This is a genomic window from Flavobacterium aquicola (assembly GCF_003385115.1).
Lineage (GTDB): Bacteria > Bacteroidota > Bacteroidia > Flavobacteriales > Flavobacteriaceae > Flavobacterium > Flavobacterium aquicola.
In genome coordinates, this window is sequence record NZ_QUNI01000007.1 from 115344 (window position 1) to 230686 (window position 115343).

The following is a 115343-nucleotide window of genomic DNA, read 5'->3' on the forward strand; positions in this document are numbered from 1 at the left end:
CTGCATTAGTAAGGCGTAAACGGCTTCGGTGGTAGATTTTGTAGTAGGCCAGTTTTTGGTTTGTTTGTTTTTTAACAACCATACTTTCATCGCATCAACTGATTTGGTGTCGTTATCCACTTCGGCGAAAGCCTCAATCAGCAAAGCCTGCGTTTCAATTGGCGCCTGATACCAATACCAGCCTGACTTGTTGGCAATCCAATACATTCCCCAATCTTCGTTGTTGGAAGCGGTTTCTTTAAGGCTTTCGATGATTTTCTTGGCAGTTTCTTTTTCTTCAAAACGATTTAATACCAAAGCAGTCATCCCTTTTTCATACAAAGAATAATTTAGCCAATCTTTTTTGGCAGTTTCTAAATATAGTTTTGTTGCTTTTTTCAAAGTATCGTTTAATGGATAATCCTTTAAATAAAAACTGCGGGTGTATAAATAATGTAAGTCAGAGTATGGATTTAGCCAAATTAATTTGTCTGTTTTCTTTAGATTTTTGGTTCTAGTTTTATGATACTCCAAAAATTTGCTGTCAATAAACGGAATTCCTTTTTCTGAAATTTCATCTATTTTTTCAATGGTTTCATCATTCGAATTTAATTTTGAAAGATGACCTAACCCAGCCAAAATATGTCGGGTGATGTATTCGCTTTCGTCATTTCCGTCAAACCACGCAAAACCTCCTGACGGTTTTTGCTTTTGTTTTAATTTGTCAAAAGCGGCCTGCTGTGAAGTTTTCATTTTTTCTAAATCAAAAAGCAGAGCCAGATTTTTCTTTTTCTCATCTTCATTTTGGGCATCGTTCAGCCAAGGGGTTTCGGCAAGCATCAACGATTTTAATTCTTCGTTTTCTTCCAGCTTGGAATTTAGTTTTCCGTTTTTTCTCCAGATTTCAAAAAGGCTGGAGATTTTTGGATTGCTGGAAATAATCTCCGAAGCCAAGGCATTAGCATAAAAGCGGGCAAAAGTCTGTTCGGCGCATTCGTGTTCGTATTCCATCAGATAAGGCAGTGACTGAATCGCAAGCCAAGTTGGATTAGAAGTGTATTCCAGTGTAAATTGATGGTTCCGTAAAGTGGTCGAATTGTTGTTTTTGAGATTCTCAAAAGTGTATTCTTTCTTGGAATTTTCGCGAACCCAAATCGGAATACTTTCGGTAACCAGCATATTATTAGTTAGAACAGGTAAAATATTTTCTTCCCCGTCCGAGAAATTGCCGGCTTTTGCTAGAACTTTATATTGAACACCCTGAAGGCCTTCGGGAATATATATTTTCCAGCTAACTCTCGTATTACCGAATGCAGGAATCGTGAAGTTTTTTACGGTATTTGTGTTGTTCATTTTAGCATCGACAGTCTGCATTGTTGTGGCGTCAAAAAGCTGCAGGACAGCAATTCCAGTTTTGGCTTCATTAGTAACGTTTGCGACTTTTGCGGTGATTACAATACTGTCTTTTTCTCTAAAGAACCTTGGGAAGTTTGGTGTCACCATTAAATCTTTTTGGGTGATTACCGTTTTCTCTAAATAGCCAGCGACAGCTTCTTTGTTATGCGCCATTAATCGAAGTTTCCAGGCTGTTAATGCTTCTGGTGAAGTAAAATTAAAACTCACTTTTCCTTTTGCATCCGTTTTTAGATTAGGGAAAAAGAAAGCGGTTTCAGATAAGTTTTTCCTTGCTTTTACTTGAGTTAGAGCTTCCAGTGCTTTTTTGGTAGTGATGATGATTACGCCATTCGCAGCTTTGCTTCCGTATAATGCTGTGGCTTTGGCGTCTTTTAAAACATCTATAGAAAGAATATCCGATGGTTTCAGATTTTTAAATACCTCTTCTGAAGCAATTTCTCCATCAATAATATACAAAGGTACTGCTCCATTTACAGAGGTGTTACCTCTAATTCTAACTGCACTTACGGCTGACAATGTGTCTTTTTTCTTTGTGCCATAACCAACTACAACAACTTCATTTAATCCAGCAACTTCTGCTTTTGCTAATGCAGGTTTTACAAATTTAACTTGGTCAACTTTAGGAGCAGGAGCATTAGCTGCTTCTTCAACTGTTAGTGCTGCATCTGGATCCCCTTTTATTGTTTCATAACCAACTTTTTTGTCTTTAATATCATCGAAAGACATTACAAATCCATAATTTGAGTTATTAATATCAAAGCCAAACCATTTCAATTTAGTTTCTTCATTTTGAAATTCTAATGGTTTTGATTCCAGATTTAAATTTTGTACATAAATTTCAGTTTTATCAAATCCTAAAGCAGATCTAAAGTTTATGTTGTTATTATTGTAGTCATAAAAATCTAATGCACCCCAAGCCATTTTGCTAAACTGATCTAAAGAGCTGTCATACATTGATGCCAAAATTTCAGCTTCGGATTTAGTATTGGAAGCACTCAATTTAAATGACCAATTTTCATTGCTTCCCGGCTGGATTTTGCTTCTGAAACTTTCTACCGAAAAATCCATTTTGGGTTCATCAAATTTTAAAAACACTTCTAATTGATCATAGAAAGTCTGATTTTCAAAAACACTTTCGAAACCAATCCGCAATGATTTTTCGAATTCTTTTTGAAGCGGAATCGTGATTGTAGTCTGGTGATTTTCTAAGACAATATTTTTTTCAAAAAATGTACTGTTTTTATAATTGGCAGTGGTGTGAATATTATGCAAAGTATCCAATATTGATCGAAGCTGAACTGTCACAAAGCCATCTTTCTTTGGGTCTTTATTGATCTGCTCTACAGTGAATAATTTATTTGGACTGAATTTATTTTTACTTTGTATGATCGAAAAATTAGAAACTGTTTCAATAGGATTTTCATAACTGTCTTTTGCTGAAAATACTACTTTATAATTTCCAGATTGATAATTTGTGATGAAATCGAGTGCGAGATTTTTGTCTTTTCCTGTATCTATTTTTTTAGAAAAAACCAGCGTTTCTGCAGGCTTCTCAGCACTTCCTGAATCGTTAATTTCGTACGGAAATAATTTTTCAAAATCGGCGTTCGAAATGGTGTTGATTTCAGGATACAGAAAAATTCTGGATTTGAATTTTTTTGGCACTGGACTTATAAAATATACCTTGATTTCTCCTTTTACAGCTTTAAATTCTCCATTGAGATTCGTGCTGTTAAGTATAACTTCATTCTTGTTTTTAGTTTCGATTATATTTGGTAGTGAAGCCGTTAATACCAGATCATGATAACCTACTTTAATGGTTGTTACAGCAGTATGTGTTTCTCCATTTATGTCGGTAACGCTTGCGTTTATTCGGTAATTAAAAACAGGAAGCAGTTCTTTGCTTGCATTTTTTGACGGTTTTGCAACAAAATCAATTGCAAATTTCCCGGAAGCATCCGTTTTGGTTTCACTGCTCACTAAAATTTCTTCGGGTTCGTTGCTGTAATAACTTCTGAAAGAATTTGTAAAACGGGTTATCGTGTATGTTACTTTTGCATCCGAAATACTGCTTCCCGAAAATGCTTTGGCAGTTCCTTTTACGGTAACGGATTGATTTACCTGAAAGCTTTCTTTTTTAGGTTCGAAAATTACTTCAAACTTTGGGCGTTTGTATTCTTCTACTCTGAAATAAATTGATGAGTTTTCAAAATCCACGTCTTCCCAAAAGGGATGTTCGTCTTTTATTTTATCATAAGAGGCATCTTTTTCGATATCACTAGGTTCTTCTGCTTCAATCCTAAAATCTCCTGTTAAACCATTTTTTGGCAGAACAAATTCACCCGAAAAAGAGCCAAATTCATTTGTTGTAACCTCAAACTCTTTAAAATTGGTGTAATTAGGGTCCTCAATGATTATTTTGAATGAAGTATTTGCGACAATACTGGATTTGTTTTTCTTTTTTTGAATGGCAATTCCTTTGTAATAAACAGTCTGTCCCGGACGATAAATGGCGCGGTCCAAGTAAAATTCTACTTTTCCTCTGAAGCTTTCGTCTTCGTCATTTTCTGAATAATCGGAAGCATAGGCGAGATAATTTTTGGCAATCAAAATGGTGTCATTCGCTGTTGTCAGCAGAATTGGATACGGATTGTAGTTACTGTTTTTGTTTTCTTTTGGTTTATAGTTTGCTAAGCCATCTTCATTGGTTTTTATGTCAAAATAACTTGATTTTAAAGAAACATTCTCCATCGGTTTCCCTGTTTTTCTGTCGAGAACAGTGTAACATTCGTTGCCATTTTTTGAATTTGCTAAAACCGAAATGTTTGATACGGTAATGGTTTCGTAACCAAAACCCTTTTTGTCTTTAGAGTCGGATTCGCTCTCAAAATAAACGAGATAACTGCCGGTTTCCAGCTGAGGTAAAAGAACTTCGGTGGTGTATTCAAAATAATCTTTTTTATCAATAAGCTGATAATTTTTAGTGACTGTCGGTTTTTTAGTAGTTACAATCTTCGCAGCCAAACTGTCTTTTTTATTTGGTGTGTTATAGAATTCTGCAATTTTGCTGTAGTCTATTTTAAAAAAGGAAATTGTTAAGTTGCTGGAGTTTTTATATCGAATAAAAGCTCTGCTATTTTCATTACTATAGATATATTTTTGAAGTTCAGCCTGTATGTTTTTTGAAAGCAGTTCTTCTTTCTTTTGAACCGCCATTTTGTAGGCGTTCGAATTATTGTTGCTCTTCAAAACGTTTTCTAATTCAGAAACTGCCTTGGTGTTGTAATCAGGATGCGATCCTTTGGAAGCTAATCTGGAGTAAATATTCGCTTTTTCCAATTGAATTTTCTGAAGTTCAATTGCTTCTTTTGTCTCTTTTTCAAGGGTAATTAAAGCGTTCAATAAGTCTTCATCTGATTTTATAAGGTATTGAGAGCAAAATAATATGCGTTCCAATTTGTTTTCAATAGAAGGAGCGTCATTTTCGAGCTTTTGAAACAATGAAAGCACTTTTTTAAGATTTTCATCTTTGATAAAATCGAGGTTTAGTTTTGTAAAGGAATCGGTATTGCCTAAAAGAATGTTTTTATGAGCTTCATATTCTTTGGATTCAAACTGCCATTCATTAATTTTTGATTTGTAAAAAGAAATATTTTCTTTTAGTAAATAATCAAATAAATTTTCTTTTTTGAATTTTTCTAAGGTGAAAAAATCAAAAATAGGTTCGTAATTGCTAAGGGGAGTAGCTTTTAAAACAGCTTCGTTGTCGAGTGTTTTTTCAAATAATTTGGCAATGTCATTTTCAGTGATAACGTTTTTTGCTTCAGTCGTATCAGTAACCGCTTCAGTATCATCAGCTTCAGCAGAGGCTGTGTCAACAACCACAGCATAGGTTTCATAATCGTTATTAGAATCGTTCATACATTTGGCATAAATCAGATTCAAAATTGCTTTTGACGGTATTGAAACCTGATTAATCTGCGTTTTCAAATCGGTTAAAATTAGTTTTTTTGCATTTTCGTCCAGCACTTGTCTGTACTTGGATTTAAAGAAAAAACATTTGATGATTTGTACCTCTTCTTTTTTGGCGAAAGCCTTTTTGTGAATTTTATCTACGATTTTATTAGCCGTTTTTACTTTGCCAAGATTTTCGTTTTCGATTACCTTATTCCAGTTTTTTTCATAATTTTGAGCATAGAAAGAGGTGGAAATTAAAAAGAAGATAAATACTATATTTTTCATAAGTTAGCTTTTATATACTAAGAGGGATATTATTTAAAAATGGTTGGGAGACAAATAAATTATTGTGTCCAAATTACTAAATTTCACTTAAACATTGCTGAAATTTCTCATGTTTTCTTATTTTTGATTATGAAAAAAATACTAATTCTCCTTTTGTTATTTCCTATACTAATTTTGGCGCAGACTAATTTTGTGAAAGGCGAAAAATTATTCAAAGAGGAGAAGTTTGATGAAGCACAGCCTCTTTTGGAAGATTATTTAAAAAGCAATCCATATCATCTTAGGACTTTAGAATATTTAGGGGATATTGCTGGACATAATAAGGTATGGGATAAATCTATTTATTATTATAAAAAGCTGAAAACGCTAAAACCTGCCGAAGCAAATTATTTTTATAAATATGGAGGGGTTTTAGGAATGAAATCTTTGGAAGTTAGTAAAATCAAAGCTTTGGGAATGATCGGAGAAGTGAGGTCATCCTTTGAAAAAGCCATCGAGTTAAATCCTAAACACATAGAAGCCAGGTGGGCACTCATTGAATTGAATCTGCAATTGCCGGGAATAGTTGGCGGAAGTGAATCCAAAGCTATTAAATACTCAAGTGAATTAAGGGAGTTGTCTCCTGTGGACGGTTATTTATCCCGAGGTCATATTGAAGAATATTTTAAAAGATACAGTGAGGCCGAACTTCAGTATAAAAGAGCTGTTTTAATAGGAGGTTCGAAGATTTGTTATCAGACATTGGCAGATTTTTATAAAAATAAAATGAAACAGCCCGATAAAGCCAATAAAGTTTGGGAAGAATATAAAAATAAAAATAGTAAGGTAATCAAGTAATTGATTTAGAATAAAAGCAATAAAGACATTAGATGAAAACACATTTCATTGCCATAGGCGGAAGCGCAATGCACAACTTAGCATTGGCATTACACAACAAAGGATATCAGGTTACAGGAAGTGACGATGCGATTTTTGAACCTTCTAAATCAAGATTAGAAAAAAAAGGTATTCTACCAGAAGAGCTGGGCTGGTTTCCAGAAAAAATCACCTCAGATATTGAAGCAATTATTCTTGGAATGCACGCCAAAGCTGATAATCCAGAACTTTTAAAAGCGCAGGAATTAGGTCTTAAAATTTATTCGTATCCAGAGTTTTTATACGAGCAGTCCAAAAATAAAACCCGCGTTGTTATTGGCGGTTCCCATGGGAAAACAACTATAACTTCGATGATTTTGCATGTTATGCATTATCAAAATATTGAAGTAGATTACATGGTTGGAGCTCAATTGGAAGGTTTTGATACGATGGTTCATCTTACTGAGGAGAATGATTTTATGGTTCTTGAAGGTGATGAATATTTGTCTTCACCAATTGATAGAAGACCAAAATTTCATTTGTATCAGCCAAATATTGCCTTGATATCTGGAATTGCTTGGGATCATATCAATGTGTTTCCAACGTATGATTTTTATGTAGAACAGTTTGAAATTTTTATCGATAAAATCACAAACGGCGGAATATTGGTTTACAATGAAAATGATTCCGAAGTAAAACGTGTTGCTGAAGCTGCCACAAATCCAATTCGAAAATTGGCTTATCATACTCCAAAATACGAAGTAAAAGATGGAGTTACACTTTTGGAAACTCCAGAAGGACCAATGCCTATTGAAGTATTTGGTGCTCATAATTTAAATAATTTGGCTGGAGCCAAATGGATCTGCCAGAATATGGGGGTCGATGAAGCTGATTTCTATGAAGCCATTGCAAGTTTCAAAGGCGCTTCAAAACGTTTGGAAAAAATTGCCGAAGGAAAAGGAAAAGTTGCTTACAAAGATTTTGCACATTCGCCAAGTAAAGTTGCTGCAACTACCAAAGCAGTCAAAGAACAATATCCAAACCGTACCGTTGTGGCTTGTTTGGAACTACATACTTACAGCAGTCTGAACGCTGAGTTCCTGAAAGAATATGAAGGAGCGTTAGAATATGCTGATGTTGCAGTCGTTTTTTATTCTCCAGATGCTGTAAAAATCAAACAGCTGGAGGAAGTGACTTATGAGCAGATTGCAAAAGCTTTCAATAGAGAAGACTTAATTATTTACACTAATCCAACCGCTTTCAAAGAATATTTATTTAACCTAAATCTTGAAAATTCAGCTTTATTATTGATGAGTTCTGGTAATTACGGAGGTTTGAATTTTGATGAGGTAAAAGAATTAATTAGATAATTTGCCAATCACATAATTAGAAAATGTGCCAATTGCAATGCAGTTGGCATTTTTTTTGAATTATATCATTGACACATTTTCTAATTCTCTAATTTAAAGTTTTCTTTCATATTTATAATGCCCCACAATCTCATAACTAAATAAGCAATCCTCAAGATCTTGGCCTCCGCCAATATTGTGTACAATAAGATTTCGCTTTCCATCATGTGATTTTTTATTTGTGATGATGCCAATATGAGGCAATTTTCCATTAATCATCCAAGTTACTATTTCTCCGGTTTTGTAATCATCTGCATTTTCTGAGACAGGTAATTTTATCCCTTTTCTTTCGAAAAAAACTTCCAAGTTTGGGACTCTTCGATGATCAATATTGGTATCGGTTTTTGTCATTCCCCATTTTTTTAAATTTGGATATTCCGAGAAATTGGCTTTCATGTCTTCGTGGACCTCTTTTTGTAAATCAATTCCAAGTTTTCGATAAGCCCGAATAACTACATCTGTGCAGACACCTTTATTTTTTGGAATATCTCCGTTTGGATATTTTATCGAAAAATAAGATGAATCATAATCTATTGTGGGATCTATTATTGAGATTGCTGCTCTGGATAATTTATCTTCAAAACTTGTGGTGACAGTTTCTGTATTGATTGCCTGAATTTTATTTTTTTCCTTCTGGCTACAGCCAAAAAGTGATATTGCGATTAAAAATACAGTTATTGATTTCATTTTTTTGTTTAAAATTAAACATATTTACAATAGTATTTAAATTTAATTTGATTGAATTTTCTTCTTTTATATGTAGATTAGCTGAATAAGATATTTTTATATGGATGCAAAGATTAATGTAATAAAAACAACAAGTAAAAACCCTGATTTTGTGTCGCTGATACAAACTTTTGATGTTTATTTATGGGATCGTTACCCTGAGCTCAAAAAGGATTATTGGGGCAATAATGTGATTGAGTTTAATACCAATGTTTTTATTGTTTATTTAGATGAAAAAGCGGTTGCTTGCGGCTGTTTTAAAAAATATGATAAAGAGTCAGTAGAATTAAAACGGATGTTCGTTTTACCCGAGGCTAGGGGATTGGGTTTGGCTCAATTGGTAATTAAAGAGTTGGAGGCTGAAGCGAAGAATCAAGGTTTCAAAATTTTGATTTTAGAAACATTATACAAACAAAATGAGGCTATTAATTTCTATCAAAAAACAGGATTTCACATAATAGCCAATTATGAACCTTATGTTGGTTTGGCAAATAGTGTTTGTATGAGTAAATCAATTATTTAAATTATATGCCAATGGAACAAAACAGCCTACCGATCACGCATTGGGCGGAAGATGATAAGCCTCGTGAAAAATTAATGCTCAAGGGCAAAAGTGTTTTAAGCGATGCCGAATTGATTGCGATACTTATTGGTTCCGGAAATCGTAATGAATCGGCGGTGGATTTAAGCAAAAGAATTTTAGCTAGTGTCGATCATAATTTGAATGCTTTAGGAAAGTTGTCTATTGGTCAATTAATGAATTTTAAAGGAATCGGTGAAGCCAAAGCGATTTCGATAATTTCAGCTATGGAATTAGGGAGAAGAAGGAAAAGTGAAGATGTAATTGAGTTGTCCAAAGTAACTTCAAGTAAAGCTGTTTTTGAAATAATGCATCCAATAATTGGAGAGTTGTCTCATGAGGAATTTTGGGTTTTGTTTTTGAATAATTCGAATAAAATTCTCTTTAAAACACAATTAAGCAAAGGAGGAATGACCGGAACAATGGTCGATGTACGTATTGTTTTTAAAATAGCTTTTGAGCAAAATGCAACTGCAATTATATTAACACACAATCATCCTTCTGGAAAATTACAAGCCAGTGATGCTGATATTCAAATTACAAAGAAGATTAAAACTGCAGGACAGCAATTAGATATTCCTGTTTTAGACCATATAATTATTACTGAAAATGGCTATTATAGTTTTGCTGACGAAGGAATATTTTAAAAAAGTTGTCCGTTTTAGACATTTGTCTTATATTTACAGTCAAATGTCTTTTTATGGAAGCGATAAAATTTAAATCGGGAGAAGCTATTGATAAAGCCGTAAGAGTTTTGGTTAATAGAGTAGAGCAGGAGCGAGGGTACAAACTGCTGAATAAGAATATTACTTATGATGAGTTTCTAAAAAACAGAATGCTGATTATACACGCTATTCGCGAAGGGATTTCATATGATTTTTTTAATTTGATAAAAGAAATTACTCCTTTTAATGAGGAAGACTGGGCTTCTTTTTTAGGAATTTCCACTAAGTCTCTTCAAAGAAATAAGATCAAGGAAGATTTTATTTTTAAACCCTTGCAATCCGAAAAAATATTGGAATTGGCCGAGGTAACATCTTTAGGGAATACCGTTTTTGATACCGAAGCGCAATTTTATTTATGGTTAAACACACCTTCATTTGCACTTGGAAATTTACAGCCAATAGAATTGCTCAAAGATTCCTATGGAAAAGAAATGGTGATCAATGAATTGAATAAAATTGATCAAGGTATTTTTGTGTAATGGAAGTTTTTCGATTGGCACGAAAAAAATATCCCATTGAATTATCGGGAAAAGGAGCTTCCATTTCGGGAGCACGGTGGAATTCAAAAGGGACAGAAATCATTTATTGTGCCCAAAGCAGGGCTTTGGCAATGGCCGAAGTTTTAGTACATCTTTCATTGGCAACTTTGCCTAGCGATTTTATGATGTTAACTATTGAAATCCCAGATGATATTTTTATTGAAATTCTAGATCTTAACAAAGTTAATATAGATTGGAATGTTTTTCCTTGTACCTTTGAAACACCTCTCTTGGGAGATGATTTTATAAAACGAAATGAAGCTTGTGTCTTAAAGGTTCCTTCGGCGGTAGTAAAAGGAGATTTTAATTTTTTGATAAATCCGTATCATATTGATTTTCATAAAATAAGAATTACGGAACAAGTAGATTTTCCTTTTGATAAACGAATTTTTAAATAACTAATACATTTATGTTGTCTTCTAAAATAACTGATGTTTTCTTTGACTTAGATCATACACTTTGGGATTTTGACGTGAATTCGGAACTGGCTTTTGATGCTATTTTCAAGAAAGATCATCCCACAATTGAAATAGCTGATTTTATAGAAAAATATATTCCTATCAATCAGGCCTGCTGGAAATTATACCAATACGATAAAATTACACATGGCGAGCTAAGATATAATCGCCTCAAGCACACTTTTGATGCTTTGGAATATTTTGTTTCGGATGCCCAAATAGAGAGTATCGCTCACGATTATATTGAGTTATTGCCTCAAAATAATTGTTTATTCGACGGTACAATAGAAGTGTTGGAATATCTAGGGAAAAAGTATAAATTGCATATTATTACCAATGGCTTTGCCGAGGTACAATACAAAAAGATAAACAACTCTAATATTGCAGGTTTTTTCAAAACGATAACCAATTCGGAGATGGCTGGTGTTAAGAAACCAAACCCTGTTATTTTTGAATACGCTTTGGATTTGGCGAAAGCCAAAAAAGAAAATAGCATAATGATTGGTGATTGTCTCGAAGCCGATGTGCAGGGTGCTTTAAACGCAGGATTAGACGCTATTTTTTTTAATGACAAGAATATTAAAACAGAACAAAATATTAAACAAGTAACTCATTTATTAGAACTAAAAAAATATTTATAAATAATGAAATCAAAATTTATATACTTATTATTGCTTGTTTCAAGCATTGGATTTGCTCAATCAGTCAATGATTATAAAGCGGTTATTATTCCTTTACGATATGATTTTCTTAAATTTGATAACCAGTACCGTCTTGCTACTTTAACTAAGGTTAATTTAAAAAAGGCAGGTTTTGAAGCTTATTATGCTAATGAAGCTTTCCCTAACGGATATAACGAAAGATGTAATTTACTAAATGTTGATGTATTAAAAGATAGTGGTTTTTTAACCACAAAACTTTTTGTTATTTTTAAAGACTGTAATGGTAAAGAAATTTTTAAATCAGAAGTAGGAAAAAGTAAAGAGAAAGATTACGAAGTTGCTTATACTGAAGCACTAAACAGAGCCTTCGAATCGGTTTATGCATTGGGTTATAAATATGATGGAACACCAGCTATAAATAATGTAAATACGGGAGCTGTTACTCCGCAGGGAAGTGTTGCTGCAGTGACGGCAGTTGCTGCAACTGCAGCTGTAGCGGTAAATGTGCCAAGTAATAATACGGAGCCCGACGGATCGGTTTTGTTTGCTCAACCAATCAAGAACGGATATCAATTAATAGACAGCACGCCAAAAGTGGTTATGAAAATATATAAAACCACAAATCCTTCCGTTTATTTAGCAACCAAAGGTGATCTTCAAGGATCTCTTTCTCTAAAAGATAATCAATGGTACTTTGAGTATTATGAAAAAGATACTTTAATGTCTGAGAAAATTGCAGTGAAGTTTTAAGACCGCAAAACGTTAGAATAATAAGTAAATTATTTTATACAATGAAAAAGCCTGCGGTTTTCGCAGGCTTTTTCATTGTATTAATATCCGTATTTATCTTTCCACCTGTTTTTAAGAAATTCACGTGTAGTATTTTCTCTTGAATTTAAACCAGGAATATAAATAGGAGTATTGCTTAATGCCTCGGGTAAAAATTCCTGCTCAGCAAAATTGTTTGCATAATCGTGCGAATATTTATAATCCTCGCCATATCCCAATTCTTTCATTAATTTGGTTGGAGCATTGCGCAAATGAATCGGTACTGGTAAATCCCCAGTCTGTTTTACCAATTGCTGTGCTGTTCCAATAGCTAAATAAGAAGCATTACTTTTTGGAGAAGTAGCGAGATAAATAGCGCACTGACTCAAAATAATTCTGCTTTCTGGGTATCCAATTGTTGAAACCGCCTGAAAAGCATTATTTGCCATTATAAAAGCAGTTGGATTGGCATTGCCAATATCTTCGCTGGACAAAATCAGCATTCTTCGGGCAATAAATTTCACATCTTCGCCGCCTTCAATCATTCTGGCCAGCCAATAAACAGCCCCATTGGGATCACTGCCTCTTATTGATTTTATAAATGCCGAAACTATGTCATAATGCTGTTCTCCGGTTTTGTCATACAAAACCGTATTTTGCTGCACTAATTCAAAAACTCGGTTATTCGTGATTACAATTTCATCTTCAGCGGAAGCGTTTATGACCAGTTCAAAAATATTTAATAGTTTGCGTCCGTCGCCACCGGAAAGACGCAGTAGCGCTTCTGTTTCAGCTAATTCTATTTTTTTAGAAGTCAAAAAACTATCTTTTTCCATTGCTCTATGCAGTAAACGTTCCAAATCTACTTTTGTAAATGCATTCAAGATATAAACTTGACAACGAGACAATAAAGCGGGAATAACTTCAAAACTTGGATTTTCAGTTGTGGCACCTATAAGTGTAATCCACCCTTTTTCAACCGCAGCCAGTAAGGAATCTTGTTGTGATTTGCTAAAACGATGAATCTCGTCAATAAATAAAATAGGATTTTTGGCGGTAAATAATCCGCCGCTTTGTTTTGCTTTTTCAATTACATCCCGAATATCCTTAACCCCCGAATTAATTGCGCTTAATATATAAAATGGACGATTAGACTCTTGAGCAATAATTTGTGCCAAAGTCGTTTTACCGGTTCCGGGTGGTCCCCAAAAAATTAACGAAGGAATGATTCCCTTTGCTATTTGTTGCGTCAATGAGCCATTCGGCCCCACTAAATGGGACTGACTGATGTAGTCTTCGAGTTTTTGTGGGCGTATACGTTCTGCTAGTGGTGCTTCCATTCGGTAAAATTAAGCATTTTTTATTTTTTATGAATGTGTTTTTAAGGAGCTATTACTTCGTCAGTTCGCTTCGCTCGTGTCCTGCTGCCTACTATATCTTTTGTACCGAATCCCGGAACAAAAGTATGTCGTTTCCATCAGGGCTAGGATATTTGTTTTTGTAATAAAATATGGCTTTATATGACAAAATAGCATTAAATTACTTTTGGACACATTTTTGATTTGTATTTAAAAGTAATTTTTGACAATAAAAATGCAGTTTTAGAAATGGAGGAAAATAATTTTAAATTCACGACTTCTGTGGTAGGAGTACCACTTTTTTTTGTGTTATTCCTGTGGTTTGTCTATTGGCTTGAGATTCGTTTTGGATTTGATTTTGAAGATAACGGTATTTTGCCGAGAACTGTTTCAGGATTGCAAGGTGTTATTTTTAGTCCTTTCATCCATTCCAATATTGAGCACCTCTATAATAATTCTATTCCATTATTGGTGCTTTTAGCAGCTTTGTTCTTTTTTTATAGTAAAGAGGCTTGGCGGATTGTAATATTTGGGATTTTGCTATCGGGCAGTATAACATGGCTTATAGGCAGGGAGAATTATCATATTGGTGCAAGTGGTTTAATCTATGTATTGGTTTCTTTTATTTTTTTCAAAGGAATCCAAACGCAGTATTATCGTTTGGTGGCTTTGTCTCTTACTGTGGTAGTGCTCTATGGCGGAATGGTTTGGTATGTTTTTCCAAAAATTGATGACACTATTTCTTGGGAAGGCCATCTGTCGGGTTTAATTTCAGGGTTAATACTTACTTTTTTCTTTAAAAAACTAGAGTTTAAAAAAGTAATAAAATACGATTGGGAGCACCCTGATTACAATCCTGCCGAAGATAAATTTATGCAGCGTTTTGATGAAAATGGAAATTTTGTCAATCTGCCCAAACCAGTAATTGACGAAGAAGTTTCAGTGGAAATCAATCCTTTTTTTCTTTCAGACTTAAATGTAGTATATGATTTTATCGAAAACAAAAAAGTGGTTATAAACGAAAAAAATGAATCAAAACCAGAGTCTTGATTCATTTTTTATTTTATTTTTTGAAATCTAAAAATAGTTAATCTAAATTCAAAAATCTGAAATCTTTCTAACCTCTCTGTCTTACCGCTTCGTATAAAAAAGCACCACAAGCTACAGAAACATTTAAAGAGCCGATCGATCCAAACATAGGCAGTTTTGCTTTTTCATCTATAATTTTAAGTACTGATGGATTTACTCCTCTATCCTCAGATCCCATAATAATAGCTACAGGTTCGTTTAGTGAGATATCATAAATATTTTGATCTGTTTTTTCGGTAGCTGCAACAGTTTTGATACCGCTGGCCTGCAAAAGAAAAATTGCGTCTTTAATGTGTTCAACTTTACAAATAGGAATATTAAATACAGCACCAGCAGATGTTTTAACCGTATCCCCATTTACAGGAGCGGAACCAGCTTTTTGAACAATTATACCATTAACACCTGTACATTCTGCTGTTCTAATTATGGCACCAAAATTACGCGCATCAGATATCTGATCTAAAATTAAAAACAAAGGTTTTTTGCCGTTTTCAATAACCGTTTCTATAAGGGTTTCCAAATCAAAAAACGAAATAGGGGAAATGCTTGCTACAGCTCCTTGATGATTATTTGGAGTCAATCGGTTTAGTTTTTCAACAGGAACATACGAAAAATTAATATTCCCGCGTTTCATCACCTTCATTAAGTCTTTCATTAGTTCGCCACTCGCTTCCTTCTGAATATATACTTTATCGACTGTTGCGCCCGCTTGAATAGCTTCAATTATTGCTCTAATTCCAAAAATTTGATGTTCTTTTTCCATGTGCGCGAAGGTAAGAAAAAGGTTTGTAAAAAAAAAACCACTCCTATTATGGAGTGGTTCATTTAATAGTGACAAATTAAATACTAGTATTCATCTTCTAAAAATCCAGTTCTTTTGTGACCTGAAAAAATAATAATATGTCCAGGGTCGTAACTAAATTCACCTTTAAAATAGATACTATCGGTAACATTCCCAGTTTTTGAATGTGCTGCATTTTTTAAGATTTTGCCTTCTGTAATAGTGAATGTTGATCCGGGATCAATCAAGTTTTCTTCATTCGTAGCGTCAAATGTAAGATTTGTAGTGTTTACTATAAGTTTTCCTTTTAACCAATAGCCTTTTTTATTATCATTAATGTACATCGTGTTGTTTCCATCATTTGTATCATAAGTAATATGATGAGCATGTTGTGCGATAACACCTGAAGCATCGCTTATGTCAATATACCATTCTCCATTCATTTTGACAGAAGGTGTATTAGCAGTTTCATAATCCTCGTAACCATTATTTTCACAAGAGTATAAAATGGTTATCATAAAAATACCTGAAAGTATTTTGCTGATATTGTTTTTTAATATATTCATCTTTGTCGAATTAAAGTTGTTCTTGTTTTAAAGTAGAAACGAAGTCATATGGTGTTGTTCCATTAGTTGCGGGTGCTTCCCAATGACATTTAAGAGTAATTGTTTTTGTAGCTGGATCAACTTCTAACCCAGTTATGTTTGAAACCCCTCCAAAGTATTCGTTGGTTAATGGGTTTCCAGGAAAAGTGAAAGTATTGGAAGGAATATTACCTGCTATTGTTCCTCCTTGAGTTGCGCTAGTTGGCCCAATAGAACGGCCTAGGTCATACCATCCTCCAAAAGCATCGGATACTCCAAATGTTCCGTCTGTGTTTTTCCAGATATATACATATTTCATGTCAACTGAACTTCCTTGTGCTGGATTTAGTAATGCATTGTTTCGTTTTGTCGTAGAAAGGTAAACACCTTCAATACTCGTGACTAGATCTCCAGTTTTGTATACAATAACAGTTCTGGTAATTGTATTTGAAAAACCATCTTTGTTTGTAGCTTTATAGGTCTGGGTATACTTATCTGCTTTATTGAGGTCTAATGTAGTTGCTTTTCTATAAATTCCAACAGCAGTTGAGGTGTACTTTATTGGTGCGCCATTTTCTGTCGCAATAATACCAGGGTCGGTATATGGTCCTCCTAGAGGAACAAATACTGTAGCGTTTCCATTTAGAGTCATAATTGGATAGTTGGTAATCGTCGATTCTATCTCTGGCTCAAGGCTGCAAGAAAACAATGTTAAAAAAAACATTGTAATTCCTGCTATTTTAAGTTTTTTTAAATTTTTCATATACTTTGAGTATTAGATTAGTTTTTTTGATCCCACCATACTTTTTGTATGATTGAATTTCTTTGGGCAATGTTAGGGTTTCTGTCTACTTCATTTTGAGCATAAAATAAAATACTTGGAACGGTGTTTCCTGTTAATATTGAAGTACGTGAAGATATTCTGTTTCCTTTCGAATAGTCTTCTGTTCCGAATGTTACTACCTCTGGGAATTTTGTTCTTGTACTTTCTATATACGCTTCTATATTGTTAACATTTGCTAAAGCTGCCCATTTTTGTACAATTACTTGTCGAACGGCTTGTTCTGTTGGTAAGCCTGTAACAAATTCATAAGCTCCTCCTGTAGCTGTTAAAGCAGTTGCTTCAGCTATTGGTAGACCGTAAGTTTTGAATGAATTCTCAACACCTAAATCATATTTTGCTTTAGCTCCCGATTGACCAGAATATCTAATTAATGCTTCAGCTTGTAAAAAGTTGCTTTCTGAAACAGTCATTAAATAAACTGGAGTGGTTTGTTTTACGTTTGGTCTTGCATAATTCACGGCAGTATTTGTGAAGTTCTCGCCATCTCCTTGATTTAATGCAGGGTAAGTTGAAGTAGCTGTAGGTCTATAAACTGCCACTTTTCTGGGGTCATTATTTAGCACATAAAACTGCATTAAAGTGTTGCTTGCAATGTGGTTAATATCTCCTAATCCATCACCAGAAGAAAGGTTAACTTCATAAAAAGGATTACGTCGAGAAGTTTGCTCAATAAATTTGGCAAAGGCGGCGTCAGTTGTTATAAAATTATTTTGTGCTAAAAGTGTTTTTACTGCAGCAGGATTAGCTTGCGGAGTATAAGACATACGCATATAAATTTTTAATTTAAGCGTATTTGCAAATTTAATCCAATCTGCCATAACTCCTCCATAAATAACATCTTGATTACCAAATCCTGAAGCTACTGGATTCGCATTGTATGCGTTTACAGCTGCGTCAATTTGTCTAATTAAATCAGCGTATATTTCATTGCCTGGAGTAACTTTTGGTTTTACATTTGCCACTCCTTCAAGCGCTTCAGTGTAAGGAACATCGCCAAAAACGTCTACTAATACTTGAAATGTATATACTTGTAACAATTTAGCAATAAGTACTTTTCCTGTATTTCCTTGTTTTTCTGATTCGGTTATTACAAATTTTAAATCGTTTAAACCTCCAGAATATAGTTCGTTCCAAGTTCTATCTCCAAAAGAAGTTGGAAGATTGTATTGATCTATAATATCATATTGTCCTGCACTAGGAGCTTGTGTGTAATATTGCGCATAGAACCCTCCTAGGTTTGCAAGCTCTCCACCAGTTATGGCAATTATTGAGGCTTCAGCTGAGGCTAGTGCTAAATCTGGCGTTATGGCTGTAGGAGTATTAGGATCGGTATTGATGTTTAATTCGTTTTCGCAAGAGGTTACTGTTCCCAGCGAAAAGAGTAGTATTAATATTTTATGTATATTTTTCATAATGTTTCTTTATTAAAAGTTTGCTTTTAGACTAAAACCAATACTTCTTGTTGATGGATTAGCACTAAACTCACCAAATTGACCTTCTAGATCGGTTCCAAACGTTGATGTTTCTGGGTCAATATACTGATTGCTGCTTGGTGTCCATAAGAATAAATTTCTTCCAACTACAGAAAAAGAAAGTGTGTTTATCGGAGTAGATTTTAAAAAAGTTTTAGGGAATTGGTAACTAATAATAATTTCTCTCAGTTTTACAAATGATTTGTCTATTACAGTCTCTCTATTATTAGCAACTGCACTATAATAATCATCTTGATGTTCCATATCTATTGGAGTCGTGTTGGGTTTATAGGTAACTGTTCCATCAGCAGCGGTTGTTTTAGTTACAGAACCTGGAACAATCCACGGTTGTCTATCATTGATGGTTGTTGTTATAGAATTTCCTGTAAAACGTGTAATATCTGCTGTTCTAGAATACATTAATCCACCTTGGCGAATGTCAAATGAGAAGTCTAAAGTTATGTTTTTATAACTAAGAGTGTTTCCAATACCCATCGTGTAGTCATATTGAGTATCTCCATATATTTGTTTTATTGGTGAAGCTACTGGTATTCCGTTAACGTCAACTACAATATTTCCGTCAGGGTCAGTTTCTGGAACACTGCCTTCAATCAACGCAAGAGGTGAACCTTCTTTTGCAATTAATGCTGTTGTAGATAATCCTCCTAAATTAAGTCTTCCCGTACCAGTTTCTAATTTTTCTAACATAGAATTATTTCTTGCAAAGTTTACAGTTGTTGACCATCCAAAACCATTGTTTTTAGGCTTTAAGAAGTTAAGTGTTACTAATGCTTCAATTCCTTCATTAGATATTGTTCCGACATTAGCCGTTTGTGTAGTATATCCTGTTGATGCAGCAAGATCTACAGGTACAATTTGATGAACGATTTTTGATTTATAGTAAGAGAAGTCTAAGTTTATAAAATTTTTGAAAAGTGAAGCTTCTATACCAAATTCATATTCTTTTCTTCGTTCAGGTTGTAAATCTGGATTTGCTGCTCTATTACCAACTTCATACCCGTTTACTCCGCTGAAAGGGTAAGTTAAGTTTCCAAAACCAAGTCCTACTGTTCCTTTTGTGTACACAGATCCAACTTGATATGGATTAGTATCAACCCCTGTTTCTCCATAGTTAGCTCTTAATTTTCCAAAATTTACGATGTCTTTAATTTCAGGAAAAGTATCAGTAAATACCCAGCTCGCATTAATACCTCCGTACAGCACTGATCGATTTGCTTCTGGTAATGTAGAATACCAGTCATTTCTTAAAGTTCCTGTTAAATACAATTGTTTTTTAAATGACAGGGTACTGGTGTTGTATATTCCATAAAGCTTTCTTTTTGATATACTAGAAGTGGCAATAGCACTTTCTGTGGAGTTATCAAAAGAATGAAAACCAGCAATATCTTGGCTTTTTACACTTCCAGAAATAGTGCTAAAATCTCTCTGATTTACATTGAAACCAAATGAAGATTCTAATTCTAAATCAGAACTAAGTTCAAGGTTTAAATTATACAAAAATTCATGGTTAACTTGTTTGTTTAGAGATTTGGATTCAAAATAACTACCAGGCTGCTCTGTTGAAGATCCATCATTCGGACTTCCAGGCAGAGCATCAACTCTTTCCTGCCATACAGCTAGGCTTTCGGAAGATTGATCTATACCAAATCTGTATATTACATTTGACCATGAGTTTAATTCGTAATTAAGATCTATTGAGCCGTAAATTCTATCTTTAGTGAACTTTGATCCGTTTTCATTTAATGTGAAATAAGGATTTGTAACACCGTAAGGAGTATAATAATTTGAAACAGTATTAAAAGGGTCGTTTTTGTAGTCTTTAAATTCTGTAATTGAAATATCAGTTGGGATTTGCATCAAGTTATTCATAACTGTCAATCCTTGACCGGTTGCTACGCCACTTCCACTAGTGCTTACATAATTTAAATTTCCGCCTATTGTAAGTTTTTTTACTTTTGTACTTGCTGATAAACCTAATGTATTTCTATTGAATGCATCAGCCTCAGTTGGCATAATTCCATCTTGACTTGAGTTAGAGTAGGATAATCTAACTGTAGAATCTCCAGTACCACCAGAAATGGATAAGGAATTTAAATAGCTTGTTCCCGTATCAAAAAAATGCTCCAATTGGTCTTCTTGAAAAGAGAATGGTTTTATTTTTTGTGCATTATCAACAACATTTCCCCATGGTTTTATTGCTCCGTCAAACTTAGGTCCCCATGATCCATTTTCGCCTAGAAAATGCTGAGCATTCCAGCCTTGTCCAAATTGATCTTGATATTTTGGTGTTCTTAGGATTTCTGTGAAATTAGTTGCATTAGAATAGCTAATTTCCATTTTTCCAGATTTTCCTTTTTTTGTTGTAATAAGGATAACACCACTTGCAGCTCTAGATCCGTATAAGGCTGTTGCAGCTGCTCCTTTAAGAAGTGACATTGTTTCGATATCTTCTGGATTTATGTCTCCAGATCCACGACCAAAATCATAACCTCCGCTTAAGTCATCAGAGTAGCTTGATCCATTATTTATTGGAATCCCATCAACAACATAAAGAGGCTGATTGTTTCCTGTCAAACTGCTAAAACCTCTGATGATTACTCCTGATGAAGCTCCTGGATCTGAGGATGCACTAGAAATTGTTACGCCAGCGACTTTTCCTTTTAGTGCATCAGCAATATTAGATTGTGAAGATTTGTTTAGTTCTTCTGATCCAACAGTCGTAGCTGAGTAGCCTAGCGATTTTTTTTCTCTCTTAATACCTAGTGCGGTGGTAACAACGACGCTTTCTAGTTGTGTAGCATCATTGGTTAACTTAACGTTTAACGTTGTAGAACTTGCAGATTTCTCTGTAGATTTCATCCCAATGTAACTAAATATCAATACATCACTTGGGGCTGCTTTGATAGAATACTTTCCATCGAAATCTGATTGAGTTCCATTTTTTGTTCCTTTTATTAACACACTAACACCCGGTAAAGGCATGCCTGCGTTATCAGAAACAATTCCTGAAACAGATCTTTCTTGCGCAAATGTTAGTTGCGCCACTAGTACCACAAGGAGTACTAGGAATCCATTGAACTTTAGTTTCATTTTTAAAAATTTTGAATTAGTTGCGTAAAATTCATAATAATTTGTTAATTATCCTAATATCTGAAACCCTTTTTTTGAGCAAGGCTTAAATTTAACATTATAACTTATTATTATGTTTGTGTTATAAAATTATATTTTTATTCTTTTTATTCGTGATTTTTGTAGGAAATAATCCTTACTGTTATGGAATTATAATTTCAGTTTTAGTTCTTTATTATCTGCTTATAAGGGTTTCTATTGTTTTGAAATACTGTTTTTTATGTATTATTATTTGATTTATTTTACTAAGAAAAAACTTTCAGATGTTTTATTATTTTAAATCGAATTTGTTTGAGGTTATTTTGTGGACTTGCTCTTTTTATATAAATACGTAATTTATATTTTTAATTAATTGCGTATAATTGTTTTTGTTAATTTTTTATCAATTCAATATTTTAAGATTGTTGCGATTTTTTAATCCTTAATTTAGTTATAAGTTTATAATGAATGTGATATTTATATTGCTAGTAACTCCTTTATGGCATAATATTTCAGAGATTTGTTTTGTTGTATGTAATTTCGTCTAAAATAAAACGCATAAAAAAACCATCAGCTAGGCTGATGGTTTTAATTGAAATTATATCTCGATGTTAATTAGTCAACATCCCAAAATAATTTAGTTTTTAATTTGTCTCCTCCAATTGAAGTTGAAGCAGCTTGATAATTAGTTGCATTTAAAGTTTGTTCTCTAATAGGGTATGCCATTCTTGATGGAATTTGACCTTCGGCAGCTTGATCTGCAGAAGCCGGTGGAAGAAGTACAGGGAAGTTTAATCTTCTTGTCGATGTCCATCCTTCAAAACCTCTATTAAATTTTGCATACCAAGATTGTTCACCAATTTTTTGTTGCCAAGTAGTTCCTGGAGCAGTTGCATAAGCAACAGATGGTTGATTTAAGTATGCAGTAGCTTCTGCAGTTGGAACTCCCCAATCATCCATTGATGCTTGTATTGCAGTAGTGTAATGAGATTCAATAGTTCCTCCAACTGCCACCCCTCTTGCAACAGCTTCAGCTAATAAAAATTCTACTTCAGAATAATCTAATAAGGTGCCCTTGAAAGTTGCAGACTTAATTAATGCACTTGGATGTGTAAATCTAGATTGGCTATTTTTTACTCCAACAACTCCACCTTTATATCCAGTCACAGTGTATAAGTCTCCATTTGCATCAACAGCTCTATAGGTAGGTTTAAAATAGAAAGCTTTGCGAGGATCGTTTAAGGTTACTAAAGCGTCAACAAAAGGTTTAGCTGCAACGAAATCGTTTCTTCCTGAAAAAACTAAATCTACATAGATAGGATTAGTATTTGGTAAGTTGTCCATATAGCTTAATTTTGCATTATCGTCATTTGAAGTAAAGCCTCCTGCAGCTCCTGTTTGGATTGCTGCATCTGCAATCGCAGATTCTAATCCTGAAGCTTTAAGATTTATACCCAATTTTAATTTGATGCTATTTGCAAATTTTACCCAAGCAGTTAAATCATCTCCGTAAATTACATCTGCTGTATCAAATGCTGTTGCATCTGTGTCGATTGTTGCTATGTCCTTATTCAAACGAACAATAAGATCTTTGTAAATATCTACCGCTTTGTCATATTTTGGCAAGTAGTCTTTAGAGCCTTGTAAAGCTTCAGAGTAAGGGATATCACCAAAAGTATCCACCAATATTTGGTACGTATAAACGGTCAAGATATCAATTAAAATTAATTGATTTTTCTTTGTTACTGTTTTTGTTTCAAATTCTGGATCAGTGGCTAAAATTTCAGTATTTTCTAACTTAGTTTTAGCACTGCTTAGATCAGCTAACGGTCCTGCGTACAATTGGTTCCAATGATTATCTGAGATTTTTCTTGCTGTCCAGTTGTAATTCGATTCATCCAAATAAGTGGTTTCTGTCCATTGTTGGTTAACCAGTCTGAAAATATTTTTATTAACGTTTGAGTTTACCATTTGTTCAGTCAATGTTTTTTCAGCACTTGTAAATAATGAAGATGCTGGAACCTGTGATGGGTTTTTATCATCAACATTTAAGTCTGTAAGAGCATTATCATCACAGGAAACAGTGAGGATAAGAAGTCCTAAGGCATATATTATTTTTTTCATTTCTTTTTGTATTAAAATTTAAATGTTAAGTTAAACCCAATATCTCTAGTTGTAGGAAGTGATCCTACTGAATATCCTCTTGAGCTATTTCCTGATGATAATCCACTTTCAGGATCTGCATAAGGTAGGTTTTTACTAATTATCCATAGATTTGAACCTAACAAACTTAATGAAGCACTATTTACAAATGTTCCTTCGAAGAAGTTTTTAGGAAAGTTGTAAGTAATAGAAACTTCTCTTAATTTTACGTAAGAAGCATCATATACAAATGCTTTGTTTGGCTCTACTAAATAACCGTAGTTATTATTAGGACTGAAACCACCGGCGTTTTTAACTGCAACTGTATTTGGAGTTCCGTCAGGAGCTACGCCAGCATGTACAACACCATTTTCTCTGATATTGTCTACAGCGGTTTCTTTGTATAATCCTGTTGCAAGACCATAATACATGTCTAAAGAGAAAATGTCTCCGCCTTGTTGAGTGTCAATTAAGAAGCCTAAAGAAACATTTTTATAAGTAAATTTATTTCTAACACCACCCATCCAATCTGGAGTGACGTTACCAATATTGTTTGTCGCTGAGGTAGTAATTAAGTAACTACCAGTAGTTTGATCGATAGTTTTTTGACCATTAGTATATACGTAGTCAGTTCCTTTTAGAGTACCGTATGCTTCACCAGGTGTGGCATTTACAGTAACACCACCTTGGAAAGATCCTAATTGTAAGTTGTCTACACCAGCTGGTAACGCAACAACTTTACTCTCATTATTAGACCAGTTTACGGTAATATCCCAGCTAAAGTCTTTAGTTCTAATCGGTGTAGCTGTTAATTGTAACTCTAAACCTGTGTTTTCGATATCTCCACCATTTACATAAGCATTTGTAAAAGTAGATGCAGATGAAACTGCAGCAGCAACAATTTGGTCTACAGAGTTTGTTTTGTAGTATGTTGCATCAAAACCTAAGCGTCTGTCAAAGAAGCTAGTTTCTAAACCAACTTCAAATGATTTTGTTCTCTCTGGTTTAAGATTTGGGTTGTTATTGATACTACGGAATGGATTTGCTAATGCGTTTGTGTAAACAGGCTGGTTTTGGAAGTTTGGATTCCTGGAATATGTGTTTACTAAGCTCAATGCAGGAGCATCGTTACCTACTTCAGCATAATTTACTCTTAATTTTCCTAAGTTTAACCAGTCAGCTTTAAGTACATTTGAAAATACAAATGAACCAGAAACTGCAGGATATACATATGAATTATTTCCGGCAGGTAAGGTTGAAGAAACATCTCTTCTAATAGATGCGTCAACAAAATAAGTATCTAAGTATCCAACTGATCCTTGAGCGTAAATACCATCAACACCTGCCGCAATTTTTTGCTCTTTTGGGAAAGGTAATTCATAACGAGAATTAGATAATGCGTAAATCCCAGGAGTTACTAAACCTCCAATTGTTGAAGAAAGTACATTGTCTTTGTTAGTTCTTCTGATATTAGCACCTAATACTCCATTTAAGCTTATGTCTTCTCCTAATTTCTTATTGAAGTTTAACATTAAATCATAATTAACTTCTTGGTAACTTATAGCAAATCTTTGATATCCTGATGCTTCGTCTACAGGTGAAAGACCAAATCCAGCAGCAATAGATCCTACAGCTCTTCTTTCTTCCTGCAGTTCGTTATAGGTATCTAAAGATACTCTACCAACAGCACTCATCCAATCAGTAATTTTGTAGTCAAGAGATGCGTAGCTGAACAAACGTGTTCTTTCATCTGAAGAATAATTTTGATATCGTGTAAAGTATGGATTGTCCCAGTAAGCTGGTACTAATCCTTCTGGAGATGTTGGATCAGCCCAGTTCCATGTTATATTTTGGCCTCCAGAAGCTTTGTAAACTTGTTCTAAAGATTTGATGTCAGTGTTGGTTTGCCACCACTGTCTAAAAGCTCCCATGATGTTATCATTATATCCTGTAGAGTTTCTACCTACAGTGTTTTGCAATGTTACTGCTGCATATGCATTGGCAGTTAATTTATCTGTAATTTTTTGGCTAAATCTAGCGCTTAATTGATTTTTTTTCAATTCACTATTTGGTAAAATACCTGTTTGATTTGTGTTTACATATGACATAGATAAACTAGATCTATCAGTAGATTTCTCAAGAGAAAGACTGTTAGTATAGGTTTTAGCGTCATTGAAAAATGTTATTGGGCCATTTTTTGCTGCTGTCCATGGAGTAGCTTTGCCAAAGTTTGGGGAATATGGGGTAAAAGCATCCCATTGGTATACAGGTTGACCATTGAAAGGGTCACCATATGAAGCATCATTTGATGTGTCAACTGTGTCTGGTGTTCCAGTTCCTAAGAATGAAGTCCCTAGTCCGTAACCAGATCCATATTTGTTTTGATACTCTGGAAAAGTTGATTTATCAACGGTACCAATAGATGCATTACTAGAGAAAGTGAAACCAACTTTGTTATCTTTAGTTGGCTTTCCTTTTTTTGTAGTAACCATTACTACACCATTACTGGCTCTTGATCCGTAAAGCGCTGTTGCGGCAGCTCCTTTAAGAACGTTGATGCTTTCAATGTCTTCTTGATTAATGTCGGAAATAGTGTTTCCATAGTCATAACCACCTCCGCCAGTTAGCTGGGCTGACGCATTTGAATTTGAATTATCAACAGGTACTCCATCAATTACCCAAAGAGCTTGATTATTTCCTGTTAAAGATTTGTTGCCTCTAATAACAACGTTTGTGGAGCCACCAAAGTTTGTATTTCTTGATACTTCAAGACCTGCTACTTTACCTGAAAGAAGGTTTGCAACATTAGGAGTTGCAGTACCACCATTTAAGTCTTTTCCTTGAACTTGTTGTGAGGAGTATCCAAGAGATTTTTTTTCTCTTTTAATTCCCATAGCAGTAACAACTACGCTTTCTAATTGTGTAGCGTCGCTGGCTAATTTTACGTTTAGTGTTGTTGAGCTTGCAGATTTTTCTGAAGTCTTCATTCCAACATAGCTAAATACCAATACGTCGTTTGGTTGTGCTTTGATAGAGTATTTTCCATCAAAATCAGATTGGGTTCCATTTTGGGTGCCTTTTATTAATACACTTACACCGGGTAGAGGTATACCTGCATTGTCGGAAACAATCCCTGAAACAGATCTTTCTTGCGCAAAATTAATTTGCGTTACTAGTACTACTAAGAGTACTAAGAGTCCATTGAACTTTAGTTTCATTTTTAAATATTTTGAATTAGTAGCGCAAAAATCATAATAATTTGTTAACTATCCTATAATATAGATGCTTTTTATGTATGCATATATAATTTATTTTTTTAACTTATTTTTGTAATTATGTTATAGTTGTATTGTTTTTTTGTGTATATAAGTATTATTTTTAACATTATTTTTGCGAAATGTTTGTTTATTTACTAATTTACTTAATGTTAAAATTATATTTTTATAACATATTAGCATTAAAATGTTATAAAAAACACTACGTGTTAAAATCTGATAGTGTAATTTATAATGACAATGGTATTTGAGAACTTAATTTCTTCATTTTTAGACTTTCCGTTTGTTATGGCAAATTTCAATAGACCATTAGAGGTTCTTGCTCCTAATCCGAGTCCGATACCTAGAATTTTTTCTTTTTTTTCGTTTATTGATAAAATTGTCGGATCCTCGTAATAGCAGTAGTCAAGGATGGAATTGAAGTATAAATTAGATGAAATTAAATATCTATATTCTGTCATTAATGCAATCATCAGATTTCCTTGTAGGCTGTTTTCGGAAAAACCTCTTATCGAGTTCATTCCTCCAAAACGATGGAGTTCATTTGTGATATAATTTTCACTTTTTAGGAAATAATTTTGATTTTTTACATTTATAATATTTTTCTCATTAATATAAAAATCATTCATTATGTTAAAATTTGCAAAATTTTGTTTTTGAGGTGAGCCTTCAGATATGGTTCTTTTTCCGTTTCCAATTGTTAAGTTGATTGAGGATTTTGTTGGAAACAATTTGTTTTTTGAATTGTTTTTTTTCAATTCTGCAGAGGCGGTATAGAAAGTGTTTTTGTAATCGGATAAATTCTCGCTGTTCAGGTTTTGAATGTCACTTGACTCTGTAGATTCAAATCCAAGATATATGCGTTTGTTGTAATTTAGAAAATAGCCTAATTGCAGGGCGGTCTTTGTGTTTTGAAAAATACTGTCTTGTTTGAAAATATTTATTTGTGCTTTTATAGCTATTGGGCTGTTGAATATATAAGGTATATTTAAATTAGCATTAAAAAGTCTTTGATTATTGCCGTCGTTCTTCCAGTATATAGATAATTCTTCTCCGTTTCTAAGTGCATTTACAAGAGTCAGGTCTAGATATCCATTAAACTGAATTTTTTTGTTTTCAGTATTGTTGAATCCCAGATAGCCATCAAAATTATTTGCTTTTCTTTTTTCTAAATATATAAATACTTTGGTGGTGTCTTGTGTGAATAGTATTTCTGGAAATTTAATTTGATTTATAAATCCGAATTCTTCAAAGTCATGATTTATTTGTTTTACGGTTTCTTGATTGAAAATTGAGTTTTTGTATTTCTTTTCGATTTGTTTTTGGGCTCCTTTTGGGAAAAGTTTTTTTTGTTGCTCATTGGAGTATTTTATTTCTATAGCATTTAAATTTCTTTTTTTGTCTGTCGAGATTGATAAGTCGGCATATAGATCTTGATTTTTCTGCTTGATATTGGTGAGTTTTACTTTTGCGAATGCATAGCCATTTTTTTCTAAATTTTGCAGAGTGTGTTTTAAAAATGGTTCTGTTTGAGAATATGGCAATATTATTGAATCTTGATTTTGTTCAAAAAAATTGGTTAATAATAAATTGTTTTTTATACCTATATATATATGTATACTTTTTATTCTTTTTCCAAGTGAAATTTTGGCGCTGAAACTGCTGTCGTTTTCTTTCTTTTTTTCTAATATCTGGTTGTTGATATAGCCGTTTTCTTTTAGTTTTTGGCTAATGTTATTTATCTCTTCAATGATTAGTTTTGCGCTTTGGTGCTTTTGGATGTAACCAATGGAGTCAATTATTTTGGTTTCTGATGTCGTTTTACCAATTATATGTAGTTGAAAATTTTGGGCTGAAGAACTCAATCCGAAAATTAAAAATAAGAAATAGAATATTGAAGATTTCAAATGAGTTTAAATTTTAATAAAAGTAATGCAAATATCTAATGTTTGCTATAAAATTTGCAGGATAAATAATGGTAACGAAATAGCATTGGTTCTATTGTTCTGTTTCGATTGAGGTTGTAATAATAAGCTATTCTGTATCTTATTAATAAACAAATGTTTACTTCTGTTGAAAATTAATGTGTTATGGTTTGTTTAGTGAAAAATATTTTATACATTTGCAACCCCGTAAAAAGCGGGAATTTTATAAACAAGTAATTTTTAGTATTTAATTATGCCAACTATTCAACAATTAGTAAGAACAGGAAGAACTCAGATCACTAAGAAGAGTAAATCGGTTGCTTTAGATTCTTGTCCACAACGTCGTGGTGTATGTACGCGTGTTTACACAACTACTCCAAAAAAACCAAACTCTGCAATGCGTAAAGTAGCGCGTGTACGTTTGACTAATGGAAATGAGGTGAATGCTTACATCCCAGGTGAAGGACATAATCTACAAGAGCACTCGATAGTATTAGTGCGAGGCGGAAGAGTAAAAGATTTACCAGGAGTTAGGTATCACATTGTTCGTGGTGCGCTTGATACATCAGGTGTAGCAGGAAGAACGCAGCGTCGTTCAAAATATGGTGCAAAACGTCCAAAAGAAGCTAAAAAGTAAATCAACTCACGTAAAGATGCGATTTATCGCAACTGCGTAAAAAAACAAAAGACATGAGAAAAAGAGCGGCAAAGAAAAGACCACTTTTACCGGATCCAAGGTTTAATGACCAATTGGTAACGCGTTTTGTGAACAACTTAATGTGGGATGGTAAGAAATCAACAGCTTTCAAAGTTTTTTATGATGCAATTGATATCATTGAAACTAAAAAGCAAAATGACGAAAAAACTTCATTAGAAATCTGGAAAGATGCTTTAACAAACGTTATGCCTCACGTAGAAGTACGTAGCCGTAGAGTTGGTGGAGCTACATTCCAAATTCCAATGCAAATTAGACCAGACAGAAAAATTTCTATGGCTATGAAATGGTTGATTCTTTATTCAAGAAGAAGAAACGAAAAATCTATGGCTCAGAGATTGGCTTCAGAATGTTTAGCTGCTGCTAAAGAAGAAGGAGCTGCTGTTAAGAAAAGAATGGATACTCACAAAATGGCAGAAGCTAACAAAGCTTTCTCTCACTTTAGATTTTAATTCTTAAGAAATGGCTAGAGATCTTAAATATACAAGAAACATAGGAATTGCTGCTCACATTGATGCTGGTAAAACAACAACAACTGAGCGTATTTTATTCTATACTGGAAAATCACACAAAATTGGTGAAGTACACGATGGTGCTGCAACAATGGACTGGATGGCACAAGAGCAAGAAAGAGGTATTACTATTACTTCTGCAGCTACAACTTGTGAATGGAATTTTCCAACTGAACAAGGTAAAACTTTACCTGAAACTTTACCATATCACTTTAATATTATTGATACCCCAGGACACGTTGACTTTACAGTTGAAGTAAACCGTTCTTTGCGTGTACTTGATGGTTTGGTTTTCTTATTTAGTGCGGTTGATGGTGTTGAGCCTCAATCTGAAACTAACTGGAGATTAGCAGATCAATATCGTGTGCCACGTATGGGATTCGTTAATAAAATGGACCGTCAAGGGTCAAACTTCTTAGGGGTTTGTCAGCAGGTTAGAGATATGTTGAAATCAAATGCTGTTGCGATCACTTTGCCAATTGGTGAAGAGAATGATTTCAAAGGTGTTGTGGATTTAGTAAAAAATCAAGCTATTGTTTGGCATGATGCTACTCAAGGAGCTACTTTTGACATCATCGATATCCCTGCGGATATGGTTGCTGAAGTAAAAGAATACAGAGATATCCTTATCGAAGCGGTTGCTGATTATGATGAGAACCTGCTTGATAAATACATGGAGGATCCGGATTCTATTACTGAAGAAGAAATCAATAAAGCTTTAAGAGCTGCGACTATTGATATGGCTATCATTCCTATGATTGCTGGTTCTTCTTTCAAAAACAAAGGAGTTCAATTCATGTTAGATGCAGTATGTAAATACTTGCCATCTCCAATGGATAAAGAAGGTATTGCTGGTATTCACCCAGATGATGCTGAATTATTAGAAGAAGATCAAACTCAAATTTTACGTAAACCAGATGTAAAAGAGCCTTTCGCTGCTTTGGCATTTAAGATTGCTACTGACCCATTCGTAGGTCGTTTGGCTTTCTTCCGTGCTTATTCAGGAAGACTTGATGCTGGTTCTTATGTGTTGAATACTCGTTCTGGTAACAAAGAAAGAATTTCTCGTATCTACCAAATGCACGCTAACAAACAAAATCCAATCGAATATATTGAGGCTGGAGATATTGGAGCTGCTGTTGGATTTAAAGATATCAAAACTGGAGATACATTGTGTGATGAAAAACACCCAATCATTCTTGAGTCAATGAAATTCCCTGCACCGGTAATTGGTATTGCTATTGAGCCTAAAACTAAAGCTGACGTTGATAAAATGGGTATGGCTTTGGCTAAATTAGCTGAAGAAGATCCGACATTTACGGTTAGAACTGACGAAGCTTCAGGACAGACTATTATCTCAGGTATGGGTGAGCTTCACTTAGATATCTTGGTTGATAGAATGAAACGTGAATTCAAAGTTGAAGTAAACCAAGGTGAGCCTCAAGTTGAGTACAAAGAAGCTTTTACAAAATCTGCTCAACACAGAGAAACTTACAAAAAACAATCTGGAGGTCGTGGTAAATTCGGTGATATCGTATTTGTACTTGAGCCTGCTGATGAAGTAGATGGTAAAGTTCCTGTAGGATTGCAGTTTGTGAATTCTGTAAAAGGAGGTAACGTACCGAAAGAATATATCCCTTCTGTAGAGAAAGGTTTCCGTGAAGCTATGAAAACTGGTCCTTTAGCGGGATACCAAGTAGATAGTTTGAAAGTTACTTTATTGGATGGATCTTTCCACCCTGTGGATTCTGATGCTCTTTCTTTTGAATTAGCAGCTAGAATGGGTTATAGAGAAGTGGCTAAAGCTGCTGGAGCTGTAATTCTTGAGCCAATCATGAAAATGGAAGTTATTACACCAGAAGAAAACATGGGGGATATCGTAGGTGATATTAACCGTCGTAGAGGTCAAGTAAATGACATGGGTGATAGAAATGGTGCTAAAACAATCAAAGCTGATGTGCCATTGTCTGAAATGTTTGGATATGTAACAACTTTGAGAACTTTATCTTCAGGTCGTGCAACATCTACAATGGAATTTTCACACTACGCTGAAACGCCTTCTAATATTTCAGAAGCAGTAATCAAAAAAGCAAAAGGAAACGCTTAATTTTAAGAAAATGAGTCAAAAAATCAGAATAAAACTAAAATCTTACGATCACATGTTGGTGGATAAGTCTGCTGAGAAGATTGTAAAAACAGTAAAAACTACTGGTGCTGTTGTAACTGGTCCAATTCCGTTACCAACACACAAAAAACTTTTTACAGTATTGCGTTCTCCGCACGTAAACAAAAAAGCAAGAGAGCAATTTGAAGTAATGTCATATAAGAGATTAATTGATATTTATTCATCTTCTTCTAAAACTATTGATGCTTTAATGAAGCTTGAATTGCCAAGCGGAGTTGAAGTGGAAATCAAAGTTTAAGTACTTTAAGAGTAAAAAGGAACGCTGTTTTTAAGTAAAAAATATTTTTTTGGTTTGTGTGTAAATAAGTTATACATTTGCACCCACAAAAAAAAATAGAATTTTGCTTAAAAGCTGCGTTCTATATTTATATTTAATAATTAATAATTAATATTTATGTCTGGGTTAATTGGTAGAAAAATCGGCATGACTAGTATTTTCGATGAAAACGGGAAAAATATTCCTTGTACAGTAATCGAAGCTGGACCATGTGTTGTTACCCAAGTCAGAACCAAAGGTGTTGACGGGTACGAAGCGTTGCAACTTGGTTTCGATGACAAAAACGAGAAACATTCCACAAAAGCGGCTGTTGGTCACTTTAAAAAAGCTGGAACTGTAGCTAAGAAAAAAGTCGTTGAATTTCAAGATTTTGCAACAGAACAAAAATTAGGAGATCTTATTGAGGTTTCAATTTTTGAAGAAGGAGAATTTGTAGATGTACAAGGTGTATCTAAAGGTAAAGGTTTTCAAGGGGTTGTTAAACGTCACGGTTTTGGTGGTGTTGGACAAGCAACTCATGGTCAGCACAACCGTTTAAGAGCGCCAGGTTCTGTAGGAGCTTCTTCTTATCCATCTAGAGTATTCAAAGGAATGCGTATGGCTGGAAGAATGGGAGGAGATAATGTAAAAGTTCAAAACCTTAGAGTTTTAAAAGTAGTTGCTGAAAAGAATCTGCTTGTTGTTAAAGGGTGTATTCCTGGTTGCAAAAACTCTTATGTAATCATTCAGAAGTAATGGAAGCAAAAGTATTAGATTTCAATGGAAAAGATACTGGAAGAAAAGTTCAACTTTCTGATTCAGTATTCGGTATAGAACCAAATAATCACGCAGTATATCTTGATGTTAAGCAATATCTTGCTAATCAACGTCAAGGAACGCACAAAGCTAAAGAAAGAGCTGAAGTTGCGGGAAGTACTCGTAAAATAAAAAAACAAAAAGGAACTGGTACTGCTCGTGCGGGTAGTGCAAAGAACCCATTGTTTAAAGGTGGTGGAACAGTTTTCGGACCAAGACCAAGAAGTTATTCATTTAAATTGAATAAAAGCTTGAAAAGATTGGCTAGAAAATCTGCTTTCTCAATTAAAGCAAAAGAGTCGAACATTATCGTTCTTGAAGATTTTAATTTTGAAACACCAAACACTAAGAATTTTGTTAATGTTTTGAAAGCTTTAGAGTTAGAAAACAAAAAATCTTTGTTTGTGTTGGGTGATACGAATAAAAATGTATATTTGTCGTCACGAAATTTAAAGGCGTCTAATGTTGTAAGTAGCAATGAATTAAGTACTTATGCTATTTTGAATGCTAATAATTTAGTGCTTTTGGAGAGTTCTTTGGAAGTAATTGAAGAAAATTTAAGTAAATAATAGGATATGAGCATCATAATTAAACCTATAGTAACGGAAAAAGTAACCAAAGAAAGTGAAGTTTTAAACCGCTTCGGATTCGTTGTTGACAGAAAAGCAAACAAAGTACAAATTAAGAAAGCTGTTGAAGCTGCTTACGGAGTAAATGTTTTGAGTGTTAACACAATTAACGTAAGACCGGACAGAACTACAAAATACACTAAAAGTGGTTTAATCAGTGGAAAGACTAACGCAATTAAAAAAGCGATTGTTCAAGTACAAGAAGGAGAAACAATTGATTTTTACAACAATATCTAAGATAAAATGTCAGTAAGAAAATTAAAACCTATTACCCCAGGTCAGCGATTTAGAGTTGTGAATGGTTATGACGCCATTACAACTGATAAGCCGGAACGCTCTTTGATAGCGCCGATAAAAAACTCTGGAGGTAGAAATAGTCAAGGAAAGATGACCATGCGTTATACGGGTGGTGGTCACAAGCAGAGATATCGTATTATTGATTTCAAACGTACAAAAGAAGGAATTCCAGCTACAGTGAAATCAATTGAGTATGATCCAAATCGTACTGCATTTATCGCTTTATTAGCTTATGCTGATGGTGAGAAAACTTATATTATTGCTCAAAACGGATTGAAAGTTGGACAGAAAGTTGTTTCTGGACCAGAATCTCAACCAGAAATTGGTAATACTTTACCTTTAAGCAGAATTCCTTTGGGAACTGTTATATCTTGTATTGAATTGAGACCAGGACAAGGAGCTGTTATTGCTCGTTCTGCTGGAACATTTGCTCAATTAATGGCAAGAGACGGAAAATATGCTACAATTAAAATGCCTTCAGGTGAAACAAGATTGATCTTGTTGACTTGTTCAGCTACAATTGGAGCAGTTTCTAATTCAGACCACCAATTAGTTGTATCTGGTAAAGCAGGTAGAACAAGATGGTTAGGAAGAAGACCAAGAACAAGACCAGTAGCGATGAACCCGGTTGATCACCCAATGGGAGGTGGTGAAGGACGTTCTTCTGGAGGTCATCCACGTTCAAGAAATGGAGTACCAGCTAAAGGTTATAGAACTCGTTCTCCGAAAAACCCGAGTAATAAGTATATCGTAGAACGTAGAAAGAAATAATAAGATATGGCACGTTCATTAAAAAAAGGACCTTTCGTTCATTATAAGTTAGACAAGAAAGTTGCAGAAAACATCGCAGGTGGAAATAAAGGAGTTGTTAAGACATGGTCTAGAGCTTCTATGATTACTCCAGACTTTGTTGGACAAACTATCGCAGTTCATAACGGTCGTCAATTTGTACCAGTTTACGTAACTGAAAACATGGTAGGTCACAAATTAGGAGAATTTTCACCAACTAGATCTTTTAGAGGTCATGCTGGAGCAAAAAATAAAGGTAAAAAATAAGAAGCAATGGGAGTTCGTAAAAGAGAAACAGCAGATGCGAGAAAAGAGGCTAATAAGTCTATTGCTTTCGCGAAATTGAATAACTGCCCTACTTCACCTAGAAAAATGCGCTTAGTAGCGGACTTGGTAAGAGGTCAGAAGGTAGAAAGAGCACTTAACATATTAAGATTCAGTTCTAAAGAAGCTTCAAGAAAATTAGAAAAACTATTATTATCTGCAATCAATAACTGGGAGCAAAAAAATAGTGAAGGTAATCTTGAAGAAGCTGGATTATTTGTTAAAGAAATCCGTGTTGACGGTGGAATGATGTTGAAAAGACTTCGTCCAGCGCCACAAGGTAGAGCACACAGAATAAGAAAACGTTCTAACCACGTTACAATCGTGTTAGGAGCTATCAATAACACACAAAGCAATTCTTAAGCAGCATGGGACAAAAGACAAATCCAATTGGAAATAGACTTGGTATCATCAGAGGATGGGACTCAAACTGGTATGGTGGAAATGACTACGGTGATAAATTAGCCGAAGATCAAAAAATCAGAAAGTATATCCACGCTCGTTTATCAAAAGCTAGTGTATCTAAAGTAATCATCGAGAGAACTTTAAAACTTGTAACCGTTACTATCACTACTGCAAGACCTGGTATCATTATCGGAAAAGGCGGACAAGAGGTAGACAAGTTAAAAGAAGAACTTAAGAAAATTACTGACAAAGAGGTTCAAATCAACATCTTTGAAATTAAAAGACCTGAACTTGACGCGTATCTAGTTGCTACAAGCATCTGTCGTCAAATCGAAAGCCGTATTTCTTACAGACGTGCAATCAAAATGGCTATTGCTGCTTCTATGCGTATGAACGCTGAAGGTATCAAAGTTTTGATTTCTGGTCGTTTGAATGGTGCTGAGATGGCTCGTTCAGAGGGTTTCAAAGAAGGTAGAATTCCTCTATCAACTTTCAGAGCTGATATTGATTATGCTTTGGCTGAAGCTCATACTACTTATGGTAGAATGGGAATCAAAGTATGGATCATGAAAGGTGAAGTTTACGGAAAGAGAGATCTTTCTCCACTTGCCGGAATGGACAAAAAACAAGCTGGCGGTAAAGGTGGAGATGCTCCAAGAGGAGACAGAAAACCTTTTAACAAAGGTGGAAAACCAGACGCTCGTAAAAGAAAGTAATTTTTTAAATTTAAAGAAAAATGTTACAACCTAAAAGAACAAAATACCGTAAGGTACAAAAGGGTAAAATGAAAGGGAACTCTCAAAGAGGGCATGAACTTTCTAATGGAATGTTTGGTATTAAATCTGTACATGAAGATGGAATGTTCTTAACCTCTCGTCAAATCGAGGCTGCTCGTATTGCTGCTACTCGTTACATGAAAAGAGAAGGACAATTATGGATTAAAATATTTCCAGACAAACCTATCACTAAGAAGCCTCTTGAGGTACGTATGGGTAAAGGTAAAGGTGCCGTTGAATATTGGGCTGCCGTTGTTAAACCCGGAAGAATTATGTTTGAAGTTGGAGGAGTTCCTTTGTCAGTTGCAAAAGAGGCGTTACGTCTTGCAGCTCAAAAGCTTCCAGTAAAAACTAAATTTGTCATAGCTAGAGATTTCGAAGCATAATTAATATTATATTATGAAACAATCAGAAATAAAAAATCTTTCTATTGCTGAGTTGCAAAATGCACTTAGCCAAGCTAAGAAAGCACATGCTGACCTAAAATTAGCTCACGCTATCTCACCAATTGAGAATCCGCTTCAAATTAGAGGTGCTAGAAGAACAGTTGCAAGATTAGCTACAGAGCTTACTAAAAAAGAATTACAATAATTGTATTCTGCTTAAAGATGGAAGAAAAAAGAAATTTAAGAAAAGAAAGAATTGGGGTTGTTACTTCAAACAAAATGGATAAATCCATAGTAGTTGCTCAAGTAACAAGAGTAAAACACCCATTATACGGTAAGTTCGTGTTGAAAACAAAGAAATTTGTTGCACATGACGAAACAAACGACTGTAACATTGGAGATACTGTAAGAATTAGCGAAACGCGTCCTTTGAGTAAATCAAAATGTTGGAGATTAGTTGAAATCCTAGAAAGAGCTAAATAATTATGGTACAACAAGAATCAAGACTAAAAGTAGCAGATAACACAGGAGCTAAAGAAGTTTTAACTATCCGTGTTTTAGGAGGTACCAAAAGAAGGTATGCCTCTGTTGGAGACAAGATTGTAGTATCAATTAAAGACGCAACACCAAACGGAAACGTTAAAAAAGGTGCTGTTTCAACTGCAGTTGTTGTACGTACCAAAAAAGAAGTGAGAAGAGCTGATGGTTCTTATATTCGTTTCGATGACAATGCATGTGTTCTTTTGAACGCTGCAGGAGAAATGAGAGGAACTCGTGTTTTTGGTCCGGTAGCAAGAGAACTTCGTGAAAAACAATTCATGAAAATTGTATCATTAGCACCAGAAGTGCTTTAATTATTTTTAAGATGATAAAGCTAAAAATAAAATCAGGTGACATTGTAAGAGTTATTGCTGGTGACCATAAAGGTGCTGAAGGTAAAGTTCTACGTGTATACAAAGAGAAGAACAAAGCAATTGTTGAAGGTGTAAATTTGGTTTCTAAACACACGAAACCTAGTGCAAAAAACCCTCAAGGTGGTATTGTAAAAAAAGAGGCTTCTATTCAAATATCTAACATTTCTCTAATTGATCCTAAAACTAAGGAAACAACAAGAGTAGGTATTAGAGTTGAAGGAGATAAGAAAGTAAGATTTTCAAAAAAATCTAATCAAGTACTATAGTAATGGCATATATACCTAGACTAAAAGAAGAATATAAGAGTAGAGTTGTCTCTGCTCTTAAAGAAGAATTCGGTTACACAAACGTAATGCAAGTTCCAAAATTGGAAAAAATCGTTTTGAGTAAAGGAGTTGGTGCAGCAGTATCTGATAAAAAATTGATTGACTATGCAGTTGATGAATTGACTAAGATTACTGGACAAAAAGCAGTATCTACTATTTCGAAGAAAGACGTTGCGTCTTTCAAATTGAGAAAAGGGATGCCTATTGGAGCAAAAGTTACTTTGCGCGGTGAAAGAATGTATGAGTTTTTAGATAGACTTATTACTTCTTCATTACCACGTGTTAGAGATTTCAGTGGTATTAAAGCAACTGGTTTTGACGGTAGAGGTAATTATAATTTAGGTGTTTTAGAGCAAATCATTTTCCCTGAAATTGATATTGACAAAGTAAATAAAATATCTGGAATGGACATTACTTTTGTTACTACTGCAAAAACAGATAAAGAAGCAAAGTCATTGTTGGCTGAATTAGGTTTACCTTTTAAAAAGAATTAAGATATGGCTAAAGAATCAATGAAAGCCCGTGAGGTGAAAAGAGAAAAAACGGTAGCAAAGTACGCTGAGAAAAGAAAAGCTTTATTAGAGGCTGGAGATTACGAAGGGTTACAAAAATTACCGAAAAATGCTTCACCAGTTCGTTTGCACAACCGTTGCAAATTAACAGGAAGACCAAGAGGGTATATGCGTCAATTCGGAATTTCACGTGTAACTTTCCGTGAAATGGCTAATAATGGACTAATTCCAGGTGTTAAAAAAGCAAGCTGGTAATAAATATTATTTGCGATTTTGATATTTCAACAGATAGTTGTAAGTTTGCCGGATTTTTGTCGGTAAATTGACAACTATCTGTTGATTAATTAATAAGTTTAATGGTTTCAGGTTCTTCCGGATGGTCCGGCAAGAAAACCAAAACCGCAATTTTATACATATGTATACAGATCCAATTGCAGATTATTTGACGAGAGTTCGAAACGCTGTGGCTGCAAACCACAAAGTTGTCGAAATTCCCGCGTCTAATCTAAAAAAAGAAATAACAAAGATCTTATTTGATCAAGGTTATATCTTAAGTTACAAATTTGAAGACAACTCTGTTCAGGGTTCAATCAAAATTGCTTTGAAGTATGATAAAGATACTAAAGAGCCGGTAATCAAAGATATCCAAAGAATTAGTAAACCAGGTTTACGTAAGTATGCAGGTGCTTCTAAATTGCCAAGAATCCTTAATGGATTGGGAATTGCTATTGTTTCAACTTCAAAAGGTCTAATGACTGGGAAACAAGCTAAGCAATTAAATGTGGGTGGAGAAGTAATTTGTTACGTATACTAATTTTAAAGACTATATAAGATGTCAAGAATAGGTAAAAGCCCAGTAACAATACCAGCTGGTGTAACTATTACAGTTGCAGACGGTATCATTACTGTAAAAGGAAAAAACGGTCAACTAACTCAGGAGTTTTCGGACGTAACTGTAACAGTTGAAGGAGATCAAGTTCTAGTAGAAAGATCTTCTGATCATAAAGACCAAAGAGCAAAACATGGTTTGTACAGATCTTTAATTAATAACATGGTTATTGGTGTAACAGAAGGTTTTACTAAATCTTTAGAATTGGTTGGGGTTGGTTATAGAGCTTCAAATCAAGGACAAAAGTTAGATTTGGCACTTGGGTTCTCTCACAATATTGTTTTGGAAATTGCTCCAGAGGTAACTCTAGAAACTATTTCTGAAAAAGGTAAAAACCCGATTGTAAAATTAACATCATTAGATAAACAACTTTTAGGTCAGGTTGCTGCGAAAATCAGAGGTTTCCGTAGACCAGAGCCGTACAAAGGAAAAGGTGTTAAATTTGTAGGTGAAGTATTAAGAAGAAAAGCAGGTAAATCAGCTTAAAAAATAAGATTATGTCATTAACAAAACCTGAAAGAAGACAACGTATTAGATTCAGAATTAGAAAAACGATCAGTGGTACTGCTGCTAATCCAAGACTATCTGTTTTTAGAAGTAACAAAGAAATTTATGCTCAACTTATTGATGACGTAAATGGAGTTACTTTATTAGCTGCTTCTTCAAGAGAAAAAGAAATAGGAAACGGTACGAACATTGAAGTGGCTACAGCAGTTGGGAAACTTGTTGCAGAGAAAGCTTTGAAAGCCGGTATTGATGTGGTAACTTTCGATAGAGGAGGTTATTTATACCACGGTCGTATTAAATCATTAGCGGAAGGCGCAAGAGCTGCTGGACTTAAATTCTAATATATTATGTCTAAATACAAAAATATAGAGTTAGTAAAACCTAGTGGTCTTGAATTAAAAGATCGTTTGGTGAGTGTAAATCGTGTTACTAAGGTTACAAAAGGAGGTAGAGCTTTTGGTTTTTCTGCTATTGTAGTTGTAGGTGATGAAAATGGAGTTGTTGGTCACGGATTAGGAAAATCTAAAGACGTTTCTGAAGCAATTGCGAAAGCAGTAGAAGATGCTAAGAAAAATTTAGTAAAAATTCCTTTGAATGGTCAATCTGTTCCTCACGAGCAAAAAGGTAAATTTGGTGGTGCACGTGTATTCTTAATTCCTGCCTCTCATGGTACTGGAGTTATCGCTGGTGGAGCTGTTCGTTCAGTTCTAGAATCAGTTGGAATTCATGATGTATTGTCAAAATCACAAGGATCTTCAAATCCTCACAACGTAGTGAAAGCAACTTTTGATGCTTTGTTACAAATGAGAAGTGCTTATACTGTTGCAAAACAAAGAAGTATTTCTTTAGAGAAAGTTTTTAAAGGTTAATTCAAGGAAATTATGGCTAAATTATTAGTAAAACAAGTTCGAAGCAAAATCAATTGTCCTCTTACACAAAAAAGAGGTTTGGAAGCTTTAGGCCTACGTAAAATGGGACAAGTTGTAGAGCATGATTCAAATCCTGCTATCCTTGGGATGATAAATAAAGTTAAACACTTAGTTTCTGTAGAAGAAGCTAAATAACAAATACTGTTATGAATTTAAGTAACTTACAACCTGCTGAGGGTTCTACACACAATCAAAATAAAAGATTAGGTAGAGGTGAAGGTTCTGGTAAAGGTGGTACCGCTGCACGTGGACACAAAGGAGCAAAATCTCGTTCTGGTTATTCTAAAAAGATTGGTTTTGAAGGTGGGCAAATGCCACTTCAAAGACGTGTGCCTAAGTTTGGTTTCACTAACATCAATCGTAAAGAATACGAAGGTGTTAATCTTGATACTCTTCAATTATTGGTTGATAATGGAGTAATTACAGATACTGTTGATATGACAGTTTATGTAGCTAATCGTCTTGCTACTAAAAATGAAATCGTTAAGATTTTAGGTAGAGGAGAATTGAAAGCAAAATTAAAAGTAACTGCTCACAAATTTACTGCTACTGCAAAAGCTGCTATTGAAGCTGCTGGTGGAGAAGCTGTAATCATGTAATTCCTGCAATTAAGATGAAGAAATTTATTGAATCAATAAGTAATGTTTGGAAAATAGAAGAACTAAAGAATAGAATTTTAATTACTTTAGGTCTGCTTTTAGTTTATCGTTTTGGTGCACACGTTACGTTACCAGGAATTGACGCAACTCAATTAACTGGTTTAGCGGGACAAACCAAAAATGGATTAGGATCTATTCTAGACATGTTTACCGGAGGTGCATTTTCTAAAGCGTCAGTTTTTGCTTTAGGGATTATGCCTTATATTTCTGCATCTATTGTTGTGCAACTTATGGGAATTGCGATTCCTTATTTGCAAAAACTACAAAGTGATGGAGAGAGTGGTAGAAAGAAAATCAATCAAATTACCCGTTGGTTAACTATAGTTATTACCTTAGTACAAGGACCAACTTATATCTACAATCTTTACAGAACTTTACCTAGTTCAGCTTTCATTTTGGGATTTAATTCTTTTGAATTTTTATTCTCTTCAGTAGTTATCTTAGTTACAGGTACAATTTTTGCCATGTGGTTAGGAGAAAAAATTACTGATAAAGGTATCGGAAACGGTATTTCCCTTTTGATTATGGTTGGTATTTTAGCTAGGTTACCACAAGCTTTTATTCAAGAATTTACAACTAGAGTAACTAATAATAATGGAGGACCTATGTTATTGGTTGTTGAAATCATTATTTGGTTACTTGTAATTATTTCTTGTGTATTACTTGTGATGGCAGTTAGAAAAATTCCAGTACAGTATGCTCGTCGTACGACATCTGGTGATTTCGAACAAGATATGATGGGTGGTAACAGACAATGGATTCCTTTAAAGCTTAATGCATCTGGTGTAATGCCAATAATATTTGCACAAGCGATTATGTTTATTCCTGCAACTGTTGCTGGTTTTTCAAAATCTGATGCTTCTCAGTCTATTGTTGGCGCTTTTAGTAATATGTTCGGTTTTTGGTATAATTTCTTATTTGCAACATTAATTGTTGTATTTACTTTTTTTTATACTGCAATTACAGTTCCTACTAATAAAATGTCGGATGATTTGAAGAGAAGTGGTGGTTTTATACCAGGGATTAGACCAGGTGTTGAGACTTCTGATTATCTTGATAAAGTGATGTCTTTAATAACTTTTCCAGGATCTTTATTTCTTGCTTTGATAGCTGTGTTCCCAGCAATTGTTGTAAGTCTTATGGATGTTCAACAATCTTGGGCTATGTTTTTTGGAGGGACCTCATTAATAATTATGGTTGGAGTTGCAATTGATACGATTCAACAGATTAATTCATACTTGTTGAATAAGCATTATGATGGTTTGATGAAAAGTGGTAAAAATAGAAAAGCGGTAGCTTAACTTATGGCAAAACAATCAGCAATAGAACAAGACGGATCTATCATTGAAGCATTATCAAATGCGATGTTCCGTGTAGAGTTAGAAAATGGACATATTGTAATTGCTCATATTTCTGGAAAAATGCGTATGCATTACATTAAATTATTACCTGGTGATAAAGTAAAACTAGAAATGAGCCCTTATGACTTGTCAAAAGCAAGAATTACTTATAGATATTAAAGATATTCAAAATGAAAGTAAGAGCATCAGTTAAAAAAAGAAGCGCCGAATGCATCATAGTGCGCAGAAAAGGCAGATTATACGTAATCAACAAAAAGAATCCTAGATTTAAACAAAGACAAGGATAATTATGGCAAGAATAGCAGGGGTAGATATCCCAAAAAACAAAAGAGGTGTTATAGCACTTACCTATATCTTTGGATTAGGAAAAAGTAGAGCTATTGAGATTTTAGAAAAAGCTCAAGTTAGCCAAGATAAAAAAGTTCAAGAATGGAATGATGACGAGATCGGAGCGATTCGTGAGGCTGTTTCATCTTTCAAAATTGAAGGAGAATTACGTTCTGAAATTTCTTTGAACATCAAACGTTTAATGGATATTGGATGTTATAGAGGTATCCGTCACAGATCTGGTCTTCCATTAAGAGGACAAAGAACTAAAAACAACTCTAGAACAAGAAAAGGTAAAAGAAAAACTGTTGCTAACAAGAAAAAAGCAACTAAATAATAAGTAATATGGCTAAAGCAACTGCAAAAAAACGTAAAGTTATCGTTGAATCAACGGGTGAGGCTCATATTTCTGCTACCTTCAATAACATCATCATTTCTTTGACAAACAAAAAAGGTGAAGTTATTTCTTGGTCATCAGCTGGTAAAATGGGTTTTAGAGGTTCTAAAAAGAATACTCCATACGCAGCTCAAATGGCAGCAGAAGATTGTAGTAAAGTAGCTCTTGAGGCTGGACTTAAAAAAGTTAAAGTTTATGTAAAAGGACCAGGAAACGGACGTGAGTCTGCTATCCGTTCTTTGCATAATGGTGGAATTGAAGTTACAGAGATTATCGATGTTACTCCAATGCCACACAACGGATGTCGTCCTCCAAAAAGACGTAGAGTATAATACTCAAACAAATTATAGTATAATAAAGGTAGAATAACGATTATCGAAGGATAAGACCTGAATTCATAATCTCTACCTTAAATTTTTTTAAAATGGCAAGATATACTGGTCCAAGCACAAGAATCGCACGTAAATTCGGCGAAGCAATTTTCGGAGATGATAAAGCTTTCGAAAAAAGAAATTATCCTCCTGGGCAACACGGGATGGCTAAAAAAAGAGGAAAAAAATCTGAGTATGCTGTTCAGTTAATGGAAAAGCAAAAAGCTAAATATTCTTATGGAATTTTAGAAAAACAATTCAGAAATTTATTCGAAAAAGCATCAGCTACTAAAGGTGTTACTGGTGAAGTTTTATTACAATTATGTGAAGCAAGACTTGATAACGTAGTTTTTAGAATGGGTATTGCTCCTTCTAGAAGAGGTGCTCGTCAAATCGTTTCTCACAGACACATCACAGTTAACGGTGAAGTGGTTAATATTCCTTCTTACCACCTTAAACCTGGTGATAAAGTTGCAGTTCGTGAAAAATCTAAATCTTTAGAGGCTATCGAACGTTCTTTGTCTAATTCAAGTCATGTTTATGAATGGATTACTTGGAATCAAGATCTTAAAGAAGGAACTTTTGTTTCTGTACCTGCAAGACTTCAAATTCCTGAAAACATTAAAGAACAATTAATCGTAGAGTTGTACAACAAATAATAATTGACTTAGTCGAAATTTATGGCAATATTTAATTTTCAGAAGCCCGATAAAGTTATCATGATCGATTCAACCGATTTTGAAGGTAAATTTGAATTTAGACCTTTAGAACCTGGTTATGGATTGACTGTTGGTAATGCACTTAGAAGAGTTTTGCTTTCAGCATTAGAAGGTTATGCAATTACATCTGTTCGCATAGAAGGTGTAGATCATGAGTTTTCTACTATTTCAGGAGTTGTTGAAGACGTTACCGAAATTATCCTTAATCTTAAACAAGTACGTTTCAAACGTCAGATTGAAGATATCGATAATGAATCAGTTACTATATCTGTTTCTGGTAAAGATCAATTAACAGCAGGTGATTTTCAAAAATTTATTTCAGGTTTCCAAGTTTTGAATCCAGATCTTGTTATCTGTAATTTAGATAGTAAAATTAAACTGAATTTCGATTTAACTATCGAAAAAGGTAGAGGATATGTTCCTGCTGAAGAAAACAAAAAACAGAATGCTGCAATAGGAACTATATTTACTGACTCAATTTTTACTCCGGTAAAAAATGTTAAGTATGCTATTGAAAACTTCCGTGTAGAGCAAAAAACAGATTATGAGAAATTAGTTTTTGAAATTAAAACTGATGGTTCAATCAATCCTAAAGATGCTCTTACTGAAGCTGCAAAAGTTTTAATTCACCATTTCATGTTGTTTTCTGATGAAAGAATTACACTTGAGGCTGACGAAATTGCACAAACAGAATCATATGATGAGGAATCATTACACATGAGACAATTGCTTAAAACTAAGCTTGTTGATATGGATCTTTCTGTTAGAGCATTAAATTGTTTGAAAGCGGCTGAAGTTGATACACTTGGTGATTTAGTATCGTTCAATAAAAATGACCTAATGAAGTTCCGTAATTTTGGAAAAAAATCTTTAACTGAGCTAGATGAACTAGTTGCAATTAAGAATTTAACCTTCGGTATGGATTTAGCAAAATACAAATTAGATAAAGAATAATTTACTTCATATTTTGCTCTCCATAGTGGATTGTAGCAAGATGAAGTTAAAATAAATTGGTCATGAGACACGGAAAAAAATTCAATCACTTAAGCAGACAGACTGCACATAGAAGTTCTATGTTAGCTAATATGGCTTGTTCTCTTATTGAGCACAAACGTATTAATACTACTGTTGCTAAAGCTAAAGCGCTTAAACAATTTGTTGAACCGCTTATAACAAAATCAAAATCTGATACTACTCACAACCGTCGTATCGTTTTTGCTTACTTACGTAGTAAATATGCAGTTACTGATTTATTCAGAGATGTTGCAGCTAAAGTAGGTGACCGTCCAGGTGGATACACTCGTATCATTAAAGTTGGAAATCGTTTAGGAGATAATGCTGATATGGCAATGATCGAATTAGTAGATTTCAATGAACTTTACAACGGAGGTAAAAAAGAAGTTAAAAAAGCAAAAAGCCGTCGTGGTGGAAAAGCAAAAAAAGCAGAAGAGGCTACTGAAGCTCCAGCTGCTGAAGCTGAACCTACAACTGATGCTGCTGAATAATTATGAGAATAATAATTCAATAATAAGAAAGGATAAACTATTTATAGTTTATCCTTTTTTTTTGAAAAATAAATAAGCATTTTTTGTCAAAGCTAAAAAGAACAGGTGAATGTAATTGATTTAGAAGTATTTTTTAAAACATTTTAAAGTCTTTTTGTTACTCTGATGTTTACGGTTTTAAATAGATATAATTATTCCTAAAAAACATTGCGTCCACTGTTTTAAAAATTTAAATTTGCACAATATTAAATTAGATATGAAATATACAACACGAAAAAGCGCTATTCTTTTATTAAGTGACGGAACTATCTTCCATGGTAAATCGATTGGAATCACTGGAAAAACATTCGGTGAAGTTTGTTTTAATACTGGTATGACTGGATATCAAGAGATTTTTACTGATCCTTCATATTTTGGTCAATTGATGGTTGCTACAAATGCTCACATTGGAAATTATGGAGTAAATGATAAAGAAGTTGAATCCAACAGTATAAAAATTGCTGGATTGGTTTGTAAAAACTTTAGTTTTAATTATTCTAGAACTGATTCATCAGGAAGTTTAGAAGATTATTTTGCAAAACAAAACTTAATTTGTATTTCTGATGTTGACACACGTGCTTTGGTGAGTTACATACGTGAAAATGGGGCAATGAATGCTGTTATCTGTACAGATGATACTTCTGTTGAAGAATTGAAGGCGTTATTAGCAGAAGTGCCAGACATGAAAGGATTGGAATTAGCTTCGAAAGTTTCTACATTAGAGCCTTATTTTTATGGAAATGAAAATGCATCTTATAAAATTGCAGCTTTAGATTTAGGGATAAAAGAAAACATTCTTAGAAACTTGGCCAAAAGAGACTGTTATATTAAAGTTTTTCCATACAATGCTTCTTACTCTGAATTAGCATCTTTTAATCCAGACGGTTTTTTCTTGTCTAATGGTCCTGGGGATCCAGATCCTTTGGATAGTGCAATACAAGTTGCAAAAGAAATACTTCAAAATAATAAACCTTTGTTTGGTATTTGTTTAGGACATCAGGTTATTGCTTTGGCAAACGGAGTTTCAACTTATAAAATGTTCAACGGACATAGAGGAATTAATCATCCTGTAAAAAATATAATTACTGGCCGAGGTGAGATAACTTCTCAAAACCATGGTTTTGCTGTAAATAAAGAAGAATTAGATCAGCATCCTGATTTAGAAATTACACATTTACATTTAAATGACGGAACTGTAGCAGGGATGCGAATGAAAAATAAAAACTGTTTTTCTGTCCAGTATCACCCAGAAGCTAGTCCTGGACCGCACGATTCTTCTTATCTTTTTGATCAGTTTATTGAAAATATCAAATCTGTATAAGACTAAAACGTTATCGTTAATAAATAAAATTACATTAGTGTTTTAATAATAAAGACTAATGAATTTTTTTACTTAATTTTGAATAAAATACAAATTAATAACATAAAAAATAAGAATAATGAGTATTATTGTTAAAATTCACGCAAGACAAATTTTCGATTCAAGAGGTAATCCTACTGTAGAAGTAGATGTAGTAACAGAAAACGGAGTATTAGGTAGAGCAGCAGTTCCATCTGGAGCATCTACTGGTAAATTCGAAGCTGTTGAATTACGTGACGGAGGAAAATCTTTCTTAGGAAGAGGTGTTTTGAAAGCTGTTGAAAATGTAAATACTAAAATCGCTGAAGAATTAATTGGATATTCAGTTTTTGAACAAAATTTAATTGATCAAGCGATGATTGATTTGGATGGTACGCCAAACAAAGCAAACTTGGGAGCTAATGCTATTCTTGGGGTTTCTCTTGCTGTTGCAAAAGCTGCTGCTAATGAATTAGGATTGCCTTTATATAGATATGTTGGAGGTGTTTCTGCAAACACATTACCAGTTCCTATGATGAACATCATCAATGGAGGTTCTCACTCTGATGCACCTATCGCATTTCAAGAATTTATGATTTTCCCAGTAAAAGCAACTTCTTTTACACATGCTATGCAAATGGGAACTGAGATTTTTCACAATCTTAAAAAAGTGTTGCACGATAGAGGTTTGAGTACTGCAGTTGGTGACGAAGGAGGATTCGCTCCAAACTTAGCTGGAGGTACAGAAGATGCTTTAGATACTATCAAATTGGCAGTTGAAAAAGCAGGATATTCTTTTGGTGATGAAATAGTGGTTGCTTTGGATTGTGCATCATCAGAATTTTATGTTGACGGAAAATATGATTATTCTAAATTTGAAGGTGCAACTGGAAAAATTAGAACATCTGCAGAGCAAGTTGATTATTTAGCTGAATTAGTTGCTAAATATCCAATTATCTCTATCGAAGACGGTATGGATGAAAATGACTGGGATGGATGGAAATTGTTAACAGAAAAAATCGGATCTAAAACTCAATTAGTGGGTGATGATTTATTTGTAACTAATGTTGAGCGTTTATCAACTGGAATTGAAAAAGGGATTGCTAATTCAATTTTAATTAAAGTTAACCAAATTGGTACGTTGACAGAAACTATTGCTGCAGTAAATATGGCTAAAAATGCTGGGTATACTTCAGTTATGTCTCATCGTTCAGGAGAAACAGAAGATAATACAATTGCTGACTTAGCAGTTGCATTAAACTGTGGTCAAATTAAAACAGGATCTGCTTCACGTTCTGACCGTATGGCAAAATACAATCAGTTATTAAGAATTGAAGAGGAATTAGGGAATTCTGCATATTTTCCTGGTTTAAATGCCTTTAAAATAAAGTAATTGTAATGAATTTGTAGTAATTGAGCCATTCGTCTATGATGAATGGCTTTTTTATTGAATTTTTAACAAATTCAATACTTAATAAGTTTTTAAATTACTTAGAAATTACTTAGATTTGGTAAATTATAAATTAAATTTTATTTCATAAACAATATGTCAAAAATAGCAATATTAGAAATTGACGGTGAAAAATTTGAGTTGCCTGTTATAGTAGGAAGCGAGAATGAAGCTGCTGTTGATATTAGTAAATTACGAGATATGTCAGGTGTTATTACACTTGATCCGGGGTATAAAAATTCGGGTGCTTGTAAAAGCGAAATTACCTTTTTGGACGGAGAGCTTGGTATTTTACGTTACAGAGGATATTCAATCGAAGATTTGGCTGAAAAATCTCATTTTTTAGAAGTTTCCTATTTAATAATTTTTGGTGAATTGCCGTCTGCTGAAAGATTAGAGCAATTTGAAAACGATATCAGAAAACACACTCTGGTAAGTGAGGAAATGAAAATTATCCTTGATGGTTTTCCAAGAACTGCTCATCCAATGGGAGTATTGTCTGCTTTGACTAGTGCTTTAACAGCTTTTAATCCTAAATCTGTTGATGCAAGCAATGAAAAAGATATGTATGATGCGGTTTGTAAAACTATTGCTAAATTTTTAGTTATTGCTACTTGGACATATAGAAAAAGTATGGGGTATCCTTTGAATTATTATGATAATACTATAGGGTATGTTGAAAACTTTATGAGTTTGATGTTTAAACTTCCTACAGCTCCATATGTTGCAAATCCAATTATTATTGATGCATTAGATAAATTGTTTATTCTTCATGCTGATCATGAGCAAAACTGTTCTACTTCTACAGTTAGAATGGTAGGTTCTTCTCATGCTGGTCTTTTTGCTTCTATTTCTGCAGGTGTTTCAGCATTATGGGGACCATTGCATGGAGGTGCAAATCAAGCTGTTCTTGAAATGTTAGAAGAAATCCATGCACATGGCGGTGATGCTGATAAATATTTGGCGAAAGCAAAAGATAAAAATGATTCTTTCAGATTGATGGGCTTTGGACATAGAGTTTATAAAAACTTTGATCCTAGAGCAAAAATCATCAAGAAAGCTGCAGACGAAGTACTTTCAACTTTAGGAGTTAATGATCCTATTCTTGAAATTGCTAAAAAATTAGAAGCAGCAGCATTGGAAGATGAATATTTCAAGTCAAGAAATTTATACCCGAATGTTGATTTTTATTCTGGTATTATTTATAGAGCTTTAGGAATTCCAACTGATATGTTTACCGTATTGTTTGCGATTGGTAGATTACCAGGCTGGATCGCTCAATGGAAAGAAATGAGAGAAAATAAAGAGCCAATCGGAAGACCTAGACAAGTTTATACAGGTTATCCGTTAAGAGAATATAAGAAATAATAATTCTCCAATAGATTATTAAAGCTTCACTTTACTAGTGAAGCTTTTTTTTTATCTTTGGCAAAATTTATAACAATGCTTAAATTAAATGTTAAGAATGAAACTTCAAGATTAAGGGCTGTAGTGTTAGGATCTGCAATTAGCAACGGGCCAACACCAAAAGCAGATGAAGCCTATGATCCAAAATCTTTAGAACATATTTTGGCTAATACTTATCCAGTCGAAAGTGATATGATTATTGAGACGGAAGCCTTTAATTCAGTCTTTCAAAAATATGATGTCACAGTTTTACGTCCTAAAATGATTGAAAACTACAATCAAATATTTGCTAGAGATATTGGTTTTGTGATTGATGATGTATTTATTAAGTCCAATATTTTGCCAGACCGTGAAAGAGAATTAGATGCTATTCAATTTGTAATTGATCAAATTAATCCTGTAAAAGTGATTCGTCCCCCAGAAGAAGTTCATATCGAAGGAGGCGATGTAATGCTTTGGAATGATTATATTTTTGTAGGAACCTATAAAGGGAGTGATTATGCGAGCTACATTACCGCAAGGACGAATATGCACGGTGTTAATTTTTTAAAAAAACTATTTCCGAATAAAAAAGTAAAAGAATTCGATTTAGTGAAATCCAGAATCGAAGCGCGCGATAATGCACTACATTTAGATTGCTGTTTTCAGCCGGTTGGGAAAGACAAAGGAATTATTTATAAGAGAGGATTTAGAGAAGAAGCAGATTATATGTTTTTGGTTGATCTTTTTGGTAAAGAAAATCTATTTCATATTACTAGGGATGAGATGTATAATATGAATTCTAATGTGTTTTCAATAGATACTAATGTGGTAGTTTCTGAGAAAAATTTCACAAGGTTGAATAATTGGCTACGAGCAAATGGATTTATTGTAGAAGAAATCCCATATGCTGAAATTGCAAAGCAAGAGGGCTTATTAAGATGTTCTACTCTGCCATTAATAAGAGATTAATAGTCTGTTTTGAGTTTATATTGTTTAACTTTAAACAATACATTTTGAAACAATAAAAAATAAGAATATGACACAAACAACAAACTCTATTTTGATGATTCGGCCAGTTGCTTTTCGTATGAATGAGCAAACAGCAGTGAATAATTACTATCAAAAAGTTTTAGATGGTCTTTTGCCTGCAACAGTAAATGCAAAAGCGCAACAGGAATTTGATGTTTTTGTTGAAAAGCTTCGCGCAGTTGGGGTAGACGTAACAGTGGTAGATGATATTGAAAATGCAGATACTCCGGACAGTATTTTTCCAAATAATTGGATTTCTTTTCATGAGAATGGAGATGTAGCGCTTTATCCAATGTTTGCAGAGAACCGCCGTCAGGAACGCCGTGAGGATATTCTGGACATTCTAGAAGAAAAAGGATTTATAATCAATAATATTATGGATTATACTTCTGCCGAAGAAGATGGTTTTTTCTTAGAAGGAACTGGAAGTTTATTATTGGATAGAGAAAACGGTAAGGCATATTGTGCTCTTTCTCCAAGAGCTGATGAGGAATTATTTATTGAATTCTGTGAAGATTTTGAATTTACTCCTGTAATTTTTGAGGCTTTTCAAACGGTTAATAAGGAGCGAAAGCTAATTTACCATACTAATGTCATGATGTGTCTTGGAGATACATTTGCAGTAATCTGTGCTGATTCTATTGATGACAAAAAAGAGCGAAAAATGGTTCTTGACAGCATTAAGGGTGATGAAAAAGAAATTATTCTGATTACCGAAGAGCAAGTGAATAATTTTGCGGGTAATATGCTTGAAGTAAAAGGAGCGGATGATAGAAGATATTTAGTAATGAGTGCTTCGGCTCATCAAAGTCTGACTAAAAAACAAATTGCCCAGTTAGAAGAACATGTAACTATTTTAAGTTCAAATTTAGATACGATTGAAGCTTGTGGCGGAGGAAGCGCCCGATGTATGATGGCGGAGATTTTTTTGCCAAGAGAATAAAGATAAATTCCAAAAATTAAAATCCCAAATTCTATGTTATTGGAATTTGGGATTTTTTGTGGGATTACATCAAATTGCTTTTGATAATATTAATTAGAGCACTAACGATATATTGAATGCCAATTGCGACAACTATAAAACCCACTATTCTAGAAATTGCAACAATACCAGATGCTCCAAGTATTTGTGCTAAATAGTGAGCACTTCTTAAAATAATAAAAATAGCAACTGCAATTGCCAATATAGCTATGCTGGCGATAATTAGTTCATTAGTCTCATGATGTTCCTGATAAAAAGCAATTAATAAAGATATTGAACCAGGTCCGGCAAGCATTGGAATTGCTAGTGGTGTTAAAGCAATATCATTTCGTTTTTGAGCATCGGTTTCTATCTTTTTATTAATACCGCGTTTTTTATTGAATTTACCCGAAAGCAAAGAAAATCCCGAACTTACAATAATTAAGCCTCCTGCAATTCTTAAGGAATCAATACTGATTCCAAAAAAGCTTAAGACATATTTCCCTATAAAAAATGAAATTATAAGGATTAAAAAAACATTTATGGAAGTCCATAAGGAAATTCGCGAACGTTCTTGTTTGGAATCATCTTGCGTCAAGCCTACAAAAATAGGTACTGTTCCAATAGGATTTAATACAGAAAATAAAGCAACAAATAGGTAAATAAATAAATCCATCCAGTTTAGTTTTTTTGATTGTAAAATTACGATTTTCTGTATAATCAATTTTAAATAAGAGTTAGATTATTGTATACTTCAGAAAAAGGCTGTGCTAATAGTGAAATTTAAGTCACTAGTTTTTTAGAAGCAGTTTCTTCGAGCTTCAAATTTCTAATGCTGGATACGGGTTTAAAACAACTATTTAGTTAGTGCTTACTTGTTTTTGCTTACTTTTGCATTTCATAAAGATTTACAATGACAAAAAATAAAAAAACATTAATTATTGGAGCAACTACAAAGCCAGAAAGGGCCGCTTTTAAAGCAGTTAATATGCTTGTTGCAAAAGGACATTCTGTTCTTGCAGTAGGACAGAATGCAGGGGAAGTTGCAGGTGTGAAAATAAATACGAAAGCAATTCCAGTTAAAAATATTGATACTATTTCGTTGTACATAAATCCTTCCCGACAAAAAGATTATTATAATTATATTGTAGAAGCTAGTCCTAAACGTGTGTTATTTAACCCAGGAACAGAAAATCCAGAGTTTTATCAGCTTTTGGAATTAAACAATATTAAATTTGAGGCTGCCTGTACATTAGTCTTGCTGACTTTAAATAAGTATTAATTTTTTTAGAAAATATCTCCAGTCAGTTTCCTTAATTGTGACAACTGGAATATTCATAACAATTTGTATTTCCTTTTTTAAATAGGAATTTGTTTTTTTATAATTAGATATTCTTTTTAATTAAGGCTAATTTTGTAAATGACAATTTGTTGAATTGTTTACTTTTGTACCCATGGAATTTTCTTCAAAATTAATAGAAAAAGCAGTTAATGAAATGTCTCAATTGCCTGGAATCGGTAAAAGAACAGCCTTGAGATTGGTTTTGCATATTTTAAAGCAACCTAAAGAGCAAACAGCTTTTTTGGCTCAAGCATTGGTTACAATGCGTGAGGAAATTAAATATTGCAAAAGCTGTCATAATATATCTGATAAAGAAGTTTGTGAGATTTGTATCAATCCAAGCAGAAATCATCAAATTATATGTGTAGTAGAAGATATTCGAGATATTATGGCTATCGAGAATACTGGACAATTTAGAGGAATTTACCATGTTTTGGGAGGTAAAATTTCTCCAATTGATGGAGTAGGACCGAGTCAGCTTACAATTAATGCATTAGTAGAGAAAGCTAAATTAGGTGATGTCGCGGAGATTATTTTTGCATTAAGTTCCACAATGGAAGGAGATACAACTAATTTTTACATCTATAAACAAATAGCCGATTTAAAGATTGTAGTTTCTACAATTGCAAGAGGAATAGCTGTTGGAGACGAATTAGAATATGCTGATGAAATTACACTTGGCAGAAGTATACTGCATAGAGTACCTTTTGAAAAATCATTAAAAATTAATTAAAACTGTTATTATGCATTATAACTTTTTAATTAAGTAATCTAAAAACTATATTTGTTATTAAATAAATACGAATGAACAAGCAATTAGTCTATATTTTTTTATTTATCAGTGTATTATTTACGTCCTGTATTCCAGTAAAAGATTTGGTTTATCTCCAAAAAAAAGATAATTCTACAAAGGAAAATTCGATAGAAAAAATAGAATCAAAACCCTATCGGTTACAGACCCATGATGTAATAAGTATTTCTATTAAAGCATCAGATCCTAAATTGGTTTCCATTTTTAATCCCAGTGCAAATAGTTCTTCACCAAGTCATTCTGAATCGGGTCTTTATTTTGATGGTTTTACTGTAGATGATCATGGAAATATTAGAATTCCTGTTTTAGGAGAAATGAATGTTATGGGATTTACGCTGGAAGAAGTACGTCTTAGTGTTGAAAAACAATTGCTTGCTGATTACTTTAAGGACGATGCCAGTATTTTTGTTGTAGTAAAATTGGCTGGATTCCGTTATACAATAAACGGAGAGGTGGGAAGTACAGGAACAAAAACATTATTTCAGGAAAAAGTCAATATTATGGAAGCTGTTGCCAATGCCGGTGATATCAATATTACAGGAGATAGAAAATCAGTAACAATTATACGACAAACTCCCAACGGAACAGAGATGGAAAATCTTGATTTAACCAACATTAATGTAATGAATTCTCCTTATTATTTTTTACAGCCAAATGATTATGTATATGTAAAACCTCTTAAACAAAAAACTTGGGGTACTGGGAGTACAGGAATTCAGTCGTTGTCAACTATTATTACCCTATTATCCTTGCTTTCCACAACTTATTTGTTGCTTAAAAAATAATACCACAATATGCTAGATATTAAAGATTTTTCAGTTTTTGAAAACGGTCCAAGTTTTGATTTTAAGGGGTTTTTACTTAAAATAATAAGTTATTGGAAATGGTTTTTAATATCCATATGCATAACACTGACAATAGCATATCAGATTAATATACGTAAAGAAAAAATTTATAGTATCGAAACTTTGATATCTGCAAAAGAAGAAACGAACCCTCTCTTTACCTCTAGCACTAGTTTGGTTTTTAATTGGGGAGGAGCATCAGATCAGATCCAAACTATTTTAACCACATTACAGTCTCGTTCTCATAATGAGTTAGTGGTAGATAAACTGCAGTATTATGTTGATTATTTAGTTCAGGGTGAGTATAATCTTGTTGATGCCTATGGATCAGTTCCGTTTTATGTTGATATTGATAAAAAACAGGGACAATTAGCTGGAACTCTTATTGGAATTAAGTTTTTAACCGAAAATCAATACGAAATAAGAATCGTTTTTGGAGGAACTTCGGCTTCAATGATTCACTATATTGACAATAGCTATTCTAAAACTTCAGTTGCTGAGGGAGAGCTTATTAAGAAATATAAAGTCGGAGAGCAAGTAATATTACCTTTTCTAAACTGGAAACTGCAGATAAAAGACAATCCTGGATTGTATAAAGGAAATGAATATTTTGTTCGATTTAATGATTTCAATGCAACTGTTTCAGCTTATCGAAATTTGAATGTTAAGGCTGATGACAAAGGGAGTTCGATAATCACTTTGGGAATGCAAGGTACCAATAAAGCCAGAATGGTTGAGTATCTAAATTCTACTGTGAAGATGCTGATGAAAAGACAACTGGATAATAAAAATCTATTTGCAACTAATACAATTAATTTTATTGATAGTACGCTTGTTGCAATGGAATCTCAGTTAAAAAAAACTGGGGATGAGTTAAAATCTTTTAGAAAGGGCAAAAATATTTTTGAAGTTGAGGGAAATGGAGGGGCTAAATTTTCAGACAAAATTCTAGATTTTGATGTAGAAAAAGATGCAGTAAACAGAAAAATTACATATTATAATTCTTTAAAATCATATTTAAAAAACAGTGTTGATTATTCTAAACTGCCGGCTCCATCGGTGGCGGGGATTGAAGATCCAAATATTGTTGTCAATGTTTCTAAATTAATAGCGCTTTCCACTCAAAGATCGGAGATGGCTTATGCTGTTAAAAGTGAAAAAATATTTCGTGATTTTGACAATCAGATGGAAGCCGTTAAAAATGTTTTGTTAGAAAACATAACTACTGCCAAAGCATCTTTACAATATGATTTGGCATTAGTTGAAAGTAAAATTAATGAGACGGAAAGCAAGATCAAGAATCTTCCAGATGATCAGCAAGAATTGATTAAAATTAAAAGAAAATATGATCTGAATGATAATATCTATAGTACTTTCCTGCAAAAAAGGAGTGAGGCAGATATCGTAAAAGCAGCCAATTTATCAGATATTCATTTTATAGATCCAGCCAAAGATATAGGAGGAGGACTAATAGGACCAAAGACTGGGGTGAATTATATTTTAGCAATATTTCTTGGGTTATTGTTGCCATTGCTGGTAATTACTATTCTCTTTTTTGTAAATAATACTATTTATAATCCTGATGATGTTAGTAAATTGACATCAATTCCATTAATTGGTATAATAGGAGTAAATCCAGATAAAAACAGTTTAGCGGTTTTTGATAAACCTAAATCGGCATTATCTGAGTCTTTCAGGGCAATCAGATCATCACTTCAATTTCTGTACAAAAAGAGTAATGTGGCAGGAGCCAAAACACTTATGATAACATCGTCTGTCAGTGGTGAAGGTAAAACATTCTGTTCCATAAACATAGCGACTGTATTTGCTTTAAGTGAAAAGAAGACTGTAATTGTCGGGATGGATTTAAGGAAGCCAAAATTATTTGATGAATTTAATTTGGTCAATACCGTCGGGGTTGTAAATTATTTGATTAAAGATAAAAAATTAGATGAGATCGTAAATCATACTTCAATCCCCTATTTGGATGTAATACTGTCAGGTCCAATACCACCTAATCCAGCTGAATTAATTATGAACGATGGAATGAAAGAACTGATTGATGAACTTAAAATTAAGTATGATTATATTATTCTTGATACTCCTCCAGTTGGTCTAGTAGCTGATTCACTTGAATTAACACAATATTGTGATGTTACTTTGTATATTGTAAGACAAAATTTTACTAAAAAAGAGATGATAAGACTATTAAACAATAGAATTAATCGAGGAGAACTTCATAATACCAGTATCATTTTGAATGGTTTTGAAAATAAAGCAAAGTATGGAGGAGGCTATGGCTATGGCTATGGATACGGCAACGGAAATTATTCTAATGGTTACCATGAGACTGAGAAGAAAAAAAGTTTATTAGAGAAAATTACAATTAAAAAGTCAAAATAATATTCTATATAAATGTATATATAATGGCTAAAGATAAAAGCAGGACAATTCTAATTACGGGAGGGGCAGGATTTATTGGATCTAATTTATGTGAATATTTTTTGTCAAAAAGCTATAAAGTTGTTTGTTTAGATAATTTTGCCACAGGTTATAGATATAATTTGTCGGATTTTATTAACAACGAAAAATTTAGTTTGATTGAAGGTGATATCCGTAAAATAGAAACTTGTCATCAAGCAGTTCAAGGAGTTGATTATGTTTTACATCAAGCAGCATTAGGCTCAGTGCCAAGGTCAATAAATGATCCTGTTACAACGAATGATGTTAATGTTTCTGGTTTTTTGAACATGTTGGTAGCCTCAAGAGATGCTAATGTTAAGCGATTTGTATATGCGGCAAGTTCTTCGACTTATGGAGATTCTGTTGATTTGCCAAAGGTTGAAGAAGTTATAGGGAAACCCCTTTCTCCGTATGCCATTACAAAATACGTAAACGAATTATATGCGGAAATTTTTAGCAGAACTTATGGACTAGAAACCATCGGATTGCGTTATTTTAATGTATTTGGGCGGAAACAGGATCCAAATGGAGCATATGCTGCGGTCATTCCTAAATTTGTAATGCAGTTGATGAAGTATGAAAGTCCCAAAATAAACGGGGACGGAAATTATTCACGGGATTTCACTTATATTGATAATGTAATCCAGATGAATGAATTGGCAATGACTACTGAGAATCTTGAAGCTGTGAATACGGTTTACAATACAGCTTTTGGTGAGCGGAATACTTTAAATGATTTAGTAGGCTATTTAAAAACATACTTGGCAGAATATGATTCAAAAATTGCTGATGTAAGGATTGAATATGGATCTAACAGAGCTGGTGACATCCCTCATTCATTGGCGTGTATTGACAAAGCTAAAGATATGCTGGGATATAATCCCAAATTTTCTCTGCAAGAAGGATTGAAGGAGGCTTTAGATTGGTATTGGAATAATTTAAAAATAAATATATAAATATTAGACAAATGAAAATTACAAAGATTTGCTGTATCGGAGCTGGATACGTTGGAGGGCCAACAATGGCCGTTATTGCACAAAAATGTCCTCATATTCAAGTGACAGTTGTCGATTTAAATACAGAAAGAATTGCAGCATGGAATGATGAAAATACCGATAATATTCCAATTTATGAACCAGGCTTAGATAAAATTGTTGCAGAGGCAAGAGGAAGAAATCTGTTTTTTTCAACAGAAGTTGACAAGGCGATTGATGAAGCAGAAATTATTTTTATATCGGTAAATACACCTACAAAGACCTATGGAAAAGGAAAAGGACAGGCTGCTGATTTGAAATATATTGAATTATGTGCAAGGCAAATTGCTAGGGTTGCCAAACATGACAAAATTGTTGTTGAAAAGTCAACTCTGCCAGTTCGTACTGCAGAAGCTATTAAAAGTATACTTGACAACACAGGTAATGGAGTTCAATTTCAGATTTTATCCAACCCTGAATTTTTGGCGGAAGGAACTGCAGTTGAAGATTTATTAAGTCCAGACAGGATATTAATAGGCGGTAATACTACTGAAGAGGGGCAAAAAGCAATTCAAGCGTTAGTTGACGTGTATTCCAACTGGGTGAGCCCAGAGAAAATTCTAACTACCAATGTATGGTCATCAGAATTATCCAAATTGACTGCTAATGCTTTTTTAGCACAAAGAATTTCGTCTATTAACGCAATGTCTGAGCTGTGTGAAAAAACTGGTGCTGATGTTAATGAAGTTGCCAGAGCCATTGGAATGGATAGCAGAATAGGGCCTAAATTCTTAAAAGCTTCAGTAGGATTTGGAGGTTCCTGTTTTCAAAAAGACATATTGAATTTAGTTTATATCGCTAAATCATATGGGCTAAATGAAGTTGCAGATTACTGGGAACAGGTTATTATAATGAATGACTATCAAAAGCTTCGTTTTTCAAATAATATAGTTAAAACTCTTTACAATACTGTAGCCGATAAAAAGATTGCATTTTTGGGCTGGGCATTTAAGAAAGACACGAATGATACAAGAGAATCAGCAGCTATCTATGTTGCCGATGAATTAATAAATGAACAAGCAAAGATTGCAGTTTATGATCCTAAAGTATCGGAAAGAAAAGTTTTAGCTGATTTGGATTATCTTGAAACAAGAACAGCAGAGAAGAATGCTAAGAATGTTACTTCATTTAATAATGCCTATGATGCTTGTGAAGGTGCACATGCCATTGCTATATTGACTGAATGGGATGAATTTGCTGATTATGATTGGCAAAAAATTTATGATGGTATGCAAAAACCAGCTTTTATTTTTGATGGAAGGAATATATTAAACAAAGGAAAACTGGAAAAGATTGGATTTGTATATCAAGCTATAGGTTCTTAGTGTTTTAAATTATTGTATGAGTTTGGAAATATAGTTTTTACATTTAAAAATTTAAAAGGGGTTTAATTTTAAAAAATAAGCCCTTTTTTTTTGTTGTTTTTGTAAAAAGTGATGTAAAAGAATTTATTTGCGGTTTATTGTTTGTCTTGTAGAGTTGTTGATAGTTCATTATGATTGACAATAATTGTATTTGAATGAGTAAGTCTTTTATGTAGTTTTTGCTCTTGTATGGCAATAGCCACCATCACTAAAAATAGTGATTTTTTACATTGGTATTGAAGTGAAAAAAATAAATTTTACTGACTATTAGCTATTTATGTTTTTAGTTTGTGAAAACCTTTTTTTAGTTTTATAGGACGTTTTTTTTGATGCAATCGGATTCTTATTTTTATTACCTTTGTCAGCTTTATTTATAGGGGAGTTGTGTTTTGGTAATAAAAAAATAATTCTTTTATCTATGATTAGGAATTTAAAAAACAACAATAGTTTAAAGAAATTGAATAAGGACATAAAAATCGCGGTAATAGGTTTGGGATATGTTGGTTTGCCATTGGCCCGATTGTTTGCTACACAATTTTCAGTTGTAGGGTTTGATATTAATGTGTCAAGAATTGAAGCACTCAAGTCAGGCATAGATACTACACTTGAAGTAGATGGAGAAACACTGCAAAGGGTGCTAGTTGAAAAGAGCAGTGATGAAATAGGTCTTTACTGCAGTTCAGATATAAAAGATATAGCTCATTGTAATTATTTTATTGTTACTGTGCCTACCCCGGTTGATAAAAATAACCGCCCTGATTTAATGCCATTATATAAGTCCAGCGAAGCAGTTGGTTCTGTTTTGAAAAAGGGTGATATAGTGATATATGAATCTACTGTATATCCGGGAGTTACAGAGGAAGAATGTGTTCCTGTTCTGGAAAGAATATCTGGATTGCGATTCAATATTGATTTTTTTGCGGGTTATTCGCCAGAACGAATTAATCCAGGTGATAAAGAGCATACTGTTGATAAAATTTTAAAAATCACATCAGGATCCACTCCTGAAATTGGGCAAAAAATAGACAAATTGTATCAATCAGTTATCATTGCAGGAACTCATCTAGCACCTTCGATAAAAGTGGCTGAGGCGGCTAAAGTAATTGAGAATTCCCAACGAGACATTAACATTGCTTTTGTTAATGAATTGGCTAAAATTTTTAACCTTTTGGATATTGACACCGCTGCAGTACTTAAAGCGGCTGGAACAAAATGGAATTTTTTGCCTTTTAAACCAGGATTGGTTGGAGGGCACTGTATTGGAGTAGATCCTTATTATTTAGCCCAAAAGGCACAGGAAAAAGGGTATCACTCTGAAATAATTTTGGCGGGACGCCGTTTGAATGACAGTATGGGAGAATATGTTGCTTCTCAAACAGTGAAACTGATGATTAAAAAAGGAGTGACCATCAATGGAGCTAATTTATTGATGTTGGGTATTACTTTCAAAGAAAACTGCCCCGATGTTCGAAATACCAAAATTGTGGATGTAATTAAGGCATTAGAAGACTATGGAATTAAGGTTGCCATCTTTGATCCCTGGGCAAATCCTGCGGAGGTTAAGCATGAATATGGACTTGAAGTGATGAACGAATTTCCAGAAAATACTTTTGATGCTGTGGTTTTAGGTGTAGCCCATTCAGAGTTTATGGAAATGGATATTGCTTCCCTGCGAAAAGAATGCAGTATTTTGTATGATGTTAAAGGAGTTTTGAAAGAAGGTGTTGATGGAAGGCTGTAAAGGGATTATCTTTGCAGATTATTTTAAAAATTGATTTTTATAATACGGAAATATAGAAAGGGAAAATATAAATAATGAAGAAGATACTTATTACGGGGGGAGCGGGATTTATTGGTTCACATGTCGTAAGACGATTTGTAACTAATTATCCAGATTATCAAATATTTAATTTGGATGCCTTGACATATGCAGGAAATTTGGAAAACATTAAAGATATTCAGGAAGAGCCTAATTATAAATTTGTAAAAGGAGATATTACTGATGAAAGTTTTATAGATAATTTGTTTCAAAACCATCAGTTTGATGGAATAATTCATTTAGCTGCTGAATCTCACGTTGACCGTTCTATTGAAGATCCTTTGGCTTTTGTAAAAACCAATGTTATTGGAACTATGAATTTATTAAATGCTGCCAAAAAACAATGGTTTGGAAATTTTGAAGAAAAACTTTTTTATCATATAAGTACTGATGAGGTATATGGTTCGCTAGGCGCTGAAGGCCTTTTTACAGAGACGACACCTTATAATCCGAATTCGCCTTATTCCGCATCCAAAGCAAGTTCTGATCATTTCGTAAGAGCATATGGTGAAACTTATGGATTACCATATGTAATTACCAATTGCTCTAATAATTATGGGCCGAATCATTTTCCTGAAAAACTGATTCCTTTGTTTATTAATAATATCATTAATAATATACCCTTACCTGTGTATGGAGATGGGAACTACACTCGGGATTGGCTGTTCGTAAAGGATCATGCTGCAGCGATTGACCTTGTTTTTCATAATGGAAAGAATCATGAAACTTACAATATAGGAGGTTTTAATGAATGGAAAAATATTGATTTGGTTAAAGTTTTGTGTCAATTGATGGATCAAAAACTTGGTAGAATTAATGGTGAATCGGCTCAATTGATTACTTATGTGAGAGACAGGCCAGGACATGATCTGCGTTATGCAATTGATGCATCAAAAATAAATAGCGAGCTGGGCTGGAAGCCATCAGTTACTTTCGAACAAGGGCTGGAAATTACTATTGATTGGTATTTGAATAATAAAGAGTGGCTGTGTAATGTTACTTCTGGTTCATATTCATCTTATTATGAAAAACAGTATTCTTAAGAATTGGATGTTTGGCATAAGTTTATTTTGTATGAAGTCTATCTAAGTTGCGAAAGGAATTTAATAATTTAAAATATGAGCTGGTACGTAGTTTATACTAAGCCCAAATGGGAAAAGAAAGTTGCGGATCGGCTGATTGGAATTGGGGTTACGGCGTATTGTCCTTTAATAACTAAGGTTAGCCAATGGTCAGATAGAAAAAAAATAATTCAGGTACCGCTGTTTAATTCTTATATTTTTGTAAAAATTGAAGAAAAAGATCGAAATGTTATTTTTGGAATTACTGGTGCTGTACGTTACTTGTTTTGGTTAGGTAAACCAGCTATTGTCAAGGAAAAAGAGATCAAGACCATTCAAGATTGGTTAAGTGAGCCAAATGCTGTTGAGATAGTTGTTGAAAAATGGCAAAAAGGGGATAAAATTTTGTTGGAATCAGGGCCGTTTGTGTCTCAATCAGCTATTGTGCAGGAAATAAAACAAAATCATTACATTCTTGTTTTGGAATCATTAGGATGTATTCTAAAGGTTGAAAAGAAATAATTTATTTTTTGTTACAAGTAACAAATTAAATGTCAGGTTTATTTTTAAAAAAGAAGAAAAAAATCTTTTTTTTTAATATAAATTTGCAAACTCTTGGGGAAAAGTGACTAAAAATGGGACTCACTGTGGCGAAGCCATGTAGTAAACTTTTTTATAAGAAGATAAAATCTATTTAAGATAAGAGGTATTAAATTAACCTTATATTAAAATTAAGTTAGAATTCATATTGAAGTTTTATTAAGTAAAAAAATATACAATGAAAAAAATAATTACAGTTATTATCCTTTTTATGACTTTTTTCCAAACCAGTACTATAATTGCTCAGGATATTTTAAAAGGTAATGATTTAAGTACTATTAAAGTTGATAATTTAACTAGTAATGAAATAGATAAAATTAAATCACAATTGGCAAATAGTCAGATTTCTATTGATCAAGCGGAGCCTATGGTATTATCCAAAGGGATGAGTCCTATGGAATTTGCAAAATTAAAAGCGAGGTTAGCATCCTCAACTATTAATTCAAATAATGTTTCTAGTACAGGAACTGTTGGGGATATAACAGTAGCAACTGATCAAAATGTAGTTGAGTATAATAGTCCTAAAAAAAATGATGATATTTTAGTTTTTGGCTCTGAATTGTTTGATAATCCCTCTCTTAATTTTGCTCAAGATTTAAAATTAGCTACTCCCGTTAATTATATATTAGGACCTGGTGATGAATTGCAAATTGCTGTATATGGTGTACAAGAATTTAATAGTAATATAGCTGTTACTGCAGAAGGAAAAATCAGTATCCAATTCGTTGGACAAATTTCAGTTTCTGGAATGACTATTGAGGCAGCGACTCAAAAAATAAAGGGCGCAATAGCTAAAGTATATGGTACTGTAAAATCTGGGCAATCACAAGTAAGTGTGACTTTGAGTAAGATTCGAACTATAAAAGTGACTGTAATTGGAGGTAATCAGCCAGGTAATTACTCAGTTTCTTCATTGGCTACAGTTTTTAATGCATTGCATTTAGCAGGAGGTCCTGGTAAAAATGGTAGTTATAGAAATATTGAATTAATTCGAAATAATAAAGTTTTAAGAAAAATTGATGTCTATCGCTTTTTAGTAAAAGGAGATCAAGCAGATAATATTGGATTAAGAGACAATGATGTAATTAGAATTCCTGCGTACAGCCAGAGAGTTGTATTGTCAGGTGAAGTTAAACGACCTGGGATTTTCGAAATGAAAAATGGTGAAACATTTTCCGATTTATTATCATTTGCTTCGGGGTTTAATGAATTTGCATATACTGCTTCAGTTAATGTTGAACAAAAAACAGGTAAGGAATTTAAAGTTCTTGATATTAATGAAGAAAATTATTCAAGTTATATTCCTAAATCAGGAGATGTTTTTAAAGTATCAAGAATATTAGATCGATTCGAGAACCGTATTAAAATTGAAGGAGCTGTTTTCAGGCCAGACACTTATTCTTTTAAAGAAGGAATGAGAGTTTCAGATTTAGTTACGAAAGCTGAAGGATTAAAAGAAGATGCTTATACAAAAAGAGCAAAAATAATTCGTTTAAAATCTGATTTAACTTCAGAAATAGTAAATGTTGACCTAAATGCAGCATTAAAAGGAGATTTAAATGCAAATGTTGAGTTAAAAAGAGAGGATGTTTTTACTATTTATTCTGTTTTAGAATTTAGAGAAGAATATAAAATCTCTATAGATGGTGAAGTGAAAAATCCAGGAAAATATCCTTATTATGAAAATCTTACTTTAAATGATTTAATAGTTCAGGTAGGAGGATTTACTGGTTCAGCTTCAAAGAGAGTTGAAATTGCAAGAATGATTAAGTCTGATTCTATTAAAGAAAATGATTCCAAAAGAGTAGAAGTGTTTAATTTAGAGCTCACTCCAGAAAATGAGCAAATTAAGAATTTCCCTTTAGAACCTTTTGATGTTGTTAATATTCGCAGATTAGCTGTTTATGAAAAACCTTCAGTAGTGAAGATAAGTGGATCGGTTGTTTATCCAGGAAACTATGTTCTTGCAAATAAAAAAGAGTCAGTTTACTCAATAGTTATGCGTGCAGGCGGGTTAACTACCGATGCAAATTTTCAAGGATTGAAAATTAAGCGACCTATAAAAAGTGATCAAATTGAGGATATTGAAAATGTAAGTATTAATGTTAATGGAGATAATTCTCAAGAAAAATTATCTAAAAAGTTAGAGGATGAAATTAAATTTGCAACTATTCCTGTAAACTGGGAAAAAATAGTGAAAGATAAAGATCACTATTCAAATGTTACCCTATTTGGAGGAGATGAAATTATAGTATCTAAATTTAATGAAGGAGTAAAAATTGTTGGAAATGTTTTGTTAACATCGGAAATTCCATATCGAAAAAATAAGAATTTCAATTATTATATTGATGCTGTAGGAGGAATAGATAGTAAAGGTTGGAAAAAGAAAGCTTATATCATTTATCCAAATGGAAAAGCGGCAGTGGCAAAATCTTTTTTGTTTTTTAAATCTTATCCTAAAGTTTTACCAGATTCGCAAATAGTTGTACCTACTAAACCGGAAACAGATAAAATGAGTTCAGGTGAATTAGTAAGTATTGCAAGTGTAGTTACTAGTTTAGCGTTGTTAATAGTTACTGCTTTTAAATAAAATTCGATTTAAAATGAACAAAATGCCAAAAGACACAGATGAATTGTCAATAAAAGAATTATTAGAAAAAGTTAATGATTGGTGGTCTTATTTAATTTCAAAATGGAGAATCATTATTTTGGTAGGGATTATAGGAGGTATTTTAGGGCTCTTGATTTCTTTTTTAAAAAAACCTACCTATACAGCAACTTTATCTTTTGTTTTAGAAGATGATGGTAGTTCTGGAAGTGGCTTAGGTGGAGCCATGGGTTTAGCAAGTCAGTTTGGGTTCGATCTGGGTAGTGGAGGTGGAGGGATTTTTACTGGAGATAATTTGATGGAGCTATTTAAGTCAAGAAGAATGGTAGAAGAGACTTTACTAAGTCCGGTTAATGTTTTAGAAGGCAAAAAAATATCTTTAGCTGAAATGTATATTGATGATCAAGGCTGGAGGCAAAACTGGATAGAGGATTCCAAGCTTAAAAATATAAAATTTCTGCCAAAAATGAAGCGTGAAATTTTTACTAGAGAGCATGATAGTATTTTAGGAAAAATGTATGAAATTTTTTCTATGAGTGATTTTGCTGTTGAACAGCCTGATAAAAAAGTTTCAATAATTAATATACAAATGACTTCTAAAAATGAAGTTTTTTCTAAAGTTTTTATTGAATCTTTAGTCAAAGTTGTATCTGAATTTTACGTTGATACAAAGAGTAAAAAAGCAAGATTGAATATGATTATTTTAGAAAAGCAAGTAGATTCGGTACGAAATGAGCTAAATAGTGCACTAACAGGAGTTGCTATGGCTAATGATAATACATTTAATTTGAATCCAGCTTTAAATGTAAGACGTGTTCCTTCTGCAAAAAGACAAGTTGATGTTCAGGCTAATTCAACATTATTAGCTGAATTAGTTAAACAAACTGAGTTGGCGAAGGTGTCTCTTAGAAGAGATACACCCTTAATACAAGTTATTGATGCACCAGTATACCCTCTTAAAAAAAATGAATTTGGAAAAATTAAAAGTATTTTTATAGGATCATTTTTGTCGATTTTATTTTTAATCTTATTCTATATTTTAAGAAAAGAATATCAATAAACAAGAAGAATTATTGTGAGTAATGTAAATTAATTGGAAGAGAATATCGTGATCCAAAAAGAGATAGATTTGTGTTTTGATGTTTATGAGTCATCATTTTACTACGCAATAGTTTGCAAAAAATTTTGCTAAAATGGAATACAAAAGATGGGATCTAAAAGTTTGATTTTAAATTATCGAATAATTTAAATTAAGAATTTAAATAATTAAATAGAAATTAAAAAAGACATATGAAAATATTAGTTACAGGTGTTGCAGGATTTATTGGATTTCATTTGGTTAAAAGTTTACTTGTAAAAGGTATAAATGTGGTAGGTATTGATAATATCAATGATTATTACGATATCAATTTAAAATTAGATCGTTTACATGAATTAGGAATTAGTAAAGAATTAGTTTTTGAAGAAGGAAAATTAACTGATAGTTTGAAGTTTGATAATTTTAAATTTGCCAAGATTGATATAATTGATCTAACTAGATTAGAAGATTTATTTGCAGAAGAAAATTTCACGTATATAGTTAATTTGGCTGCTCAGGCTGGGGTTAGATATTCTTTGGAAAACCCTCATGCATATGTTCAATCTAATATTGTAGGTTTTGTAAATATTTTGGAATGTTCCAGAAAGTATAAAATTAAACATTTGGTGTATGCTTCAAGTTCGTCAGTATATGGGATGAATGATAAAATTCCTTTTTCTGAAGATGACAGAGTAGATTTTCCAGTAAGTCTCTATGCTGCTACTAAAAAAAGTAATGAATTAATGGCTCATACATACAGTCATTTATACCAATTACCGACAACTGGATTACGTTTTTTTACTGTTTATGGCCCATATGGCAGACCAGATATGTCTCCAATGCTTTTTGCAGATGCAATTTATTCGGGTAAAGCAATAAAAGTTTTTAATGGTGGCGATATGCTGCGTGATTTTACATTTGTAGATGATATTGTGAAAGGTATTGTAGAAGTAATGGAAAAAGCACCTAACAAAGAAGATAAGCAGCCATACTACCGTCTTTTTAATATTGGAAATTCAAAGCCAATTCAATTAATGCATTTTATTAACACTATGGAAAAAACTATTGGTATTGAAGCTAAATTGGACATGTACCCTATGCAGCCTGGTGATGTAAAAGTTACTTATGCGGATACTTCAAAGCTAGAATTTCATACCAATTACAGGCCTAGTACTAGTTTGGATGAAGGTATTTCTTCTTTTATTTTATGGTATAAAATGTATAAAAACATTTAATTTTCTTACATAATGTCTTTATCATTAAAAAAAAATTTTGGTTTTGCTTTAATTGGCAATTTTGGATATGCCTTGTGTCAATATATAATACTTTTGGTATTTGTTAAATTATTTAGTACTGAAGATGTTGGTAAGTTTATTTATGCAGGAGCATTTACCACCCCACTTATGTTGGCTTTAGAAATGCAATTAAGAAATTTTTATGTAACTGATCACGAAAATAAATTAAAATTCTTTGACTACAATGTTTTTAGACTATTAGCAACACTTTTAGGTGTCAGTTTACTTGGAATATTAGCGATTATAATTTGTCCAGAATACTTTTATATTATTATCATAGTTGCTTTAATTAAAAGTTTTGAGTCGCAGTTAGATTTAATTTATGGTGTTTATCAGAAAAATCATCATTTAAATTTTGTAGCTTATTCGCGAATTATACGAGGTGTAGTTGCAGTTATAGTGGTTGCTGGTCTGTCATTTGTTTTCAGGAATATAATAGTTTCATTATTGGGTTATCTATTAAGTTGGTTTGTTCTATATTATTTTTATGAAAAAAATCAAGTTGTAAAAAGAGGTTTCATTAAAAAAAATGAATTCAAAATTGTCCAACCACAAAAGGGAAAAATGATGAATTTGATAAGTATGTGTTTGCCAATATTCATTGCTATTTTTATAGATAAATATTATTTGAATTATCCAAGATTAAGTGTAGAAAAATATTTTGGAGTTAATATTTTGGCTATTTTCGGTAGTTTGTTGTATTTTAAATCACTAGCAGGGCAATTTGTGACTTCTCTAATTCAGGCTGCAATGCCAAAAATGGCTGTTTATGTACAAAAAAAAGAATACATTTCTTTAAATAAATTATTAGCTAAAATGATTATTATAGCAGCCTCATTGGGTTTAACTTTAACACTAGTATTTTATTTTTTCGGGACTTTTTTCCTTAGATTATTATATACTGAAGAATATGTACCATATTCGGATGTTTTGGTAGTCATTTTATTAGGGACAACAGTTTCTTGTTGCTATTTGTACATAGGAAGTACATTAACGTGTATACGCAAGCAGTGGGTAAGACTTCCTATATCAATAATTTCGTTTGTAATGCTTTTTTCTTTAATCAATTTTAGCCATCTTAATGGGCTTATGGATATTGCTAAAATTGTTTTGTATGTAGAGCTTTTCAGTTTAGTGATGTACTTGTTTGTTTACTTTTTCTTTATTGTAAAACTTAAAAAAATATAATAATGAAAATTTTAACTATTATTAGTAAACTTGAAATGGGTGGTATTGAAAAGACACTCCTTTCTTGTTTACCATATTTTAAAAGTCGTGGAATTGAAATGCATATTCTCTGTACCGTAGGGGGAGAATTAGATTCAGAATTTATTAAACAGGGTGTAACTTTAATAGATTTTGGGAAGTATAAAAAGCCGTTTTTTGATGCTGTTAAATTATATAAAGTTTTAAAAAAAGGAGAATATGATGTTGTGCATAGCCGTTACGGTCATACTTCTGGTATTTTTGCCACAATAGGTAAATTGTTAAACATTCCGGTTTTCGTTTCTGTTCATAATGAGAAAGCCATGTTTATGCTTAATTTGGTAAATAAGCCTATATTTTCTAATTTTCGTATGGCATATTTAACTTTACATAAGCATTGGACAGTTAAATACGCTACTAAAATTGTGGGTCATTCGCAGGCAAATCTTAGTTATTTTACTAAAGATTGGAAATGTAATTATTCAAAATATACAGTTGTTTATAATGGTGTTGATTTTTCCAAGTTTGAGAATACAGCATTACTAAACGTGGATAAATCTATTCAATTAGAAACATTTGTAAAAGGAGCTTCAAAAGTCTTAATTCATATAGGAAGTTTTAAAGAACAAAAAAATCATGAATTTTTAATCAATGTTTTTGGGAAATTAAATCCAATTGAAAATAATTTTAAATTAATATTGCTTGGTACTGGAAGCTTAAAATCTAAAATTGAAGAGATTGCTTTAGAAAAGGAGTTACAAAGTCATATTTACTTTGTAGGAATGGATAGTAATATAACTCCATATTTAGCATTGTCTGATATTTTTTTCTTTCCGTCTTTGTATGAGGGTTTTGGTAATGTACTTATAGAAGCACAGTATATGAAATTACCTATTTGTGCATCAGGAATAGCGCCTCATTACGAGGCTGCCTATAAAGGTTATCAAAAGTTTTTCTTTGATCCAAGTAATGAAAGTGAAGCTTTAAATAAATTACAAAATCTTATTTTAAAATTAAATTCGGGAGATTTAAATTTTGAGATTGAAGAAGCTTACGAATTTGCAAAACAATTTTCTATCGAAAAAATGGCAGAAAATTTAGTTAACTTGTTTGAGGACTCCAAAATCTAAATATTGTGGAAGAGACAATAAGTAAAATTCATGGGAAATATGATAAAAAAATTAGTTTGTTAATTGCTATATTACTTATTTTATCAGCTGGTGTTATATTTTTAAAAAATGTATTCACAAATGTAATAAACTTGGTCTTAATTTTTTTATTCCTTTTTTTTTGTATTTCAAAAATTAGATATAATGATGGATTATTTAATTTTAGTAGAAATGGTGGAAAAAAAATATTTGTTATTACAGTTTTTATTATAATACATTTTTGCTTTTTATTTTTGTTGAGAGGGGATAATGACAAACCAACATTTACAATTTTCTGGTATATAGCATTTATTTTTTGTCTTTTTTTAAGCAAACCAATATTAGATTTAGCAGTTAAATATTTTGCCACCATAGTATTATGGATTGTGATTTTTGCTTTATTAAATTACATTGTCAGCTTATTAGGGATTTCTTTGCCTTATATTACTTTTATGGCATCTACAAGAGATACTACTTATTATATTTATCCTGGTACTGTTAGGCTTCATGGGCAAAATTATGATGTTTTTGGGCGTGAAGCTTTTAGACTTTCAGGTATCTTTCCTGAACCAAGTATGTTTGGATTGGTTTGTACATTTGTAATTTATTCAAAGGCATTTATTAATAATAAATTTAAAAATGCAATAATTGTAATTGGTGTTATATTATCAATGTCAATGGGGGCAATTATAACTTTATGTGGTTATGTTTTTTTTGAGTTGAAATCTACCAGACAAAAAATATTTGTTTTTTTAAGTATCTCTATCATACTTTTATTAGCATTTGTAAGTTTACCACAAGAAATTGTTGCAAGGTTTGTTTTGGATAAGTTTTCAGGAGACGCTTTAGAAGCAAGAACAACATTAGATTTTTCAGGTTTCTACAATAACTATTTAGATCATATTTCGATATCACAATTATTAATTGGCGAGGGAGTTAGTGTATTAGATAATTATGATTTTATTGTTTCAGATTATAGAGGTCTTTTTATCAAATTTGGGTCATTAGGTATTGGCCTCTATTTTTTATGGTTATGGTCAAATATAAAAAAATCTTCATGGAATAACACTTTTTTAGTTGCATTCATATTTTTGATCATATTTTTGCATAGATCATGGTTTTTATTGTCTTTTATTTTTATGTTCTTTATTTACTATATCTCATTTGCTCAAAATAAAATTAAATCTAATAAAATTTACTTATGAAAAAGTACATAAAATATTTAGCGGTTATTTTTGTTAGTTTCATTTTTCAAATGGGTTGCGGACAAAATAATAGTAAAATGGAATATAAAAATATTCCAGGAAAAATTCAAGCGAGAGTATTTTTTTATAATGCATTAGGTAATAAATCATCTGAAAATAAATTTCTACTTGAAGATAATTTGCCTGCAGGTTATGTAAAGGATGGAAGTGTAGATTATACAAAATATCTTCAAAAAGGTATTAATGATAATAAAATTGTCATTTTTCCTAATTTTCCGATAATGGTTAATGATACGGGGTTAGTTTTAGAAAATAATTCAGAGATTTATTTTCAGGAAAATTCCGAAATAATTCTTCAAAAAAGTAATAAGGATACCTATAATATTCTTGAGATTCATAATAAGCATAATATTAAAATTTTTAATCCTAAAATAACAGGAGATCGTAAAGAGCATTTCGGTAATTCTGGAGAGCATGGTATGGGAATTGGTATTAGAAGCTCAAAACAGATCGAAATATATAATTCTGAAATTTCAAATTGCTGGGGAGACGGTATTTACATTGGGAGTTTAAAAACCTATGACGACAGTGGGAATTTTATTCCTTCTGAGGATATTATAATTAAAAATTCTAAATTGGATTATAATCGAAGAAATGGTATTTCTATTACATGCGGGAGAAATATAAATGTTAGTGATGTTTTGATTTCAAATACAATTGGCACCGCACCTATGGCCGCTGTGGATATTGAACCTAACAATAATAAGGATTATATGGAAAAAATTGTTTTGGAGAATATTATCACATTTAATAATCGTTTTGGTATACAATTGGTTCTAAAAAAAATGGTTGGAATAAGAAAAAAAAATGTTGATGTTGTGATTAATAAACATTATGATTTTGGTTCAAAAATAGGCTTTCGTGTTGCTGCGTTTAAAAATACTTATGAGAATAATTTTCCTAAATTAGATGGTAATGTATTAGTTAATGATTGTATATGGGAAAATAATACCGAAAAACCAATTGTAATTCAGAAAAATCAAAAATATTCTTGCTTAGTAAATTTTGAAAAAGGAAAAGTTGTTGATAAAAATAATAATTTGACTAAAGTTAACAAGTCGTCCATAGAAATACACGATAATTTTAATATAAAGTTCACTGAATAATTTGTTAATTAATATTACTCAATAAATATCGATTTAAGGGACTTAAAACTTAAAAAATGTTTGTTGTTAAAATATAAAAAGTTACAAAATTAGATGGTTAAAAAAGTGTTTTGAAAATAGATTTAACAATACAATTTAAATAATATAGATTTGATAAAAAGTATACAATTATTACGCACTGTTGCAGCTTTAGGGGTTGTTTTTAGCCACTATAATTTTTATGATTTAGATACTGGAGGTTTTGGAGTAGATATTTTTTTTATAATTAGTGGTTTTATTATTGCATATATGGTAAATAAAAACACTCATAACTTTATGTTAAAAAGGATTGTCCGTATTGCACCACTATACTATATAGCAACTGCACTAACACTGTCGTTGGCACTTATTAAACCGGAGTGGTTTAAAAATGTTGTGGTTAATGGAGAAGCAGTTTTTAAATCTATTTTGTTTATTCCTTATAGAATTGATAATAGTGGTCCGATATTGTCTTTAGGGTGGACATTGAATAATGAGATGTTTTTTTATCTTGTTATGTTTGTTTGCATTATCTTCATTAAAAACAAAAAATACTTTGTAGCGGCCTGTGGAAGTATAATAAGTCTTTTTTTACTAAGTCTTTATTTTACTAATAATGATTTTTATATATTAAATTTTTATAAAAAGGGACTTTTGCCGGAATTTATTTATGGATTAGCATTGTATTATTTTTGGAAATTTTATAAATCAAAATATACAAAAACATTTTATTATGGTGCATTAGTTTTAGGTGTTTTCTCATTAGTATTTATGATTTTTAATGATTTAACACAAGAGTTTTCTTTTTTAGGGCGCAATATTTCTAGAGGAATTCCAGCTTTGTTATTTGTAAATGCATTTTTAGTTTTGGAAAATGAAATCAATGAAGAAAATGTTTTTATAAAGTTAGGGATAAAGCTTGGAGATGCAAGTTATGTAATGTATTTATTTCATCCTTTTATGGTTTTTTTTCTAACAAGACTTGTTTATCCTGCTACAATTGGTAATACTGATTTTTTTATAATTGAGTTTTGTAAATTAGTTTTAGCTCTAGTCGTAGTATGCATTGGAAGTATATTAATATATGAAATAATTGACAAGCCAATATTGAATTGGTTTAAAAAAAGGATAAAGTAAATAAATCCCTTAAATGATTTTATTTCATTGGAATGAAGATTGGTTTATTGTTACCTCATTTTGGTTTTTCTTAAGCTAAGATTTGTAAAATAGTAATATATTATAAATCGATAATATTTTGATTAAGTATCTAACTAAAATTATTTCAGTGTAAAAAGATGTTGATGATTAAATTGAAAAAAAACAGTAATAGTATATCTGAATATATTGTAAAATATTTATATGGCAGGAAGAGATAAATTTAAAGTAATAAAACCTTTATTGAATATTTGGTGCTATTTGTTTATGATTTTGCCAAGATTTATTTGTGAATTTTTATGGTGTGTTTTAATGCCATTCAATGGCTTATTATCAAAAGCGATTCGTTACTTAATTATAAAAGCAAAAGCGAAGAAAGTGGGGGATAATTTGTCAATTGGAGCTAATACATTGATAAAGAATTGGAAAAATTTTTCTTGTGGTGATAATGTGAGTATTCACGAAAATTGTATAGTTGATTGTGATGCTGAGATATCAATTGGAAACAATGTTTCTATTGCTCATGCGACTTCTTTGGTAGCGGCAAATCATACTTGGAACGATGCATCAATTCCTATAAAGTACAATCCCATTACTAAACTCGGAATAGTTATTCACGATGATGTATGGATAGGATGTGGTGTTAGAATTCTGGATGGAGTAACGATTAAAAGAAGGTCGGTTGTTGCAGCTGGAGCTGTAGTTAATAAAAATGTAGGGGAGAAATCATTAGTAGGAGGAATCCCAGCCAAACTAATTAAGAAAATTTGATGAAAGCATTATTTGTTCACGACCATGTGTTTTATAAACAGGATCAAAAATATTACAGCCCTGGAGGATTGCCTTCTGAAGCTTGGAATCGTTATTTGAAAAATATAGATAAATTATATGTGATATCTAGAGGAAGTGAAGATCTGCAAAAAGGAGGTTTAGTCTTATCTTCAGTTGATAGAATTGAATTTGATCTGTTTTATCAGGTAAAAGGAGGACTTGACTATTATAAGTACAATAAAGTTATTGAAGAAAAATTAGAACATTATATAAGAAAAGTTGATTTTGTTATTATACGTGTTCCATCAACAATAGGTTATTTTGCATATAAAATTTGCAAAAAGTTAAATAAACCATTTATAACTGAAGTAGTAGGATGTGCTTGGGACAGCTCATGGAACTACGGATCTTTTACCATAAAGCTTCAGGCACCTTTGGGATATTATAGAATGAAAAACATTGTTAAAGAAAGTTTCGCCTCTACTTATGTGACAAAATATTTCCTGCAACAAAGATATCCTACTAGATCAAAAATAACAACGTTTGCTTCTAATGTTCAAATTCCTTTAACTGATGAAATTGTAAAGAAAAATCATCTTGATTATCTTGAATTGTCTGAATCTAGAATTCTAAGAATTGGGATTATAGGCAATTTGAATATAAAATATAAAGGGTTTGATACAGCTCTTGAGGCATTAAAAATTTTTAAAAATAAAAATCCAAAATTGAGATTTCAGTTTTTTTTAGTTGGTGGAGGTGATCAGACGTATGTAAAAAAAATAATAAAAAAAACTGAATTAGAAAATGAATGTATTGTGGTGGGCAGACTTCAGGCAGGAAAACAAATTTTTGAATTTTTAGATAAGCTGGATCTTTATATACATCCGTCAAAACAAGAAGGTTTGCCTAGATCGGTTATTGAAGCTATGAGTAGAGCTTGTCCTGTTTTGGCATCAAGTGTTGCCGGGATTCCTGAGTTAATTAGTGACTCTTACTTACATAAGCCTGGAGATATTGAAAAATTTTCTAAAGATTTGGAAATAGTTTTAACAGATTCAAAGATTCGGTTAAATATGGCTCAAGAAAATTTTGAAAAATCAAAAGATTATGTGCTAGATGTGTTAGAAGATAAGAGAATATTATTTTTTAAGAAAGTTGTTGAAAATATAGAGGGGAAATAATGAAAATTGGACTAATAGCACATTACGGAGAAGATTACTATAAATCTAGGATGGATTTTCTTAGTTATTTGGATAAAAAAGGAAATTCCACTTTTGCTTTTGTGCCAGAAGATGATTACAGGAAAAAGATTGAATCTCTTGGTGGAAAAGTATATTTTTATAAATATTCAAGAAGTTGGAAATTTATTTTTTCTTTAATTTCTACTTATTTTTTCTTTGTTTCGAAGTTAAAAAAAGAAAAAACGGATACTGTTTTTACTTATAAGTTTTTTCCAAATATCGTAGGAATAATTGCTGCGAGGAGAGCCAAAGTTTCAAAAATTGTTGCGACTATTGCGGGTATAGGATTTTTAGAGAGAAGGGAAGAAAATTTTTTAATAAAGATTATATTTAGTTTTTATATGTGGGTTTTGAACAAAGCCGATTATGTAATTACTCAAAACATAGAAGATTTAAAATTATTGCAAAATAATCTAACATTTCCACAATTAATACTAACTAACGGGAGTGGGGTTAATTCAGGTACTTTTTTGGAAACGCAGGGGATTGACCATGATTATATTAATGAAAATGGATTAAGTCTAGAAAAAAAATACATTACATTTTGTAGTAGAATCGTTAAAGAAAAGGGAATCATAGAACTTGTTGAATCTTACAATAATATTGATATAGATTATGAATTAATTATTGCTGGCTGGTTTGATGAAAAAGGATTAGAAGAGAAGGTCCTAGATTTAATTAAAAATAATCCAAAAATTCATTATTTAGGTTACCAAAAAAATGTGCTTCCATTGTTATCTGTAACAGAGGTTGTCATTTTGCCAAGTTATTATCCCGAGGGTGTTCCACGTAGTTTAATAGAGGCCCTTGCATTATCAAAAATTATTATAACTACTGATCATAAAGGTTGCAAGGAAACTTGTATTGATAACATAAATGGTTTTTTGGTTATGCCTAAATCAGTTGATAGTCTATCAAGTGCTCTTAAAAAAATCAACTTTTTAAATGATAAAGAATTATTAGATTTTAAAACAAATAGTCTTAAATTATTCCAGAAAAAATTTGATAGTGAAGTAGTTTATAAAACAATTTGGAATGGAATTCAATAGTGTTATAATTTTTGGTTCTTCAGGCTTTTTAGGGAAGAATCTTTCTCAGGAATTACAAAAAGAGTATTTTGTTAATTCTGTTTTTTTGAGACAAGCTGATTGGAAATCCACTATACCTAAAAGTGATGTTTTTATTAATTTAATAGGAAAAGCTCATGATCATGATGGAGTAGCTAAGGAAAATGATTTTTATTTTGCAAATGTTGAATTAACAAAGAAAATTTTTGAAGTATTTAAAACATCTAATGCAAAATTATTAATCCACATTAGTTCATTAGCTGCGATTGAAGAATTAGCTTCAGTTAAGCCTTTGATTGAAGAAGATGAATGTAACCCTAATTCTTGGTATGGGAAATCAAAGAGAATGGCCGAAAAGTGGCTGTTAGAACAGCAATTACCTGTAGATAAAAAAGTAATTATAATAAGGCCACCCATGATTCATGGATCTGGTGATAAAGGAAATTTAAGTTTATTATATAAGTTAGTATCTAGAGGTTTTCCATATCCATTAGCTTCTTTCGAGAATAGACGTTCTTTTATCAGTATTGATAATTTTAATTTCTTTATCAAAGCAATTATTAAGAATGCTGAAAAAATTAATACTGGTATATTTCACATTGCAGATGATGAAACGATTTCAACTAAAGAAATTATTAATATTATAAAAAATACGTCGAATAAAAAAATAACGAATTTAGTTTTACCTAAGTCATTAATTCGTAGTATTGCAAAAATTGGGGATTTTATACCAATTCCATTGAATACAGTACGATTAAAAAAATTAACTAGTGATTTAACTGTTTCAAACCAAAAAATAAAGTCTGTCTTAAATATTAGGAAATTACCTTTGACAGCTGAAGAAGGAATAATGAAGACAATTTATAGTTTTAAAATTCAAAAATAATCATACGATTTTTTGATTTTATATTTTGAGTTTCCAAAATTAATATAATTGCTGGGACAAAACTTAGGAAAACGAAATAAAATTATGAAAATTTCGGAAGCACTTATTAAAAAAACAGCTTCATTAGGTGATATATTGAAACTGCCTCTTAATTCGGAACGTCTTCAAAAATTAACCGAAAATTATGTTGTTTCAAATAAAAAAATAAGAGAAGCTATCGGGAAACAATTACCCATTTATCTAGAGAAGGATTGTTAATCACCTTTGACTCTTTTAAATAATCAGCATATCAAATGACAATAGAAAAAACACATATAAACGATTTAGTAGTTATAAACCCAACTGTATTTCCAGATGACAGAGGTCATTTTTTCGAGGCATATAATAAAGCTAAATTCAACGAGAACGGTATTATGTATGAATTCATTCAAGATAATCAGTCGTTTTCTAAAAGAGGAGTAATCCGAGGCCTGCATCTGCAAATTAATCCTTGTGCACAAGCGAAACTAGTACGTGTGCTGCAAGGAGAAATTTTAGATGTTGCTGTAGATCTGCGCAAAAATTCATCTACTTATGGACAGCATGTGAGTGTGGTTTTAAGTGCCGAAAATAAAAAGCAGCTAATGGTTCCCCATGGTTTTGCTCATGGATTTTCTGTTTTGAGTGAAACTGCATCAGTATTGTATAAAGTTGATCAAAAGTATCATCAAGAAAGCGAGAGAGGAATCCGTTACGATGATCCTACTTTGGCAATTGATTGGCAGGTGAATCCCAGCGAAGTCATTGTTTCAGAAAAAGATTTGATTTTGCCGAGTTTTGAAGCAATAGATTGGGAATTTTAGAAGGAAGAAAAGGAATAAAAAAGAAAGAAGAACCGCATGTACTTCTGGCTGCATTAATATTAGAAAAAATTGGAAAAGATATTAGTAACCGGTGCTAACGGACAACTAGGTTCGGAGTTAAGAATATTATCGGATGAGCATAGACATTATGAATGGGTTTTTACAGATTGGCAAGAATTGGATTTGTGCGATTTAGAGAATTTAGAAACTAAACTTATTCAAATAAATCCTGCGATTATCATCAATTGTGCTGCTCATACAGCTGTAGACAAAGCAGAATCAGAATTTGAATTATCTGATATTTTGAATCATCAGGCAGTTGCAGTTATGGCGAATTGGTGTCATGAAAATAACTGCAAATTTATTCATATTTCTACAGATTATGTTTTTGACGGTACTGCTTCGGTTCCACTTAATGAGGAGGCCGCTGTAAAACCAATAAACGTTTATGGGCAAACCAAATTGGCTGGAGAAACTGCCTGCATAGATAAAAATCCTGATGCAATTATAATCCGTACATCTTGGGTGTATTCAAGTTATGGTGCTAATTTTGTTAAGACGATGTCACGGTTAATGCAGGAAAGAGACAGCCTGAATATAGTTAATGACCAAATAGGAAGTCCAACTTATGCTGCAGATTTAGCACAAGCGATTCTTACAATTATAAGCCATCCAAAATGGGAGGCAGGAATTTATCATTTTTCTAATGAGGGAGAAATCAGCTGGTATGAATTTGCATTGGCTATTCATGAAATTGGAGGTTTTGAATGTTTAGTTTCTGGAATTCCGAGCAGTTCTTATCCAACTCCAGCAAAACGCCCGCAATATTCTTTATTAGATAAATCTAAAATTAAAAATACATATAATGTGAATGTTCCAAATTATAAGGAGAGTTTAATTAAATGTATGGAACTATTGATGAATACTTAATGTTAAATAAAGCATCCTTAACATAAGATAAATGAAAGGAATTATATTAGCTGGGGGCTCAGGTACCAGACTCCATCCATTAACACTCGCTATGAGTAAGCAAATGATGCCAGTGTATGATAAACCGATGGTTTATTATCCATTGTCAACTTTAATGTTGGCGGGTATTAATGAAATATTAATAATTTCAACTCCGCACGATCTGCCTAATTTCAGAAAATTATTGGGTGACGGATCGGCAATCGGCTGTAAATTCAGTTATGCTGAACAAGCTGTTCCAAATGGTCTGGCACAGGCGTTTGTTATTGGAGAAGAATTTATTGGTTCGGATTCTGTTGCATTAGTTTTGGGAGACAATATTTTCTTTGGTGCCAATATGCATGAGCTTCTGCAGTCAAACACAAACCCTAATGGAGGGGTTGTTTTTGCGTATCATGTTTCGGATCCAGAACGATATGGCGTAGTTGAATTCGATAAAAATTTTAAAGCACTTTCGATTGAAGAAAAACCATTGAAACCTAAATCTAATTATGCAGTTCCAGGGCTTTATTTTTATGATAATTCGGTTGTTGAAATTGCCAAGAATATTAAACCAAGCGCCAGAGGTGAATATGAAATCACAGATGTTAATAAAGAATACTTAGAGCAGGGCAGACTAAAAGTTGGAATTTTAAGTAGAGGAACTGCCTGGCTGGATACAGGGACTTTTAATAGTTTAATGCAGGCCGGACAATTTGTTCAGGTGCTGGAAGAACGACAAGGGCTAAAAGTGGGTTGTATCGAAGAAATTGCATGGAGACAAGGCTTTATAACTGAACAACAGCTGAGAGATTTAGCAGCGCCTTTAAAAAAATCAGGTTATGGAGAATATCTTCTAGGACTTTTAAAACACAAAATAGAGTAGGACTTTACCCCTGAATATTACATGGGATTTAAAAACAAATAACAAATAACTGCTATCAGAGAACTGGCAACAATACATATGATTTACATTATCTTATTAATTTTATTTCTAGGTTTTGAATTGGTTTATTTCAAGATTGCTGATCATTTCAATATAATTGATAAACCAAACAGCAGATCATCTCATACATCAATTACTTTACGAGGCGGCGGCATTATTTTTCCTGCAGCAATTTTGGCAGCCTGTTTATTAGGACATGTTTCATGGATGGTAACTTTTGCAGTAGTTTTAGTTGCTATTGTCAGCTTTATAGATGATATTAAGCCACTTTCTCAACTGCCAAGATTTATTTCTCATACTATAGCTATTATTCTTATTTTTTATGATTTAGGTCTGTTTATGCAGGCAATCTGGATTTTGCCTGTAATTTATTTCCTAATGATTGGCTGGGTAAATGTTTTTAACTTTATGGATGGCATCAATGGAATCACCGTTTTGTATTCATTTACAGCTATTCTAAGTTTCGCTTTTTTGGATATTAATAAAGACAGTTTACCTTTATTAATAATTATGGCTTTATCGTGTGGCGTATTTGGTATTTTTAATGTCCGAAAAAAAGCCAAAACATTTGCGGGAGATGTTGGAAGTATCAGCATGGCTATGTTTCTAGGTTTTTTTATGGTAAAAACTATTTTAGCAACAGGACAAATAGGTTATTTACTGTTTTTATCTATATATGGAATTGATGCTGGAATAACTATTTTTGCGCGTATCAAAAAGAAAGAAAATATTTTTGAGCCTCACAGATCTCATTTGTATCAATATCTTGCCAATGAATTAGGATATTCTCATATTAAAGTATCAGTATTGTATGCAGGAATTCAGCTGTTATTCAATATTTTAATACTGTTTTTGCAAAAGGCAGGGGAATTGTCTCTTCCAATAATTCTTTCTTTTTTGGCATTCCAAATCCTGACTTATTTATGGATTAGAATTAGGGTTATTCAAAAAATTAATTCTGCAAAAATTTCATAGTAATAAATACATATATCATTTTCAATTGCAGTCAATTATTAAACGTCTTTTTGATATATTATTCTCTAGCATTTTCCTTTTATTCTTTTTTTGGGTTATAATTATTGCCTGGTTTGTGGCAGTTATTGATACTCGTACTAATGGAGTTTTTATTCAGGAGCGTATCGGCCAATATGGTAAGAGATTCAAAATTTATAAACTTAGAACCTTTCAAGTCGGTCGAAAATTTGATGAACTACAAATATCTAAGTTCGGCCAGTTACTTCGTAATTATAAACTAGATGAGCTTCCACAACTTTTTAATGTGATGAAAGGAGAAATGAGTATAGTAGGGCCTAGGCCAGATATTGCTGGTTATTATGACCTGCTGGAAGGAGAGAATCGAAAAATTTTGGAATTAAAACCGGGATTGACTAGTTTAGCATCACTAAAATATTACAGCGAGGATAAATTGTTGGATAATCAAGTTAATCCTTTGGGATATAATGATAATGTTCTTTTTCCAGATAAAATAAAAATGAATTTAGAATATTATTATCATAAAACTTTTTTTATTGATTTAGAAATTATTGTAAATACTTTAAAAATTATTTTTAAAAGGAGTAAGAGCTGAATACTGTTTTTTTTCTTAGAACGTTAGTTTGGAAAAGCAAATTATTAGTTGCAGACAATGACATTTCTGGCTATTTATTTTCTTCCCTCCTATGAAAGGATTATTTAGTAAAAAATATAATTCTTAAGGATAATAATTCGTATTTTTGTTTTCATTGTTTTTTTTTCGAAATTTTAAATGCCATAAAATATGCATAAAAACTCCATATATTCTGGAATTTTTTCTAGAGATAATCTTAAATTAAGTATTCGTAATTTAAGTTATTTGCCAAGATGGATTATTGTAATGATTGATTTGTCAGTTTTGATAATCACATTTTTCTTTACTTTGCTTATTTTCAGAGGAACGGGCATTCAATACATTTTAACATCACATGATGTTTTTTTTACATTTTCTTTTTTTGCAGTCAATGTTTTCTTTTTTTGGATATTTAGAACTTATGCAGGTATTATTAGGCACTCATCTTATATTGATGCTGTGAAGCTTTTGTTTTCACAAATTTCTGTTTTGATTATTTTCTTGATTTTCAATTTTGCCTATGAGCTGCTATATGAGGAAAAAGTATTTTTGACCACGGCTTTTTTTATAAATGTTGTACTTTCATTTTGTGGCTTGTTTTTGTATCGCGTTGTTGTTAAACAAACCTTTGAATTGTATTTGTCTGAAAAAAATACAACTAAATTAATAAGAACGGTTATTTATGGAACTGATGCTAATGCAATTTCAGTGGCCAATGCTTTAAAATTTGAAACTCCTACCCGTTTTAAAATTGTGGGATTCGTTGATAGGAATAATCAAAATGCCTCCAAAAGAATGTTAGATCTGCCTATATTGGTGCAAAAGAAAAAATTGCCATCCTTAATGAGGTCTGTAGGTGCTGAGGCAGTCATTATGGCGGATAAAAGTATTAGTAAAGAAGAACAATTGGTTATTGTAGATCAATGTTTAGAGTTTAATTACAGAGTTTATACTGTGCCCTTAATTACCGATTGGGAAAATCAGAAAGAAATTTCTCAAAAGGTAAAAAATATTCAAATTGAAGATTTATTAGGAAGAAAAGCAATTGTTTTGGATAATAAGTCTATTTCGAAGCAATTAAAAGATAAAACTGTATTAATTTCGGGAGCTGCAGGTTCAATTGGGAGCGAAATAGTTAGGCAGGTGTTAACATTCAATCCCAAAAGAGTAATTATTCTAGATCAAGCCGAAACCCCACTACATCATTTAGGTCTAGAACTTGAAAAACTGTATCCAAAATCTAAAATTCGAAATGTCATTGCAGATGTTAGGAATAAGGAAGTGATGGATCGAATTTTTAAGCTTTATAAACCTCAAGTGGTTTATCATGCAGCCGCTTACAAACATGTTCCTTTGATGGAGGAAAATCCTTCAGAAGCGATTTTAACCAATATTATGGGGACTAAAAATTTAGCAGATTTATCCTGTGAGTATGGTGTAGTAAAATTTGTTATGGTTTCAACAGATAAAGCGGTTAACCCTAGCAATGTCATGGGAGCGAGTAAGAGAATTGCTGAGAAGTATGTTCAGTCTTTGCAAATTAAAACTCAAAAAGAAAATATAAGTAATGCAACTAAATTCATTACAACACGTTTCGGAAATGTTTTGGGCTCCAACGGTTCTGTAGTTCCATTATTTACCAAACAAATTGCCAACGGAGGACCTGTTACAATTACGCATCCAGATATTATTAGATATTTTATGACTATTCCTGAGGCATGCCAGCTGGTTTTGGAAGCTGGTGCGATGGGGAACGGAGGTGAAATTTATATTTTTGATATGGGTAAGCCTGTTCGTATTATAGATTTGGCAAAAAAAATGATTAAATTAGCTGGATTTATCCCAGATAAAGAAATCAAGATAGAGATAGTAGGCTTACGTCCAGGGGAAAAATTATATGAAGAGTTATTGAATGATACGGCAAAGACTGTACCTACTTATCATGAAAAAATAATGATTGCCCAAGAAATTCAAGATGAATTTGAAAATCTTCATAATGATATTGAAGAATTAATTGGGATCGCCAATTTTTTCCACAATGACGATATAGTAGCAAAAATGAAAGTCATTGTTCCAGAGTTTAAAAGTATGAATTCAACTTTTGAAGTTTTAGATAAATAAAGTTTGAAAAAATAAGTTAAAAGGTTTACAAGACACTCTTGTAAACCTTTTTAAATTATTACCTCACCCCAGCCCTCTCCAGATGAGCGGGGGCCACAAGCTGATTTTTATATTTTGTCTTTTGAGAGTTCTTCTGGCATTTTACAGGCAATAATTGAAACAGTATTGTTTCTTCTGTGCAGTAATGTGTATTTGCTGCGTTCTTTTTTTGCAAAACCAATAAAGAGGTAGGTCAGCAAACATTGATTTCCTTTTGGATTTTCGGAAGTAAGCAATATGTTTTGTTTTTCAGATTCTTTGTCACAGATGATTTCTTCACTGTAGCAGGTGTCGAAACTGTCGCTGGCAAAGTCCCAGTTGGCCAAAGCTAATGCCAGATGGGCATGTGTTGCTTCCTTTGGCCAGTCTAAATGAATTTTTGGTATAAAGTCCGCTATTTGTATGGTTCTTTGTTCTTTGAAATGTTCGAAGTCTGACAGAAGCACTTTGGACAAGGGCTTGTTTTTATTGCCTTCAAATCCAAGCAGAATTTCGTGCAGGAATTGTGATTTCATCCCTTCTTCCAAGGTTCGTTTTCCTTTTGGGTTATGGTTGTCTTCTTTAAGGATTTCGAGTATTATTTTATTGGCTCTGCCTGCAAAGCTAAGGTCTTTTGACTTTTTATAGAACTGCCCTGCCAATAGTCGGAATATCCTTGATTTCCCAGAAGCGTATCCCATTTCCTTTCCCTGTTCCCTGATGCGGTCATAGATTGGATTTTCCATGAATTCTTTTGAAGTCATGAACTTTTCTCTTTTCATTCTGGCAATATTTCCTGCGGGCGTGTTTACAAAATTGATGTCATCGAGTGTTCCAGAAAGTTTAAATGGTGCGATTACTTTAGCCATATCTTATTGTTTTGAATAAAAGTATGAAATTAATTACGATATTTATTTACGGTTAAAAAATAAATTAGCGATTTGATTTGTCTGCATCCGTTTTCCATTTAAAACAGATTGACTTCATCGGTGATGTTAATTAATAATATATAACTAATACCAAAAAGATGCGATTGCACTTTGGTTAAAGAGATTCAAATATTTTTCCTAAAGAAAAACAAATAAAATCTGTTTAATTCCTTGCCGAAAATTTCCCAGACGAATGATTAGCATCAATTTCATCTAATAAGATGAATTTTTATAAACCTTAACTATTTGTGGTAAATTGCTATATTTGCCGAAATTAGAAAGTTGTTTTTTTTGACATAATTTAAAATCTTTTTGTATGGTTTCTAAAAGTAGTTATTTACTATTAATAATACAAAACAAGCCTCTAGGACCGGCTATTTAAATCCTTTAACAGAGCAATGAATTTAGAAAAACATATTTATACCAGTTCCAATAGTTATAGCTTTTGGGATGTAGTCAAAGCCAGTTTAAAAGGATTTAGAGATTCTTTTTATTTAGCTAAGCAATTAGCAAAAAGAGATATACAGGCCCAATATCGCCAATCATTTTTAGGTGTATTCTGGGCTATTTTTCCGGTATTAATCAATTCTTTAGTCTGGATTTTTTTACAATCGTCTGGAACTATAGAGGTTACTGCAACTAGTATTCCTTATCCTGCATTTGTGTTGATAGGAACAACTTTATGGGGCATTATCGGAGAGTGTATTAATCTTACGACACAAAGTGTTAACGCTAATAGAAGTATTATAACCAAAATCAATTTTGATAAAGAAGCATTGATAACGTTGGGGTTAGTTAAGTTTTTCTTTAATTTTTTAATAAAAATTGGTCTAATAGTAGTCTTTTTGATTTTTTTTAAAATAGTACCATCTATAGAAATATTATTTTTTATTCCCCTTTTGTTTTTATCCATTGTTTTCTTTGTTGCTATTGGAATTTTATTAATGCCAATAAGTTTATTATATACTGATATCAGCCGTTTAATACCCATAGGATTACAGTTTTTGATGTATGCTACTCCAGTAGTGTATGCGATGCCTCCCGATGGAATAATGCGAAAAGTAATGTTATTGAATCCTTTGAGTTATATAATTAGCGATCTGCGAAATATACTGACAGGTTATGGTATAGAAAACCCTATTTTTTGGTTTTTTGGTCTTTTAGTAACAATTGTATTAAACATAATTGCTTTAGTAGTATATAGAATTTCAATGCCAATACTAACCGAAAGAATGAGCTAATTATGGGAGAAGTATTGATAAAAGTTGATCATGTTTCTAAGAAATTTGCCAAAGATCTCAAAAAAAGTCTACTGTATGGCTTGTCTGATGTTTTTAGCGTTATCACAGGAAAAAAACAAAAGAAATTATTACGTAAAGACGAATTTTGGGCTGTAAAAGATATTAGTTTCGAAGTACGCCGAGGAGAATGCTTGGGACTTATAGGTCATAATGGTGCCGGAAAAAGTACTCTGCTTAAGATTTTAAATGGTCTAATTGCTCCTGATGAAGGAAGTGTAACCATGTACGGAAAAGTTGGGGCTTTGATAGAATTAGGCGCAGGTTTTAATCCAATACTTACTGGCAGGGAGAATATTTATAATAATGCTGCAATAATAGGTTTTACTAAAAAAGAGATAGCTGCTAAATTTGACGAAATAGTTGCATTTGCCGAGCTTGCAGAATTTATTGATATGCCTGTACAAAACTACAGTTCAGGTATGAAAGTACGTTTAGGGTTTGCTATTGCAGCACAGATGGAACCAGACATTTTGATTATTGATGAGGTATTGGCAGTTGGAGACGTTAATTTTAGAGCTAAGTGTTATGATCGCATGTCGGAATTAATGAAGAATTGTTGTGTTATTTTTGTTTCTCATTCGATGCCACAAATTTCTAAGGTATGTACCTGGTCTATTTTAATTGAAAAAGGTATAATTAAAGCGGAGGGAGAAAATGGAAAAATTATTGAAGCCTATTATGATTACAACTATACCGAAGATAAACCAATATTGATTTTTTCTGAAGGCTGTACATTGGAAAAATTTAGTACAGTACAAAGAACTTTTAAAGGAGAAATTAATAAGTTAAAAATAGACATTGAGATAATTTCTCAAACTGAAATTAAGAATATTGATGTCAGTATTTTTTTAATGAGTAGAGAATTAGTACCTATTTGTCAAAGCAACTCAAAACTCTTTGATGAACAGATTATTTTAAAGAAAGGAAAGAATCAACTTGCTTTTATGATAAATAAGATATATTTAAATAGTGGTATTTACAATTTTGCCCTGACAATAGAAGGGATTGATACAAAAAAGCATTATTTATGGATTCAAAATCTAAATTCTATACAGGTAATTAATGAATATACTCTCGGATCGCCAATTATAATTGATGGTAGATTTAAAAATTGATATATCGAATGTAAAATCAAATAATATTTTTTTAATATATGATATGAAGTACGAAATTTTCATATAATTAGAAAAAGCATTAGATTAAAGTTTCTTATGAAAAAAATAATTAATAAAATTTTAAGTTGTTTTAAACTAAAAATAATTAGAATAAATAATAATCTAAATCCTTTAAATAATAGTACTGTCTCAATAAATCAAAGATTTTTCTTTAATGGTAATGTTAATGAACCCTATAGTGAGTTACCTTTTGCAGGAGAAACTATGGAGAAATTAATTACTAATTTTGTCTTTGATACTGTTTTAGATATTGGTAGTGGAGAGGGTAAGCATAGTGACGCTTTAAAAAAAAGTGGAAAAAAAGTTACGTCGATAGATTATGGACGATCTATATACTTTGAAAAAAGAGAAGAAAATCATTATTGTATTTTTGGAGATTATTATGAATATGAGTTCGATGCAAAATTTGATGCTATATGGGCATCACATGTTTTAGAACACCAGCCAAATCCAAATATTTTTCTTAAAAAAATTCATTCTGATTTAAAAGAGGGTGGGATTTTGGCTATAACGGTTCCTCCTTTGAAACATGAAATTGTGGGAGGTCATGTTACTTTATGGAATGCAGGACTCTTAATATATCAACTAATCTTAGCAGGATTTAACTGCAAAAATATTTCAGTAAAATCATATGGGTATAATATTAGCATTATTTTGAAAAAAGAATCTATACTATCTTATCCAGAATTACACTTCGATGCTGGCGATATAAAAAAAATGCTTCATTTTTTCCCCGATAATTTTACAGAACCTTTTAATGGAGATATTAAAGAATTGAATTGGATTTAAATTATTTCTTTGCTAAAAGAATAAGATTTTATTAATGATATATGAAAGAAGTGCCACTTATTGAAGGATTACGAGGATACTTAGCCCTTTGGGTGATATTTGATCATTTGTTGGGAGTTTGTGGCTACTCATTTGAAAGGTTGACAGGCATCATGAAATTTTTTCGCGCTGGATGGTATGCAGTGGATATTTTTATTATTATCAGTGGTTTTGTAATATTTTATCTACTTGATAATAAACAAGAAACTTATGTTAAATTTGTAATTAGAAGATTTTTCCGTTTATGGCCACTTTTTATTGTTTTATTCGCGATTTCTATTCCATTTTCACTTATTTATAGTGCAAATTCTATAGAATTCTCGTCGATTTTTCCTTTTTCTCAAGTTGGAGATGGTCTTTTGAAAGAAAGAATAGATTCGTGGTGGGGAAATATTTTCGAACATATTTTGCTTCACCTCACAATGTTGCATGGAATAGTACCAAATTCATTAATAACAGATTCACCTGGCGCATTTTTAGGACCTGCTTGGAGTATCTCATTAGAATGGCAGTTTTATATCATTGCTCCGTTTGTTTATGCTTTTCTAAGAAAAGACAAAAAATGGGCAATACCTATTATCTCGCTATTTTGTATGTTATTTTTTTTTATAGGAAAACAGATTGATGACATAGAATTTGGAGCATTTTTGCCAATGCATATTGATTTTTTTTTTATTGGAGGAGTTTCTTATTATTTTTACAAATCATTTTGCAGTGTGTTTTTTAAAATTATTTTTTTCCCTATTAGTCTAGTCCTAGCTTCATTTTTATTATTAAATTCGGACTTTAATTTTAAATTAATACCTTATCTTACGTGGTTAGTTTTCTTTAGCTTATTATTAGATTTTTCAAACCCAGAAAGGCAAAATTATATTTCAGTTATTGCTGGTGTGTTCAGCAACAAGATAATTGTTTATCTAGGTAAAATCTCATATAGTATTTACTTATCTCATTTATTAGTCATTATAATAATTCAGTATATTATTTTAAACTTTTTTCCTGTCATTTCACAAAAATTACATTTAATTATATTGTCTGTGTTTTCAATTTTTTTCACTGTATTTTTTTCATATTTTACTCATAAGTATATTGAACTGTTTTACATTAGAAAAGGTAAATTATTTATAGATAAAATCAAGTCTTAAATAGATGAGGAAATATATTTTAGTTTTTGGTTATACAAATTTTACAAAAGAGGAAACATCCTACTGGAATAATTTATCAATTGAGTTAATGAAAGAAGGATATGAACTATTTGTGATGGCTCATGTAAAACCACAATTCCAATGTCATTTTTTTAATTATTCTTTTGTAGAAAAGTTAGATGATGTTGATTTTGGTTTTTTTAACGGAAATGTTTTTTCAGATGATTTGTACTTTGAAAAATATTTGCAACGTGAAAAAATATGGTATGGAAATTCTCTTAATGATCGTTTAACGGCATCTAAGTTTCAAAAATATAAATACGAAATTTTGTTGAATGAACTAAATCCAGCACTAGTTGTTTTGGGAAATGGAGAACATGCTGGAGAGTTAATTTTAAAAGATGAAGTTTTAAAACGCAAAATCCCACTGATTTATTTTGAAAGAGGCTGTCTTCCTAAAACTTGGCATGTTGATATTGTTGGAATTACTGCTGGAACCGCGATTGCTAAAAAGGAATATGCTGTTATTAACCTTGGAACAAATGAAAGTTATTTAAAATATAAAAATCACTATCTTCTTCAAAAATATACATGGTGGCAGCAACCAACAAATAATGTACCAGTAAATATTCGGAAAAGATTTAATATTTGTGAGACGACCAAGATTATATTGTTTGCAAATCAATTAGACAATGATACATCAAATTTTTTATATTCTCCTTTTTTCAAGTCTAATTTAGAGGCATTTATTTGGTTTTGTTCGGAATTGGGGCAAATAAAAGGTGATGTTTTTGTATTGATTAAAAAACATCCTTTTTTTGATGGAAACGAAGATGAATTTCAAGAGGCAATTGAGTCAAACAATCTAAAAGGTAAGTGGGTTTTTGATATATCAATTTTTGATTGTCTAGAGCAATCCGATTTGTTTTGTACAGTAAATTCTACATCAATTTATGAAGCTATGATTTATGAAAAGCCTGTTTTACAATTGGGTAAATCTATTTTAAGTAATAAAGATATTGTTTATGAACTTCAAGATTTGAATCGAAAGGAGGTTATGAAACATTGGATTAGTATGGATGATTTCCCTAATAGACTAGAAAAATTTGAATATTTTATGGCTTATATGATTGATAATGAATTATCTTTTTTTGCGGATAATTTATCTGATGAAAAATATAATAATCACATTTTTTTTATGAGAAAAATGCTTGAAAATGTAGATTTAGATAGAAAAGGAAATTATCCGCATAAATTTCTGGAGATCAAATTTAAATATGAAGCTATCATTGTAAGTAATTTGAAGTTTAAAAGATTATTAGATTTAAAGATTTTGATTTTTAAGGAAATTACGGAAAGAATTTCAAAGAAATTTTTTAGATTTTTTTATAAATGAAAAAAATCCTATTCATATCCCACGATGCCTCAAGAACTGGAGCACCAATAGTACTATTTCATTTTTTGAAATGGTTGAAAATTAATCAGCCTGAAATTCAAGCTGATTTATTAGTTTTAAAAGGAGGGAATTTAGAAAATGATTTTAAGGAAGTAGCGAGTAATTATTTTGATTATGAAATAAAAACAACACAAAAAAGACTAAATAGAAAGGAACGAATTTTATTAAAATTAGGTTGGTTGAAGAAATCTAACTTAAAAGATAATCTGTTCTTAGAATTAAGCCAAAATAATTATGATGTGGTATATGCTAATACTATTGCAAGCATTAAATTGGCTTTTGAATTAGTGTCAAAAAACAATTCTGCTAAGTTTATAGCACACCTGCATGAGCTTAATGCAGTTATTAAATTGATTTTGCCAGATTTTAAAAATTATGTCGATAGGGTTGATCAATTTATAACTCCTGCTAAAATGGTAAAAGCCAATTTAGTTTCTAATTGGGGAGTGCCAGAAAATAAAACTGCTGTCGTTTATGAATTTGCTTTAATGTATGAGATAGAGAAACAAAACAAAAAGGGCGAAGAATTTATAATTGGAGCTTCTGGGACAGTTCATTGGAGGAAAGGACACGATGTTTTTATTCAAGTCGCCCGTTATATGTATCAACACCATCCTGCGCATAATTTTAAATTTATCTGGGTTGGTCAAATTTCAAAATTAGAGCAAGTTGTAATAGAGGAAGATTTAATAAAATTAGGTTTAAAAGACAAAGTTATATTTGTTGGAGAAGTTGAAAATCCTGAAAATTATTACAAAGATTTTGATGTGTTTTTAATGACTTCGAGAGAAGATCCATTTCCGTTGGTTTGCATAGAAGTAGGTATGATGGGCAAACCAATAATCAGTTTTGATAAAGCAGTAGGAACAAATGAAATTTTAGAACAAGGCGGAGGATTTATAGTTCCTTATTTAGATATTGAAACTATGGGGAATAAAGTTCTAGAGTATTATATGAACCCAGATTTAATATCTGAGCATGGTGCGTTTAATAAAACTGTTTTTTCTAAGTTTACGCCTGAGCTAATTAGCCCTCAACTTTTTTCGATAATTAAAAAAAATTGTTCAGCTTGAATCCAAAAGTTTCCATAATTATTCCTAATTATAACCATGCAATTTTTTTGGTTCAAAGACTTGACAGTGTCTTCAATCAAACCTTTCAAGATTTTGAAGTCATTCTTTTAGATGATAAAAGTACCGATGAAAGTTTAGTTATTTTAAACCAATATGCTAATCACCCTAAAGTATCACATTTAGTAATAAATAAAGAAAATTCAGGAAGTCCTTTTAAGCAATGGCAAAAAGGAATTAAATTGGCTAAAGGAGAATATATTTGGATTGCCGAAAGTGATGATTATTGTGAATTAACTTTTTTGAAAAAATTAGTAAATTATAGCAATGAAGATCATTCGAATGGAATTATTTATTGTCAAACAAATGATATCGATGAAAATGGTGTTTGTTTAAATCATAGAATAAATTATACTAATCGTTTCCAGCCTAATATATGGGAGATGAGCTTTGTTAAAGACGGAAAGGAATTTGTTGAATCTTATTTGAGTTTTTTTAATGTAATTCCCAATGCAAGTGCAGTGCTTTTTAGAAGAGAATTACTAGAAAACTCCATTTTTTCAAGCTCTTTAACAGATATGAAAATGTGTGGTGATTGGTATTTTTGGATTCAGATAGCATTAAAGTCTAAAGTGTGTTTTTTATCAGAAACATTAAATTATTTTAGAGACCATCAATCTGTAAGTCGCAATCATAAGGATATTCAAAAGAAAAAACTTAGGTTATTCGAAGAAAAGGTCGTGCGATCTTTTATGCATTCGAAGCAGATTATAAATTTAAAGTCAGAGTATTTGCTATATCTTAAATGGTTTGATTTGCACGGTTATCAAGCGATTTATACGAAATCTTTTTATGATATAAAATTGAAAAATATCTCGTTTTTCTCTTTCGTAAAGATGTATATTAAAAACAAGTTTACTTTACATAAACTAATAAGAAAATTTGCAATTTTAGCGTAACTGGATTTTATGAAATTACAAAAAAATAGAATAGCCATAATTTCTCCTTCTCAAAATGCGTATTCTGAAACTTTTATTCAAGAACAAAAAAACGGGCTACAAGGAAATATTTATTATTATTTCAAAGGTGAAGTACCACAATCTTTAGAAGGTTTTGGTAAATTGGGTAATAAAAGAATTACTTATTCTGTAAAAATAAGACGCAAACTGGGATTGAAAACACTTTCAATTGCAGAAACAGCTTTCATGCATTCTCTTAAAGAAAACAAGATACAAGTTGTTTTGGCACAATATGGAACAACGGCAAATAAAATTGTTAATGTATGCAAACAAATAAATGTGCCATTAATTACACATTTTCATGGTTATGATGCTTCTGTTGGATCTGTAATTAAAAATTGCAATTATTATAAAGAAGTATTTTATTATAGTACATACGTGATTGCTGTTTCAATTTCAATGAAAAAAAAAATAATTGAGCTTGGGTGTCCGCAAGAAAAAGTAATATATAATGCATGTGCACCAAATGATTTGTTTTTAAATATTGTTCCTAAATTCAGCCAATCAAATTTTATTTCATTAGGACGGTTCGTTAATAAAAAAGCACCTTATAATACTATTTTAGCATTTAAAAAAGTACATGATCTTTATCCTGAAGCAAAATTAATTATGGGAGGGGAGGGAGAATTGCTAGAACCTTGTATTAATATTATAAAGGCATTAAAATTAGAAGAATCTGTTTTACTGCCAGGGATTATTGATAGAGTACAGTTTATGGAATATTTATCTAATGGATTGGCTTTTGTGCAACATTCTGTTACTGCATTTAATGGTGATCAAGAGGGAACTCCTGTGGCTGTATTAGAAGCAAGTGCTGCTGGACTTCCAGTAATTTCGACAAAACATGCGGGCATTAGTGATGTTATTATTGAAGGCGAAACAGGATTTCTTGTAGAAGAAAATGATATAGAAACTATGGCAGAAAATATGATTTTGCTTCTAGAAAATAAAGTTTTGGCTGAAAAAATGGGAATTAATGGAAAAGAGAGAATAAAAATTAATTTTACAATGAAAAAGCATCTAAGCGTAATAGACAGTTTAATTGAAAAAATAATTAAAAACACAAATGAATAACCCTTTAGTTTCTATTATAATACCCGCTTATAACCGAGGATATCTTATAGAAGAAACATTAAAAACTGTATTATTACAATCTTACAAAAATTGGGAGTGTATTGTTGTAGATGATGGTTCGAATGATAACACTTTAGAAATTTGCAAGAATTATGCTATTAAAGATCAAAGATTTAAATTTCATGAAAGACCATCTAATTTATCTAAAGGAGCAAATTCGTGCAGAAATTACGGTTTTGAATTAAGCAAAGGCGAACTTATTCAATGGTTTGATAGTGATGATTTAATGTTGCCAGATTATATATCAGAAAAAGTAAATTGTTTTTCTGATGAGATTAGTATGGTTATGTGTCCAGGATTTTATTGGTATCCAATAACAGGTGAAAAAGAACCTTATGATTTAGTAATAAAAAATTATTTATTTAATGATTATGTTCGTTGGGAAAGTAAGGTATTAACTCCATCTGTCTTATTCAAAAGGAAATGTCTTTCTGGGGAAAAAAAATTTAATACTAAAATGACAAGAGGACAGGAATTTGAATTCTTTTCGCGTTTGTTCTTTAATTTAAAAGAAAATGACTATTACATAGTTAATAAACCTTTGTTCCTTTATCGACAACATTCAAATTCAATTTCTCTCAAAGATAATGTTTATATTAAGCCTAATAAAGAATCGATGGTTTTTATAGCATTAAATAATTTGGAAAGGAGTATTAAAATTAAAGATATTGAATTAATAAAATATCAAGTATATAGAATAGTAAACTATTATATTCAAAGTGTTGAAAATAAACATTATAAAAATGTGTTTTATATTTTTTTTAAATTTTCGGCACTCTTATTAAAAATTAATTTTCTTTTTTTTATAGAATTTTCTTTTTGGGGTAGTTCGTTTTTTATTTTAAGAAAAAGAAGTTATAAAATCGAAAAGCGAATACGTAATTATAAAATCGAGTAGCTGATTGTCTAAAAGAATTTTAAAAGGATAGGATTTAGAATATATTTAAATAATGATAAAAAAAATTAAATTTCTAGCTTATTATTTGCCACAGTTTCATCCAATTCCGGAAAATGATTTGTGGTGGGGAAAAGGTTTTACTGAATGGTTAAATGTAGTAAAGGCGAAGCCTTTATTTAAAGGACATTATCAGCCTATTTTGCCAGCAGATTTAGGCTTTTATGATTTAAGAGTACCAGCAGTACAAGAAGAGCAATCAAAAATGGCGTTAGAATATGGTATTGATGGATTTATTTATTATCAATACTGGTTCGGAAAAGATAAAATGTTACTCGAAGGACCGGCAGAAGCGATGTTGGAAAACAAAAAAATTACGATTCCATTTTGTTTTTGTTGGGCAAATGAAACTTGGAAAGGAATTTGGCATGGATTGCATAGTTCTGACGTTTTAATAAAACAATTATATCAGGGAGTAGAAGCATATAAATCTTATTTTAATTATCTATTGCCTTTTTTTAAAGATGAGCGTTATATCAAAATTGATAGCAAACCAATGTTCCATATATACAAACCGGAAGAAATTCCAGATATAAAGTCTTTTTTAAAATTGTTTAATGATTTAGCAATTGAAAATGGATTCAAAGGAATTCATTTTATTGCTACTATTAGTTCAGATGATTTTGCTTTAGGTCATAATGAAATATTTGGAAAAGTAGATTCGGGCATTTTTATCAAAATGCGTTACGGTTCTGAAAATCAAAGTGTTTTTGCTAAAATCAATAAAAAGATAAAAAAAAATATTCATGGAAAATTAAAGATCAATGGTCATATAGATGAGCGAACTAAGCCTTTGATTTTTGATTATAAAAAAGGAGTCGAAAAGCTCAATGGAGAATTACAAAATAAAAAGTCTATCCCACAAGTTTTTCCTAATTGGGATAATACTGCAAGAAGTGGGAAGAAGGCACTGATTTTCAGAAATTCAACGCCTCATCTTTGGCAAGAGCATTTGCAAATGGCTGTAAAGAATTTGATTAAAAATGTAGAGAACCCGCAGATCGTTATAATCAAATCATGGAATGAATGGGCAGAAGGCAACCATCTTGAACCAGACGGCAAATTTGGACGTAAATGGCTTGAAGCTGTCAGGAATGTAAAACAAAATAATAACTTGTTATGAAACAATTTGATAAGTTAGTGTCTGTTATAATTCCGTGTTATAATCAGAGTGAATTTTTGGACGAAACTTTAAATTCAATACTTATCCAAACCTATACGAATTGGGAATGCCTTATTATAAATGATGGCAGTTTAGATGACACTGAAAAAATTGCTCAAGAATGGATCGCAAAAGATAATAGATTTGTTTATTTTAAAAAAGACAACGAAGGGGTAAGTAGTTGTAGGAATTTAGGTTTAGAAAAAGCAAAAGGAGATTTTATACAATTTCTCGATGCCGATGATTTATTAGCAGAAAATAAACTTCAACTTTCAATTGAGGCTGTCCATGAGTATGATGTTGAGGTGGTATGCACTAATTACTTTTTGTTTGAAAGTCATATTGCTAAAGCATATCCACCATTTTCACAATTAGGAGATTTCGAATTTAGTTTTTATAATCTAGCACGATATTGGAATAATGGTTTCACAATTCCAATACATTGTTGGGTTTTTAATAAATCTTTGTTAGAAAATATTCAATTTCCCTTGGGTTTAACAGCTCAGGAAGATTGGGTTACATGGTTGAGGATTTTTCAAAAATCCCCTAAAACATTCTATATTCCTCAACAACTTGCTTTTTATCGAATAAATCCCAAAGGAAGAACTCAAACTGGTGGTTTTTTTAATGAAACACTTGAGGCAATTAATTTCTTGAAATCTTTTTTAAACGAAGCAGAATTTAGAATACTTTACGAAGCTGTTTTAACAAGTTCTAATGAAGGAAATATTTATTGGAGAAATCGAGAAGATAATTTAAAAAAGTCCAATACTTATCAATTCGGACTATTAGTTAAAAAAATTTTTCAAAAAATTGGGCTTTTGAAGTTAGCAAGATATTTATTTTCTTTTGTCTTAAAATTTAAATCTAAATAGTATGTTGGCTTTAGTTATTCCATACTATAAGATTGATTTCTTTGAAGAAACTTTAAAAGCACTGGCGCGGCAAACTAATAAACAATATAGAGTGTATATTGGTGACGATGCGAGTCCAAATAATCCAAATGTTTTATTGGAGAAATATTCCAACAGATTTGATTTTATTTATCATAGATTTGACGAGAATTTAGGAGGGAAATCATTGGTGCGACAATGGAACAGATGTCTCAATCTTTGTAATGATGAAGACTGGGTTATGATTTTGGGAGATGATGATGTTTTAGAAAGTAATTGTATAGAAGTTTTTTATAATAATTTAAAAGAAATAGAAAGTCTGGATGTTTCTGTAGTACGTTTTGCTACGCAAGTTATTGATGAAAATGGAATTGCAATCTCGGAGGTTCATCAGCATCCCAAAATTGAAAAAGCAACTGATTTTTTAATACGAAAATTTAAAGGCGGTACTAGAAGTTCATTAAGTGAATATGTTTTTAAAAAAAAGATAGTAGACAGTATAAAATTTAAAGACTTTCCATTGGCCTGGTCTAGTGATGTTTTAGGGGTTGTGGAGTTTTCTGCAGGGAAAGATATTTATACTGCAAACGATGCCTTAGTATACTTTAGATTAAGTGGTGAAAATATTACGAGCCAAGGAGATTCAATTGAAAAAAACAAGGCTTGGTTTCAGTTTTATTATTATCTGATTTCTAACTACGGAAAACAATATCCCAAAGAGTTAACCGCTACACTTTTCGACAGACTTGAAAAAGTACAGCTAAATAATAAAAAAACACCTTTAAGATGGATCAAGTTAATTTGGTTGTATCTTAATTTTGATCAATATTCAAGATTTTTGATCTTATTTATGAAAATTAAAAAAAGTATTCAATGAAGTTTTTAGTGATAGTGCAAGACTTAAGAGTGTCGGGAACAAGCGAAGGAATAGTTTCAAGATCCTTTATTGCAAGATTACGAAAGTCATATCCAGAAGCTACAATTGACCTTTGTTATTTTATGGGATATCGCCATGACTATCATAAGGAATTACTCAACGCAGATTCAATATCAGAATATTTGATAAAACGAAAGCCACCTTTGCTTATTAAATTATCAAATGCAATTTATCGAAGACTGTTTACGAAATCAATTTATAAGACATATTACTTAAATCAATTTAAAAAAAGAATTGCCGCTATTTCATATAAAGATTATGATAGGATTTTTATAAGAAGTTCAGGTTTAGAATATGAAACCATTTTAGCATCAAAAGATTTACCTATACTGAAAGAAGCGATTATTAATTTTCATGATCCTTATCCATTTTTCTTTGATACAAGTTCCAATAAAGACCTGACAAAACGTGAACTATTGGATTTTCAGGAAATGTATAAAATAGTTCAAGTATCTAGAATTTGTATGGCGCCATCTTCATTATTAGCCAAAGATTTACAAATTATTTATGGCAATTATAAAAGGTTTTATACACTACCACATCAATATGACTCTAGTGCTTTTGAATTGTTAGATCATTCTTTAGTGCGAAAAAAACAAAAGGCTATTTCAATGTCATATCATGGAGGATTACAATTTGGGAGAAATGTGGATATTTTATTAGATGTTTTTGCAGAATTGTGTTTTGAAAATGAATTTTTTAAAGAAAATGTAGAAATGGTTTTTAGATTGAAGAGTTCCGAAACCAATCGATTAAAAAATAAATATAAAGGATGTGCTAATATACATATTTTAGATGGATTAGATTTTTCTAACTCAGCAAATGAACAATTAAATGAAGCAGACATAATTTTGATTCTTGAAAGTTATTTAGATTACAGTAATATACTATTAGGCAAAGCACCTTTTGTAGCATCATTAAACAAACCAGTTTTTGCATTGTTACCAATGGAATGTGAATTAAGAAAGATAATTATAAATGACAATTATATAGCAACTTCTAACAATTCAATTGAAATAAAAGAAAAATTAAAAAATCTAATCAAAGATTATAAGGGCAAAGATGAAAAATTTGAACCTTTTGAGAATTATTTTTCAGAAGCCAGTTTTGCGAATCAGTTGGACAAAATATTAAAAGTATAAAATGATAAAAAAAATTAAAGAAACTATCAGGAGGAAGATTTATAAAAGATATAATATTAGTTTTTCTCAAGGAGGAGGAGATGATATTCAACTTAACAAACTTATTAAAGAAAAAAAACCAGGAGTTTATGTTGATATTGGATGTTGGCATCCAGTTAAGTCTTCTAATACTTATTTTTTTCATTTAAGAGGGTGGAAAGGTATTTGTATTGATCCTAATCCTGAATTAAAAAAGGCATATGATTTTTTCAGACCTAATGATATTTTTATTAATTGTGCAATTGGACTGAAAGAAGATAAAATGTCTTATTATCAATTAAAAGATAATTACAGTGCAATGAATACTCTAAAACAAGATTTTATTCAAAAACATAATTTAGAAAAAGAGATAAAGCATGTTTTAGATGTTCCTATATACAATTTGAAAAACATTTTGGATAAAAATATTTTAGAAGGAGATAGATTAGATTTTTTTGATATAGATGTAGAGGGATTTGATTTAGAAGTTTTAAAATCAAATGATTGGGATAAATACAGGCCAAAGATTATTTTAGTTGAAAGTAATCTATCTATTCAAAACGATATTAATTCAGAGATTGTACATTATTTAGCGACAGTTGATTATCGATTGGTAGCAAAATCAGTTATTAATGGAGATTTGGGAAATTTATTTTTAATGGATAATAAACAATAATTATTTCAAAAATGAGAATAGGAATGAATCCTCAAAAAGAGGAAAAAAAAGTAATATTAAATACTCATCATAGAATAATTATAGTAGTATATATTCCTAATGAAGAAGGATTTTACAAGGATTCTTTGGCTGTATTTAAAACTTGCTTGGACTCATTGATTTCAACAATAAATTCAAATGCTGCAATAACTGTTGTCAATAATGGATCGTATAAAAAAGTTTGTGCGCTTTTAGAATCGTATTACGAAGACAAAAAAATAGATACAGTTATTTCTCATAATTTAAATATTGGTAAAATAGATGCTCAAATTGGAGCTGCTCGAGGTGCAAGAGAAAAATATATTACGCTTACTGATGCGGATATATTATTTGTAAATGGCTGGCAAGAAAAAGTAGAGGAGATTTTTTATTCTTTTAAAAATGTAGGTTCAGTTTCTCCAATTCCAATTCGTACTGGTTTATATGCAGGAACAAGTTCTACGCTGAAACAAATTTTGCTTAGAAAGGTAAAATTTCAGTTTGTTTCACTGCCTGAAAATCTTGAAAATTATAATAAGTTTTTATCAAGTATAAATTGGGAAAACGAAACAGATAAAAATAAAAAATGGCCCGTTTTAGAAAGCAAAGGAGTTAAAGCAATTATTGGTAGTGCCCATCAAGTATTAACGATTGACAGGGATATTTTGTTTACAGTATCTCCATCAAATCCTTCTTTAACGCTTGTGGGAGGAAATTCAGAGCACAATTATGTAGATGTTCCTGTTGATAAATCTGGTAGACTTAGATTAGCAACTTTAAATAACTATGCGTTCCATATTGGAAATAAGCTGGAAGATTGGATGATTAAATTACAACAAGCCAATAATAACGGAAATGATGTAGTTCTGAAAAATGAATTAAGCTTTTCAATATCAAATGATTTATTTAATTCGAAAATGAGTTATGAATTATATCATGTAAAAAAGAGATTTATCAAAAAAGTATTTTCTTTAATATATGGTAAAGGATAAGCCGACATTTTCAATTCTTATCACGACTAAAAATCGACTTTCAGATCTCAGATTTACTTTAGTAAAAATTCAGCATTTATTGCTTCAAAGTGATGTAGAGTGTATCATTTTTGATGATGGATCTAGTGATGGAACTAGCTCGTTCATCGAAGAACATTTTCCGGACATTATTTTATTTAGAAATCAATTTTCTAAAGGATTGATTCATTGCCGTAATCAAATGTTAAATCTTACTACAGCAAAATATGCAATTTCGCTTGATGATGACGCGCATTTTGAATCTGATAACGTACTTGAAAATATAGAAAAACATTTTGTTTCTAATCCAAAATGCGGTGTTATTGCTTGTAGAATATTCTGGGGATTAAAATTTCCTAACAGTACATCTACAAACGAAATTATTGAAAGAACAAAAGGATTTGTAGGATGTGGACATGTTTGGAATATGGAAGCATGGCAAGATATTCCCAATTATCCTGATTGGTTTGTTTTTTATGGCGAAGAAGATTTTGCCGCTTTTCAATTGTTTAAAAGAGCCTGGGAAATTCAATATCTGCCAGCAATTTTAGTTCAACATCGAGTAGATATAAAGTCACGCAGGCAACAAAATGATTATCAAATTCGTTTAAGGCGTTCTTTACGATCAGGTTGGTATTTGTATTTTTTGTTCTATCCAATAAATGAAATTCCAAGAAGGTTTTTTTATACTTTATGGATGCAAATTAAAAAAAGGGTTTTAAGAGGAGATATTAAAGCTACTTTTGCTATTTTACAGGCATTAGGAGATATTATTTTAAATTTTCCAAAATTATATAGACAATCAAATCGTTTAAAAGTACTTGAGTTCAAAGAAATTAGTAATTTGGCCGAAACAAAAATATATTGGCATCCTAAATAAAAAAGCGAGATTGAAAAATAGTACCCTATATAAACGCATTCGATATTTGTTTTCTAGTCTAGAAATTAGAAGTCGAGTGTTTTTTATCACTTATGTATATGCAAAATTTAGTAAAACTGTCAAAAAACAGTTGCTAGATTTTAAAACAATACCAATCATAATTGTCAATTACAATCAATTAGAAACCTTAAAATTGTTAATAGATTATCTGCTTGATAACAATTATAAAAATCTTCATATTATAGATAATAATTCAAATTACCCTCCGCTTTTGAGTTATTACAAAATCATTAGTAATGATGTTAATGTAATATTTCATGATAATAATGACGGACATATGGTTTTTTGGGAAAAGAATGTTTTTTTTAAAAAATTTTCAAATGGATACTATGTCGTAACAGATCCTGATGTGCTTCCGATAGCAGATTGTCCAAATGACTTTTTAAAAGTTTTTTTGGATTTGCTAATAAAATCAAAGACAAGATATAAAGTTGGTTTTAGTTTAAAAATTGATGATATTCCTGATTATAATCCAGTGAAAAAAAAGGTCTTGAATTGGGAAAGTCGATTTTGGAAAACCAAAACTAGCGAAGGGCATTTTTTAGCAAATATCGACACAACTTTTGCTTTATATAGGCCAAAATTAAAAACCAAGAAGTTTTTTTATATGGGGTTAAGGACTAAATCTCCTTATACTGCAAAACATTTTGGTTGGTACATTGATCCTGATAATCTAACAAGTGAACAAGAATTTTATAATAGAAGTGCTAATAGTTCAAGTTCATGGAAATTAAATGAAGATGGTAATTTGTCAAGTACATTTTATAAATAATTGCAAGTAAATAATATTGAAAAATATAGTAATAATACCGGCTCGAGGAGGGTCAAAGCGCCTTCCTCAAAAAAATATTCTTTTATTGGGAGGAATTCCTCTTATTGCACATAGTATTTTATATGCACAGGCCAACAATGATATTATTGATTCAGTTTATGTTTCTACTGATGATGCAGCAATTAAGAAAATAGCTTTGGAATTTGGAGCGAAGGTAATAGACAGGCCTGAATCGTTATCTGGCGATTTTGAGTCAACGGTTTCGGCTCTAAAACATGTTTTGGAACAAATTGAAGAAGAGATAGAAAATGTAATTTTACTTCAGCCTACTAATCCTTTACGTCCTGAAAATCTGCTGCAAGAAGCTTTTGATGATTTTCTAAAAGAAGGAAGGGATAGTTTATTTACCGTCAGCCGTTCAGAACGCAAACTGGGAAAAATTGAGAATAGACAATTTATACCTTTCAATTATACAATAGGACAGCGTTCTCAGGATCTAGAACCGCTTTATTTTGAAAATGGACTGCTTTATATTTCAAAGGCAGAATTAATTTTACCTTTCGACTGCGCTCAAGGTGACAGCAAAATTATTTCAGAAAATGCTTTTCCATTTGAAGTAAATCATATTTTTGCCAATGTTGATATAGATACTTTGGAAGAATTGGAATATGCAGAGTATTTATTAAAAAAAAAGGTTCTGAGGAGGGCTTGATGTAAAATAAAGGTATAGTTGATAGGTATAAATAACACATAATGAGTTACATGAATCCATATATAGAAATAGCAGGTCGCAAAATAGGAATAGATTACCCTCCATTAGTCATTGCCGAAATAGGAATTAATCATGAAGGTTCTTTGCATGTAGCAAAAGAAATGGTTGATGCAGCAAAAAGGGCAGGTGTTGAGGTTGTAAAACATCAAACTCATATTGTAGAAGATGAAATGAGCGGTGCTGCCAAAAAAGTGATCCCAGGTAATGCAGATGTTTCTATTTATGAAATAATGGAACGCTGTTCACTCAATGAAGTCGATGAGTTGGAATTGAAAAAATATGTAGAAAGCAAGGGCATGATTTTTATTTCAACTCCCTTTTCTCGCGCTGCTGCAGAAAGATTGAAAAAATTCGATATTCCAGCCTATAAAATAGGCTCAGGTGAATGTAATAATTATCCCTTGCTAGAGCATTTAGCTTCGTTTGGAAAACCCATTATTTTGAGTACAGGAATGAATACTATTGAAAGTGTTCAGAAAGCAGTTGCTATTTTTGATAAGCATAATGTTCCTGTAGCCCTTTTGCATACTACTAATTTATATCCTACACCTATACATTTGGTTCGTTATGGAGCAATGACAGAATTGCATGAAGCTTTTCCAGATAAAGTTTATGGTCTTAGTGATCATACATTGAATAATAATGCCTGTTTAGGGGCAGTAGCTCTTGGAGCCAGTATCCTTGAAAGGCATTTTACTGATACAATGCAACGAAAAGGACCTGATATTGTATGCAGTATGGATGAAAAAGCGTGTCAGGAATTAATTGTTTCCTCTGCCGAAATAGCTTTGATGAGAGGAGGAACTAAAAAACCGGCAGATGAAGAGCAGGTTACCATTGATTTTGCTTTTGCAACGGTATGTTCTATTGCTCCAATAAAAAAAGGAGAAAAATTTACAAAAGAAAATATCTGGGTTAAACGCCCAGGAACTGGAAAAATTCTGGCAGAACATTTTGATGATTTAATAGGTAAAACGGCTGTTAGGGATATTGAAAATGATGAGCAGCTGAGCTGGGACGATATTGATAATTAAAACGTATTGAGTGTCGTCTCGACTGCGCTCGACCTGACAAAGTAATTCAGATGTTATATTGTCAAATCGAGCGCAGTCGAGATTGATTTTGATAGTTAAAGAGGTCTCGACTCCGCTCGACTTGACAGAGTTAATTGAGATATGATGTTGTTAAATAGTGCAAAGTCGAAATCCAATATTAAAGTAAGCGTTTTATGAGATTTTATTACGTTTACATTCTTAAGTGCAAGGACGATTCTTTATATGTTGGGGTAACTTCTGATGTTGAACGACGATTGATGGAACACAATGCAAGTAAATATCCAGAGGCTTATACGCATAATCGGAGACCAGTAAAATTAGTTTTTTATCAGGAATTTACAGAACCCAATCAGGCTATTGAGTTTGAGAAAAAAATTAAAAAATGGAGCCGAGTTAAAAAGCAAGCTTTAATTGATGGGGATTTCGACCGACTGTAAAGTTTATCAGAATGCAGGAATGCTACTCATCATAAGTATAAGCCAGATAGCGAAGAGATTATTGAGTGATGGTCTCCACTGTGCTCGGCTTGACAAAGTAGTTCATATGTTTATATTGTCAAATCGAGTGCAGTCGAGATTGATTTGAGAGTTAGAGAGGTCTCGACTGCGCTCGTCGTGACAGAAAAGTATAGATTGAAAATATTTAAATGAAAAGAATTTTATTTCTTACTGGTACCCGCGCTGATTTTGGCAAAATAAAATCATTGATTACAATTCTGGATAATCATCAGGATTTTGAAGTTTTTGTTTTTGTTACAGGAATGCATCTTCAAAAACAGTATGGCTATACACTTATAGAAATTGAACGCTGTAATTTTAAAAATGTGTACACTTTCGAAAATCACACCCATGAAACTACAATGGATCTGACATTGGCCAAAACGATTGAAGGACTTTCCGGTTATTCTAAAGATGTGAATCCAGATTTAATTGTACTTCATGGTGATCGAGTAGAAACCTTGGCAGGAGCCATTGTAGGCTCTTTGAATAATATTTTGGTAGCACATATTGAAGGAGGAGAATTATCGGGAACGGTGGATGAATTGATTCGGCACAGTGTCAGCAAATTGAGCCACATTCATTTTGTTTGTAATGATGAAGCAGCAAAAAGGCTGCAACAAATGGGGGAAATAGCTTCTTCTATTTTTACCATTGGTTCACCTGATATTGATATTATGTTTTCGGGTAATCTGCCCGATTTACCGACTGTAAAACAATATTACGATATTGATTTTGAAAAGTATGCCATTGTTATGTTTCATCCTGTTACTACAGAGGTCAATCAGATGCAGTCTTATACCGCTGATTTTGTAAAATCTTTATTAGCGGATCATCATAATTATGTAGTTATCTATCCCAATAATGATTTGGGTAGCCAATTCATTATTGATGAATATCAAAAATTAAAAGCCAATTCACGATTCAGGATTTTTCCATCGCTTCGTTTTGAATATTTTTTAACGCTGTTAAAAAACAGCCAGTTTATAATAGGTAATAGCAGTGCAGGAATTAGAGAAGCACCTTATTATGGAATTCCTATTATAAATATTGGAACAAGACAACAAAACAGGACATTTCAAGCAGATATAATAAATGTTGATTATAGTTTTAATGCTATCAAGGAAGCTTTGTCAGTTATCGATACACATACAATTCAAATATCGGATTCTGATTTTGGAAAAGGAAATAGCACTACTTTATTTCTTGATTATCTTCAAAAACCAGCTGTTTGGGAACTGAACCACCAAAAACAATTTAGAGATTCTGATCAATGATTACATTTTTAAATCTAGGTAAAAAAGGAAATCTCGGTAATCAATTGTTTCAGATTGCATCTGCTATAGGGATTGCAGAAAAAAGAAATCAGCAGTTTTGTTTCCCAGAATGGCAATATTCGAAACATTTTAAATTTAATTTTAATGCTTGTTCCGATATAAAAGACTGGATTCATGTAAAAGAGGAAAAATTTAATTATTATGAATGGGAATTAACTGATAAAAATTATGATTTGTCAGGATGGTTACAGACTGAAAAATATTTTTATGAGTCTAATATAAAGGATGTTTTTAAATTTGATTCTCAATTTGAAGAGAGTTTGGTTGGAAAGCACGAGGTATTATTTACAAAAAAAACTATTTTAGTCAGTGTCAGAAGAGGTGATTTTGTTAATAATCCCAATTATTTTCAATTATCTTACCAGTTTTATTTAACTGCATTGATTTGTCATTTTGAGAAATTGGAAAATTATAATGTCATTTTTGCAAGTGATAATATAGACTATTGTAAAAAGCATTTTTCATTTTTGCCTAACGTTTTTTTTCTTGAAAATTTAAGTCCTATTGAGCAGCTTTGTTTAGGTTCTAAATTTGACAATTATATAATAAGTAACTCTACTTTTTCTTGGTGGCTAGCTTGGCTGGGTGAAAAAAAGGGATCAAAAATAATTAGACCGATTCAAATATTTGATAATGATTTTTCAAAAAAGCATGATGAATCTGATTATTTTCCAAGCAGATGGATTGTTCATGATGATACTAAATATAAATTGTCTAACGAATATTGGAAATTAAAACTTTATGGTTTTCTGTATAATTTAGTTCAAAGATTAAAATACATTTATAAGAAAGAAAAAAAAGTAATTAAAAACAGAATAAAAAAGATAATAAATTATAAATGAAAAAACTAGGAATAGTAATAACCGATGGCGTAGGGTTTCGCAATTTTATTTTAAGCGATTTCTTATCAGAGGCAGAAAAACAATTTGATGAGGTAGTCATTTTATCGTGTTTGCCTGCGTCTGTTTATGAAGGTTTTCTGCAAAGATCTAGAGTGATTGAACTTGCAGTTTTTCAAGAAAAATTTCCGACCTGGTTTTTTAGAAAAGCAAAGGAAGTAGCTCATCTGCAATTGCATAAGCATAACAATTTTGGAATTACAGATAATTTAAATACCAATAAATCAAAAGCTAAAACCCCCAGAGGCTATGCAACCCGGTTTATTTTTAAATGGACTTCCATATTTCATTCAGAAAAAAATATTCAGAACTATACTAAATTGCAACAGCAGTCTTTTAAAAATAATTCAATTGTAAAAGACTATAGGGCTATTTTAGAAAGGGAAAAATTTGACATTTTGTTTTTTACACATCAACGGCCACCATTCATTGCGCCATTAGTTTATCAGGCAGAACAATTGAAAATCAAAACTGCTTCATTTATTTTTAGCTGGGATAATTTAGCATCTAAGGGAAGAATGGCGGCTAATTTTGATTATTATTTGGTTTGGAGTGATTTGATGAAAGAAGAATTGTTACATTTTTATAAAAAAACACAGTCGCAAAATGTTGAGACAGTGGGAACTCCTCAGTTTGAGCCTTATGTTTTGGAAAGATATCAAACAACCAAGAAGGATTTCTATAATCGGTTTAATTTAGATTCATCAAAAAAAACTATCTGTTTTAGCTGTGGAGATATTTCAACCAGTAAAAATGATGAATTGTACATAACTAGTATTGCACAAGCTATTCAAGAAAATAAAATTCAAAATGTAAATTTACTAGTTCGAACTTCTCCTGCAGAAGATCCTATTCGTTTTGAAAGCTTTGTTAAAAAATTTCCTTTTGTAAAATGGAACCATCCTAAATGGCATTTGGCACGAACAGGACATCAAGAAGAATGGTCACAGCGAATACCTTCAAAAGAAGATGTTACTGATTTGAGAAGTATATTAGAATATTCGGATTTGAATATTAATATGCTCTCTACAATGAGTTTGGATTTTATGCAATTTGATAAGCCCGTTATTAATCCAGTATTTGGAAATAAAGGAAATGGACTCTATTATGATCAGCGTTTTTTGGAATACCCACATATAAAAAATGTTGTCAGTTTTAAAGCTACTAGAATTGTTACGAATGAAGAGGAATTAATTGACGCAGTAAAACTATATATTACGCATCCAGAAACTGATGCTAAAAACAGAAAGCAATTAATTCACTTACAAATTGGGAGGCCGTTAAAAGGAACTTCAGAAAGAATTGCCGCAATTTTGAGAAAATGGAGTTAAAAAAAATAGCAGTCCTTTGCAATTATGAGCTTCTGCCTGAGCGGGTTGGAGGAATGGATCACTTTTTTTGGCAGTTTGATAAAAAGTGCAAAGAAAATAACATTCAAGTGGATTGGTTTTTTCCAAATTATTCAGATCATGGTTGTTATTCAGATTTAAAAATTTACAGTAGTAAAACTGAAAAGCTAGAAAATTATTTTCTAGCTTTTAGTAAAGAGTATAACTCAGATTATATGTATGTTATCACTCATTTTGTCGAATTATGCACGCCTTTTTTTGCAACTGTAAAACAATTTTCTAAAGCCAAAATTATTGCTGTAGATCATAATCCGAGACCTTTAAATGGATATCCATTCAAAAAGAAAATTCTCAAAAGACTGAAAGGGATTTTGTATTCAAGATATATTGATGTTTTTGTGGGGGTATCCAATTATACTGTAAACGCGCTTTTACAAGATTTTGGATCTCAGTTAAAATCTAAAACGAAAATAATTTATAATGGTGTAATTCTAGACAGCATTTTGGTTAGGGAAACTAGAAATACTGTTAAGCCTATTTTTTTGACAGCATCACATCTTCGAGAATCCAAAGGGATTCAGGATTTGATTGAATCTGTAAATGATCTTTCTGCATCAATAAAACAAGATATAAAAATTGATGTATATGGTGATGGTCCTTATAAAAAACAGCTGAAGGAAAAAATATATCAATATAATCTGGAAAACGTTTTTACTTTTATGGGGAGCAGAGGGAATTTAAATGAAATTTTTTCGCAGTATGATTATATGTTACAGCCTACTCACATGGAATGCTTCAGTTTATCTGTTTTAGAAAGTCTAGCAGCAAATGTGCCAGTTATTACTACAAACGTTGGAGGTAATGAAGAAGCAATCCGAGATAGTTTTAATGGCTATATTTTTAAAGCCAAAGATATTCATGCACTAACAAATATTGTTACAGAAGTTTATTTAGGAATTAAAAAGATTAATTTGAATACTCGAACTGATGTTGAGAAACGTTTTTCATTAGAGCAAATGGTTAATCAGCATTTCGGCTTACTTTAATTCATAATTAATCTTAAATTTGCGCACCAAATTGCTTTAATTTATTTTATGTTTTTTAATTCTCTGGCTTTTGCTGTTTTTTTGCCCATAGTGTTTTTTTTGTATTGGTTTGTTTTTAATAAAACGAAGAATACGCAAAATGCTGTTTTGATTATTGCCAGTTACTATTTTTATTCCTGCTGGGATTGGCGTTTTTTGTTTCTATTGGTTTTCTCAACTTTTTTGGATTATTATACCGGAATTAGAATTGAAAAAAGCCAGACTCAAAAAAGTCGAAAGTTTTGGTTTTGGCTAAGTATAATTGTAAATCTTGGTTTTTTAGGAGTTTTTAAGTATTATAATTTTTTTGCCAGTTCTTTTGCAGCTCTGCTAACAGGAGTTGGTTTCAAAGCAAGTCCATTTTTATTGGATGTTGTTTTGCCTGTAGGGATTTCGTTTTACACTTTTCATGGCTTGTCTTACGTCATTGATATTTATTATAAACGCCTTAAAGCTGAGTATAATTTTGTTGACTATTCTCTTTTTGTAAGTTATTTCCCTTTATTGGTAGCGGGTCCTATTGAGAGAGCGACACATTTATTGCCTCAGGTAAAAGTAAAGCGTACTTTTGATTATGAGATCGCAAAAGAAGGAATTTATCAATTAATATGGGGATTGCTAAAAAAAGTAGTAATTGCCGATACTTGTGCTGCTTATGCCAATGCTATTTTTGATAACTATCCGTCAATGAATTCTTTGTCGTTGATTTTGGGCGCTATTTATTTTGCATTTCAGATTTATGGCGATTTTTCAGGATATTCGGATATGGCGTTAGGAATGTCTAAGTTGTTTGGGATTGATTTACTGAGAAATTTCAATTATCCCTATTTTTCCAGAGATATAGCCGAGTTTTGGCGTCGCTGGCATATATCGCTGTCTTCTTGGTTTAAAGATTATTTGTACATTCCTCTTGGCGGAAGCAAAGGCGGTATTTGGATGAAAATAAGAAACACTTTCATCATTTTTGTAGTAAGCGGTTTTTGGCATGGAGCGAATTGGACTTATTTGGCTTGGGGGTTTATTAATGCTGTATATTTTTTACCCTTATTATTGCTGAAAAAAAATAGAAATAATATTGAGAGCGCAGACTTGAGTTGGAATATAGATTCAATTAAGGTCCGATTAAATATTTTAATAACTTTTTTACTTTCCTGTGTTGCCTGGGTATTTTTTAGGGCCAAAACGATAACAGATGCTGTGTCTTATTTGAAAAGAATTGTTTTGAATGGTGAATTTTCCTCCCAGTACCTTTCAAACGAAAGATATAATTATGAGCTGTTAATTATGGTATGTTTGTTTGTCTTGGTCGAATGGAATAATCGAACAAAGATTGAACCTATTTCTGGGAAATATTCCTATCTAAAATTGATTTTATGTTTGACCGCTATTATTGCATTTGGCACTTATTCCGATTATAAAGAATTTATTTACTTTCAGTTTTAATGAAAAAATTTTTACTATTTACTTCAAAAATACTGGTCTTGGCAATAGTAATTGCAATTTTGCTGGATTTTATATATACTGCAGTCTATCTGCAATCGAGTAATCGAGGTAAAATTGACCAAGTTTACAACTCGGAGAATGAAAATTACGATGTAATTATTCTAGGATCATCCAGAGCCAATAATCATTTTGTTTCGCAAATGTTTAAAGATAAAGGTTTAAAAACCTTTAATTATGGAATGAGTGGCGGGCATTTATTTGAAGCCGATTTATTATTGAAATTGATGATAGAGCGTCATTATAAAATTAAGAACGTAATTCTGGAAGCTGATTTGAATTTAACTAATGAACATCGAGCTGATGGAATTTCTTCGAAGTTTTTGCCTTATTTACATAATTCAAAAATCATAAAAGAACATTTTTCTACAGAAGAAGATTTTAACTATCTATATTATATTCCGTTTTATCGTTATATTAAGTTTGATCCTCAAATTGGAGTTAGAGAAATGTTTTTTCAGGCTATTCATAAAGGTACAAGTCATTTACAGAATTTAGGTTATCATGCTTTGAAAGATGGGAAAACTGGTAATATGAAAAATAATATCGTGAGTTTAAAGCCATTAAACCACAATAAATACTATGAAGAAATTAAGCAGATTTGCAAAGAAAACAATATTAATTTCATTGCAATAATGACTCCAATGTGCGAGAATGTAGTCGGAATGAATTATTTTGAAAAGGTTCAAAAAGCCTATCCAGAGATTCATAATTATGAAAATGTAGTTATTGAGAATAAATATTTTTCTTCTTGTGGGCACATGAATGATATTGGTGCCAAAATGTTTACAGCTCGAATTTTGAAAGATTTTTTTCCTCCATCCAGCCCCTCTCCAAAGGTGAGGGAGTCTAAATAGGGAAATGAATGAATTTAATTATTAGTAATTTAAAAGATCAATGAAAAATAATTCTATTCCAGATTATTCTGCTTTGTCCTCTGAGGATCGGACCGGAGTGATGAAAATAGCTTTTCTGACTCCTGAATATCCACATCCAAGAACAGGAAGTTCAGGTGGTATTGGTACAAGTATCAGGAATTTAGCGAAAGGACTTTTATCCGAAAATTGTCAAGTTCGTGTATTGGTTTATGGTCAAAAAGAAGAAAGTATTTTTGAAGATGATGGAATTTGCATTCAACAAATAAAAAATGTAAAACTTAAAGGTTTGTCTTGGTATCTGACCCGAAAAAAAATAGAAAAAATTATCAATCAACTCTATAAGGAGAAAAAAATAGATTTGGTCGAAGCTCCAGATTGGACAGGAATTACATCTTTCATTCAACCTAAAAAGTGTCCAATCGTAATAAGACTAAATGGTTCTGACACCTATTTTTGTAATCTAGATGGACGTGCAGTAAAATGGAAAAATAGATTTCATGAAAAAGTAGCACTTAAAAATGCAGATGCTTTACTTTCGGTAAGTCAGTTTACAGCTGATAAAACGAACAAAGTTTTTGGTTTGAAAAAACAGTTTACTATTATTCCCAATTCTATTGATATTACTTCTTTTGAAAGAAGTATGACAATCCCAGAAGTACCCAATACTGTTTTATATTTTGGAAGCTTGATTCGTAAAAAAGGCTTGTTAGAATTGCCATATATTTTTAATGAATTAATAAAGTTAAATCCAGCAGTAAAATTAATTTTAGTAGGCAAGGATGTTCCAGATATTATTTCGGGTTCGTCTTCTACCTGGCAAATGATGCAGCCACTGTTTTCTGAAGAAGCGCTGCAGAATGTAAATTACTTGGAAAGTGTGCCATATCAGGAAATTCAAAAATATATTAATGAAGCAACGGTCTGCGTGTTTCCTTCTTTTGCGGAAGCGCTACCCGTTTCGTGGATAGAAGCTATGGCAATGCAAAAAGCAGTTGTAGCTTCAAATATCGGTTGGGCAACTGATGTAATTGATGATGAAGTTAATGGTTTTTTGATTGATCCTAAAAATCACCTAGAATATGCATCTAAAATAAGTACATTACTCAATAATCCATCATTGCGTCAACAATTTGGAATTCTGGGTAGAGAAAAAGTGATCCAAAAATTTAGTGTTTCAGTTGTAGCAGAACAAAGTTTGGCATTTTATAAATCTTTAATAAAGTAAATTTTGATTTTTATTTATCATAAGAATGCCAAAACAGTAGCTGTTGAATCGGAAAAAGGGCAATCCATTGAATTTGATTCTAAATTAACTGTTGCTGAAACTTTGTATGTTTTAGCTCAGAGATTTGCATCTGAAAAATTGATTTGGTGTCATGTCGATTTGAAGAAACAATTAAATATTGAAGGAATAGAACCTTTATTTCATCACAAAAAAATACTAGTTTCATATAATCCGTCTACTGATTTGTTTTTGGATACAGCTATTGGGTATGTTGATGAAACACCTTTTATAAAGCTGAATAAATCTGTCACTTTTCCAACTTGGCAGATGAGTAGTGCAGTTGGAGGAATTTTTGCCGAAATACTGTTTAAGTTAATTGATTCAATCCCTTTGGACAAAAATTTTGATTATTTTCTATGTTCTTTAGCAAAACTATCTATGTCAAAAGGATTGTTATGTTATTCTGAGCCACGACTCTTGAAGCAAAAGATTGAAACTGCTCCATTAGAAAAAACAAGTAGATACATTCTTTTTCGTTTCGTAAAACAACATTATAGAACTCGATGGGTATTTTTATTGCTAATTAATTTTTTTTTATACGAGCGAAAATTACCCTTTCTACCAGTCTTTTTTTCTCTTTTTTATAAAAACAGAGCTAAGAACAGGATGAGTTCAGACAACGCACTGGAGAATATTGAAGTACAGTCTTTGAAGAGAGTAATCAATAAAGCCACGATAGATATTATTATTCCAACTATTGGAAGAAAAAAATATTTATACAATGTACTGAAAGATTTTTCAAAACAAACTATTTTGCCGAATAACATTGTA

Annotated in this window: 116 protein-coding genes (2 of these 116 cut by a window edge); 103 read left to right on the plus strand and 13 right to left on the minus strand. The window is 32.0% G+C overall.

The genetic code is table 11. The annotated features are described in order from the left end of the window. Positions 1-5637, minus strand: partial view of an alpha-2-macroglobulin family protein gene (locus C8P67_RS13220; RefSeq protein ID WP_115813654.1) — the 5' portion only. 675 nt of this gene lie to the left of the window's left edge; 5637 of the gene's 6312 nt are visible here — the first part of the coding sequence; its start codon is at positions 5635-5637; its stop codon lies off the left edge, out of view. A gap of 129 nt (positions 5638-5766) precedes the next feature. On the opposite strand from C8P67_RS13220, the gene C8P67_RS13225 reads away from it, so the two are divergent. Continuing rightward, complete coding sequence (locus C8P67_RS13225) at positions 5767-6474, plus strand: tetratricopeptide repeat protein (RefSeq protein ID WP_115813792.1); 708 nt, start codon at positions 5767-5769, stop codon at positions 6472-6474. Between the two features lie 32 nt (positions 6475-6506). Continuing rightward, on the plus strand, positions 6507-7862 hold the full coding sequence (locus tag C8P67_RS13230) for a UDP-N-acetylmuramate--L-alanine ligase (RefSeq protein WP_115813655.1): 1356 nt from the start codon (positions 6507-6509) through the stop codon (positions 7860-7862). Positions 7863-7955: 93 nt separating this feature from the next. Here C8P67_RS13230 and C8P67_RS13235 read toward each other — a convergent pair whose 3' ends face one another. Next, positions 7956-8588 (minus strand): DUF1287 domain-containing protein, encoded by a 633-nt coding sequence (locus C8P67_RS13235; protein ID WP_115813656.1) that lies wholly within the window; start codon positions 8586-8588, stop codon positions 7956-7958. Positions 8589-8688: 100 nt separating this feature from the next. On the opposite strand from C8P67_RS13235, the gene C8P67_RS13240 reads away from it, so the two are divergent. The 6 genes from C8P67_RS13240 to C8P67_RS13265 are packed head-to-tail and all read left to right on the plus strand — an operon-like array spanning position 8689 to position 12341. Then, positions 8689-9150: a GNAT family N-acetyltransferase gene (locus C8P67_RS13240; protein ID WP_115813657.1), complete on the plus strand. Its 462-nt coding sequence runs from the start codon at positions 8689-8691 to the stop codon at positions 9148-9150. An 11-nt stretch (positions 9151-9161) separates the two neighbouring features. Next, a complete protein-coding gene (gene radC / locus C8P67_RS13245) occupies positions 9162-9854 on the plus strand; it encodes a RadC family protein (RefSeq protein WP_115813793.1) in 693 nt (230 codons plus the stop codon). A gap of 53 nt (positions 9855-9907) precedes the next feature. Beyond that, positions 9908-10411 carry a type II RES/Xre toxin-antitoxin system antitoxin gene (parS, locus tag C8P67_RS13250; RefSeq protein ID WP_115813658.1) on the plus strand — a complete coding sequence of 168 codons (504 nt, stop codon included), beginning with the start codon at positions 9908-9910 and terminating at the stop codon, positions 10409-10411. A 14-nt stretch (positions 10412-10425) separates the two neighbouring features. Further along, entirely contained in the window at positions 10426-10869 is a 444-nt protein-coding gene (locus C8P67_RS13255) for an RES family NAD+ phosphorylase (RefSeq protein ID WP_245980452.1), read from the plus strand. Between the two features lie 14 nt (positions 10870-10883). Next, positions 10884-11570, plus strand: a complete 687-nt coding sequence (locus tag C8P67_RS13260) for a YjjG family noncanonical pyrimidine nucleotidase (RefSeq protein ID WP_170141470.1) — start codon at positions 10884-10886, stop codon at positions 11568-11570. 3 nt (positions 11571-11573) lie between these two features. After that, positions 11574-12341 carry a hypothetical protein gene (locus C8P67_RS13265; RefSeq protein WP_115813661.1) on the plus strand — a complete coding sequence of 256 codons (768 nt, stop codon included), beginning with the start codon at positions 11574-11576 and terminating at the stop codon, positions 12339-12341. 80 nt (positions 12342-12421) lie between these two features. On the opposite strand, the gene C8P67_RS13270 is transcribed toward C8P67_RS13265, so the two are convergent. Further along, positions 12422-13699 carry a replication-associated recombination protein A gene (locus tag C8P67_RS13270; RefSeq protein WP_115813662.1) on the minus strand — a complete coding sequence of 426 codons (1278 nt, stop codon included), beginning with the start codon at positions 13697-13699 and terminating at the stop codon, positions 12422-12424. A gap of 267 nt (positions 13700-13966) precedes the next feature. On the opposite strand from C8P67_RS13270, the gene C8P67_RS13275 reads away from it, so the two are divergent. Then, on the plus strand, positions 13967-14767 hold the full coding sequence (locus C8P67_RS13275; RefSeq protein WP_115813794.1) for a rhomboid family intramembrane serine protease: 801 nt from the start codon (positions 13967-13969) through the stop codon (positions 14765-14767). Between the two features lie 67 nt (positions 14768-14834). On the opposite strand, the gene rlmB is transcribed toward C8P67_RS13275, so the two are convergent. The 8 genes from rlmB to C8P67_RS13315 all read right to left on the minus strand — a co-directional run bounded on the left by rlmB (position 14835) and on the right by C8P67_RS13315 (position 28898). Further along, positions 14835-15569 carry a 23S rRNA (guanosine(2251)-2'-O)-methyltransferase RlmB gene (gene rlmB / locus C8P67_RS13280; RefSeq protein ID WP_115813663.1) on the minus strand — a complete coding sequence of 245 codons (735 nt, stop codon included), beginning with the start codon at positions 15567-15569 and terminating at the stop codon, positions 14835-14837. A gap of 83 nt (positions 15570-15652) precedes the next feature. After that, entirely contained in the window at positions 15653-16153 is a 501-nt protein-coding gene (locus C8P67_RS13285) for a lipid-binding protein (RefSeq protein ID WP_115813664.1), read from the minus strand. Positions 16154-16163: 10 nt separating this feature from the next. Beyond that, on the minus strand, positions 16164-16934 hold the full coding sequence (locus tag C8P67_RS13290; protein ID WP_115813665.1) for an immunoglobulin-like domain-containing protein: 771 nt from the start codon (positions 16932-16934) through the stop codon (positions 16164-16166). Between the two features lie 17 nt (positions 16935-16951). Continuing rightward, a complete protein-coding gene (locus C8P67_RS13295) occupies positions 16952-18427 on the minus strand; it encodes a SusD/RagB family nutrient-binding outer membrane lipoprotein (RefSeq protein WP_115813666.1) in 1476 nt (491 codons plus the stop codon). A gap of 12 nt (positions 18428-18439) precedes the next feature. Then, positions 18440-21598 (minus strand): SusC/RagA family TonB-linked outer membrane protein, encoded by a 3159-nt coding sequence (locus C8P67_RS13300; protein WP_245980454.1) that lies wholly within the window; start codon positions 21596-21598, stop codon positions 18440-18442. A 633-nt stretch (positions 21599-22231) separates the two neighbouring features. Next, positions 22232-23740 (minus strand): SusD/RagB family nutrient-binding outer membrane lipoprotein, encoded by a 1509-nt coding sequence (locus C8P67_RS13305; protein ID WP_115813667.1) that lies wholly within the window; start codon positions 23738-23740, stop codon positions 22232-22234. Positions 23741-23751: 11 nt separating this feature from the next. Continuing rightward, positions 23752-26976: a SusC/RagA family TonB-linked outer membrane protein gene (locus C8P67_RS13310; protein WP_115813668.1), complete on the minus strand. Its 3225-nt coding sequence runs from the start codon at positions 26974-26976 to the stop codon at positions 23752-23754. Positions 26977-27242: 266 nt separating this feature from the next. Next, entirely contained in the window at positions 27243-28898 is a 1656-nt protein-coding gene (locus tag C8P67_RS13315) for a BamA/TamA family outer membrane protein (protein ID WP_394338651.1), read from the minus strand. Here C8P67_RS13315 and C8P67_RS22500 point away from each other — a divergent pair. The 38 genes from C8P67_RS22500 (at position 28847) to ctlX (ending at position 52653) form a co-directional block, all read left to right on the plus strand. Then, complete coding sequence (locus C8P67_RS22500; RefSeq protein ID WP_115813669.1) at positions 28847-28957, plus strand: hypothetical protein; 111 nt, start codon at positions 28847-28849, stop codon at positions 28955-28957. The two genes, C8P67_RS13315 and C8P67_RS22500, sit on opposite strands and share 52 nt — an antisense overlap. A gap of 254 nt (positions 28958-29211) precedes the next feature. Next, entirely contained in the window at positions 29212-29595 is a 384-nt protein-coding gene (gene rpsL / locus C8P67_RS13325) for a 30S ribosomal protein S12 (protein ID WP_007136570.1), read from the plus strand. A gap of 53 nt (positions 29596-29648) precedes the next feature. Continuing rightward, positions 29649-30125 carry a 30S ribosomal protein S7 gene (gene rpsG, locus C8P67_RS13330; protein WP_026727879.1) on the plus strand — a complete coding sequence of 159 codons (477 nt, stop codon included), beginning with the start codon at positions 29649-29651 and terminating at the stop codon, positions 30123-30125. Positions 30126-30135: 10 nt separating this feature from the next. Then, complete coding sequence (fusA, locus tag C8P67_RS13335; RefSeq protein WP_115813670.1) at positions 30136-32292, plus strand: elongation factor G; 2157 nt, start codon at positions 30136-30138, stop codon at positions 32290-32292. 10 nt (positions 32293-32302) lie between these two features. Next, a complete protein-coding gene (gene rpsJ / locus C8P67_RS13340; RefSeq protein WP_007803605.1) occupies positions 32303-32608 on the plus strand; it encodes a 30S ribosomal protein S10 in 306 nt (101 codons plus the stop codon). A 156-nt stretch (positions 32609-32764) separates the two neighbouring features. Continuing rightward, positions 32765-33382: a 50S ribosomal protein L3 gene (rplC, locus tag C8P67_RS13345; RefSeq protein ID WP_115813671.1), complete on the plus strand. Its 618-nt coding sequence runs from the start codon at positions 32765-32767 to the stop codon at positions 33380-33382. Continuing rightward, the gene (rplD, locus tag C8P67_RS13350) at positions 33382-34011 is read left to right on the plus strand and encodes a 50S ribosomal protein L4 (protein WP_115813672.1); all 630 of its coding nucleotides are present in this window, start codon (positions 33382-33384) and stop codon (positions 34009-34011) included. Before rplC ends, rplD begins: the two co-directional genes overlap by 1 nt. A 6-nt stretch (positions 34012-34017) precedes the next feature. Next, on the plus strand, positions 34018-34308 hold the full coding sequence (rplW, locus tag C8P67_RS13355) for a 50S ribosomal protein L23 (RefSeq protein ID WP_115813673.1): 291 nt from the start codon (positions 34018-34020) through the stop codon (positions 34306-34308). Positions 34309-34314: 6 nt separating this feature from the next. Next, positions 34315-35139: a 50S ribosomal protein L2 gene (gene rplB / locus C8P67_RS13360; RefSeq protein ID WP_115813674.1), complete on the plus strand. Its 825-nt coding sequence runs from the start codon at positions 34315-34317 to the stop codon at positions 35137-35139. 6 nt (positions 35140-35145) lie between these two features. Further along, complete coding sequence (gene rpsS / locus C8P67_RS13365; RefSeq protein WP_035637298.1) at positions 35146-35424, plus strand: 30S ribosomal protein S19; 279 nt, start codon at positions 35146-35148, stop codon at positions 35422-35424. Between the two features lie 6 nt (positions 35425-35430). Next, a complete protein-coding gene (rplV, locus tag C8P67_RS13370; RefSeq protein WP_007803631.1) occupies positions 35431-35844 on the plus strand; it encodes a 50S ribosomal protein L22 in 414 nt (137 codons plus the stop codon). 5 nt (positions 35845-35849) lie between these two features. Next, positions 35850-36602 carry a 30S ribosomal protein S3 gene (gene rpsC / locus C8P67_RS13375; protein ID WP_115813675.1) on the plus strand — a complete coding sequence of 251 codons (753 nt, stop codon included), beginning with the start codon at positions 35850-35852 and terminating at the stop codon, positions 36600-36602. A gap of 20 nt (positions 36603-36622) precedes the next feature. Further along, positions 36623-37048 (plus strand): 50S ribosomal protein L16, encoded by a 426-nt coding sequence (gene rplP / locus C8P67_RS13380; RefSeq protein ID WP_077377761.1) that lies wholly within the window; start codon positions 36623-36625, stop codon positions 37046-37048. 13 nt (positions 37049-37061) lie between these two features. Further along, positions 37062-37253: a 50S ribosomal protein L29 gene (rpmC, locus tag C8P67_RS13385; protein WP_115813676.1), complete on the plus strand. Its 192-nt coding sequence runs from the start codon at positions 37062-37064 to the stop codon at positions 37251-37253. A 17-nt stretch (positions 37254-37270) separates the two neighbouring features. Further along, positions 37271-37531 carry a 30S ribosomal protein S17 gene (gene rpsQ / locus C8P67_RS13390; RefSeq protein ID WP_115813677.1) on the plus strand — a complete coding sequence of 87 codons (261 nt, stop codon included), beginning with the start codon at positions 37271-37273 and terminating at the stop codon, positions 37529-37531. A gap of 2 nt (positions 37532-37533) precedes the next feature. Then, positions 37534-37902, plus strand: a complete 369-nt coding sequence (gene rplN / locus C8P67_RS13395) for a 50S ribosomal protein L14 (RefSeq protein WP_007803649.1) — start codon at positions 37534-37536, stop codon at positions 37900-37902. 11 nt (positions 37903-37913) lie between these two features. Continuing rightward, positions 37914-38228: a 50S ribosomal protein L24 gene (gene rplX / locus C8P67_RS13400; protein WP_103804342.1), complete on the plus strand. Its 315-nt coding sequence runs from the start codon at positions 37914-37916 to the stop codon at positions 38226-38228. A gap of 2 nt (positions 38229-38230) precedes the next feature. Continuing rightward, positions 38231-38782: a 50S ribosomal protein L5 gene (rplE, locus tag C8P67_RS13405; RefSeq protein ID WP_115813678.1), complete on the plus strand. Its 552-nt coding sequence runs from the start codon at positions 38231-38233 to the stop codon at positions 38780-38782. 3 nt (positions 38783-38785) lie between these two features. Beyond that, entirely contained in the window at positions 38786-39055 is a 270-nt protein-coding gene (rpsN, locus tag C8P67_RS13410) for a 30S ribosomal protein S14 (RefSeq protein ID WP_035637316.1), read from the plus strand. A 160-nt stretch (positions 39056-39215) separates the two neighbouring features. Further along, entirely contained in the window at positions 39216-39614 is a 399-nt protein-coding gene (rpsH, locus tag C8P67_RS13415) for a 30S ribosomal protein S8 (protein WP_115813679.1), read from the plus strand. Positions 39615-39632: 18 nt separating this feature from the next. Next, positions 39633-40175: a 50S ribosomal protein L6 gene (gene rplF / locus C8P67_RS13420; RefSeq protein WP_115813680.1), complete on the plus strand. Its 543-nt coding sequence runs from the start codon at positions 39633-39635 to the stop codon at positions 40173-40175. 11 nt (positions 40176-40186) lie between these two features. Continuing rightward, positions 40187-40537 (plus strand): 50S ribosomal protein L18, encoded by a 351-nt coding sequence (gene rplR, locus C8P67_RS13425; protein WP_115813681.1) that lies wholly within the window; start codon positions 40187-40189, stop codon positions 40535-40537. Positions 40538-40540: 3 nt separating this feature from the next. Then, positions 40541-41065, plus strand: coding sequence for a 30S ribosomal protein S5 (gene rpsE / locus C8P67_RS13430; RefSeq protein WP_115813682.1), 525 nt, complete (start codon positions 40541-40543; stop codon positions 41063-41065). A gap of 12 nt (positions 41066-41077) precedes the next feature. Beyond that, entirely contained in the window at positions 41078-41260 is a 183-nt protein-coding gene (gene rpmD / locus C8P67_RS13435; protein WP_026706255.1) for a 50S ribosomal protein L30, read from the plus strand. Positions 41261-41271: 11 nt separating this feature from the next. Further along, entirely contained in the window at positions 41272-41724 is a 453-nt protein-coding gene (gene rplO, locus C8P67_RS13440) for a 50S ribosomal protein L15 (RefSeq protein WP_100843395.1), read from the plus strand. A 14-nt stretch (positions 41725-41738) separates the two neighbouring features. Then, positions 41739-43085, plus strand: coding sequence for a preprotein translocase subunit SecY (secY, locus tag C8P67_RS13445; RefSeq protein WP_115813683.1), 1347 nt, complete (start codon positions 41739-41741; stop codon positions 43083-43085). Between the two features lie 3 nt (positions 43086-43088). After that, positions 43089-43304, plus strand: a complete 216-nt coding sequence (gene infA, locus C8P67_RS13450) for a translation initiation factor IF-1 (protein ID WP_007136545.1) — start codon at positions 43089-43091, stop codon at positions 43302-43304. Positions 43305-43315: 11 nt separating this feature from the next. Beyond that, entirely contained in the window at positions 43316-43432 is a 117-nt protein-coding gene (gene ykgO / locus C8P67_RS13455; RefSeq protein WP_002987490.1) for a type B 50S ribosomal protein L36, read from the plus strand. A gap of 2 nt (positions 43433-43434) precedes the next feature. After that, positions 43435-43809, plus strand: coding sequence for a 30S ribosomal protein S13 (gene rpsM / locus C8P67_RS13460; protein WP_035637331.1), 375 nt, complete (start codon positions 43435-43437; stop codon positions 43807-43809). Between the two features lie 8 nt (positions 43810-43817). After that, the gene (gene rpsK, locus C8P67_RS13465) at positions 43818-44201 is read left to right on the plus strand and encodes a 30S ribosomal protein S11 (protein ID WP_024981527.1); all 384 of its coding nucleotides are present in this window, start codon (positions 43818-43820) and stop codon (positions 44199-44201) included. A gap of 92 nt (positions 44202-44293) precedes the next feature. Further along, positions 44294-44899 (plus strand): 30S ribosomal protein S4, encoded by a 606-nt coding sequence (gene rpsD, locus C8P67_RS13470; RefSeq protein ID WP_115813684.1) that lies wholly within the window; start codon positions 44294-44296, stop codon positions 44897-44899. A 21-nt stretch (positions 44900-44920) separates the two neighbouring features. Further along, positions 44921-45913: a DNA-directed RNA polymerase subunit alpha gene (locus C8P67_RS13475; RefSeq protein ID WP_115813685.1), complete on the plus strand. Its 993-nt coding sequence runs from the start codon at positions 44921-44923 to the stop codon at positions 45911-45913. Positions 45914-45975: 62 nt separating this feature from the next. Then, complete coding sequence (rplQ, locus tag C8P67_RS13480) at positions 45976-46464, plus strand: 50S ribosomal protein L17 (RefSeq protein ID WP_115813686.1); 489 nt, start codon at positions 45976-45978, stop codon at positions 46462-46464. Between the two features lie 256 nt (positions 46465-46720). After that, entirely contained in the window at positions 46721-47824 is a 1104-nt protein-coding gene (gene carA / locus C8P67_RS13485) for a glutamine-hydrolyzing carbamoyl-phosphate synthase small subunit (protein WP_115813687.1), read from the plus strand. 118 nt (positions 47825-47942) lie between these two features. Next, positions 47943-49235 (plus strand): phosphopyruvate hydratase, encoded by a 1293-nt coding sequence (eno, locus tag C8P67_RS13490; protein WP_115813688.1) that lies wholly within the window; start codon positions 47943-47945, stop codon positions 49233-49235. A 153-nt stretch (positions 49236-49388) separates the two neighbouring features. Next, positions 49389-50660, plus strand: coding sequence for a citrate synthase (locus C8P67_RS13495; protein WP_115813689.1), 1272 nt, complete (start codon positions 49389-49391; stop codon positions 50658-50660). A gap of 75 nt (positions 50661-50735) precedes the next feature. Continuing rightward, positions 50736-51650, plus strand: coding sequence for a dimethylarginine dimethylaminohydrolase family protein (locus tag C8P67_RS13500; RefSeq protein WP_115813690.1), 915 nt, complete (start codon positions 50736-50738; stop codon positions 51648-51650). Positions 51651-51717: 67 nt separating this feature from the next. Continuing rightward, positions 51718-52653 carry a citrulline utilization hydrolase CtlX gene (gene ctlX / locus C8P67_RS13505; RefSeq protein WP_115813691.1) on the plus strand — a complete coding sequence of 312 codons (936 nt, stop codon included), beginning with the start codon at positions 51718-51720 and terminating at the stop codon, positions 52651-52653. 64 nt (positions 52654-52717) lie between these two features. Here ctlX and C8P67_RS13510 read toward each other — a convergent pair whose 3' ends face one another. Beyond that, positions 52718-53347 (minus strand): MarC family NAAT transporter, encoded by a 630-nt coding sequence (locus C8P67_RS13510; RefSeq protein ID WP_115813692.1) that lies wholly within the window; start codon positions 53345-53347, stop codon positions 52718-52720. A gap of 237 nt (positions 53348-53584) precedes the next feature. On the opposite strand from C8P67_RS13510, the gene C8P67_RS13515 reads away from it, so the two are divergent. From C8P67_RS13515 to C8P67_RS13650, 28 genes are all read left to right on the plus strand, one after another. Continuing rightward, positions 53585-53953, plus strand: coding sequence for a CoA-binding protein (locus C8P67_RS13515; protein WP_115813693.1), 369 nt, complete (start codon positions 53585-53587; stop codon positions 53951-53953). Positions 53954-54125: 172 nt separating this feature from the next. Then, positions 54126-54746: a recombination mediator RecR gene (gene recR, locus C8P67_RS13520; RefSeq protein WP_115813694.1), complete on the plus strand. Its 621-nt coding sequence runs from the start codon at positions 54126-54128 to the stop codon at positions 54744-54746. 71 nt (positions 54747-54817) lie between these two features. Next, positions 54818-55609 carry a polysaccharide biosynthesis/export family protein gene (locus C8P67_RS13525; RefSeq protein ID WP_115813695.1) on the plus strand — a complete coding sequence of 264 codons (792 nt, stop codon included), beginning with the start codon at positions 54818-54820 and terminating at the stop codon, positions 55607-55609. Positions 55610-55618: 9 nt separating this feature from the next. After that, a complete protein-coding gene (locus tag C8P67_RS13530) occupies positions 55619-58072 on the plus strand; it encodes a polysaccharide biosynthesis tyrosine autokinase (RefSeq protein ID WP_115813696.1) in 2454 nt (817 codons plus the stop codon). 23 nt (positions 58073-58095) lie between these two features. Continuing rightward, positions 58096-59088: an SDR family oxidoreductase gene (locus C8P67_RS13535; protein WP_115813697.1), complete on the plus strand. Its 993-nt coding sequence runs from the start codon at positions 58096-58098 to the stop codon at positions 59086-59088. Positions 59089-59099: 11 nt separating this feature from the next. After that, positions 59100-60491, plus strand: coding sequence for a UDP-glucose 6-dehydrogenase (locus C8P67_RS13540; RefSeq protein ID WP_115813698.1), 1392 nt, complete (start codon positions 59100-59102; stop codon positions 60489-60491). A 457-nt stretch (positions 60492-60948) separates the two neighbouring features. Beyond that, on the plus strand, positions 60949-62271 hold the full coding sequence (locus tag C8P67_RS13545) for a nucleotide sugar dehydrogenase (RefSeq protein WP_170141464.1): 1323 nt from the start codon (positions 60949-60951) through the stop codon (positions 62269-62271). Positions 62272-62345: 74 nt separating this feature from the next. Further along, positions 62346-63392, plus strand: coding sequence for a dTDP-glucose 4,6-dehydratase (gene rfbB, locus C8P67_RS13550; protein WP_115813699.1), 1047 nt, complete (start codon positions 62346-62348; stop codon positions 63390-63392). A 75-nt stretch (positions 63393-63467) separates the two neighbouring features. Then, entirely contained in the window at positions 63468-63932 is a 465-nt protein-coding gene (locus tag C8P67_RS13555; RefSeq protein ID WP_115813700.1) for a UpxY family transcription antiterminator, read from the plus strand. Positions 63933-64188: 256 nt separating this feature from the next. Then, the gene (locus C8P67_RS13560; protein ID WP_115813701.1) at positions 64189-66600 is read left to right on the plus strand and encodes an SLBB domain-containing protein; all 2412 of its coding nucleotides are present in this window, start codon (positions 64189-64191) and stop codon (positions 66598-66600) included. Positions 66601-66622: 22 nt separating this feature from the next. After that, positions 66623-67678, plus strand: a complete 1056-nt coding sequence (locus tag C8P67_RS13565; RefSeq protein WP_317125453.1) for a Wzz/FepE/Etk N-terminal domain-containing protein — start codon at positions 66623-66625, stop codon at positions 67676-67678. Between the two features lie 230 nt (positions 67679-67908). Then, positions 67909-68931 (plus strand): GDP-mannose 4,6-dehydratase, encoded by a 1023-nt coding sequence (locus C8P67_RS13570; RefSeq protein WP_115813703.1) that lies wholly within the window; start codon positions 67909-67911, stop codon positions 68929-68931. A 12-nt stretch (positions 68932-68943) separates the two neighbouring features. Further along, positions 68944-70179 carry a lipopolysaccharide biosynthesis protein gene (locus tag C8P67_RS13575; RefSeq protein ID WP_115813704.1) on the plus strand — a complete coding sequence of 412 codons (1236 nt, stop codon included), beginning with the start codon at positions 68944-68946 and terminating at the stop codon, positions 70177-70179. Positions 70180-70181: 2 nt separating this feature from the next. Then, complete coding sequence (locus C8P67_RS13580) at positions 70182-71327, plus strand: glycosyltransferase (protein ID WP_115813705.1); 1146 nt, start codon at positions 70182-70184, stop codon at positions 71325-71327. Positions 71328-71332: 5 nt separating this feature from the next. Next, positions 71333-72550: a hypothetical protein gene (locus C8P67_RS13585; protein WP_115813706.1), complete on the plus strand. Its 1218-nt coding sequence runs from the start codon at positions 71333-71335 to the stop codon at positions 72548-72550. Then, a complete protein-coding gene (locus C8P67_RS13590) occupies positions 72547-73716 on the plus strand; it encodes a right-handed parallel beta-helix repeat-containing protein (protein WP_115813707.1) in 1170 nt (389 codons plus the stop codon). Before C8P67_RS13585 ends, C8P67_RS13590 begins: the two co-directional genes overlap by 4 nt. A 150-nt stretch (positions 73717-73866) precedes the next feature. Next, entirely contained in the window at positions 73867-74871 is a 1005-nt protein-coding gene (locus C8P67_RS13595) for an acyltransferase family protein (RefSeq protein WP_170141465.1), read from the plus strand. A 222-nt stretch (positions 74872-75093) separates the two neighbouring features. Further along, positions 75094-75660, plus strand: a complete 567-nt coding sequence (locus C8P67_RS13600) for an acyltransferase (RefSeq protein WP_211319915.1) — start codon at positions 75094-75096, stop codon at positions 75658-75660. Then, positions 75660-76841, plus strand: a complete 1182-nt coding sequence (locus tag C8P67_RS13605) for a glycosyltransferase (protein WP_115813709.1) — start codon at positions 75660-75662, stop codon at positions 76839-76841. Before C8P67_RS13600 ends, C8P67_RS13605 begins: the two co-directional genes overlap by 1 nt. Further along, positions 76841-77950 (plus strand): glycosyltransferase, encoded by a 1110-nt coding sequence (locus C8P67_RS13610; RefSeq protein WP_115813710.1) that lies wholly within the window; start codon positions 76841-76843, stop codon positions 77948-77950. The genes C8P67_RS13605 and C8P67_RS13610 overlap by 1 nt, the downstream gene beginning before the upstream one ends. Next, positions 77937-78854, plus strand: coding sequence for an NAD-dependent epimerase/dehydratase family protein (locus C8P67_RS13615; protein ID WP_115813711.1), 918 nt, complete (start codon positions 77937-77939; stop codon positions 78852-78854). The genes C8P67_RS13610 and C8P67_RS13615 overlap by 14 nt, the downstream gene beginning before the upstream one ends. 84 nt (positions 78855-78938) lie before the next feature. After that, a complete protein-coding gene (locus C8P67_RS22150) occupies positions 78939-79112 on the plus strand; it encodes a hypothetical protein (RefSeq protein ID WP_170141466.1) in 174 nt (57 codons plus the stop codon). 35 nt (positions 79113-79147) lie between these two features. Next, positions 79148-79696, plus strand: a complete 549-nt coding sequence (gene rfbC, locus C8P67_RS13625) for a dTDP-4-dehydrorhamnose 3,5-epimerase (RefSeq protein ID WP_115813713.1) — start codon at positions 79148-79150, stop codon at positions 79694-79696. Positions 79697-79765: 69 nt separating this feature from the next. Then, a complete protein-coding gene (gene rfbD, locus C8P67_RS13630; protein WP_115813714.1) occupies positions 79766-80626 on the plus strand; it encodes a dTDP-4-dehydrorhamnose reductase in 861 nt (286 codons plus the stop codon). Positions 80627-80657: 31 nt separating this feature from the next. Then, complete coding sequence (rfbA, locus tag C8P67_RS13635) at positions 80658-81530, plus strand: glucose-1-phosphate thymidylyltransferase RfbA (protein ID WP_115813715.1); 873 nt, start codon at positions 80658-80660, stop codon at positions 81528-81530. A gap of 78 nt (positions 81531-81608) precedes the next feature. After that, on the plus strand, positions 81609-82565 hold the full coding sequence (locus C8P67_RS13640) for an MraY family glycosyltransferase (RefSeq protein WP_115813716.1): 957 nt from the start codon (positions 81609-81611) through the stop codon (positions 82563-82565). Between the two features lie 25 nt (positions 82566-82590). Continuing rightward, the gene (locus tag C8P67_RS13645) at positions 82591-83178 is read left to right on the plus strand and encodes a sugar transferase (RefSeq protein WP_317125454.1); all 588 of its coding nucleotides are present in this window, start codon (positions 82591-82593) and stop codon (positions 83176-83178) included. 285 nt (positions 83179-83463) lie between these two features. Further along, positions 83464-85317: a polysaccharide biosynthesis protein gene (locus C8P67_RS13650; RefSeq protein WP_394338652.1), complete on the plus strand. Its 1854-nt coding sequence runs from the start codon at positions 83464-83466 to the stop codon at positions 85315-85317. A 107-nt stretch (positions 85318-85424) separates the two neighbouring features. Here the strand turns inward: C8P67_RS13650 and C8P67_RS13655 are convergent, their stop codons facing one another. Beyond that, positions 85425-86204 carry a hypothetical protein gene (locus C8P67_RS13655; RefSeq protein WP_115813718.1) on the minus strand — a complete coding sequence of 260 codons (780 nt, stop codon included), beginning with the start codon at positions 86202-86204 and terminating at the stop codon, positions 85425-85427. 458 nt (positions 86205-86662) lie between these two features. On the opposite strand from C8P67_RS13655, the gene C8P67_RS13660 reads away from it, so the two are divergent. The 28 genes from C8P67_RS13660 to C8P67_RS13795 form a co-directional block, all read left to right on the plus strand. After that, positions 86663-87505, plus strand: a complete 843-nt coding sequence (locus C8P67_RS13660; RefSeq protein ID WP_115813719.1) for an ABC transporter permease — start codon at positions 86663-86665, stop codon at positions 87503-87505. 2 nt (positions 87506-87507) lie between these two features. After that, positions 87508-88680, plus strand: coding sequence for an ABC transporter ATP-binding protein (locus C8P67_RS22155; protein ID WP_170141467.1), 1173 nt, complete (start codon positions 87508-87510; stop codon positions 88678-88680). Positions 88681-88776: 96 nt separating this feature from the next. After that, on the plus strand, positions 88777-89529 hold the full coding sequence (locus C8P67_RS13670; RefSeq protein ID WP_115813720.1) for a class I SAM-dependent methyltransferase: 753 nt from the start codon (positions 88777-88779) through the stop codon (positions 89527-89529). 41 nt (positions 89530-89570) lie between these two features. Then, complete coding sequence (locus C8P67_RS13675) at positions 89571-90713, plus strand: acyltransferase family protein (protein ID WP_115813721.1); 1143 nt, start codon at positions 89571-89573, stop codon at positions 90711-90713. 4 nt (positions 90714-90717) lie between these two features. Next, positions 90718-92109, plus strand: coding sequence for a capsular polysaccharide export protein, LipB/KpsS family (locus tag C8P67_RS13680; protein ID WP_115813722.1), 1392 nt, complete (start codon positions 90718-90720; stop codon positions 92107-92109). Continuing rightward, entirely contained in the window at positions 92106-93242 is a 1137-nt protein-coding gene (locus tag C8P67_RS13685) for a glycosyltransferase family 4 protein (RefSeq protein WP_115813723.1), read from the plus strand. Before C8P67_RS13680 ends, C8P67_RS13685 begins: the two co-directional genes overlap by 4 nt. After that, complete coding sequence (locus C8P67_RS13690; RefSeq protein WP_170141468.1) at positions 93239-94198, plus strand: glycosyltransferase family 2 protein; 960 nt, start codon at positions 93239-93241, stop codon at positions 94196-94198. The genes C8P67_RS13685 and C8P67_RS13690 overlap by 4 nt, the downstream gene beginning before the upstream one ends. 9 nt (positions 94199-94207) lie before the next feature. Further along, positions 94208-95332, plus strand: a complete 1125-nt coding sequence (locus tag C8P67_RS13695; RefSeq protein ID WP_115813725.1) for a glycosyltransferase — start codon at positions 94208-94210, stop codon at positions 95330-95332. Further along, the gene (locus C8P67_RS13700) at positions 95325-96290 is read left to right on the plus strand and encodes a glycosyltransferase family 2 protein (protein WP_115813726.1); all 966 of its coding nucleotides are present in this window, start codon (positions 95325-95327) and stop codon (positions 96288-96290) included. Before C8P67_RS13695 ends, C8P67_RS13700 begins: the two co-directional genes overlap by 8 nt. Before the next feature lie 52 nt (positions 96291-96342). Next, on the plus strand, positions 96343-97470 hold the full coding sequence (locus C8P67_RS13705; RefSeq protein WP_115813727.1) for a glycosyltransferase WbsX family protein: 1128 nt from the start codon (positions 96343-96345) through the stop codon (positions 97468-97470). Then, on the plus strand, positions 97467-98384 hold the full coding sequence (locus tag C8P67_RS13710; RefSeq protein WP_115813728.1) for a glycosyltransferase family 2 protein: 918 nt from the start codon (positions 97467-97469) through the stop codon (positions 98382-98384). The genes C8P67_RS13705 and C8P67_RS13710 overlap by 4 nt, the downstream gene beginning before the upstream one ends. 1 nt (position 98385) lies before the next feature. Further along, entirely contained in the window at positions 98386-99279 is an 894-nt protein-coding gene (locus C8P67_RS13715; protein WP_115813729.1) for a glycosyltransferase family 2 protein, read from the plus strand. Further along, positions 99276-100481 carry a glycosyltransferase gene (locus C8P67_RS13720; protein ID WP_115813730.1) on the plus strand — a complete coding sequence of 402 codons (1206 nt, stop codon included), beginning with the start codon at positions 99276-99278 and terminating at the stop codon, positions 100479-100481. Before C8P67_RS13715 ends, C8P67_RS13720 begins: the two co-directional genes overlap by 4 nt. A gap of 1 nt (position 100482) precedes the next feature. Next, positions 100483-101175, plus strand: coding sequence for an FkbM family methyltransferase (locus tag C8P67_RS13725; RefSeq protein ID WP_115813731.1), 693 nt, complete (start codon positions 100483-100485; stop codon positions 101173-101175). An 11-nt stretch (positions 101176-101186) separates the two neighbouring features. After that, positions 101187-102185 (plus strand): glycosyltransferase family A protein, encoded by a 999-nt coding sequence (locus C8P67_RS13730; RefSeq protein ID WP_115813732.1) that lies wholly within the window; start codon positions 101187-101189, stop codon positions 102183-102185. Then, the gene (locus tag C8P67_RS13735; protein ID WP_115813733.1) at positions 102172-103083 is read left to right on the plus strand and encodes a glycosyltransferase family 2 protein; all 912 of its coding nucleotides are present in this window, start codon (positions 102172-102174) and stop codon (positions 103081-103083) included. The genes C8P67_RS13730 and C8P67_RS13735 overlap by 14 nt, the downstream gene beginning before the upstream one ends. Before the next feature lie 271 nt (positions 103084-103354). After that, on the plus strand, positions 103355-103915 hold the full coding sequence (locus C8P67_RS13740) for a glycosyltransferase family 2 protein (RefSeq protein WP_147298236.1): 561 nt from the start codon (positions 103355-103357) through the stop codon (positions 103913-103915). Between the two features lie 16 nt (positions 103916-103931). Continuing rightward, a complete protein-coding gene (locus tag C8P67_RS13745) occupies positions 103932-104627 on the plus strand; it encodes an acylneuraminate cytidylyltransferase family protein (RefSeq protein WP_115813735.1) in 696 nt (231 codons plus the stop codon). A gap of 50 nt (positions 104628-104677) precedes the next feature. Then, entirely contained in the window at positions 104678-105721 is a 1044-nt protein-coding gene (locus C8P67_RS13750) for an N-acetylneuraminate synthase family protein (RefSeq protein ID WP_115813736.1), read from the plus strand. Positions 105722-105915: 194 nt separating this feature from the next. Next, positions 105916-106179, plus strand: coding sequence for a GIY-YIG nuclease family protein (locus C8P67_RS13755; RefSeq protein ID WP_115813737.1), 264 nt, complete (start codon positions 105916-105918; stop codon positions 106177-106179). 209 nt (positions 106180-106388) lie between these two features. Further along, positions 106389-107516 (plus strand): UDP-N-acetylglucosamine 2-epimerase, encoded by a 1128-nt coding sequence (gene neuC, locus C8P67_RS13760; RefSeq protein WP_115813738.1) that lies wholly within the window; start codon positions 106389-106391, stop codon positions 107514-107516. Then, positions 107513-108418: an alpha-1,2-fucosyltransferase gene (locus C8P67_RS13765; RefSeq protein WP_115813739.1), complete on the plus strand. Its 906-nt coding sequence runs from the start codon at positions 107513-107515 to the stop codon at positions 108416-108418. The genes neuC and C8P67_RS13765 overlap by 4 nt, the downstream gene beginning before the upstream one ends. Continuing rightward, complete coding sequence (locus C8P67_RS13770; protein ID WP_115813740.1) at positions 108415-109806, plus strand: hypothetical protein; 1392 nt, start codon at positions 108415-108417, stop codon at positions 109804-109806. Before C8P67_RS13765 ends, C8P67_RS13770 begins: the two co-directional genes overlap by 4 nt. Then, on the plus strand, positions 109797-110870 hold the full coding sequence (locus C8P67_RS13775) for a glycosyltransferase family 4 protein (protein ID WP_245980456.1): 1074 nt from the start codon (positions 109797-109799) through the stop codon (positions 110868-110870). The genes C8P67_RS13770 and C8P67_RS13775 overlap by 10 nt, the downstream gene beginning before the upstream one ends. Before the next feature lie 48 nt (positions 110871-110918). Then, positions 110919-112352: an MBOAT family O-acyltransferase gene (locus C8P67_RS13780; RefSeq protein ID WP_115813741.1), complete on the plus strand. Its 1434-nt coding sequence runs from the start codon at positions 110919-110921 to the stop codon at positions 112350-112352. Further along, positions 112352-113266, plus strand: coding sequence for a hypothetical protein (locus C8P67_RS13785; protein WP_115813742.1), 915 nt, complete (start codon positions 112352-112354; stop codon positions 113264-113266). Before C8P67_RS13780 ends, C8P67_RS13785 begins: the two co-directional genes overlap by 1 nt. A 40-nt stretch (positions 113267-113306) precedes the next feature. Further along, entirely contained in the window at positions 113307-114512 is a 1206-nt protein-coding gene (locus tag C8P67_RS13790; protein ID WP_317125456.1) for a glycosyltransferase family 4 protein, read from the plus strand. 3 nt (positions 114513-114515) lie between these two features. Then, positions 114516-115343, plus strand: the 5' portion of a protein-coding gene (locus C8P67_RS13795) for a glycosyltransferase family 2 protein (protein WP_115813743.1). Its footprint extends 735 nt past the window's final position; 828 of the gene's 1563 nt are visible here — the first part of the coding sequence; it begins with the start codon at positions 114516-114518; its stop codon lies beyond the right edge, outside the window.

Excerpts from the sequence above, each read along its gene's own strand:
- C8P67_RS13225 (WP_115813792.1), top strand. The coding sequence starts at position 5,767 with ATGAAAAAAATACTAATTCTCCTTTTGTTATTTCCTATACTAATTTTG.
- C8P67_RS13230 (WP_115813655.1), top strand. The coding sequence starts at position 6,507 with ATGAAAACACATTTCATTGCCATAGGCGGAAGCGCAATGCACAACTTA.
- C8P67_RS13235 (WP_115813656.1), bottom strand. The coding sequence starts at position 8,588 with ATGAAATCAATAACTGTATTTTTAATCGCAATATCACTTTTTGGCTGT.
- C8P67_RS13240 (WP_115813657.1), top strand. The coding sequence starts at position 8,689 with ATGGATGCAAAGATTAATGTAATAAAAACAACAAGTAAAAACCCTGAT.
- radC (WP_115813793.1), top strand. The coding sequence starts at position 9,162 with ATGGAACAAAACAGCCTACCGATCACGCATTGGGCGGAAGATGATAAG.
- parS (WP_115813658.1), top strand. The coding sequence starts at position 9,908 with ATGGAAGCGATAAAATTTAAATCGGGAGAAGCTATTGATAAAGCCGTA.
- C8P67_RS13265 (WP_115813661.1), top strand. The coding sequence starts at position 11,574 with ATGAAATCAAAATTTATATACTTATTATTGCTTGTTTCAAGCATTGGA.
- C8P67_RS13270 (WP_115813662.1), bottom strand. The coding sequence starts at position 13,699 with ATGGAAGCACCACTAGCAGAACGTATACGCCCACAAAAACTCGAAGAC.
- C8P67_RS13275 (WP_115813794.1), top strand. The coding sequence starts at position 13,967 with ATGGAGGAAAATAATTTTAAATTCACGACTTCTGTGGTAGGAGTACCA.
- rlmB (WP_115813663.1), bottom strand. The coding sequence starts at position 15,569 with ATGGAAAAAGAACATCAAATTTTTGGAATTAGAGCAATAATTGAAGCT.
- C8P67_RS13285 (WP_115813664.1), bottom strand. The coding sequence starts at position 16,153 with ATGAATATATTAAAAAACAATATCAGCAAAATACTTTCAGGTATTTTT.
- C8P67_RS13290 (WP_115813665.1), bottom strand. The coding sequence starts at position 16,934 with ATGAAAAATTTAAAAAAACTTAAAATAGCAGGAATTACAATGTTTTTT.
- C8P67_RS13295 (WP_115813666.1), bottom strand. The coding sequence starts at position 18,427 with ATGAAAAATATACATAAAATATTAATACTACTCTTTTCGCTGGGAACA.
- C8P67_RS13300 (WP_245980454.1), bottom strand. The coding sequence starts at position 21,598 with ATGAAACTAAAGTTCAATGGATTCCTAGTACTCCTTGTGGTACTAGTG.
- C8P67_RS13305 (WP_115813667.1), bottom strand. The coding sequence starts at position 23,740 with ATGAAAAAAATAATATATGCCTTAGGACTTCTTATCCTCACTGTTTCC.
- C8P67_RS13310 (WP_115813668.1), bottom strand. The coding sequence starts at position 26,976 with ATGAAACTAAAGTTCAATGGACTCTTAGTACTCTTAGTAGTACTAGTA.
- C8P67_RS22500 (WP_115813669.1), top strand. The coding sequence starts at position 28,847 with ATGTCGTTTTACCAATTATATGTAGTTGAAAATTTTGGGCTGAAGAAC.
- rpsL (WP_007136570.1), top strand. The coding sequence starts at position 29,212 with ATGCCAACTATTCAACAATTAGTAAGAACAGGAAGAACTCAGATCACT.
- rpsG (WP_026727879.1), top strand. The coding sequence starts at position 29,649 with ATGAGAAAAAGAGCGGCAAAGAAAAGACCACTTTTACCGGATCCAAGG.
- fusA (WP_115813670.1), top strand. The coding sequence starts at position 30,136 with ATGGCTAGAGATCTTAAATATACAAGAAACATAGGAATTGCTGCTCAC.
- rpsJ (WP_007803605.1), top strand. The coding sequence starts at position 32,303 with ATGAGTCAAAAAATCAGAATAAAACTAAAATCTTACGATCACATGTTG.
- rplC (WP_115813671.1), top strand. The coding sequence starts at position 32,765 with ATGTCTGGGTTAATTGGTAGAAAAATCGGCATGACTAGTATTTTCGAT.
- rplD (WP_115813672.1), top strand. The coding sequence starts at position 33,382 with ATGGAAGCAAAAGTATTAGATTTCAATGGAAAAGATACTGGAAGAAAA.
- rplW (WP_115813673.1), top strand. The coding sequence starts at position 34,018 with ATGAGCATCATAATTAAACCTATAGTAACGGAAAAAGTAACCAAAGAA.
- rplB (WP_115813674.1), top strand. The coding sequence starts at position 34,315 with ATGTCAGTAAGAAAATTAAAACCTATTACCCCAGGTCAGCGATTTAGA.
- rpsS (WP_035637298.1), top strand. The coding sequence starts at position 35,146 with ATGGCACGTTCATTAAAAAAAGGACCTTTCGTTCATTATAAGTTAGAC.
- rplV (WP_007803631.1), top strand. The coding sequence starts at position 35,431 with ATGGGAGTTCGTAAAAGAGAAACAGCAGATGCGAGAAAAGAGGCTAAT.
- rpsC (WP_115813675.1), top strand. The coding sequence starts at position 35,850 with ATGGGACAAAAGACAAATCCAATTGGAAATAGACTTGGTATCATCAGA.
- rplP (WP_077377761.1), top strand. The coding sequence starts at position 36,623 with ATGTTACAACCTAAAAGAACAAAATACCGTAAGGTACAAAAGGGTAAA.
- rpmC (WP_115813676.1), top strand. The coding sequence starts at position 37,062 with ATGAAACAATCAGAAATAAAAAATCTTTCTATTGCTGAGTTGCAAAAT.
- rpsQ (WP_115813677.1), top strand. The coding sequence starts at position 37,271 with ATGGAAGAAAAAAGAAATTTAAGAAAAGAAAGAATTGGGGTTGTTACT.
- rplN (WP_007803649.1), top strand. The coding sequence starts at position 37,534 with ATGGTACAACAAGAATCAAGACTAAAAGTAGCAGATAACACAGGAGCT.
- rplX (WP_103804342.1), top strand. The coding sequence starts at position 37,914 with ATGATAAAGCTAAAAATAAAATCAGGTGACATTGTAAGAGTTATTGCT.
- rplE (WP_115813678.1), top strand. The coding sequence starts at position 38,231 with ATGGCATATATACCTAGACTAAAAGAAGAATATAAGAGTAGAGTTGTC.
- rpsN (WP_035637316.1), top strand. The coding sequence starts at position 38,786 with ATGGCTAAAGAATCAATGAAAGCCCGTGAGGTGAAAAGAGAAAAAACG.
- rpsH (WP_115813679.1), top strand. The coding sequence starts at position 39,216 with ATGTATACAGATCCAATTGCAGATTATTTGACGAGAGTTCGAAACGCT.
- rplF (WP_115813680.1), top strand. The coding sequence starts at position 39,633 with ATGTCAAGAATAGGTAAAAGCCCAGTAACAATACCAGCTGGTGTAACT.
- rplR (WP_115813681.1), top strand. The coding sequence starts at position 40,187 with ATGTCATTAACAAAACCTGAAAGAAGACAACGTATTAGATTCAGAATT.
- rpmD (WP_026706255.1), top strand. The coding sequence starts at position 41,078 with ATGGCTAAATTATTAGTAAAACAAGTTCGAAGCAAAATCAATTGTCCT.
- rplO (WP_100843395.1), top strand. The coding sequence starts at position 41,272 with ATGAATTTAAGTAACTTACAACCTGCTGAGGGTTCTACACACAATCAA.
- secY (WP_115813683.1), top strand. The coding sequence starts at position 41,739 with ATGAAGAAATTTATTGAATCAATAAGTAATGTTTGGAAAATAGAAGAA.
- infA (WP_007136545.1), top strand. The coding sequence starts at position 43,089 with ATGGCAAAACAATCAGCAATAGAACAAGACGGATCTATCATTGAAGCA.
- ykgO (WP_002987490.1), top strand. The coding sequence starts at position 43,316 with ATGAAAGTAAGAGCATCAGTTAAAAAAAGAAGCGCCGAATGCATCATA.
- rpsM (WP_035637331.1), top strand. The coding sequence starts at position 43,435 with ATGGCAAGAATAGCAGGGGTAGATATCCCAAAAAACAAAAGAGGTGTT.
- rpsK (WP_024981527.1), top strand. The coding sequence starts at position 43,818 with ATGGCTAAAGCAACTGCAAAAAAACGTAAAGTTATCGTTGAATCAACG.
- rpsD (WP_115813684.1), top strand. The coding sequence starts at position 44,294 with ATGGCAAGATATACTGGTCCAAGCACAAGAATCGCACGTAAATTCGGC.
- C8P67_RS13475 (WP_115813685.1), top strand. The coding sequence starts at position 44,921 with ATGGCAATATTTAATTTTCAGAAGCCCGATAAAGTTATCATGATCGAT.
- rplQ (WP_115813686.1), top strand. The coding sequence starts at position 45,976 with ATGAGACACGGAAAAAAATTCAATCACTTAAGCAGACAGACTGCACAT.
- carA (WP_115813687.1), top strand. The coding sequence starts at position 46,721 with ATGAAATATACAACACGAAAAAGCGCTATTCTTTTATTAAGTGACGGA.
- eno (WP_115813688.1), top strand. The coding sequence starts at position 47,943 with ATGAGTATTATTGTTAAAATTCACGCAAGACAAATTTTCGATTCAAGA.
- C8P67_RS13495 (WP_115813689.1), top strand. The coding sequence starts at position 49,389 with ATGTCAAAAATAGCAATATTAGAAATTGACGGTGAAAAATTTGAGTTG.
- C8P67_RS13500 (WP_115813690.1), top strand. The coding sequence starts at position 50,736 with ATGCTTAAATTAAATGTTAAGAATGAAACTTCAAGATTAAGGGCTGTA.
- ctlX (WP_115813691.1), top strand. The coding sequence starts at position 51,718 with ATGACACAAACAACAAACTCTATTTTGATGATTCGGCCAGTTGCTTTT.
- C8P67_RS13510 (WP_115813692.1), bottom strand. The coding sequence starts at position 53,347 with ATGGATTTATTTATTTACCTATTTGTTGCTTTATTTTCTGTATTAAAT.
- C8P67_RS13515 (WP_115813693.1), top strand. The coding sequence starts at position 53,585 with ATGACAAAAAATAAAAAAACATTAATTATTGGAGCAACTACAAAGCCA.
- recR (WP_115813694.1), top strand. The coding sequence starts at position 54,126 with ATGGAATTTTCTTCAAAATTAATAGAAAAAGCAGTTAATGAAATGTCT.
- C8P67_RS13525 (WP_115813695.1), top strand. The coding sequence starts at position 54,818 with ATGAACAAGCAATTAGTCTATATTTTTTTATTTATCAGTGTATTATTT.
- C8P67_RS13530 (WP_115813696.1), top strand. The coding sequence starts at position 55,619 with ATGCTAGATATTAAAGATTTTTCAGTTTTTGAAAACGGTCCAAGTTTT.
- C8P67_RS13535 (WP_115813697.1), top strand. The coding sequence starts at position 58,096 with ATGGCTAAAGATAAAAGCAGGACAATTCTAATTACGGGAGGGGCAGGA.
- C8P67_RS13540 (WP_115813698.1), top strand. The coding sequence starts at position 59,100 with ATGAAAATTACAAAGATTTGCTGTATCGGAGCTGGATACGTTGGAGGG.
- C8P67_RS13545 (WP_170141464.1), top strand. The coding sequence starts at position 60,949 with ATGATTAGGAATTTAAAAAACAACAATAGTTTAAAGAAATTGAATAAG.
- rfbB (WP_115813699.1), top strand. The coding sequence starts at position 62,346 with ATGAAGAAGATACTTATTACGGGGGGAGCGGGATTTATTGGTTCACAT.
- C8P67_RS13555 (WP_115813700.1), top strand. The coding sequence starts at position 63,468 with ATGAGCTGGTACGTAGTTTATACTAAGCCCAAATGGGAAAAGAAAGTT.
- C8P67_RS13560 (WP_115813701.1), top strand. The coding sequence starts at position 64,189 with ATGAAAAAAATAATTACAGTTATTATCCTTTTTATGACTTTTTTCCAA.
- C8P67_RS13565 (WP_317125453.1), top strand. The coding sequence starts at position 66,623 with ATGCCAAAAGACACAGATGAATTGTCAATAAAAGAATTATTAGAAAAA.
- C8P67_RS13570 (WP_115813703.1), top strand. The coding sequence starts at position 67,909 with ATGAAAATATTAGTTACAGGTGTTGCAGGATTTATTGGATTTCATTTG.
- C8P67_RS13575 (WP_115813704.1), top strand. The coding sequence starts at position 68,944 with ATGTCTTTATCATTAAAAAAAAATTTTGGTTTTGCTTTAATTGGCAAT.
- C8P67_RS13580 (WP_115813705.1), top strand. The coding sequence starts at position 70,182 with ATGAAAATTTTAACTATTATTAGTAAACTTGAAATGGGTGGTATTGAA.
- C8P67_RS13590 (WP_115813707.1), top strand. The coding sequence starts at position 72,547 with ATGAAAAAGTACATAAAATATTTAGCGGTTATTTTTGTTAGTTTCATT.
- C8P67_RS13600 (WP_211319915.1), top strand. The coding sequence starts at position 75,094 with ATGGCAGGAAGAGATAAATTTAAAGTAATAAAACCTTTATTGAATATT.
- C8P67_RS13605 (WP_115813709.1), top strand. The coding sequence starts at position 75,660 with ATGAAAGCATTATTTGTTCACGACCATGTGTTTTATAAACAGGATCAA.
- C8P67_RS13610 (WP_115813710.1), top strand. The coding sequence starts at position 76,841 with ATGAAAATTGGACTAATAGCACATTACGGAGAAGATTACTATAAATCT.
- C8P67_RS13615 (WP_115813711.1), top strand. The coding sequence starts at position 77,937 with ATGGAATTCAATAGTGTTATAATTTTTGGTTCTTCAGGCTTTTTAGGG.
- C8P67_RS22150 (WP_170141466.1), top strand. The coding sequence starts at position 78,939 with ATGAAAATTTCGGAAGCACTTATTAAAAAAACAGCTTCATTAGGTGAT.
- rfbC (WP_115813713.1), top strand. The coding sequence starts at position 79,148 with ATGACAATAGAAAAAACACATATAAACGATTTAGTAGTTATAAACCCA.
- rfbA (WP_115813715.1), top strand. The coding sequence starts at position 80,658 with ATGAAAGGAATTATATTAGCTGGGGGCTCAGGTACCAGACTCCATCCA.
- C8P67_RS13640 (WP_115813716.1), top strand. The coding sequence starts at position 81,609 with ATGATTTACATTATCTTATTAATTTTATTTCTAGGTTTTGAATTGGTT.
- C8P67_RS13650 (WP_394338652.1), top strand. The coding sequence starts at position 83,464 with ATGATTGATTTGTCAGTTTTGATAATCACATTTTTCTTTACTTTGCTT.
- C8P67_RS13655 (WP_115813718.1), bottom strand. The coding sequence starts at position 86,204 with ATGGCTAAAGTAATCGCACCATTTAAACTTTCTGGAACACTCGATGAC.
- C8P67_RS13660 (WP_115813719.1), top strand. The coding sequence starts at position 86,663 with ATGAATTTAGAAAAACATATTTATACCAGTTCCAATAGTTATAGCTTT.
- C8P67_RS22155 (WP_170141467.1), top strand. The coding sequence starts at position 87,508 with ATGGGAGAAGTATTGATAAAAGTTGATCATGTTTCTAAGAAATTTGCC.
- C8P67_RS13670 (WP_115813720.1), top strand. The coding sequence starts at position 88,777 with ATGAAAAAAATAATTAATAAAATTTTAAGTTGTTTTAAACTAAAAATA.
- C8P67_RS13675 (WP_115813721.1), top strand. The coding sequence starts at position 89,571 with ATGAAAGAAGTGCCACTTATTGAAGGATTACGAGGATACTTAGCCCTT.
- C8P67_RS13680 (WP_115813722.1), top strand. The coding sequence starts at position 90,718 with ATGAGGAAATATATTTTAGTTTTTGGTTATACAAATTTTACAAAAGAG.
- C8P67_RS13685 (WP_115813723.1), top strand. The coding sequence starts at position 92,106 with ATGAAAAAAATCCTATTCATATCCCACGATGCCTCAAGAACTGGAGCA.
- C8P67_RS13695 (WP_115813725.1), top strand. The coding sequence starts at position 94,208 with ATGAAATTACAAAAAAATAGAATAGCCATAATTTCTCCTTCTCAAAAT.
- C8P67_RS13700 (WP_115813726.1), top strand. The coding sequence starts at position 95,325 with ATGAATAACCCTTTAGTTTCTATTATAATACCCGCTTATAACCGAGGA.
- C8P67_RS13705 (WP_115813727.1), top strand. The coding sequence starts at position 96,343 with ATGATAAAAAAAATTAAATTTCTAGCTTATTATTTGCCACAGTTTCAT.
- C8P67_RS13710 (WP_115813728.1), top strand. The coding sequence starts at position 97,467 with ATGAAACAATTTGATAAGTTAGTGTCTGTTATAATTCCGTGTTATAAT.
- C8P67_RS13715 (WP_115813729.1), top strand. The coding sequence starts at position 98,386 with ATGTTGGCTTTAGTTATTCCATACTATAAGATTGATTTCTTTGAAGAA.
- C8P67_RS13720 (WP_115813730.1), top strand. The coding sequence starts at position 99,276 with ATGAAGTTTTTAGTGATAGTGCAAGACTTAAGAGTGTCGGGAACAAGC.
- C8P67_RS13725 (WP_115813731.1), top strand. The coding sequence starts at position 100,483 with ATGATAAAAAAAATTAAAGAAACTATCAGGAGGAAGATTTATAAAAGA.
- C8P67_RS13730 (WP_115813732.1), top strand. The coding sequence starts at position 101,187 with ATGAGAATAGGAATGAATCCTCAAAAAGAGGAAAAAAAAGTAATATTA.
- C8P67_RS13735 (WP_115813733.1), top strand. The coding sequence starts at position 102,172 with ATGGTAAAGGATAAGCCGACATTTTCAATTCTTATCACGACTAAAAAT.
- C8P67_RS13750 (WP_115813736.1), top strand. The coding sequence starts at position 104,678 with ATGAATCCATATATAGAAATAGCAGGTCGCAAAATAGGAATAGATTAC.
- C8P67_RS13755 (WP_115813737.1), top strand. The coding sequence starts at position 105,916 with ATGAGATTTTATTACGTTTACATTCTTAAGTGCAAGGACGATTCTTTA.
- neuC (WP_115813738.1), top strand. The coding sequence starts at position 106,389 with ATGAAAAGAATTTTATTTCTTACTGGTACCCGCGCTGATTTTGGCAAA.
- C8P67_RS13765 (WP_115813739.1), top strand. The coding sequence starts at position 107,513 with ATGATTACATTTTTAAATCTAGGTAAAAAAGGAAATCTCGGTAATCAA.
- C8P67_RS13770 (WP_115813740.1), top strand. The coding sequence starts at position 108,415 with ATGAAAAAACTAGGAATAGTAATAACCGATGGCGTAGGGTTTCGCAAT.
- C8P67_RS13775 (WP_245980456.1), top strand. The coding sequence starts at position 109,797 with ATGGAGTTAAAAAAAATAGCAGTCCTTTGCAATTATGAGCTTCTGCCT.
- C8P67_RS13780 (WP_115813741.1), top strand. The coding sequence starts at position 110,919 with ATGTTTTTTAATTCTCTGGCTTTTGCTGTTTTTTTGCCCATAGTGTTT.
- C8P67_RS13785 (WP_115813742.1), top strand. The coding sequence starts at position 112,352 with ATGAAAAAATTTTTACTATTTACTTCAAAAATACTGGTCTTGGCAATA.
- C8P67_RS13790 (WP_317125456.1), top strand. The coding sequence starts at position 113,307 with ATGAAAAATAATTCTATTCCAGATTATTCTGCTTTGTCCTCTGAGGAT.